Source organism: Streptomyces sp. NBC_01622 (genome assembly GCF_045209635.1).
Taxonomy (GTDB): domain Bacteria; phylum Actinomycetota; class Actinomycetes; order Streptomycetales; family Streptomycetaceae; genus Streptomyces.
The window spans coordinates 230,687-344,583 of sequence record NZ_CP109293.1; the positions used below are offsets into that span (position 1 = coordinate 230,687).

Sequence of the window (113,897 nt, forward strand, 5' to 3'; positions counted from 1 at the left end):
GGTCACAGGCCCACCCCGTGGACATCGACGGCCTGGCGCGCGCACTCGACGAGGCGGGCGTCTCACGGGCCGTGGTGGTGCAGGCGTCCACGGTCTACGGCCACGACAACCGGTACGTCGCCGAAGCGGTCCGCTCCCACCCTGACCGGTTCGTCGGGGTCTACTCGATCGACGCCCTGGCGGACGACGCCGTGGCGGAGATCAAAAAGTGGCAGGACCAGGGACTCTCCGGCTTCCGCCTGTTCACCACCGGGACCACGATGCCCGGCCAGGCGGACTGGCTGGGACATGAACGCTCGTATCCCACGTGGGCCTACGCGGAGGAGAACGACATCCCCGTGTGCCTGCAGATGACGATCCAGGGGCTGCCCGCCCTTCGGAACCTGCTGGAGCGCTTTCCCCGCGTGCGGGTACTGCTCGACCACTGCGCGCGCCCCGACCTGTCCGACGGTCACCCGTACCAACTGTCCAAAGGCCTCTTCGAGTTGGCGATCCATCCCGGTGTCCACCTGAAACTCACTCACCGCGCCCTACAGGCCGCCAGGGCGGGCAGATCCACGACCCGGGCCTTCCTGACGGATCTGGTGGCCTCGTACGGGGTCGGACGCATCGCCTGGGGCTCCAACTTCCCCGCGGCGGAGGGAACTCTCTCGGACATCCTCGACGAGGCCCGGGGCGCGCTGTCCGGCCTCTCCGACGACGACCTGCGGTCGGTGTTCGGCGGCACGGCCCGCGCGTTCTATCCCTCCCTCGCGACGACGGGCGAAGCCCATGCCTGAGCGCACCGTCCTGCGGACCGTCCTCGCCGACCACCCTCACACCGCGAAGCTGAAGAGCGGCGAAATCCGTGACGAGCGGGTCGCCCTGTCGTTCACCGACATCGCACCGGTCCACCGGGCCTTCGCACCCATGGTGCGCGAAGAGGCCTACGACCTCAGCGAGTTGGCCGTCGTGACCGCCTTGCAGGCCATCGCCTACGGCCGCCCCGTGGTCCTGCTGCCGGCCGTGGTGGCCGCGCGTTTCCAGCGAGGCTGTCTCATCGCCCACGCCGCACGACCGGTCGCGCCGGCGCAACTGGCAGGCACCCGCGTCGGCGTGCGTTCTTACACCCAGACCACGGGAATGTGGGTGCGCGCACACCTCGCCGAGGACTTCGGTCTGGCGGCGGACGACGTCCACTGGATCACCCACGAAGAACCCCACGTGGCCCAGTACACGGACCCCGACTTCGTCACGCGCGGGAGCGGCGGGAACTCCCTGCCCGATCTGCTGCGCGAGGGGCGGATCGACGCCGCGGTACTCGGCAACGACCTTCCCCGGGGAGAGGAGTTCGTTCGCGTCGTACCGGACGCGGACGCGCGCGACGAGCAGTGGTGGAGTCGGCACGGGTACATGCCCGTCAACCACATGGTCGTCGCCGGTGCGTCGGTCTGCCGCCGGGACGCGCAGGCGGTCCGAGCGGCGTATCACCTTCTCCTCAGGGCCGATGCGGCCGTCGAGCGCCCGGACGGCGTACCGGCCCCGACCCTCTTCGGCTTCGACCGTCTGCGTGAGCCGATCGAACTCGTCGTGGGGACCTGTCTGGAACAGGGACTGCTGCCCAGAAAGCTCACACCGGAGGAGATCTTCGAACCGGCAAGGAGCGTTCTCGGCAGCGGCAGCACCTGAGCCCCGCACACCACCCCGGCCACCCGCCCCGATTCCCCGACCGGCGCTTCCCGGCCGGCTCTCCCCACCAGTCTTTCAACGACGAAACTGGACACGCCGATGACTGAAGCAACATCCACCGCCGCGCCCGTGCAACCTGTCAAACCACCCCGCCGCCTCTACCACGACCTCGCCTTCCAGGTCCTCGCGGGAGTCGCACTGGGCGTTGTCGTGGGCAATTTCGCCCCGTCCATCGGACACCATCTTCAGTTCCTCGGCGACATCTTCATCCACCTCATCCAGATGGTCGTCGGTCTCATCATCTTCTGCACCGTCACCCACGGCATCGCCGGCGTCCGCGATCTCGGCAAGGTCGGCCGTATCGCGGTGCGCTCGCTCGTGTACTTCGAGGTGATCACGACGGTCGCCCTCGTCATCGGGCTCGTCGTGGTCAACGTGCTCCGACCGGGCGCGGGCATGCACATAGATCCGTCGTCACTGCACGCGGCGACAGGCACCGCACCCGCCAAGTCGGAAGGCTTCGACGACTTCCTCGTCAGCCTGGTGCCGACCTCCGCAGTGCAGGCGTTCGCCGAAGGGGACATCCTTCAAGTCCTGGTGTTCTCCGTTCTGTTCGCCTGCGGCCTGGCCTCTCTCGGCGACAGGGCGCAACCCGTGCTGGACATCGTCGGCAGCGTCCAGCAGACGCTGTTCTGGATCATCCGCAAGGTCATGCGCATCGCACCGCTCGCGGCCTTCGGCGCCATCGCCTTCACCGTCTCCAAGTACGGACTGGGCACACTGACCTCGCTCGGAAAACTGATCGGGGTCTTCTACCTGATCGTCGTGCTCTTCTTCGTCCTGGTCCTGTGGCCGGTGTCGCGGTATGCGGGCGTCAGCCTGTTCAAGCTGCTGCGGTACTTCCGCGCCGAGTTGTTCCTCGTGCTCGGCACCAGCTCGTCGGAGAGCGTCTTCCCGCAACTCACCTCCAAGCTCAAGAGACTTGGAGTGGACGAGCCCGTGGTCGGTCTGGTGCTTCCCACCGCGTACAGCTTCAATCACGACGGGACGTGTCTGTACTTCGCCACGGTCAGCGTCTTTCTGGCGCAGGCTACTGGCAGTGACCTGGGATGGAAGGCGCAGGTCGGTCTCCTGCTCGTCCTGCTGCTCACGTCCAAGGGCGGCGCGGGGGTGTCGGGGTCCGCGATCGCCGTCCTGGCACTGACCCTGAGCGCGACACACAAGATCCCGGTGGACAGCATCGCCCTGGTCCTGGGCATCCACAGCATCCTGTCGGCCGCATTCGTCTTCACCAACGTCGCCGGCAACTGCGTGGCGACACTCGTGGTCGGGAAATGGGAGAACGCCATCGACCGGGGCCGGCTGCACGCCGAACTCGACGCGGGCTTCCAGACAGCCGCGTGACGCGCGCCTGCGCACAAGGAGGAGCCAGCGGGATCAACCTCGGCGCTGGGCGGGATGCCGGGCGCCAGGGACGGCACACCCTCCTGCCCAAGAACCCCCGACGACATTGTTGACAATAACGGCATCGAATGCGCGCGCCTATGACGCTTGGGCGAGAGGGAAGAATCAATGATCATCGACTGCCACGGGCACTACACCACCGCCCCACCCGCGCTGGAGAAGTGGCGCAACCGGCAGATCGCCTCACTCAGCGACCCCGCCGCCACCCCCGCCCGATCAGACCTCCGCATATCCGACGACGAACTGCGCGAGACCATAGAGCCGAACCAGTTGCGGCTGATGGACGAGCGCGGCATCGACATGACGGTCTTCTCGCCCCGCGCGTCGTTCATGGCCCACCACGTCGGAGGCTTCGAGACCTCCGCCGCCTGGGCGGCCATCTGCAACGAACTCTGCCACCGCGTCAGCCAGTTGTACCCCGAGCGCTTCGTTCCGGCCGCGATGCTCCCCCAGTCCCCTGGCGTCGACCCCGCCACCTGCATACCCGAACTCAACCGCTGCGTCGAAGAGTTGGGCGCCGTCGCCGTCAACCTCAACCCTGACCCCTCAGGTGGCCACTGGACCGCCCCACCCCTCACCGACCGCTCGTGGTACCCGCTCTACGAGAAGATGGTGGAGTACGACATCCCGGCGATGATCCACGTCAGCACCAGCGTCAACCCCGCCTTCCACACCACCGGCGCCCACTACCTCAACGCCGACACCACCGCTTTCATGCAACTGGTCCAGGGCGACCTCTTCGCCGACTTCCCCACCCTGCGGCTGGTCATCCCGCACGGCGGCGGGGCGGTCCCTTACCACTGGGGCCGTTTCCGGGGCCTCGCGATGGCACTCGGGAAGCCCCCGCTGGAGGAACACGTCCTCGGCAACGTCTCCTTCGACACCTGCGTCTACCACCAACCCGGCTCCGACCTCCTCTACGACGTCATTCCGACCCGCAACATCCTGTTCGCCTCGGAGATGATCGGCGCGGTGCGCGACATCGACCCCTGCACCGGCCACCACTTCGACGACACTCGCCGCTACGCGGAAGCCGCCAAGCTGTCCACACACGACCTGGCGGCAGTCCAGGAGCACAACGCTCGTTCCGTGTACCCCCGCCTGGACACGCTGCTGAAGCGCCAGGGCCGTTGAGCGGTCTCGGCCACCGACCGTCATACGGTCGAGATGCCACGCCTCCACCGCGGTCCTGGTCGACGCCGGGGCCCGTACGGGCGGGCTCCTTCCCGCAGACCACGGAGCTTCTCCGCGCGGAGGCGCGTCGGCGTCGCAGTCGGCCCGGCTCGGGCCGAGCCCCGTGCCGACGACGGGCGATGCCGGGTGCATCCGTCACAAGGTCGCCCGCGCATCGCCCCCACGGCTTTCCCCAGGCTCCTCCTGACGACACCCCAAGGGACCCGGTGCGCGGATGCGGGACGGTGCGGTCGCGGTACTGCCTCATGACGAGGGAGTAGAGCAGCGTGTCGTAGACGCGGGCCAGAGTTCGCTGGTGGGCAGCGTTCTTGATCTGCTGGTGGAAGGTCCGGTTGCCCTGGGAGTACCCCGCCTGGTCGCCACCGGCCTGACAGTCCGCCATGAACTGAAGCGTGCGACGCACTCCCTCGATCTCCTCCTCCGTCTCGACGACGCACCCTTGAGTTCGCCGGCACCTCTCAGCCGACGATCGAGAACGTGTCGCGCAAGGTCGACCGCGGCAAGGCCGCCGCCGTGGTCGGGCCCAGCGGATGCGGCAGGAGCACCATCCTCGATCTGGCCGCGGGACTACTCACCCCCACCGACGGCGAGGTCCACTACGCCGGTGAGCGTGTCACCGGCGTCAACTCCGATGCCGCGTCCGTGACACAGCACTCTCATCTGCTGCCCTGGCTGAGCGTCAAGGCCGACATCGGTCTGGCACCGAAGTCCCGCAACGTCGTCAAGGACGAGCGCGAGAAATGCGTCGCGCAGTGGGTGGACCTCGGCGGCGGTGTCCCGCAGTCGTGTCGGACCGTCCGTGCCGTCAGCCAACCACCCGTGCCGAGGAGACCGCCGTGCGAGCCGCGCGTTCGACCGCCGCGATGCCGCCCGCCATCGACGCATTGCCGGCGGAGAGGACCGCGACGAGGTAGTGATGGGTTCCCGAGGTGACCTCTCCGACGCTGTTGATGTCCCACAGGCCGGTGGTGCTGCGTTGCAGCCAGCCGTTCTTGAGCGCCCACCCGGCGTCGGAGGCCGCCGAGACGCCCCATGACTGGCCGGCGGCGATGCGGGTCATCAGCGTACGGATGTAGGTCTGGGACGCCTCGGTCAGCGCGGAGCCGCTCGCGGACGAGGTCCCGCCGTCGGCGAAGACCGCCTGCAGCACGCGGATCTGGTCGGTCGCCGTGGTCTGGGTGAGTCCCCACTTGCCGGCGGCTCCGCCCACGGTCGAAGAGAGACCGAGGCGCTTGTTCGCCGCCTCCAGGCCGGGCGCCTGGCCGATCCGGCTCCAGAGTGCGTTCGCCGCGTCGTTGTCGCTGTGCTCGATCATCGCCGTGGCCCAGGTGCGTTCCTGCTGGGTGAGACCGCGTCCGGCGTCCTGGGCCTGGAGGAGCAGCGTGGCGAGGATGTCGACCTTGATGATGCTGGCCGTGTCGTAGGGGACATCCTTGCCTCGCACCTCCGGCTTCAGGGCGGGGTGGTCCAGGTCCAGCACCGCGGTCGTCACGCGTACCTCGCCCGTCGAGGCCGTCTTCGTGGTGCCGCCGTCGGAGCTCTCCGACGTGCCGGTGACGGCCGCCGCGGCGGGACCGGCCGCGGCGACCGCGAGAAGGGTGGACACGGCGCCGGTGAGGAGAACCGCGCGGAGGCCGGCACGCCTGCCGCCTCGGCCGGGCGTGCTCGCGATCGGCGTGGTCGGTCGGGGATTCGGTCGGTACGACATGGGGCCTCGGCGGTTCGGGGGCGGGGGCACAGAGCTGCGAACGTAGACGAGGCGGCCGTTCCGTGACGTGACCCGTGCCACGAAAAGGCCCTATAGGCACGATTTGTGAGGATAGCCACAGCTCGCGGACCGCCCAGGATCGGGCTACGGCCCGCACGAGCACTGCTTCGAACTACCGCCTCCCTCGGCCTCTCAGGACCTTCGGCTACTCGCCGGCGCGGACTGCGGCAGACGGGGAGCAAGGGCCGGCATGCCTGGAATCGTCACGAGTGCGAGCGCCGCGAGGACAAGCCATGGGGCCGCGCTCGACACCTCGAACAGAACAGAGAACAGCAGTGGGGCTACGACTGTCGCGATCGCGAAGGAGTACTGGAAGACGGCCATGTACCGCCCGCGGAGGTCAGCAGGCGCGGCATCGGCGGACAACGCGTTCGACACCGGAGAACGCACGAGCTGAGCCGCTGAGTAGCACAGTACGGCTACGGCGAGACACGGGACCTGCAAACCCCGCAGCAGCCAGAGCGGGCCGGCCGTCAGGCACGCCCACAAGGCCCCACAAGACACCGGCCAGGCACAGCGAGACGTGCCGTGGCAGCGGGGCGAATCAGGCGGACGACCGACGTCTGGAGCACGGCTTGGACCACCGTGTTCATGGCGAGCAGCGGACCGATCGCCCAGGTCGCGGACGGGATCCGACGGTCGACGAACGGTGGGAGGGCAATGCTCAGCATGACGTTGCACATGGCGAACGCCGTGTTCAGCCCGACCAGGGCCAAGTACGGACGATCAGCCCACAGCACCCAGCAGCCGCGTCTGCCTCGATCCGTCTCCACCTGCTCCTCGGGAGATGGCCGGAAAGGCAGCGTGGCCTTGCTCGGCACGGCCGACGCGAGCAGCAGTGCCGCTGCCGACAACAGACCGGCACAGGCGCTGATGGCCCCTCGGTACACCGCACCCGATTTCTCCGACAGGGCCACGCCCGCGACGACGGCGCCGACTCCGTAGCCCGCCGCGCGCAACGAGCCGATGATGCCGAACCATCGCTCGCGGGAGTGCCCACCCGGCTGACGGTCGGACAGATTGCTGACCAGTGTGAAGGCGGAGGACCAGAAGGCCCGCTGCCCCAGTGAGGCGATCGTCGCGGCGAGGAGAAGCACACCGGTGTTCCGGACCATGAGGTACCCCAGGAACCCCGCTGCCTGGAGCAGTTGCGCCACCAGCACGATCGGCTGGGGCCCGAGCCGGTTGACAAGATGGCCGGTCCACAGCGGCAGGGGCAGGGACAGCACGCCGGCCACGGTCAGGAGCGTCCCCACCCGCACCAGCGACGCACCGGAACTCGCCGACAGGTAGACCAGGGACAGCGGGATGAAAAACCCGCTCAAGAATCCCCCTGCCGGCCTCGCGTGTGGACTGCCACTTCTGCCGCAATCCGTAGGAGCCCACGGCGAAGTCGCTGTTCCGCTGCACGTGTTTCCGTGATCCGGGACCAGCAATCCACTGCGCACCGACTTTGGCAAACCCTTGGTCCGGATCACGTTCGCCTGGAGCCGCACACTGTCGGTGGAGCGGTCGGCGCCGATGGCCGTCGGCAGCGTCGTAGTCGAAAAAGTCTGACCGGCAAGGCAGTAGAACCCCCTTCCGTACACGTCTTTACGGGGGAACAAGGGAGGGCACTTTGAACGCCGACGATGAGCGCGAGTTCCGCGAGTTCGTGGCGGCACGGTCGAGATCGCTGCTGCACACGGCCTACCTGCTGACCGGGGACTGGGAGCAGGGCCGCGACCTGGTCCAGACCGCACTCGCGTCCACCGCCCGGCGCTGGTCGCGACTGCGCGACCGGCAGCAGCCGGAGACCTATGTGCGCCGGGCGATCTATCACGCCCAGATAGACCGCTTCCGACTGCTCAGCTGGGGCAAGGAGACCGTCACCGACTCGCTGCCCGAGCCGCCCGCGCAGGCCGCCGACTGGGCCGACACCGTGGTCCAGCGGCAGGACATCATGGCCGCTCTACGACGTCTGCCCAAGCGCCAGCGCGCGGTGATCGTGCTGCGCTACTTCGAGGACCTGCCGGATCCCGAGATCGCCGAGATCCTGGGCATCGCCCAAGGCACGGTCCGCAGCCAGACCCACAAGGCCCTGACCTCCCTCCGCGCCGCCTTCGCCGAGGCGGGACCGGTGGCTGCTCCCTCCCCCTCCCCTGCCTCCGGAAGGAGCACCGTCGCATGAACGAGTCGACCGAACACCCCCTGCACCATGCCCTGCACACCCATGTCCAAGAGAGCGGGGGCGACCCCGCCGGTCCTTACCTGGTCGCCCTGGCCGACGACGCGTTGCGGGTCGCCCGGCGGCGGCAGCGGCTGACCCGCGCCGGGGCCGGAGTCATCGCCGTCGCCGCGATCGCCACCGCCGGGATCGCCGTCGCGGATGGCGCGACCTGGCGCGCGCACCCGGTGCAGCCCGCCGTAGGAGGCATCGGGAACGCTGAGCAGGCGACCAGGATCTCCATCCTGCCCGTCACGTCCGTCACGGAGCACGCCTGTGCCGCCGGCAGCAACGGCTACACCTTGCGCGCGACCGCGAGCAGCCCTGCGTCCTGCGTCCAGGTCGACCGGGCAGGCGGCATGACCGACGTCCGAGCCGTTTCCGCGAAGGCCCGCAGCAGCGCCGGCGAGTGGGAGGTCGACCTGACCCTGAGCCCCGCAGACCGGACCCGCCTCGCCGACCTCACCGGCACCCTCGCCACGGCCCCGGCCCCGCGCAACGAACTGGCCGTCGTCATCGACGGCCGGCTCCGGGACACACCCTACGTAGCCGCCCCTCTCACCGAAGGCCGCTTCGCCGTCGTCGGTGGGCTCACCAGCGAATCCGCCCACAGCCTGGCCCTCCGCCTGGGAACCCACAGGTGAGCCGGCAAGCCCTGTGGCCTGCGGCAATACCCGACGCGATGGTCAAGGAACCGCGGATGGGCGGCTCGTGATGCATGCGGACCAGTACTCGATTGCTCCGGAGAGACGAACTGGCTTACGCGGCCGGGCCGTTGGGACGTAGGTTGAGCGGCGGACATCGCACACCTCGGCCGAAGGACGAACGCTACCCATGCCAGACCAAGCAATGACGCCCGGACCGGCCGCACAGCAGAAGATCGACACATCGGTGCCGCACTCGGCCCGGATCTGGAACTACTGGCTGGGCGGCAAGGACAACTACCCCGTCGACGAGGAGGCCGGCGACGCGTACACCGCCGTCTTCCCCGGCATCGTCACCATCGCCCGCAGCAGCCGCGCCTTCCTGCGCCGCAACATCACGTACCTGGTCTCCGAGGCGGGCATCCGGCAGTTCCTGGACGTCGGCACCGGTCTGCCGACCGCTGACAACACCCATCAGGTCGCCCAGCGGATCGCCCCCGAGGCCCGGATCGTCTACGTCGACAACGACCCGATGGTCCTCGCGCACGCCCACGCTCTGCTCTACTCCACGCCGGAGGGGGTGACCGCCTACGTGGACGCCAATGTGACGGACCCTGACCGCATCCTGGCGGAAGCCGCCAAGACGCTGGACCTCACCCGCCCCACCGCGCTCATCCTCAGCAACATCCTGGGCCATGTCGCCGGCCACGACCAGGCACGCTCCATCGTCACCCGCCTGATGGACGCGCTGCCGTCCGGCAGTTACCTCTCCATCAACGACGGCTCGCGGGGCATCGATCCGGTCTTCGAACAGGCCCAGGACGCCTACAACGAAAGCGGCGCCGTCCCCTACAACCTGCGCACCGTCGACGAGATCACGGCGTACTTCGACGGCCTGGAACTGGTGGACCCCGGGGTGGTCTCGGTCCCCCTCTGGCGCCCGGAGTCCACCTCCCCGGCTCCGGTACAGATCGGCGAGCACGGCGGCCTCGCCCGGAAGCCGTGACACCCCGAGCCTGACTCCGAAGCTCGTACAGATCGATGCCGTCGGGGGCGCCGGGACCCGGTTCGTGCCGGGCCGGTGCCTCCAGCGGGCGGTGAAGAGCGATCGGTCAGGTCAGTGCACCCGCTTCACGGCGGCCCCCGGCACCGCGGTCCTGTGCCGGCTCTTCCTCAACGGCTTCGCCATACCTCCCGCCGGCACTCTCACCTGGGCCGGACACCGCGACACGTTCTGGCTCGCCTGCCTGTTCAGCGTTGCCGTGGTGGGCACTGCTCTGGCCCCCCCTGCACGCCCGAGCGGCCTACCGCCGGGTCACCACGGGCCTCGTCGGCTCGACGGACACCGGATCATGACCGGCATGGCCGCTCATCGGGCAATACCATCGCCCGGCCACCCACGGCAGCCCCTGCGGGCAGGCCACTCGGTCGGGTGACGGCCGGAGGCATCACCGCTGCCTGCCGGACCGAAAAGCGCCGTTTCCGGGCTTCATGGCCAGATCCCTCTTATCGTGGAGCGACACAGTGACCATCGGCGTCGAAACGGGCAGGCCATGCAGGATCCGGAGATCGACTACGCGGCGGTCTTCCGCGACCTGCCCGGCATGGTGGCGCTGCTCAGCCCAGAGCTCGTCTACCTCGACGCCAACGAGGACTTCCAGCGCCTGTCGGGACGCAAGCGCGAGGAACTGGTCGGCCGCTACATCTTCGACGTCTTCCCCGAGAACCCCAAGGACCCGGCGGCGGCCGGCATGCGCGAGACCCGGGAGTCGATGCTCCGCGCGGTGACCACCGGAGAGCGCGACACCATGGCCCTGCTCCGCTACGACATCGAGGACCCCCCGCTGTCCGGCCGGTGGGTGGAGCACTTCTGGAGCCCGGTCAACGCGCCCGTCCGCGGTCGGGACGGCGAAGTGATGCTGATCGTGCACCGGGTCGAGGAGGTCACCGAGTTCGTCCGGGGCTTCAGCGGCCAGGCCGACGACAGCCGGGCCCGGGCGCTGGAGGCCGAGCTGTACACCCGGGCGCGTGAGCTGCAGCAGGTCAACGAGCGGTTGCGCACGGCCCACGCCCACGAGCGCGAGGTGGCCCTCACTCTGCAGGCGGCGATGCTTCCCCCGCCGCGACCCGTCGGCCATCACCGGGCGGCCGTCCGCTACCGGCCCGCCGTGGGCGCCCTGAACGTCTGCGGCGACTGGTACGACCTGGTCGACCTGCCCGACGGCGGAATGGCGGTCGCCGTCGGTGACGTCGTCGGACACGGTCTGGCGGCTGCCTGCGCCATGGGCCAGCTGCGCAGCGCCCTGAGCGCGGCCTGCCGCGTCGCCGACGGGCCGGGCTCCGCCCTTGAGGCCCTCGGTCTGTACTCCCGTTTCGTCGAGGGCGCCGAGTCGGCCACCGCGGTCACGACGTTCATCGACTGGGACGACCACACCATCACCTACAGCTGCGCGGGCCATCCGCCGCCGGCCCTGCTCGATCCCGACGGCACGGTGACCTTCCTCGACCAGGCCACCGACCCGCCCCTGGGCGCCAGACCCGAGCATGTCAGCCGGGTGCAGACGAGCGTCCCCTTCGCCGAGGGCGCCACCCTGGTGCTGTACACCGACGGACTGATCGAGCGTCGTACGGAGGACATCGACCGCGGTCTGGCCCGCCTCGCCGGCTCCCTCGCCCACCACCGGCACGCGGAACCCGAGTCCATGGCCGACGCGCTCCTCGCCGATCTGCTCCCCGCCGAGGGCAACACCGACGACACGGCCCTGATCGTGCTGCGTCTGTGACGGCACGTCCGTTCCGGGCAGGGGCCGTGCGTTTGGCCTGAACTCGTAGCCCGGCGAACAGTCTGCCGGCCCTGTGCGAGTGCGTGGAACGAGCATGCCCTCGCGCCTCGTTCGCCGGTTTCACCGATGGCTTCTCGTAGCCCGTCCACAGCTTCCCCGGCCGATTGTCAGTGATCGCCGCTAACGTTCCGGTTGTCGTCGCACAGATGTCGGGACGTCCCGGCTGAACTGTGCTTTCTTCGGGCTGTGTTGATGCGGAAGGCGGGGGCATCGTGGGTTGGCTGTCGGCGGGTGACGGGTATGAAGTCGCCCTGGTGGAGGGGCGGGTGGCGGCGCGTGCCACCGGGGGCCGGGCAGCGGGGCGGCAGTTGAAGTCCCTGCCGCGCGCGCTCAAGGACCACCCGGAGGTGGACCGGCTGCGGCGGTTCGCCGAATGGCTGGATCGGCACGCTGCGGGGTGCGTCGCTCAGGTCGACTCCTGGATGGTTTCGTCGCTGCCCGTCCCGACCGCCCTGCTGGTCCGTGTGTGGCCGGACGAGGCCTGGCAGTCGGCTCTGCGCGACCTGGCCGTGGTCGGCGACGACCCCGACGAGGTCGGCTTCCTGCGGGGCACCACCGAGGACGGCGAGCTGCGGGTGGTGAACCTCGACGGCGAGACGGTACGGCTGTCCCCGCGCACGGTGACCCTGCCGCACCCGATGCTGCTGCCGGACCTCGACGACATCCGGGAGTTCGCCGCCGAGTTGGGCATAGTCCAGCGCGTCGAGCAGATCCACCGGGCGACCTGGCAGCGACCCGACGAGCTCGCCCCCAAGGCCACGGAGGTGCGGGAGTTCGCCGGCGGCTCGTTCCGCTCGCGCTTCGCCCTCGCCGCGCGCGCCAGTTCACTCGGCTACCGCGTCTCCGGCGGCTACTCCACGGCCCGGGTGCGCGACGGCGGGCGCACCGTCGAGGCCTCCGTGTGGATCGGGGAGCCGTACTGGGAGGACACGGTGGATACCGGGGGGCTCAGCTGGCAGGACCAGGACGGCCGCGCCCTGCCGTTGCGTGAGGTCGGACCGGTGGCCTGGTCCGAGGGGATGCGGATGGCGGCGGCACTGTACGCCCGGCGTGACATCGAGGAAGGCAAGAGCGCATGAGCGGGGGGACGCAGGTGTCGTACGAGGAGATGCTCGCGGCAGGGGCGGTGCTGCCGCCGGACGCGGAGGGCGCCGGTGAGCGGGCGGTGCCGCTGACGGCCCGCACCTATCGGCACCCGGGTCTCGACGACCGGGTGGTGGTGCGGCTGGTCGCGGGTGAGCTGGGTGCGGCTGAGGACCTGGCCGCCGGTTTCCTCGGTTTGGAGCAGGCCGGCGAACCGGCAGTGGTGGGGCTCGGGCTGCGCCAGTCGCTGGGCTTCCCGGAGTGGGTGCTGGTGCACCATCCCGAGGACGGACACCACGCGCTCGGTGTCGTACCGGACCTGGAGCGGGCCGCCCGGCAGGCGAAGTCCCGGCCCAAGGCCGCCCTGGACGCCTACGTGGAACTCGGCGCGCGGCTGGCGGCCTCCGTCCCGCACTTCCTGCCGACCTTCTACGAACAGGCGGGCCGGGTGTTCCTCGCCGAGGAGAACGCCACCTACGCGGCGCAGTTGTTCACACGGGCCCGCAAGGCCGAGGCGGAACACGGGCTCGTCATCGAGGAGGACCGTCTCGACGCGGTGTTCCTGGAGTTCGCGCTGGCGGGCGCGCTGCCGGTGAAGGTGCTGTCCTCCTACGGCAAGGAGCTGGCCGCGCGGGTGCCGGCCGACGAGGCGCTGCGGCGCTTCACCCGGTTGTGTCTGCGCCGTACCGCGGGCGGTCTGCCGCCGTCCGCGCAGATGGCGGGCGACCTGCGCAAGCTGGCCCGCGCCGCGGGGCAGAACGCCGACCTCGCCGAGCAGGACTACCTGTCCGAACTGCTCGGTCTGCCGGCCACGCTGCGTGCCGCGGCCGGCTGGTGGAAGGGCCACCGTGCCGCGCTGGTGGCGCTGGCCGCGCGCGAGCGGCAGGTGCGCGGCACTCTGCTGGACATGATTCCGGCGGGCTACGACGACGAGATGCCCGCGCTGTGGCTCCAGGTGCTGGAGGACTCCGGTGCCACGGCGGGGTTGTGGGACGCCGCGCTGCCCGAGGAGGAGCGTCCCCGGGACGGTACGGCAGGGTGGCTGGAGCGTTTCCTGACGTTCCGTGAGCGGGCCCGGTCCTGGCGCGGCTCGACCCGGATGCCGCAGCTGTACCCGCTCGTGGAGCGGACGGCGGACCGGCTGCGTGCCGAACTCGCCGCGTCCGGCGGCGCGTTGAAGGTCACCCACGACATCGACCTGATCGACCTGCTGCTGTCCCTGGACGTGCCGGTGGCGGCCCCGGAGCGGGGCCACGCCCTGCCGCTGGAGCAGTGGGCGCAGGGCGACGGGCACCGGGATCTGCTGCTCCTGGGCGCCGACGCCCGGTTCCACGGCGCCTTCCTGAAGGGCGCGGACCGGTTCGGCGACGACGACCCCGGTCTGCGGGCCATCCGGCTGCTGGCGCAGTCACCCGGCTGCCGTCCGCTGCTGGCCCAGTGGGTGCGCACGGTCGTCGAGCGGTTCACCGCGGTCGGTCTGCCCCAGCTGCCCGACGCGCTGGCCCGTCTGAAGTGGCTGCCCGCCGAGGCGCTGGCGCTGGCCGAGGCGGACGTTCGCGAGGCGGTCGCCACCGACCTCGCGCCCGTGCTGGCGCGCACCCTGCGGGCCGGTCTCTTCGACGAACTCGGCTGGCCCGCCTGGGAGGAGGCGGCGGCCGAACTCGTGCCGAAGAAGCAGGTGGAGGACCTGATCGTCGCCGACGCCTGGCCCCACCTCGTGGTGGCCGGCGGGGCCCAGGCCCGGGTGATCGGCGCCGAGGGCACCCTGCTCACCCACGATCTGCGCATCCCGTCGGGCGACCGGTACGGCGACCCCGGCTTCCACCACGTCGACGGCGAACTCCTCGTCTACTGGAACAGCCGCAACGACGGCCTGCGCGGCTACTGGCACACCCGTGCCGACCGGGTCGAGAAGCTCCAGGGCCCGCGCGGTACCCGTGGTACCGAAATGGACTGGTACAAGGGCAACTTCCCCATCACCCTGCCGCTCCCGGGCGGCGGCCGGACCACCGGCCACGGTGTACTGCACGCCGGCGACACCACCGTGCCCGAGGAGCGACCGCTGCTCTTCGACGGCTCCAACTACTGGGTCTGGCACGCGGATTCCGAAGACCCGGAGGCGCGCGGCTGGTACGAGTACGACCCGGCCACCGACGAGCGCGGACGCATGAGCCGGCCCGCTTTCCTCGCCGACGCGCTGCGCGACGCCCCCGCGGGCAGCACCTTCGCCGGGGGTCGGCTGCGCCCCTCCCCCACGTCCGGCGCCGCTCCCGCCTCGGCGCCCGTCGACGGCCTTGTGGGCCTGCGCAGGCTGGAACTCCCCGACGGCTCCACGCGTGTCGAGGATCTCGCCGGGCACTCCCTCACGCTGCCCGCCGAGGCGGGCCGGCCGTACGCGCTGATGATGTTCCCCGGAGCCGAGCGGCCCACCGCGGTCGTGCACAACGGCTGGCAGCTCGATCTGGTCGACGCGGACGGTGTCGTCACCGCCTGGGCGAAGACCGACCGCACGGCGGGCGTCTTCGGCGAGGGCACTCTGCTGCTGCCGCCGATGCAGTACTGGGAGTGCCTGACCCCGCGCGACCCGGAGGGCTCCACGGGACTGCGCCGCATCGACCGGGACACCGCCGCCGCCCTGCTGTCGGCCGCCGGCGACAAGGAACCCGAGGCGCTGCCCGGCGCGATCCGCACCCTGCTGCACGTCACCCACCCCGCCCTGCTCGCGGGCATCGCCGGGGTCGTGCGGTACGCGGCGGCCCAGCAGGCGGTCCTGGACGCGGCCGCGACCCGGCTCACCCTGGCCCTGGAAGGCGGAGTGGAGGACGAGGGTCCGGCCGGTCCGACGGACAGCGCGCTGCGCGAGGCGATGAGCGGTCTCGGCGCGTCGAACGGCTACTGGTGGAACCGCGACGACCAGGCCGACACGGTCTTCCGTGCCCTGCGGGTGCTGACCCGCGCCGTCGGCGCCACCGAGGCCGTACCGGAACCGTCCGATGGCCGGCTCCACCTCGACGGGCCTGAACTGCCCGTCGGGCAGCCTGAGTTGCACACCCTGCTCGGTCGGGTGACGGCCCTCGCCTACCGGGCGGCGGCCGGTACCACCGCCGACGAACACCGCGAAGCCCTTCGCCAACTGCTCGCCGGATTCGAACAGTTGGGGCTGGGACAGTCCGGTGCGGCCGGTCGCTGGCGCACGGTGACGCTGCATCTGGACGCGCACCGGCTGCGACTGGCCTCGGGCACCTGGCGGGAGGGCTCCTGGAACGGGCTGCTGCCGCTGGCAGGCGGCGCCTTCGTCGCGGTGACCGGACACGGCTCCCTGGGCGACGACGGCTGCGACTTCACCGGTCTGTTCCACGATCCGGCAGGACGGTTCGCCGCTCCGGAGCCGTACAAGGTCCTGGCCTGTGACCCGATCGGCGAGGACGAACACCCGGGCCGGCTCGGTGCGTTCCTCGCGGCGCTCGCCGAGCACGGTCCGGCACCGTGGTTCCCGGACGCCGCCGAGGAGTTCGCCCGGCTGACCGGCGTCACCGAGACCATGGCCCGGCTCGTCGTCGCCGGGCTGCCGGGAGTCGACGCCTACGAGCGGGCCTTCCTCACCACCGAGGCCCGCAACGTGATCGGGGTGAAGGTCGCCCCGGCGGCGGTCGCCAAGGACGAACTGCGTGCCCTCGACAGTGCCGTCCGCACCGCGGTCGTGGCCGCGCTGCTGCCCGCCGACCCGGTCCGGCTGTGGATCGAGGGCCCGGACGTGGCGGCGGGTGCCGCGGTGTGGAACAGCAGGCTCGGCAAGCGGCCCGCCATCCCCGAGGACCTGCTCAGCGACGCCATCCGCGCCTTCAAGCACGCACCCTGGCCGGTACGGGAAGCGCTGCCCGCGCTGCTGGACCCGACCCGTGCCCCGCAGCTCAGCCGGGATCTGCGGTGGGAGGTCAACGGCGACCGGGTGCGGCCGGTCGGCAACGACACGGCCGGGTTCATCACGCAGACCCTGGTCGGCTCGGTCGGCCTCGCCGCGTGGCTCGCCCACCGGCTGCCCGCCGGCGACCCGATCCGCGCCGCGCTGCCGCCCGCGCTCACCGCGGTGCGCCAACGCCTGGCAGCCCCCGGGCTGATGCTCGACCTCGGCCCGTACATCAGCCTCCCCGCGTTCCGGAAGACGGCGGGCACGCCCACCGAGACCGGCCCGGGATTCGAGCGCTACGGCGCCGTCGTCCTGGCCACCCACGACGACCAGCCGGCCCCGGGCATCCGGGTCGACCTCCTCGACGAGGCCGGCCAGGACCCGTATCTGCCCGCGACCCGCGTCAACGACCAGCCGTTCCCGGCCGAGGTCGCCCTGCGGCTGGTCCGCGACCCCCGGTTCGCGGCTCTCCTCGCCGACCCCGGCGAGCCGGTCGCGGGCGAGTGGGACAAGGACGGCACCTGGTGGCCCCAGCACCCGGGCCACTCCGTGCCCGACCTGGTCATCGAGGTGGCCAAGGAGTACGGCCTCGGCGAGGACGCGGCCACGCTGTATCTGATGCTGCTCGCCATGCCCGACCCGACCGACCGCACGACGGCCCGGTGGACGGGCTGGAAACCGACCCGTCTCAAGGCGGCCCGCGCCGAACTGGCCGCCACCGACCTCGTGGTCGAGGCCACCCGGACCAGGGCGGGCCGCTCCCTCTTCCTGCCCGGCGGCTGGGCCGAGCAGCCCTCCCCGCGCGTTCCCCTGGAGCGCTGGAAGCTGCCGCTGTTCGACCTCGTCGACGGCGATCACACGCCCCTCGGCGTGATCGTGCCGGCCGAACCGGTCGCGGACCTGTACCGCAGAGCGTGGCAGCGGGTCCGGGAGGGCGACGCTCCCCGGTTCGAGGAGCTGAAGGTGCGCCGGGGCCGCCGCCGCTGACAGACGCCGTACCGGGGGTGCCGGACATCACCGGCGCCCCCTCATCAACGACCAACAGACCTACCCAGCAAGGACATTCATGACCCTCACCGACACGGCGACGGCCTTGCCCGACCGGCAGACGCTGCCCGCTGAAGAGCGCCACGCCACCGAACTCGCCTTCCTCGCCGCCCACGACGAGGGCCCGCGTCCGCCCGGCTGGCTGCTGACACCCCGATCCGTCATCACCTTCGTGTGCGGCAGCGCAGGCGAACAACTGAAGCTCTCCAAGCCACACGAGACGCTGCCCCGCGAACTCGTGATAGCCCCCAAGTTCGTCGGTGAACGCGCCCTGGTGGAACGGTGCGTGGTCACGCTCGCCGGAGAACGCGGACTGCTGCTGGTCGGTGAACCGGGCACGGCCAAGTCGATGCTCTCGGAGCTGCTGGCGGCGGCCGTCTGCGGCACCAGCGCGCTCACCGTGCAGGGCACCGCGGGCACCACCGAGGACGCCCTGCGCTACGGCTGGAACTACGCCCTCCTTCTCGCCCAGGGCCCCACTCCCCAGGCGCTGGTGGACTCGCCCGTGCTCGGCGCGATGCGCTCGGGACTGGTGGCGCGCGTCGAGGAGATCACCCGCTGCCTGCCGGAGGTGCAGGACGCGCTGGTGTCGATCCTCTCCGACCGGCGGATGAGCGTGCCCGAGCTGTCCGGCACGGACGAGGCGCAGGTCGCCGCCGCCCCCGGCTTCACCGTCATCGCCACCGCCAACCTCCGCGACCGCGGTGTGTCGGAGATGTCCGCCGCGCTCAAGCGGCGCTTCAACTTCGAGACGGTGCATCCGATCGCGGACGTCGACGCCGAGACCGCGCTCGTGAAACGACAGGCTGTCGCGGCCGTCGAACGGGCGGGCGCCGCCTTCGACGTCGACGACGCCGTTCTCGACGTCCTGGTGACCGTCTTCCGTGATCTGCGGGCCGGGCGTTCGGCCGAAGGCTGGGACGTGGAGCGTCCGGGCACGGTGATGTCCACCGCGGAGGCGGTGCAGGTCGCCGTGTCCCTCGGGGTGGCCACCGCCTACCTGCCCGCCGGGGACCCCCTCGACCTGGTGCCCGGCCATCTCCTGGGCGTGGTCCGCAAGGACGATCCCACCGACCACGCACGCCTGTTGGGCTACTGGGACGGCCCGGTGCGCCGCCGCGCCGAGGACGGTTCCGCGACCTGGCGCCGCCTCTGGGACCTGCGGGAGAACCTTCGGTGACGATCGCTCAGGACCCCCGGGCCGCGCTCGACGCCCTGGCCGACTCAGCGGTGCCGTACCTGCTGGGCGTACGACACCACAGCCCGGCGCTCGCCGCCGCCGTGCCCGCGCTCCTGGACGCGGCCGGTGCCGAGGTGGTGTGCGTGGAACTGCCGGTGGACTTCCAGCCGTGGCTGACCCATCTCGGCGCGCCCGGCACGCTCGCGCCGGTCGCACTCGCGGGTGCCGGTGCGGACGGACGGCTCGGCTTCTACCCGTTCGCCGACTTCTCGCCCGAACTCGCCGCGGTCCGCTGGGCCCGGGAACGAGGTGTGGAGGTCGTCTGCTGCGACCTGCCGATGGCCGACGCGCGGTGGCACGCGGAGGTGCCCGAGCGCGCCGAGGTGGAGGACCGGCCGGCGCCCACCTCCTTCGCGCAGGCGCTCACCGCAGCCGGGACCGGCCGTGACGGGGACGACCTGTGGGACCGCAGCGTGGAGGTCCTCGCCCCCGGCTGCGCACCCGAGTCGCTGCGCCGGGCCGCCCTGGGCGTCGGCTGGGCGCTGCGCCAGGACGCCGGGTCGTCCGGCGGTGTGCCCGTGGTGGACCTGGCTCGCGAAGCCCATATGCGGGAGACGATCGCCCTCGCGGCGACCGGCGGACGCCGCGTCGCGGCGGTCATCGGTGCCTTCCACGCACCGGCGCTTGCTGACGGGGCGGGCGCACAGGAGCGGGCATCGGCCGGCTCGGCGCTCCCGACGGAGCCCTCATCCGTTACCACCTCCCTGGTCCCGTACTCGTTCGATCTGCTGGACTCACGGTCCGGCTATCCGGCCGGGATCCGCGACCCGCGCTGGCAGCAGGCGGTGTTCGGTGCGGCGGGCGATCCCGAGCTGCTCTACGACGCCGCCGCGCGGGCGATCACGGGAGTGTGCCGGGAGTTGCGCGCGGCGGGGCACACGGCAGGGACCGGCGAGGCCCGCGAAACACTGCGGGTGGCCTGCGACCTCGCGCGGTTGCGCGGGCTCCCCGCACCGGGCCGGGGCGAGGTGCTGGAGGCGCTGACGTCCGTGATGGGGCAGGGCGAGCCGCTCGGCCGGGGCCGTGCTCTCGCACGGGCCCTGGAAGTGGTCCTGGTGGGCACCGATCGCGGCCGGGTCGCGCCGGGCACCCCGCGCTCCGGGCTCGGCCCTTCCGTCGAGGCCGAACTCGCCGCCCTGCGACTGCCCGGCCCGGACGACCCCGCTTCGCGTGAACTGCGCCTGGACCCGCTCCGTTCGGCCCTCGACAACCGGCGCGAGATCCTCCTCAGGAGGCTCGACGTGTGCGGGGTCGGATACGGCGAGCCGGTCGAGGTGGCCGGTACGGGCGACGCCGCCGCGCTCACCACGCGGTGGCGGCTGGCGTGGGTGCCGTCCGTGCCCGTACGGCTGGACCTGGCCGGGGTGCGGGGCGTGACCGCCGCGCTGGCGGCCGAGGGAACGCTGCGGGAGACCTTCCGAAGGGTGTCGGCGGAGGGCGGCCCCACGTGTGCCCTCGTCCTGACGGGACTTCGGGACGCCGCCCGCTGCGATCTGCCCGCCCTGGTCGCCCAGCGGCTGGCCGAGGCCGCCGAGGTGCTGCCCACCTCCGCGACGCTCCCCGAACTCCTCACCGGACTCGACCTGTTGGAGGCGCTGCGCCGGGACCATCTGCCCGGCACCACGCCCGAGACCCGACAGGCGGCGGGCGTACTCGCCGCCGGTCTGCTGGAGTCGGCGGTACGGTCCCTGCCGGGTCTGGCGGGCAGCGACGACGCGGAGGAGGCCGCAGCGCTCGTCGCCCTGGCCACACGCGCCGCCGACCATCGACTGGGACTGCGCATGGACGAAGCCCTCGGCGGTCTCGCGCAGACCGGCTCGCCCCTCGTCCAGGGAGCCGCTCTCGGCTGCCGGGTCCTGCTCGACCTGGACGACGCCGACGTTCTCGGCGCACGGGCCGCCGGTTGGATCGATGCCGCCACCGGCCCCGACGGACGGCACGCGCTGGCCCGCAGACTCGCCGGACTGCTGACCGGGGCCGCACCGCTGCTCCAGTCGGCGCCGACCGCGCTCGACCCACTGCTCGACCGGGTCGACTCGCTCGGCGACCAGGCGTTCCTGGACCGGCTGCCCGCCCTGCGCGGCGGCTTCGACACGCTGTCCCCGGCGGGCCGTGACCGTCTGCTGAACACGGTCACGGAGCGGCTGGGCGACCGCCTCGACCTGACGCTGTCCGCCTCCCCGCGACTGCTGGCCCTGTGGGCGGCTGCGGACGAGGCCGGTCGTACGGCGGTGGGCGCGCTGCGGGCGGGACCCCCGACGCCCCGGCCCACCGAGTCGCCGGAGCCCGAGACCGCCGCCCCACGTCCCGTGCCGGTGCCGGACCCGTCGATCAATGACGAGCTCCGTCTCACACCGACGGACCGGTGGCGTCTGCTCCTCGGCAGGGAGAGCGACAAGTTGTCGGCGGGCGCCCGCCGTTACGCGCACGCGCTCGACGAGCTGTACGGCAGGGGTCGCGGCGAGGGCTCCTCGGACCTGGGCCGGGACAGCGGTCCCGGCGGGCAGGACGTCTCCTTCCCGACCGCGCGTGAGTGGGCCGAGGAACTCCAGGCGCTGTTCGGCGCGGAGGTGCGCGAGGAGGTCCTCGCCCGCGCCGCCGATCAGGGTCGCAGCGACGTGCTGGCCGAACTCGACCCCAAGTCCGTACGTCCCTCGGTCGATCTGCTGACATCCGTGCTGTCGTTGGCCGGCGGGATGCCCGAGCAGCAACTGGCCCGGCTGCGACCGCTGGTGCGCCAGCTGGTCGACGAGCTGGCCAAGGAGTTGGCCACCCGGATGCGGCCCGCGCTGAGCGGACTGGCCACCCCCCGACCGACTCGCCGTCCGGGAGGGCGGATCGACCTGCCGCGCACCCTGCGCGCGAACCTGGTCCACGCCCGCAAGAGGGCCGACGGCAGCACCCTGGTCGTGCCGGAGCGGCCGGTGTTCAGCACCCGTTCGCGCAAGGAGGCGGACTGGCGGCTGATCCTGGTGGTCGACGTGTCCGGGTCGATGGAGGCCTCCGTGACCTGGTCGGCGCTGACCGCCGCCGTACTGGGTGGAGTGCCCACGCTCAGCACACACTTCCTGGCGTTCTCGACGGACGTGATCGACCTGACGGACAAGGTCGAGGACCCGCTGTCCCTGCTGCTGGAGGTGCGGGTGGGCGGCGGCACGCACATCGCGGCCGGTCTGGCCCACGCCCGATCCCTGGTGACCGTACCCAGCCGGACCCTCGTGGTGGTGGTGAGCGACTTCGAGGAGGGTTATCCACTGGGCGGGCTTCTGGGCGAGGTACGGGCGCTCGCGAGTTCCGGGGTGCATCTGATGGGCTGCGCCGCCCTGGACGACTCCGGCACCCCGCGCTACTCCGTGCCCGTCGCCCAGCAACTCGTCGCGGCCGGGATGCCCGTCGCCGCCCTCAGTCCTCTCGCCCTTGCCCGCTGGGTGGGCGAACGCCTTCGCGGAGAGTCCCGATGAACCCCGAACTGCCCCCGGTGACGCCCGAGGTGGCCGCTGCCGCCGTGGAGGCCCTGACCTCCCGACTGCGCAAGAAGCTGGACGCCGCGATCGAGACGTACGTGGCCGCACCCGTCACCGTCGAGGGCGCCGTGCGCCGGGTGCGGTGCGGTGAGGACGCGGAGGTCGTCCTCACGCCGGGTCCCTCCGGGGCGGTCACGGACGCCGGGGAGGCCGTGTGCAGTTGTCTCCTGGCCCCGAGATGCCTGCACCTCGCCGCTGTCCTCGGCGCGTGTCCGGTGGCAGACTCGGAGACGGCCGTAGCCCAGGAGGGCGACACCTCTGCGGAGGTCGAGTCACCGGCGCAGGACACTGTCCAGGCCGTCGTCGGTGTGCCCGGACCGGACATCGCCGCACACCCGCCGCAAACAAGGCCCACGGACGCTCAGTTGACCGCCGCCCGCTCGCTGTGGGCCGCCGCGGCTGCCGTTCTGGCCGCCGGGGTGCCCGCCGCGGGCGCGGTGGCGCAGGCGGAGGTGCTGCGCGCCTCGCACACCGCGCGCCTCGCCGGGCTGCACCGCGCCGAGGCGGCGGCGCTGCGGGTGGTCCGCGGCCTGCGCGGCGCGCGGTCCCGTCATGACGGTCACCGGCTGGCCGACCTGGTCGCCGATCTGCGTGAACTGCTGTTGACCACGAGCCTGTTGGCGGCAGCGGATCCGGCCCCGGCGCTGGTGGGAACCGCCCGCCGCAACTACCGGCCGGAGGGCGCGCTGCGCGTGCACGGGGTGTGCCGGGAGCCGGTGATCTCCGCCACCGGTTACGGCGGGGTGGTCACCCATGTCATCTCCGACGACGGGCGCTGGTTCACCGTGGCGGACGTGAAGCCGGGGGGTTCCGCCCGTGCGCGCGGAGCCGCCATAGCCACGGTCGCGCTCGGTTCGGGAAGCGTCGACCATGCCGGGCTCTCCCGGGGAGGGCTGCTGATCTCGGGGGCGACGCTGTCCTCGGACGGTCGTCTCGGTGCGGGCAAGGGAGTCCGGGCGACGCCGGTCGCGGGCCGGTCCTGGACCTCGGGCGCATTGGCCTCCCTGTTCGCCCGGCCGCTCGCCGAGGCCGTCGCCGCCCGGCTCGGGAACGCTCCGGTGAGCGATCCGGAGGGGGCCGAACGGACGGCCGGTGAGCTGATCGGCTGTGATCTGGTCATCGTCGGAGTCGTCGACCAGCAGTTGCTCGCACAGGAGTTGACCTCCGGCCGGGCGGACCCGGACGGCCTTCTGATCCGCCTCCTGCCGGCCAACGGTCACCCCGACCTCGGCCACACCGCGAACCTTCGCCGACTGGCGTCCCGCCCCGGGTTGCGACTGCGCGTCGTCGGCCGCCTCGATCCCGATCGCGCGGCCACGCTCCGGCCACTCGCCGTCGGCCCAGCGCCGGAACCGGATGAGACTACGGCGACGCTGCGGCTGCCCGCGGAGTGGCAGGGCCATGCCGATCTGGGCTACGACCGCATCGAAGGCAGCCATCTGCCGCCCGCCGACGCTCTCCCGGAGACGGCCGGGCTCCTCCGCATCCCGTCCGACCCGGTGACCGAGGCGCCGTTGTGGCGGCTGCGGAGGTTGGTCGAGGTCGCCGTGTCCGGTGGGCGCAGGGCCGCCGCCGAGCCCGCGCGTGACGGCGACCGGGCCGGGGCCGTCGTAGCGCTGCGGCGGGCCGGATTCCGGACGGCCGCTGATCTGTCGCACGCGCTCGCCGCGGAGGCGGACCGGCGTGGGCGCGATGTGTTCGGCCGCACCGAGGAAGCCGACCCGGACGGGTACGCGCGCGCCTGGCTCGCCGCGGCCGTCTACCTGGCCGGCACCGAACGGGCGCTGGTCCGGGCCACCTGGGAGCCGCTGGACGCGACCTGACCGCCGGAACCGATTCCCCGGGCGGGCGCCGACCGTCGTACGGCACCTGAACCGCTCTTCAGTCTCCCTCTCCAGGTGCCTGGGCCGCCCTCAACTCCCGCTTGTCCGAGGGCAGTTCCTGCTGGACTCCGCGGCGCAGGCCGAACAGCGCGACGACGAAGGCGACGGCCGTGATCACGCCCATGCCGAGGAGGACCGAGCGGGTGGGAGCGGGCGCGGTTCGTCACCTGACGTCGACGAAGTCCCCTGTCGCCGTGGACGCACCGGTGGTGGGGGTACCGGTGAAGACGAAGCGGAAGTAGCCGTCGGCCTTGGCCTTGGTGGTGGTCTTGAGCGTGCCGCCGACGCCGCTGGTGACGGTCTTCAGGGTGGTGTAGACGGAGCTGCCCTTCTTGCGGAACTGGAGTTGGACCGGCCGGTCCTGGTAGCCGGTGTAGGTGCCGCTGTCCCAGTTGGCGCGGGTCAGCTTGCCCGTGACCGTGATGGTCCTGCCCTTCTTCACCGGCTCGGGCGAGGCATTGACGGTCACCTTGGCGTATCGCTTGAAGTTCGCCGTGCCGGCCTCGTCGATCTCCGTCCATTCGTCCGTGGTGTCCTGCGCCCCGGCGAGCACCTTCCAGGCTCCGGCGAGGCCGTTGTGGTCGAAGTCCCGCGCAGCGTCCACGGCGAGGCTCACCTTGCACGTGGAGGTGGTCGGGTCCGCGGACGACACCACGCAGGTTCCCGTCGGCGGGTACAGCGGGAGGGCGCCGTCGGCGTCGTCCGTGTTGGGGCCGTGCCACAGGTAGGCCCAGGACGCGGCAACGCCCTGAGGGTCGTGGGCGGTCCACGTGATCGTGACGGTCTTTCTGGTGGTCAGACCGAGCACGATGTCCTTGCCTCCGTTGACCACCACGTTCGAGAACGTGGTGTCGTCGGCGACTGCCCTGTCCGCCGCCTGGGCGGCGGCCGGAAGCATCGATGCGGAAAGAGTGGCTGTCAGGAAAGTTGCGGCGACGGCCGGGCGCATGCGCATGAGGTCCCCCCTCGGGACGCTGGGTCCGCCGCTTCCCCAAACGGCCGGACCTGATGGTGTGTCATCGGGGGCTAGACCCATGAAGGCAGGCCACGGTTGCCCCATTCACCCCTGGCAAGCCGCCGCCACTCCTGATGTAATAGGTGAAACGCGCGACCGTTACTTACATCGGGAGAGGCTTTGTCTTTCAGGAACACGGCTGAAGCCGTAGAAGCGTGGGTCGACGGCTGGGCCGTTTCGCGTGGCGCGGCCGAACCGGCGCCCAGCCCCTGGGGTTTCACCATCGATGTCGGCCTGTCCAAGCACGTCATGCGCCACGTCCTGACCACCGCCGACGAGCCGACCGTCCGCAAGATCACCGAGGACGCCACCGCCCCGAACGTCTGGCTGAAGGTGTTCGTGGCACCGGAGTCGCTCACCCCCTGGCTGGCCCCCGGCTGGTCCCTGGCAGCCGGTCCCGGCTTCCTGATGTCGGCCCAGCTGCGCGCCTCGCACGCCGAGGTGCCCGTCGGCTACCGGCTGCGCACCTGGAACCGCGCCGGCGTGACCCGCGCCCTGGTGCGCACCCCGGACGGCGCCTTCGCCGCACGCGGTCAGATCGCCGTCACCGGATCCACCGCCGTCGTCGACCAGGTGGAGACCGACCCGGCCCACCGGCGTCGCGGCCTGGGACGCCTGGTGATGGCTGCGCTCGCCGATGTCGCGGCCGGACAGGGGGCCGCAGTCGGCGTGCTGGGCGCGACGCCGGACGGCCGGGCCCTGTACGAGCGGATCGGATGGCGCGTCCTGGCCCCGCTGACCAGCGCTGTGCGAGGCCCGGACCCGCTCGAGGCATGAGCAACGGGAAGAACCAGCAGTAGGGACGCCCACGCTGCCCTGACTCTCGATCAGTCGCACGTCAGCGTGGGCGTCCCCCAGTCGCCGTGGTCGTTGCCGTTGCCGTCGCCCGCGTCGCCGACCTTGAGGTCGAGCACCTGGGCGCCGCTGATGTCGACGTCGATGGGCACCGCGGCCTGTTTGCCGCGGATCGTCGGGGTGGTGACCAGGGTCTTGCCGTCGGCGATCACGGAGAACGTCACAGTGCCCGCGCCGTTCGTTTCGTCGTCGACGCCGACGTACGCCGTCCACCGCGAGCACTGTCCGGCGAGGTACAGCTCGACGTCGCTCACGGAGTTGGTGCCCAGGCCCTTGGCGTAGCCGACGCCCGCGATGGTGATCGGACGGCCGTCGCCGGCCGCCTGCTCGCCGACGCTGGTGTCCCGTTCCACCGGGCCCCACCCGTTGGTGGACGACAGGAACGGCAGACCGCTCACGTCGCTCTGCCCGGCGGGCGGAGCCGGCGGGATCCCTCGGACGATGCGCTCGTCGCCGCCGACGGCCTGCCGTCCGTTCTGCCGGTAGTGCACGGTGGCGGTGAGTGCCGAGGCCGATGGCAGCGTTCCGGCCGGGGGCTGGACCTGCCAGGTGAAGGTGGTCGAGGTGCCGGGCAGCAGGCGCTTGACCGACACGGGGCTGGTGGCACTCACGCTCCAGTCGTCCGGCGCCGCGAGCGACGCCGTCAGTCCGGAAGCGGGCCGTCCGTCCTTCGGCACCCGGACCGTCGTCCGGGCGGTGAAGGCCTGTCCCGGCTGGGCGGTGTCCGGCACGTCGAGGGTGACGTCCGCTCCCGGACGCTTCGGCATGGCGTAGCTACCGGCGTCGTAGCGCGGGCTGTCGTTCTGTGCGACGCGCAGGGAGGAGGCGTAGCTGCCGTAGTCGGTCAGTGAGACCTTGCCGAGGCCACCGGTGCTGCCGTCGAGGTTCCACACGGCGATGGCGATGCTGTTGTGGCCGTTCGGGTTCAGGATCCCGTTGGGGACCGGGAAGGTGTGCTGCGGGCCGAGGTAGTTGACGTAGTTGCCGACCTGCCAGCCGTTCACGAAGATCGTGGCGCGGTACTTGCGTGCCGGGTCGTCGGTGAACGTGAGCCCAAGTGACGTGTCCTGACCGTGCGGCAGGTCCAGCTTGGCGTCGGTGCGGTACCAGGAGACACCGGGTGTCGTGTCGGTTGTCGGCAGGGACACGCGGTTCCAGTCGGCGTCCGGGTAGCCCGGCAGGGACCAGCCGGCCCGCTCGCCGTAGAGGCCGCCCGTCGACAGCGGGCCGCGGACCGTGTCCTGGAGGTCCTCGCCGCCCCGGACGCCCTGGAGGCGCCAGGTGACGGACGTCAGCGGTGCGCCGACGAGGGAGGCGCTGGTCAGGCCGCGCGCGGCCTTGTTGCCGTTGGTCGAGTTGTAGTCCTCCTCGTGTCCCATGTTGACGGTGAGCACTGAAATGACGTTGTCCCCTTGGGACTTCACCGCGCCGGCCGGGAAGGTGAAGTCACCGCTGCCCGTGGTGGAGCTGCCCAGGAAGGTTCCGTTGAGCCAGACGGAGAACGCCTGCGCGCCTCCTCCCGAGTCCGAGACCAGATGGATGCCGGTCTCCTTGCCGGTGGCGCGGAAGCGGCCCCGGTACCACGTGTTGCCGGTATGGAAGCCGTAGTCGTCGGCGTAGAGCACCGGTAGCGAGTTGACGCCGGAGACGCTGTTGGTTGTCGCCTTGTCGGCCACCTGCCAGCTGGTGTCGTCGAAACCTGGGGCCGCTTCGGGGGATTCCTCCGCGTGCTTCCAGTTCGTCAGCGTCGGCAGTTGTACCGGGGCGGCCACCGGGATCTTCCCGGTGAGGCTCCCCGTATCGGTGGCGTGGGTGCCCAACGCCCTCCCGTTCCAGGTGACTTGGGCGGCGGAGGTGAACACCTCGATGTCCTTGCCGTCGGCGTTGTCGCCGGTGAGCGCCACAGTGTGGCCACCGTGCAGGCTGGTCGCCGTCCGCAGCAGGTGGGTGCCGCGCACGAGCACCGGGCCGCTCGCGGTGTCCTGGCGCCAGAAGGTCTCCGCGGTGGCCTTGTCGCCGACCAGGAGGAGGAGCGGGCGCTTTCCGTCGCCGCTGATGCTGACGCGGATCAGGCCCTTGTGCGTGTAGTTCAGGCGGAGGCCACCGGTGGACGGGTCCCAACTGGTCGTGACCGTCCCGCCGCTGGCGGTCACGGTGGGCTCGGTGGCGTAGCGGAGGACCGTCTCACCGTCGCTGCCCTCGTCGCCGTAGAGTACGGCGACGTCCCGGTCCCCGATGGTCGCGCTGGTCATGATCTCGGAGGTCGAATACTGCAACTGGGCTTCGCCGAGGCGGTAGTTGGCCACGATCACGTGGGAGTCGCGTCCGTCGAGGGTGATCGCGGTGCCGGGCTGCTGCGGCACGACCGGGTAGGTCGGCTCCGCGGCGGAGTCGCTCGTCGGTACGTCGATGGCGTCGACGGCCACGTAGTTGTCCGTGGATCCCGAGCTGTGGTTCCCGGCGACGACGATCTTCAGCGTGTGCGCGCCGGGCGGCAGGCCGGTCTTCTGGAAGAGCACCGCCTGGCTCTCGCTGCCGGAGTCGTCGACCGTGGCCACCTTGGTGCCGTCGAGGTAGACGTCGGCGTTGCCGTGGTTGTTGGTCTTCGAGCCGATCCAGCGGATCGCGGTGCCGTCGAAGGGGACGGTGAGCGAGTCGCCCGCCTTGTTCGAGAACGACTCCGTGTGTTTGTAATCGCCGCCGGTGTAGCTCGTGTTGGCCACGTGCGACCACGAACCGGCGTACTGCAGCGCGGAGTCGGGGTCGTCCCAGGTGTAGGTGGTGTCGGCGGTCGGCTGGGCGTTGAAGTCGAGTGAGATGTGGGTCTTGTCGACGGCCGTGGAGGTGGAGTTCCCGTGCCGCAGGACGTGGAACTGTGTCTTGGTGTCGGGGTTCATCCGGGCGGTGTCGACGACCGCGGAGTCGTCCGGCGGTGTGGCCCTGATCGCCTCGGTCTTCGTCAGCGGGGCGACCGACTGTGTGAAGTACCCGATGAGCTTGTCCTCGTAGTACTTCGGGTCGAGTTGGCGGGTCTCGCGGATCGCGGCCCCGTAGTCGTACGACGTGTAGTTCTGCGGCATGCCGAGCCAGCCCCAGTTGGTGCCGCCGTAGGTCATGTAGAAGCTCTGCGCGGTCGCGCCGACGGCGATGTTCTGCTTGTAGAAGACGTTGGCGAACTGGTCGTTGATGAGCTGGGCGCACTTGTCGTAGCCCGGCCCGCCCCAGGGGTCGAAGGCGCCGCCCTGGAACTCCGGTGAGTACAGCGGTTTTCCGGCGGGGTGGTCGTAGCTGATGTCCGGGACGCCGTTCCACTTGGAGGGGTTGGAACAGTCGAAGCCCTGGGGGTAGGAGTCCGGGCCGTCGACGTCCAGGGCGCCGGCACCGGAGTTGAAGGTGCCGTTGTTGTTGCCGGTCAGCGGGACCGTGATGCCGTCGGCGCGGGCCTTGTCCTCCAGGTGCTGCATGTAGGAGCGGCCGGCGGCCGAGCCGTTGTAGTACTCGTTTTCGGCCTGATAGGCGATCACCGACCCTGTGCCGTTGGTCAGTTGGTGGCGGGCGATGATCCGGTCGATCTGCGTCAGCCACTCGTCCGCGTACTTGAGGAACTGCGGGTCGTCGCTGCGGTTGTTCCCGGCCTTGGTGGTCAGCCAGCCCGGCAGTCCGCCGCCGTCGACCTCCGCGTTGATGTACGGCGCCGGTCGGGCGATGACGTAGAGGCCGGCCTCCTGGGCCATGTCGAGGAGCTTGTCCACATCCCGTACCCCGGTGAAGTCGTAGACACCCGGCTTGGGCGAGTGGTAGCCCCAATCGAAGTACAGGGACGTGGAGTTGAAGCCTGCGGCCTTCATCTTCTGGAAGATGTCGCGCCACAGGTCCTGGCTCGGGAGCCGGAAGTAGTGGAACTCGCCGGACCACAGGTAGGTGCGTTTGCCGTCGACGAGGAACGAGTAGCCGTCGAGAGTCACGGTGTGCGCCTGCGGAGCGACGGCGGAAGCGTCCGGACTGACGGCAGGCGTCCGCTCGCCGATGTCCTGCGCCACCGCCGCGGCCGGCGCGGTCATGCCCGCCGCCAGGGCGATGGTCGCGGCCGTCGCGAGGACCGCCCGCCACCACCGGCGTCGACCGGGTCTCGCACCCACTGAACCGTTCCGACTACCCCGCACGGCGGCCTCCAGACCCACTGGGCGAACAGCATCAAACAGACTCAGGCAAAGCCGAACAGTAAAGGTGCACAGGGCTCACCACAATGGGTCGGGAGAAGACAGTTGAGAGGCCGGTTCCCGGGCTCGCGTCCGGGAACCGGCCCGGCGTCGTCAGGACCGCCAGTGCCTCAACTGCCTTACTGGCCGAAGCCGTACGCGAACAGGTGGTCGGCGCCCGTCGAGCCCGTCACCGGCAGCGTGATCGACGCGACCTGCTTGGACGCGTCCAGCGGGACCTTCGTGGCGAAGACATAGGCCTTCACGGTGTCCCGGCCTCCGCTCCCGGTGTTCCGGTAGGCGGTCGTGACGGCCGTCGTGTCCCCCGCGAGCGGTGTGCTGCCGCCGCCGTTGAGCGTCCAGTCCGAGAAGCCGATCGTCGCCTGCGAGGAGGTGCCGTCCGTGTAGGTGACGGTCACTGTGCCCGAGACCCCGCTGCCGTCGGTCGGCGCGTTGGTCGCGGTGCCCAGCAGACCGAGCGACGCGCCGGACGCGCCGGACGGCATCGGGATGGTCTGGCCGGCCATCTCCAGGTTGTCCAGCTGCCCGGACGTCACCGTCGGCCAGGTGTAGGAGATGCCGTCGGCGGTGACGGTGGACCCGCTCGTGACGCCGGCCGCCGCCAGTGCGTTCTGCGAGAACGCCCAGCCACCGTTGTCGAATCCGCCCGAGAAGGAGGTGCCGTCGGGGTAGATGCCCTCGTTGGTGTTGTACGGCCACAGTGCGCCGGCCTTGGCCACGGCCACGCGGAGGGTCGCCCCGCTCAGTGCCGTACCGGTGCTGTGGTCGGTGAGTGCGAAGGCGACCGGGTAGGTTCCCTCGTCCGCGCCCGCCGTCACCTTGACCTTCGCCTCGGCGCTGCCCGCGGCGGGTACCGTCAGCGAGCCGGACGCCGTGTCCAGGGTGACGCCGGAGGGCGCCGTCGCCTTCCAGTCGACCGTGACGGCCGTACTGCCGAGGTTGGTCAGGTCGAGCGTGCCGTCACCGGACGCGCCCGGCTGGAGCACCAGGCCGTTGGAGGGGCCGGTCGCGGCCAGCACCCGGCCGCCGCCCGTGGTGTCCGAGGGCGGTGCCGCCGAAGGGCCGGACGCCCAGGCCTTGTTGGGCACGGTGCCGAGCGTGAAGTCGAGCGTGCCCGCGCCCTGCAACTGCTGGTAGCCCAGCCAGGAGGTGTTCCACGCCTTGCCCTTGACGTTGAGCGCCTGCACGTACGGCGCGTCGGGCGCGGCCTGCGGCGCGTTGATCCCCACGGTCTTGCCGTTGCCGAGGGTCACCTTGGCCTCGGGGAACGCGGGGCTGCCGAGTGCCAGGGTGTCCGTGCCCGGGGTCTCCGGGTACATGCCGAGCTCGGACCAGACGTACCAGGAGCTCATCGCGCCGAGGTCGTCGTTGCCGAACGAGCCGACCGGCGCGTCGAAGTACAGGTTCTGCTGGGCGTCGCGGACGGCCGCCTGGGTCTTCCACGGCTGGCCCGTGTAGTCGTACTCCCAGGGGATCTCCACACTGGGTTCGTTGCTGAGGTCGGCGTCGGTGTTGCCGGGGCGGGTGATGTTGTCGAGCAGGCTGTCCAGGTAGGTCGAGTACGCCGTGTCGCCGCCGCGTGCCTGGATGAGCTGGCGCAGGTTGAAGGGGACCATCGGCGTGTACTGGGCGGAGGTGCCCTCCACGAAGCCGTTGGAGGTGCCCGGGGTGAAGCCGCCCGCGAACTGGCCGTCCTTGTTCTTGGCCTGCATGTAGCCGGTCTGCGGGTTGAAGACGTTCATCCAGTCCTGGGCGCGGGTGGCGAACTTCTCGTAGACAGATGTGTTGCCGAGCGACTTCGCGAAGGCCGCCAGGGCGTAGTCGGCGGAGTCGTACTCGAGTTGGGTGGAGACGGGGCCGTAGAAGTTGCAGCAGTTGTAGTCGTTCTCGTCGAGCGGGAGGTAGCCCTTCGCGTCCCGTACGGACTCGCCGGGGCGGTCGTTGTTCGGGACGGTGGCCTCGTGCTGGAGGGCGGCGAGTGCCTTGGCCGTGTCGAAGTTCGTCGCGCCGAAGGCGTACGCGTCGGCGATGATGCCGGCGGCCGGGTCACCGACCATCACGTAGCTTTCGCCGTTGTTCGAGGCCCACTTGGGCAACAGGCCCGTCTGGTCGTACCCGTTGAGCATCGAGGTGACGACGTCACCGGCGACCTTCGGCTCGACCATCGCCATCAGCTGCGTCTGGGAGCGGTAGGTGTCCCAGCCGGAGTAGTTGGCGTACTGGGCCTTCTGTCCCTTGGCCAGCGTGTGGATCTGGTTGTCCATGCCCATGTACTGGCCGTTGTCGTCGGAGAAGACGTTCGGGTGCAGCAGCGCGTGGTAGAGCGCGGTGTAGAACTGCGTCTGCTGGTCCGAGCTGCCGCCGCCGACCTGAAGCTTGGTCAGCACCGTGTTCCAGGCGTCGTGGTTGGCCTGTTCGACGGCGGCGACATCCCACTTCTTGATCTCGGTGGAGAGGTTGTTCGCCGCTCCGGCGTCACTCGTGTACGAGATGCCGACCTTCGCGTTCACCGTGGGGTTCGCGGTGGTGTCGAAGGTCAGGTACATGCCGTTCGCGCCGGTGGTGGGCGGCTGGGCGGCCTTGGCCGTGGCGGTCGAGCGGGGTACGGCACCGGCGCTCGCTGCCGGGGACGGCGTACCGGAGTGCTGGTTCGCGCTCGTGTGGATCGTCGGGGCCGGTTTCGCCGGGACGGTGAAGTGCTTCTCCTTCAGTGGCGCCGACTTCGAGGTCCGCGTGGCCGGTTGGACCTTGCCGGCCTTCAGCGATTTCGCGTCGGGAGTGATGGTGCCGCCGACCCAGGTGCCGCTCGCGGCGAACGGCCGGTCGAACTTGATGTCGAAGTGCAGCGTGTATCTGTTGGCGGCGCCGCAGAAGTGACCGCTGTCGATCGCGCCGCTGATCTCCTGGCTGTTCACGACCTGGACGCGGGTCCCGTCGATCTGGGTGGCACCGCCGCTGAGCTTGAACAGCAGGTTGGCCTGCTGCCCCGCGGGGAAGGTGAAGCGGCCAAGCCCTGCGCGGGTGGTGTCGGTCAGCTCGGTCCTGACGCCGTTCGCGTCGGTGACCTTGTAGTAGCCGAGGCCCGCCTGCTCGTCGGTGTGGCTGAAGCCGGCGGACGTGGTGCCGAGGTCGCCCGACAGTGCGCCGGTCACCGGCAGGACGGGCAGGTCGCCCGCGACGGGGCAGCCCGGGCCCGAGATGTGGGTGAGGCTGAAGCCGGAGATCTTCTTGTCGTTGTACTCGTAGCCGCCGCCGTCGGGCCGGTCGGGCGTCGTGTCGGGGCCCCACTGGACCATCCCGGCCGGCATGTCGGGGCCGGGGAAGGTGTCCACCGCACCGGAGGTGCCGATGAGGGGGTTGACGAGGGACGCGGGGTCCGTCACCAGGGCCGGCGTCGCGCCGCTCGCGGCATAGGCGTTGCCCACTGCCGGCAGTGGCAGAACAGCCATGCCCAGGACGCAGAACAGGGCCGAATATCGGCGGGATCTCATGCGGTCACGTGGCGCAGCTGAATGTCGGGGTCTCACCATCGGTTGCCTCCGCAGCAATTCGTGCCTGGCACAACAGGTGCCGACGCACCGGGATCCCGGAACGCCGGCGACAGGCAACAGTTCCGGTCGCCCCCGACGGCCTGACAACGTTGCCATGCACGAGTGTCGAGTGAAACGTGTGTGCTGATGGCATGTCAACGAGGCCAACGGGACTTTCTGAACGCGAAGTTCACCCAGAGGCGCGTGCGGCGACGGCACCCCAGGGGGATGTATGGGCTCCGGAACGAACCGACCCGCCTTGCCCTTGTGCGCAAACCCCGTCGCAAACACGTCGAGCCGACGGCCTACCTCTCGAAGTGGTTGTACAACCGGTAGGCGCGGCAATGGTTCCGGCAAGAATCTCCCAGCACCGGGTCATCCTGACGCCATGAGACGCCCATTCCCTTGTCCGGGTACGGATCCTGGAACGTGCTGACGCCCGCGTTGGAATCCGACATGGTCAGAATCTGGGTGGAGATTCCCTCGGTACGGTCACGGGTGCTTGTCGTCGGCTCTCCCGAAGCGCGTCTCGGCGGTCGCGGCGGCGACGGCAACAAAGACGGCCAGGAGGCCGACGACGAGTGGCAGTCGGACGGACACGCCGGTCAGCGATCCGGCCAGTGCCGTGCCGGCGGAGCCGGACGTGATCTTCAGGGCCGCGACCCATGAGGCAATGCCGTTCATCACCGGGGACACCGTCTCCGAGGAGGCTCGCGAGGACCTGGCTCGCGACGCCGTGCAGCGGTTGGTGCGGGCGATCACGGAGATCGGCGAGGTGGCCCGGATCTCCAAGGGCCAGATCCGGGCGTGGACGAGCCGGCTGGAACTGGTCGACCGCAGCGCCAGTCCGCTGGAACCCGCACTGTTGCGCTCCAGCGTGGTCCCGCTGCTCCTGCTGGAACGGCTGACCGATCAGGCCCCGCCGCAGTTCGTCCTCCGCCGTGCCGAGGTGTACGTGGAGGAGGGGCGCGTCGTACGGAATCCGGACATGGCGTCGGCCGAGGACGTGAAGCACGTGGTCTTCGACGCACGGTGGGGCACGGATCTCAACCGCCTCTCCACGGTGGCCCGTTCAACTGGTCACGGTCCGGTGGGTGACCCGGCCGTCGACGAGGCGTACGAGGGGCTCTTGGCCGCGTCGGAGTTTCTGCGGGAGGTCTTCGGCCGCGAGTACGTCGCGAGGCCCGGCGAGGGACCGATCGCGGCGGTCGTCCACTACGACCGGCACTACAACAACGCGTTCTGGAACGGTGAGGTCCTGGTCCTCGGGGACGGCGACGACCAGATCTTCACCCGGTTCAGCAAGTGCGTCGACATCATCGGGGTCGAGATCTGGAAGGGACTCGGCGAACTGAGCCTGATCCCCTACTACGGACAGACCGGCGCCCTGCGCAACTCGATCTGCGATGTCTTCGGAGTACTGCTCAAGCAGTACACGCTGGATCAGACCGTGGATCAGGCGGACTGGCTCCTGGGCGCCGGGCTGCTGGCTCCCGGCATCCACGGCGACACGCTGCGTTCGCTGAAGGATCCCGGCAGCGCTTACGACGACGCCGTTCTGGGCACCGAACCGCAGCCCAGGACGATGGAGGGTTACCAGCACACGGAACGCGACAACGGAGGCGTGCACCTCAACTCGGGTATCCCCAACCACGCCTTCTACCTTGTCGCCGAGCGGCTGGGCGGCAAGGCGTGGGAACGGGCCGGACAGATCTGGTGGGCGGCCCTGACCAGCGCCGAACTCGACGAGAACGTACAGTTCGCCGACTTCGCCCGCCTGACGGCCACCGCGGCTCTCCGCCTCTACGGCGAGGGCGACGAGCATCGCACGGTTCTCGACGCCTGGTCCGCTGTCGGAGTCCTTCAGTAGGTGCGATGGGTGCGGGAGTTTTCTGCTGGTAGCGATCCGCGTGCTGCTGAGCTGTCCTGATCGGCCCGCCCTCGCCAGGGTGAGGGGCATGACTGTGGGTGTGGGTTTCAGTGGTGAGGTCGCCGAGTTCTACGCGAAGTACCGTCGTGGCTATCCGCCTCCGGTCATCGAGGCTCTGCGGACAGCCTTCGCGCTGGACGCCGACGACATCGTGCTCGACCTCGGATGCGGCACTGGCCAGCTCTCACTTCCCCTTGCTTCCCGGGTCCGTTCCGTCATCGGCATGGACCCGGAACCGGACATGTTGCGGCTCGCCGGGGAGACGGCCGCGGGGCAGGGCGTGCGCAATGTGACCTGGGTGCTGGGCGCCGACAGCGACGTCCCCGCGCTCGGAGCGCTGGTGGGGCGGGGATCCCTGGCGATGACGGTGATCGGGCAGGCCCTGCACTGGATGCGGCACGAGGAGCTCTTCCGTACGTTGGCGCCCCTGTTCCGTGCGGGCGGAGGTGTCGCCGTGGTGGCCAACGGCACACCGTTGTGGCTGCAGGACTGTGCCTGGTCACACGCGCTGCGGGCCTGCCTGGAGGAGCACTTCGGCAGGAGGCTGGAGGCAACGTGCGGGACCGCCGCGGACGACCGGCGCCGATACGCGGAGGCGCTCCGTGCCGCCGGGTTCACGGATGTGCGGGAAACGGTGATCGACTACGGCGACGAGCTGAGCATCGACGAAATCATCGGCGGTGTCTACTCCGCGATCCCCGCGGACAAGCTGCCCGGGCAGGAGGATCGGCCCGCGTTCGCCGAGCGGATTCACCGGTCGCTCCCGTCCGGCCCGTATCCCGAAAGCGTCCAGGTCTCCGTACTCGTGGGCCGGGTGACCTGATCGGCCCCGCACCTGGCAGGACAACAGGAACGCCTTCAGCAGACGTGCCTCACACGGCACTCCCGTGATGTTTCATCTCACCCCTCACATCCACAACATCCGAGGTCAGCGCGGTGCAGTGGTTCTCACCAGGGAGTTCGCCGGAAGTCCTGCGCGGGCTCCGGCGCCCGCATAGCGTGCGGTGACCAGGACCGCTCCCCCGCGTTCTCGCGGTCGGCACCTGTTGGGGCCCACGACCCACTAGGAGATCTTGGAATGTCCGCCGACAGCTCCGAGTTACACCCGCTGCGCCACCGGCCCGCACGACACGCCTCCCCCATCCCGCCCTCGCCGCCACCCGCCGCCCACAGCACCGGCAACACCAACTGGCGGTCGGTGCGGGCCCGTTCATGGACCGGCCCCCACCGCGATCTACGACTTCTGCGCCGGGCCTGCCGCCGGCAGCGACGCGTCGCCGCACTCGCCGCGCTCGGCTACTTCGCCGTCTTCCTCACCCTCACCGTCGCACTCCCCTCGGTGATGACCGCCCCCGCCCTCGGCGGCCTGCCCGCCGGCCTCTGTCTGGCCCTGGTCCAACTCCCCGTCACCTGGCTGGCCGTGCTCTTCTACGAGTACACCGCGCGACGCCACGTCGACCCCCTCGCCCAGCGGGTGCGCCATCAGACGCCGTACCCCCGCGACGAGCAGGTCCTGCCGTGACCGACTTCAAGGGCGCCGCGCAGTCCTGGTCACTCGTGGCGTTCTTCAGCGTCGTCACCCTCACCCTGCTGCTGTGCGTGGTCACCGGCCCGGACCGCGACGACCTCGACGAGTTCTACACCGGCTACCGGTTCCTCTCCCCGCTGCGCAACGGCCTGGCCATCGCCGGCGACTACATCTCCGCGGCCACCGTTCTGACCGTCGGCGGCATCATCGCGCTCTGCGGCTACGACGGTGTCGTCCTGGCCCTGAGCACCCTGCTCTCCCTGCTGCTCCTGATGTTCCTGCTGGCCGAACCGCTGCACCACACCGGCAGGTTCACCATGGGCGACGTGCTCGCCCGCCGTATGCCCGGCCGCGCGGTCCGCATCACCGCCTGCGCCGTCACCTTCGCCGCACTGGTGCCCATGATGGTCGTCCAACTCGCCGGCGTAGGACAGTTGTTGGCATACGTCCTCGGCTTCTCCGACAGCACCATGCGCACCGGCTGTGTCGTCGGGGCCGGGGCGCTCATGATCACGTACGCGGCTCTCGGAGGCATGCGCGGCACCGCACTGATCCAGATCCTGAAGACCGTGATCCTCCTCGGCTCGGGCCTGGTCGTCGCCGCGCTGATCCTGCACACCTTCGGCTGGAGCCCCCCGGCCCTGTTCCGGACGGCCGCGCAGAACAGCGGGGCCGGCCACAACTACCTGCGCTACGGGCTCCAGTTCGCCGGCGGACGGCACCCCGCCCTCGACATGGTCAGCACCCAGTGCGCCATCGTGCTCGGCGGTGCGTCCCTCCCCCACGTCACCATGCGCATGTACACCGCCGGCAGTACCCGGCAGGTACGTCGTGCGATGTCCTGGGCCGTGTCGGCGGTCGCGCTGTTCATCGCCGTCATGACCGTCGTCGCGGTCGGCGCCACCGCCCTCATCGGAGCGAAAACCATCACCACCGCGGACCCGCGTGGCTCCACCGCCTATCTCCTCGGGGCGCGCGCCGCGTTCGGCACCGACCTCTCCCGTCCGGAGAGCCTGCTGTTCACCACCGTCACCACGGCCATCTTCCTGACCCTGCTGGCCTCCGTGGCCAGCATGACGCTGGCCTGCGCCAACTCCCTCGCCCACGACATCGCCGCCCGCCCCGACACACCGCCGCTGCGCGAAATGGCGCTGGCCCGCCTGTCCGCCCTGGCCGTGGGCATCCCCGTGATCGCGCTGGCCGTACTCGCCCAGCACCGCAGTCTCCAGCCCCTCGCCATCCTCTCCTTCTGCCTGGGCGCCTCGGCCATCGCCCCGGCGCTCCTCTACAGCCTCTTCTGGCGCCGCTACACCCGCGCCGGCCTGCTGGCCACACTCATCGGCGGAACCGTCAGCGTCCTCGTCCTCCTCCCGGGCACCAGCCTCGTCTCCGGCACCCCTCAATCCGCCTTCCCCGACGCCGACTTCAACTGGTTCCCCTTCACCACGACCGCCCTGGTCTCCGTCCCGGCCGGGTTCCTCAGCGGCCTCGTCGCCACTGTCCTGTCCCGCAGAAGGTCCAACACGCGCGCACGCAGCCGGTACGAAGCCATCGAGCCCGTCCTGCTGGCCGGACCGGCGTACCCCAAGAACGGATGACAACCCGCCGCCGAGGTCGGGACCGGGGGCCGGAGCCCCCGGCACCCGCCTGTCAGCCGGCGGCGAACCGGCGCAACGCGTCCTGGGAGCCGTTGAACCGGTCGTGGTCACCGACCGTCTGCCCGGTCGACGTGTACTGCCACATCGTGTACGCCGACCAGCCCGCCGGAAGCGCCCCCACGGTCGAGGCGTACCGGGCCACCCACAGGGGGTTCGTGGCACCGAATCCCCGGTAGCCGCCGGTGCAGCTGCTCCACCAGCTGGTGGACGTGTAGATCACGGCATCACGGCCGGTACGGGCTTTGTAGCGGCTCAGGAAATCACCGATCCAGGTGACCATGCCGCTCGTGGACTTGCCGTAGCAGGAGTCCCCGTAGGGATTCCACTCGATGTCGAGTACCCCCGGGAGTGTCCGGCCGTCGCCCGACCAGGCCCCGCCGTGGTCCACGAAGTAGTCGGCCTGCGCGGCTCCGCTGCCCGAGTCCGGCGTGGCGAAGTGGTAGGCCCCGCGGACCATGCCGACGTCGTACGCGCCTTCGTACTGGTCGCCGAAGTTCGGGTTCCGGTAGGAGGTACCTTCCGTGGCCTTCGTGTAGGCCCACCTGGTACCGGCGCTCCACAGAGTGGGCCACGCCACGTCACTCTGATAGCTGGAGACGTCGACGCCCTCGGTCTGCCCGGCCCGCTCCTCCGGGGACACCGCGCCGGTCCTGCCGCCCGTCCCGTCGTGGGCCATGACGCCGATGCCCATGTAGGCGCTGCCCCGCACGGGTCCGGGTTCGGCCGTGGTCGGCGGGGGGGCCATACCGGTCACGGTGAGGAGAAGGCCGGACAGCACCACGGCCATGCACAGACGGGAAAGCCCGTCCCAGGTTGATATTCGTCGTCGCATACCGCCTATACGAACCGCAACCGTGCCATATCGCACGTCATGTACCGCCAACCACGCCCGCACCCCGTACCGCGAGGCGTCCGTGGTCCCGGCGTACGGCTCGCCGAAGGCAAGGCCGCCGACGCAGCCGTACACCGACGTGATCTCCTGGATCGAGGCCGACACGGGAAGGTTCGCCCGCACAGTACTGGAGTGGTGAAGAGCAGTGACGAACGAGCATGACCTGGATGCCGCGCTTCGGGTGGCCGTGGAGCTGGCCGAGTGGGCATCGGAGACGATCCGCGGCGGGAACGGAGGGTCCTCTGGCCCGGTCCGGCAGAAGGCGGGCCCGGCCGACATCGTCACGGACACGGACGAGGCTGTGGAGCGGCACGTACGGTCGGTGCTGCGGCGCGAGTTCCCCGGCTGGGGGATCGACGGCGAGGAGTACGGCGTCGAGGAGGGCGCGTCGGACGCCCCGCACTGGGTGATCGATCCCGTGGACGGAACCACCAACTACGCCCACGGGCTGGGCTGGTGCTCCTTCTCGCTGGGCCTCGCGCGGCCGGACGGCTCCCCTCTGCTGGGTCTGGTCGCGGACCCGTGGCGGGTCGAGGTGTTCACGGCCGTACGGGGCAGGGGCGCCTACCTGAACGGCGTCCCGATCCACGCGGCGGACCACGCGACGCTGACCGGCCATGTGTTCATGACGGAGTGGGCGGCGCACGCGCACTGGCCGGGCCTGGACGCATTGCTGGCCCGACTGGCCGACCGGCACTGCACGGTACGCGTGATGGGTTCGACGGCCCTGTCCCTGGTGCAGGTCGCGGCGGGCCGGGCGGCGGCCGCCGCGATCGGTGAGTTCCACCCGGTGGACGGTCTCCCGGCGCTGCTGATCGCGACGGAGGCAGGGGCGGTCGCGGTGCCCGAACTCCCGGCCTACGACGAGCCGTTGCTGCTGGCGGCGCCCGGAGTCGCGGCGGAGGCGCGGGAGTTGTGGCAGTCGACGGTCAATTCCTCGGTCCCGCGACAGTGACGACGACCTTGCCCTGCGGATGGCCGTTCTCCAAGTGGCGGACGGCGTCGGCGGCTTCGGCCAGTGGAAAGGTGCGGTCGACCACGGGAGTGAGTTCGCCCTTGTCGATGATCGCGTCGAGCGTCAGGAGGTCCGCACGGCGTACGACCGTGAGCATGCCCCGGAGCTTCCGGCGACCGGCGAGCGCAGCCCCATCTCCAGACGGATGCCCGCGTCGGCGAACAAGCGGCTCCCGCCTTCGCCGCCGACACGGACCAGGGTGCCGCGCGGAGTGAGGACACTGCGCAGGAGTGAGACGCTGCGGTTGCCAGCGGCGTCGAGGACGACGTCGTATCTGCGCGGGCGGTCGGTGATCTCCTCGCGGGTGTAGTCGATGACGTCGACGGCCCCCAGGGAACGGACGAAGTCCGCCGCGTCCGGACCGCAGACGGCGGTGGCCTCGGCGCCGTGCGCGGTGGCGAGCTGGACGGCGAAACTGCCCACTCCGCCCGAGGCGCCGACGACCAGGACCTGCCGGCCCGGCCGCAGACCGGCCTTGGTGTGCAGCGCCTGGAGGACGGTGACACCGGAGCAGGGGACGGCGGCGGCCTGTTCGAAGGTGAGGCAGTCGGGTTTGCGCGCGATCCTGCCGGCCCTGACAAGGGCGAACTCTGCGAAGGAGCCTCGGCATTCGCCGTGGACGGCGTCTCCGGGTTCGAGGTCGGTCACGCCGGGGCCCACCGCTTCGACCACCCCCGCGCCGTCCCAGCCAGGGACGGGGTTCTTCGGCCTGCGCAGCCCGAAGACGAGCCGCGCGGGATAGGGCAGGCCGGTCATCAGGTGCCACACGTCGGGCCCTGCGCCGGCGGCCCGCACGCGGATCAGTGCCTCGTCGGGGCCGGGCACCGGGCGGTCGACGTCCCGCAACTCCAGTACGTCAGCCGGGCCGTAGACGTCCTGCACGATGGCTTTCACGGTGGTTGCCTCCCGTTCGGGTCGGGGCACCCACCCACCCAGCATCCCGCGAGCCGGCGCACAGGCCCAGCAGTCGGCCGGTAGACCGGCAGGTCTCGGAATCTATCTCTCGTCAACGGGTTCAGCAGGGCAAGCGGTGACGGCCGATCCGGAGGCGTGTCCTCGCTCCGGTCCTGCCGTCCGTGTGCGGGCCGCCAGGCGGGCCGTAGCGGTGACCGGCAACACCAGCAGCGCGAACGCCCAGACGAACGGGGCGAGTTGACTGTTCGTCGCCGTCGACACCGCGCTGAACAGGGCCGAGGCCAGGGCCAGGACGATCGTCTGGCCCAGGTTCTGCGCGGTCTGCATCGCGCTGCTCGCATAGCCCTGCCCGCCGGCCGGGGCGTGGTTGAGGGACAGCAGGGTCAGCGAAGGCGTAGCGAGTCCCATGCCGACAGCGGCCAGCACCATCGAGGACACCGCCGTGGCCGCGGGCACCACGGGCAGGACGCACACCACGGCCGACACGACCGCAGCCGCCATCATCCCGGCCCCGACGGCGACGAGCCGGTGCCGAGGCACCCGGTCCTGCAGGCGTCCCTGGAGCCAGGACGCCCCGGCCCAGGCGAGCGCGGCCCCGGTGAAGGCGAGCCCCGTCACCACGCCCGGCACCCGTCGAGCCGTACTCAACATCAGCGGTACGAACGCCTCCAGCGTGAAGTACGCGCCGGACGTCAGCGCCCGCAGCAGCACCGTCGCGGGGAGCCCGCGCCCGGCTCGCCAGGTACGCGGCGGCAGCAGCCTCGGCGCGAACACCACGAGCAGCGCCAGTCCGGAGACCGTGCACACCACATGCCGTACGTCCCAGGCGGAGACGCCGTACTGAGCGAGCGCCGCCGCCACGCTCACCGCCAGCGCGGCGGACAGGGCCGGCCGACGCACCGGCCCCTCTGGCCCTCGGGCGTCCTGCGCAGCTACCGCTCCACCCTCCGGCCCCCGCCCGCGCAGCAGCAGCACCGCTGTCACCGCCGGCAGCAGGGTGAGGCCCGCGAGGCCGAAGAAGACCGCGCGCCAGGACCACCACGCGGCCACGAGCCCGGCGAGCGGCGGACCGGCCAGTGACGGCACGATCCAGCAGGCGCTCATCAGGGCCAGGGCGCGGGCACGCATGTGATCCGGGTAGGCCTGCCCGATGGCCACGTTGATCGCCACGGCCACCAGTCCGGCCGCGATGCCGTCCGCGAATCGTCCCAGGGCCAGCTGCCAGATGGTCGTACTCGTCGCGGAGACGAGCAGTGTGACGACGGTCAGGGCCACCCCGGCCATCAGCGGCCGACGAGGCCCGGCACGGTCCGCCCAGGTCCCGCCCAGCACCCCGCCGAGCAGGCTCGCGGCGACGAACGCCCCCGCCACCAGCGGATACAGCACCACCCCGTCGAGATCCCTGGCGGCCACCGGCAGCAACGGCATCACCGCCAGCGCGGCGAACCCGCTCAGGAACATCACCGCCGCGAAACTCGCGGTCGCGGCCAGATACGTACGGGAGAACAGCCCGGGCGGAGATGGAGGCCGGGGAACAGGCGCGACGGGTGCGGCACGGCGGCGTCGGGTCACGGACAGAAAGGTATGCACCAACTCGGGGGATGGCCAACGTATTTGATCCCGGCGGGCAGGATCGCGGACGCGGCGCAGCCTCAGACCGAAGCGCTCGGCTGCGCCGCCGCCGTCAGGACGTACTGGAGGCGGCGGGCCGCGTTGAGGTGGTCCGCCGTCCAGATGATGCGGACGGCGGTGGCCGTGGCGCGTCCGTCGTCGTCGCGCAGGTCGCGGCGCAGGGAGTCGACGAGGCGCGCTTCTTCCTCGGTGTTGAGTGCCAACGGGTCCGGTGCGGCGGTGTGTTGACCGAGTCCGGCGGCCAGGTCGCGGTACCAGTCGGAGAGCCGGACGACGGTGTCGAGGAGGATCAGCCGGGCCTCGGAGCGGTCGGGCTGGATCTGTTCGTCGCCGCCGTTGCGCTGCCACAGTTCCAGCACCGCGTCCGCGGCGAGGCGCAGTCCTACGATCCCGGTGACCAGGGTGGTCATGTCGGAGAGCCGTACCGGCTTGGCGCCCCGTTCGGCGAGGTAGCTGCGGAAGGCGTCGTCGAGTCGGCGGGCCGCGGCGGCCGCCTGTCGGCCCGCCTCCAGCGGTGCGTCGGTCGGCAGGCAGCCGATGCTGCAGCGACTGGCCGCGTACTCCACCGCGTCCGCGAGATAACGGGCACTGGTGTCGTACGCCGCGGACAGCGCCCGCTCCACGGCGGCCCCGGCGCCTCGCGGCCAGAAGAACAGGCCCACCAGCACACTCACCGCGCAGCCCAGGGCGATGTCCTGGATCCGCAGCAGCACGATGTGCCAGTCGGGGTCCTGGCCGATGTTGAACAGGATGACCAGGGCGACGGTGAAGGCCGCCTGTCCGGCCGCGAAGGAGATCGCGGCGGGGGCGATACCGGCGACGAGCACGGCGACGGGGAGCAGGAACCAGAGCAGGGTGCCGTGGTGGCCGATGAGCTGGAGCAGCCCGACCCCCACGAGCGAGCCGACCAGGGTGCCGCCCAAGGCCCGCAGCGCGTTCTGCCCGGTGTTGAGCGCGTTGGAGCGCAGCACCGACAGGGTGCCGAGCAGTACCCAGAAGGAGTGCTGGACCCCTGTCGCGTTCGCCAGCGCCACGGCGATTCCGAGACCGAGCGCACCCCGGAGGCTGTTGTGAAGCCAGACCGAGCGCAGCTCCAGGTGGGCGGCGGCGCGCTCGACGGCCGAGCCCAGCGGCTGGGCCAGTGCGCCCGGTTCCCCGCCGAGCAGCCGCTCCGGCCAGCTGCGCCGCTCGGCAGCCGCGGCGAGATCCACGTTGCCGGCGATCTGCACGGTGGCGAAGCCCAACTCCTGGGCGCGGAAGGAGAGATCGAGGGTCTCGATGAAGGCGCGGACCTCCGACTCCGTGCGCGGCTTCGGCTGTTCGACGGGCAGTCGGTGGGTGGCGCCGTCCTCCATGCCGTCCATCGCCGCACGCAGGTTCACCAGGGCGGCGCGCAGGGCGTCGGGCGCTTCGCGCGGGGCGTCGAGGAGTACGGCCGCCTCGTCCAGGGCCGTGGCCGCCGCCCGCCGTACGGTGCGTGCGTCGGCGTCGCAGACCCGGCGTTCGGCCGAGGCGGGACCGCTGTCCTCCACGATGGCGCTGAGCCAGGTGAGTTCGTCGACCAGGCGGACCAGTGCGCGGGAGCCGACGGACAGACCGGTGGGCCGGTAGGGCGTGGCGTCGAAGGCGGTGCGCAGATCCGCCGCCGCGGCGGTGGCCCGGTCGGCGGCGGCCTCGCACTGCCGGGCGGTCGGCGCCTGCGGCCCGCCGTCCAGCCAGGAGGCGTCGGTGCGCACCTGTGCCGCCGCCGCGCGGCAGACCCGGGCGGCGGGCGCGCTGAGCGGGTCCGCGGTGGACCGGGGCCACAGCAGGGAGATCGCGAGCATGGCGGCGACCGCGGCGAGACCCGCTCCCGCGAGCCGGTCGGGCAGCTGCGACAGCGGGGCCGGCGAGGTCACGGGAAGGATGAAGGCCAGCAGCAGCGCGGTCGTGGCGCCCGCGAGGACGGAGCTGACCACGCCCGAGAAGAGCACCAGAAAGCCCACTACGACCATGGTGGCCACTGCAAGCCAGGTCGTCCGCGCCACCAGCGTGCCGAGACAGATGAGCGCCGCCCAGCCCAGCGCGAGCCCCACGTGCGCCCGCAGGCGCTGCACCATCGGGCCGCTGAACTCGACCAACAGGAGCATCGAGAACGACCCGAACGCCGCGTAGGTCGCCATCGTCGAGGATTTCAGCAGTTGGCCGCACAAGGCGAACAACGCGGGCATCACCAGCGCGGTGCGTGCGGCCCTGCGCGTCGCCGCGAGCCCCGGATCATGGTCCCGCAACCACGCCGGAATCCGCCCGGGCAGGCCGCGCCAAGGTATCTCCATACGCCGGCGCACCTCCACCCCGCGCAGCACCCACGTGCCCCGCCATACCCGAGTATCCGCCATGGCCGTCGATCTCCCTGCCGGGCGGGACAGAGCTCCGGCTCGGTCACGGTTCGAGGAGAGCGACCGTCTCCGTGTGCCCCGCTCTCGGTGTCGGGGAAGGCACCGGCCGACAGAAGCAGGCGGACGATCGTGGCTTCCCCGGCCGAGATCAGGGGGCGGATAGGTGGCCAAGCCGCTCATTACCCCGAGAGGGTCATCGGGTGATGATGGGGGCCATGGCTTTGACGACGGCGTTCACGAAGCTCTTCGGAGTGCGACACCCCATCGCCCTGGCGCCGATGGGCGGATCGGCAGGTGGTGCGCTGACCGCGGCCGTCTCCCGTGGGGGCGGGCTCGGCCTGCTGGGCAGCGGCGACGGCGAACGCGACTGGCTGGCAAGGGAGTTGGCCATCGTCACCGAGAACACCACGGACCCGTGGGGCATCGGTTTCCTCACCTGGCAGATAGATGTCGCCGCGGTGGAGCACGCCCTGGAACACCAACCCCGGGCGGTGATGCTGTCCTTCGGGGATCCGAGCCCGTTCGCCGAGCGAATTCGCCGTACGGGTACGGCACTTGTCATTCAGGTCACCGATCTCGAGGAAGCCCGGCGGGCGGTGGACCTGGGCGCCGACGTGATCGTGGCGCAGGGTTCCGAGAGCGGCGGACACGGCGCCCGGCGCGGTCGCTCCACGCTGCCGTTCGTGCCGGTCGTCGTCGACCTGGCCGCTCCGACACCCGTCCTCGCCGCCGGTGGCATCGCCGACGGCCGCGGGCTGGCCGCCGCTCTCGCCCTGGGAGCCGCCGGGGCACTCGTCGGCACCCGCTTCCAGGCGACCACCGAAGCCCTGGTCGCCCCCTCGACCAGCACGGCCATCGTCCAGGGCCACGGCGCGGACACCGAGCGCAACAGGATCCTCGACATCGCCCGAGGCTCCCGCTGGCCGGCGAAGTACACCGCCCGCACGCTCGGCCATCCGTTCCTCGACCGGTGGCGCGACCGGGAGACGGAACTCGCCACCGACCCCCACGCCCGGCACGCCTACCAAGTCGCCCTGTCCCAGGGCGACATACCGGCCCTGCCCGTGTGGGCCGGCGAAGCCGTCGACCTCATCAACGACCTGCCCTCGGCCACCGGCCTCGTCAACTCCCTTGCCGCACAGGCCGAGGAGGCACTCGCCCGAGCCGGAAAGGAAACCTGATCCCACCTGGCTTCACGTCACGGCGGCCTTGCGGGCGAGGATCTGGATCCCCGTCGACTCATGGCCGTTCATCGTGGACACCGTCACGGTCCGGGTGCCGATGCCGTCGAAGTCGGCGAGCAGCGTGGTGAGCCACTCACGGGAGTGATGGCGGCACACCGCGCCGTCACCGGTCCGGAACACGCCGTAACTGACGTCGCCGTGGCCGCCGTTGAGGGTGGCGTAGTCGTCGTAGCGGCTGCGGTTGCGCTCGTCGTCCTGCAGCAGAAGGTCGCTGACGTAGAGGATTCCGCCGGGCTTGAGGATGCGGTGCAGTTCGGCGATCAGCCGGCGTTGGGCTTCGTCGCCCGGGACGCAGGTCAGTACGGCGAAGAGCAGGACCGCGTCGAAGTCGGCGTCCGGGGAGGGCATGGCCGGGGGTGTGTCCAGGGTGGTGAAGTGCATGGCGGGGTGCAGGTGTTGGGCCCGATCGATCATCGCCGGTGAGATGTCCGCGCCTGTCAGATTGCGGAAACCGTGCTGTTCGAGTTCGTCCAGCGTACGGCCGTAGCCGCATCCGTAGTCGAGAATCGCGGCCTGTCCGCTGATCCCCGCCAGCCAGGGCAGATGGAGCGGGTGGGTGAAAGTCTTCGTGGCAGCGGCGGCGTCCCAGTAGGGGATCTGGGTGTCGAGACGGTCGGACACGGTGGATGCCTCTCTGCGGAACGGCAGGGACCACCAGGGTGACCTAGAGTCGCCGAATGCGACAAAGGACAGGCGTGGCGGCGGCTGGAGTAGTGGTCCTTGCCTGGGGCGAGTGGCTGAACCGGCGCTGGTCTCGAACTCTCGTGGGAGACAACGGGGGTGATGTCGAGGCAGTGGTCGTGCTGGGATACCGGAACCCCCAGCCGACGGCGAACCTCATCAACCGCTGGCGAGTCCGCGCCGGAATTCGCTCCGTCACCGATGACGGCGCGCACGACACCCGCGTGATCTTCAGCGGCGGTGCGACGACCAGCGGTGGTGTCTCCGAGGCACAGTTGATGGCCGGCTACGCGCGGTCGGTGCTCAAGTTCGACGGCACAGTGCTCCTCGAAGAGGAGAGCGGGACGACGTGGGAGAACGTCACCAACGTGATCCCACTGCTCGAGAACGCCGACCGCATCAAGATCGCCTCCCAGCCGGCTCACGCCCTCAAGGCCCGCGCGTATCTGCGGCGGCAGCGCCCCGATCTCGCGAAGCGGCTCGTGCGCGCGGACGACTACCGACCCGGCGAGTGGCTGATCGTCAAACCGCTGCTGGCGCTGTACGGGCTTTGGACGCTCCGCGGTCTGAATGCCGATGAACGCAGGACCACACCTGGCTGACCCTCAGCTCCCGGCGCCCAGCACATACAGCCCCGGAAGATTGACCACGATCGCCTCCTGGGTGCTGCGGGCGATCACGACCACGGCCTCCTCCGCCGGGTCGGGGTTCTCCTCGCGGTGCGGGACGAACGGGGGGACGAAGATGTAGTCGCCGGGGGACGTGCGCAGACGGATCTCCTCCGGCCGCGGACCCGCGTCGTCGAGGAAGACGAACTCGGGGTGTCCGCCGACCACGTAGATCGCGGTCTCGGATTCGCCGTGGTGGTGGTCGGAGGAGGCCGTGGAGGGGGCGACATGCGTCTGGCCCATCCACAGTTTCTCGGAGCCGACCGTTCTCCCGCTCACCGCTGCGAACCTGCGCATGCCGCCGCTCTGTGCCGTGTCGCCGTCGAGGGCGTCGGCGCGGATGTGGTGCAGGCGGGTGCGCAGGGGGGTCGCGGACTGCCCTGCGGCGTCGTGGAGATGGGGGTGGAAACCCTCGCCGGGGGTGGTCAACGGCTCGCTCATGGTCGGTGACGCTAGAGCCGCCCCGAAAAGGATGTCAACAGGTGTCCATTGTCCTTCACCTGCGGCAATGTTCCCGCAATGTATGCGGGAATGGGCGGGCGATCCCGTGCGGGGAGCCTGCGGAAGTCGCCGTGCCGGGGTCCACGCCGGGCGTTGTGTGCGCATGCATATCTCCGCGAAGGCGGACTACGCCACGCGGGCCCTGCTGGAGCTCGCCTGCGAACCTGCCCGTCCGCTCACGTGCGAGGCGATCGCCTCCTCGCAGCAGATCCCGTTCCGGTCCCTGAAGTCCGTGGTGGGTGAGTTGCGCAGAGCCGGTCTGGTGCGCAGCCAGCGCGGCTGCGAGGGCGGGTACTGGCTCGGCCGGCCCGCCGACGAGATCACGCTCCTGGACGTCTCCCGCGCCGTGGACGGCGAGTTGATCACCCTGCGCGGCGAGCCGCTGGCCGGCCCCGAGCGAGTGCCGCATGCTCGGGACCGCGATGTTCAGAACTGCCTGGTCCAGCAGGGTGGTTGCCCCTGCGGCCAGGCACACCAGCAGTACGCGACGGGCGGCGCGGTCCTCTCCCGGGAGCATTCAGGCGTGCCGCTCCGTGACGCCCGCGTCCGGCTCCACACCGAGGACCTTGCGGTAGACGCGCTCTCCGTCGCCGTAGTCGTCGACGGCGTAGTGCCAGGTCGCCCGGTTGTCCCAGAGGACGAAGTCGCCGGGCTTCCAGCCGAAGCGGATCGTGTAGTCCGGCGAGGAGGCGTGGCGCAGCAGATGGTCGAGCAGCACCTTGCTCTCCGCCGGGGTGACGCCCGTGAGCTGCTTCGCCGAGCTGCTGATGAAGAGACCCTTGCGCCCGGTGGTGGGGTGGGTGAGGACGACCGGATGCTCGACGGGTTCGCCGGGAGCGTCCTTCTTGCTGCCCTGCGCGTAGTTCTCGGCGTTGCCGTTGTAGAGGGCTCCGACCGACTCCAGCAGCACCTTGAACGGCTCGGACAGGTCGTCGTACGCGGCCTGGAGGTCCGCCCACAGAGTGTGGCCGCCCAACTCCGGCACCACCTCGTAGGTCAGGGACTCGATGGCGAACACGGGCTCGCGCCACAGCCCGCCGATGTGCCAGGTGCTGGCCTTGCCGGTCTGCTTGACGTTGTACGGGTAGACCAGCGGGTTGGCCGGGTGCTTCACGGCGGTCGGGTGGTCGAAGGGCCGCGCGAACAGGCTGACGGCCGCGACCTGCTGATCGGGCGTCAGATGCTGGCCGCGGAACACGAGGACCTTGTGTTCCCGGAAGGCCCGGCGCAGTTCCTCGGCGGTGCTCTCGTCGACGGGCGCGGTCAGATCGACGCCGGCGACTTCGGCGCCGAAGCGGGGCCCCGCCCTGAGGATGTCGAGACGGGCGACGGTGGTCATGACGTTCTCCTTCTTCTACGACGGGTGCGGGTGCGTGGGACTCGTTCAACGTCCCCGGCAGCTGTGGGCCAGGACGTCGGACCACCAGCGTTCGGCGAACCTCGGGTGCGAGCGGAGCCAGCCGATCACGGCGTTCTCCCCGAAGGCGGCGAGGAGCGGGTTGTCGGGATCCTCGGTGACTCCGCGGCTCAACGCCGCCAGTTCCGGCGGCAGTTGGAGCGGCTGCACCACGGCGTCGAAGCGCGGGCCGAGGAAGAACGGGATGGAGTTCCGGTGAACGCCCGACCGCGGGCTGACGACCCGGTGCTGAGTGGCTTTCAGATAGCCCTGGGTGGCGATCTCCAGCATCTCGCCGATGTTGAACACGAAGGCGCCGGGCACCGGTACGGCGTCGATCCATTCGCCGTCCTCACTCCGCACCTGGAGTCCGCCGACCTCGTCCTGCTGCAACAGGGCGAGATATCCGTAGTCCTTGTGCGCGCCAACCCCTTGATCGGCGGTCTCGGCGGCACGCGGCGGATAGTGCACGATCTTCACGTGTACTGCCGCCTCGTCGTCGAACCACTGGTCGAAGTAGCGCTCGTCCTGCCCGAGCGCGGCAGCGAGGGCGCGCAGGACCTCGCGGCTCACCCTTAGCGCCTCCGCCTGCCAGCGCAGCACGATGTCCCGCAACTCCGGGAGCGCGGACGGCCATTGGTTGGGGCCGACGAGCCGGAGGTAGTCGGGATCGCCCGGTCCGGTGGGGATCGCCTCCCGTTCCGCGCGATGTCGATCTGTTCGCGCCAGTCGGCGCTGCCCGCCGTGTACTCGGTGCCGGTGCGTGTGTAGCCGCGGAACTGGGGCGAGTTGACGTTCTCGATCTCCAGCCGCTGTTCGTCCGGCAGTGCGAAGAAGGAGCGGGCCGCGTGCAGGATCTCGTCCCGCACGGATACGGGAACGCCGTGTCCGGTGACGTAGAAGAACCCCACTTCGTGGGCGGCGGACCGGAGTTCGCCCAGGAAGGCGGCACGGTCGGTACCGGGATCCCGGAAGCGGGAGATGTCGATGACGGGGAGGGCGGTGGGCTGTGCCATGGGTTCCTTCGCGGCGGCAGCAGACCCGGACACGGCGGTGCGCGCGTCAACTGTCGTACAGGGACGTTCGATTGACGACAGACCCGGGGGATGCGCCGAGAGCGGGCGGAGGGAGGAAGGGGCGAGGTCGAGGTCGTCGCGCGAAGGTCAACGACAGAACTGGTCGGCGCGGCGGCTCACCCAGAAAGGGTCGAGCAGCACCGTGTGTGCCTGGCCAGTGGTGTCCATGGCCGGATCAAAGCACACCCGGGAAGGTGCGTCCACCACGCGTCCCGAGCGGTGAGACGACCACGGACATCGCCCGCCGCGGTGGCCGGACCCTCCCGGAGCCGCCGATCGGGCCCCGCGGTCACGTGCCTCGGACGGTGAGTCGGGCGATGGTGTCCGCGATCAACGCCACTCGGTCGGCCACGTCACCGGCCGGCACCTCCACGAGGTCGTAGCCGAACCGCCGATAGCTCTCTTCGTGGATCCGCTCGAACACCAGCGACTCCTGGAAGCTGATCCGGCGGGCGTCGGTGGGTTCGCAGAATCCGATGTTGCGGACGAAGAAGACCTGCGGTTCGTAGATCCGGTCGCGGGTGATCCGTTCGATCTCGCCGAGGAGCGGCGTCGGAGCGGGGCGGCCCAAGTACCTGGTGAGGGCGTGCGTGCAGACCGGGGATCGATCGTAGATCTGGTGGGTCACGTTTCGCGTCGCGGACTTCATTTGTCGTCGGCGCTGCAAGTCGACCACCTTCTCGACGAAGGCCGGCCGGGTCCAGGGCTCGGCGTCCCCCTCGGCCTGCTCGCCCGCGATGACCGCGGTGGCCGCCTCCTCGACGACGTCGAACCCGTCCGCCCTCAGCCGACGGAGGATCGTGGTCTTTCCGGCGCCGGGCGCACCGGTGAGGATGTATCGCTGCATGGCGGGTCCTTGGTTCGTCGTGACGTGGGGGCCGACCGCGAACGGCTCGGCTGGAACTGGCAGACGGCAGGCGGCAGTTCGGTGTGAGGTGTGACAGGAACCCCGGTTCGAGCCGGGGTGGTGAAGGCCGCCGTGCGGGGCGATGAACGCCTCGCGGCCGAGTGAGGGAGGGCGGAGATCACGCCGGGAGAACAGCCACGGAATCCGGTCGGCCGGGCGCAGTGCGATCCGCAGCCGGACGGTTCCGGGCCGGTGCGGCAGCCTAGCCGACACACCGGGCACCTGCTCTGTGAGGGAAGGTGCCGGTGAGGCTGCGGTGACGACCTCGCCGACTCCGCACCTCTGCCCCGGCATTGACGCACGGCGACACGGCTCCATACGATCAACAGCGGCATTGAGTGTCAGCGTCAAATCCCGGTCGGCTGACCGGCAACCCCCCGACGCAGTGGGGCGCTCAGGGCGAACGCCCGGCGGGGACGCTGATGGCTCTGCGAACGCGCGACCCCGTGACCGGGGTCCCGGATATGGAGGACGGCGTGCTCAACAGCTACGGCCCGAGTGCCTCCTGTCACGACGCCGTCGTTTTCTCCCGGCTCTCGCGCCGGCGCCACATCGACCTGCAGCGCTTCACCAGCTGTCTGTGTCACAGCTGACCGAGTCCGGCCTTCAGGGCTGACATCTGTCCGGCCTTCGAAGCTGACAGCTGTGGTCGCCCGTCTCGCACGGGCCTCTTCCCCCCTTCTCCCACGGGTCGACATGTGCGCGGGTGTGCCCCGCGCAGGTCGACGCGTTTTCCACGCTTCATGAGTCCCGCCCCCGCCGGGGTCGGCACCGTCCGCGTCCAGCCACGGTCCGCGCAGGTCCGTGTGCACGCGGTGACACGAGTAGGAGCACCTCTCCGTGACAGCACATCCGGTCTCCCGAACCACTCGACGAGCGGCTACGGCCGCCCTTCTGACCACCAGTTTCCTACTGACCGCCTGCGGATCGGGTGGCGGAGGCTCCGACGCCGGCGGCGGACAGGCCAGGTCCGGTGGCACCCTGACCTTCGCGGTGGGCTCCGACGCCGGCTGCGTGGACCCGCAGCAGGTGGCCAGCAACGACACCATCTACTCGGTGCGCCAGATCGTGGACTCCCTCACGGACCAGGACCCCGAGACCGGCAGGATCGTGCCGTGGCTGGCGAAGAGCTGGGACATCAGCTCCGACGCGACGACGTTCACCTTCCATCTCAGATCGGGTGTCACCTTCAGCGACGGGTCCAAGCTGACCGCTCAGGTGGTCAAGGACAACTTCGACGCGGTGCCGAAGCTCGGCGCGCTGGGGACCCTCGCCGAGGGCTATCTGAGTGGCGTGAAGAGCACGACCGTGGTCGATCCGCTCACCGTCAAGGTGACCTTCCAGCAGCCCAACGCCCAGTTCCTGCAAGCCACTTCGACGCACTCGCTGGGCATCGAGTCGTCGGCGAGTGCGAAGAAGTCGCCGCAGGAGAAGTGCAGCCAGGGGGTGGTCGGCTCTGGGCCCTTCGTGCTGAAGCAGTACGTACAGAACCAGTCGATCACGCTCGTCAAGCGCACCGGCTATGCCTGGGGTTCCCCACGGTGGACCAAGAGCGGCGAGGCCTATCTCGACAAGGTGGTCTTCAAGGTCGTACCCGAGGCGGGAGTTCGGGCCGGCAGCCTCCAGTCGGGTCAGGTGGACGCGATCAGCAGCGTCGGCAAGGCCAACGAGGCGGCTCTCAAGGGCGGTCAGGTCACCCTTCAGCGGCGGGCCAATCCGGGCGTGGTGTTCGGCCTGGCCTTCAACAACTCGCGGCCGGTTCTGAAGGACGCGCGGGTGCGCCAGGCCATCGGGTTCGCCATCGACCGCAAGCAGATCACCGACACGGTGTTCCCGACCGGGACCCGGCCCGCGACCAGCGTCCTGGCACACACCACACCCGACTACGCCGACCTGTCCTCGGACCTGACAACCGATGCGACCAAGGCGAAGTCCCTGCTGGACGCGGCCGGTTGGAAGGTCGGCAGCGACGGCATCCGGACGAAGGACGGCAAGAAGCTGAGCCTCGCGGTCGACTGGATTCCCAACTCGGCCACGAACCAGCCCGCGTTGGAGCTGATCCAGCAGCAACTCAAGGCTGTCGGCGTCGGCCTGACGCTCAAGCAGCTCCAGGTCACCCAGCTCGCCCCGACACTTCAGTCCGGCGACTACGACGCGGCATGGAGCAACGTGACCCGCGCGGACCCGGACATCCTGCGCAGTTCCTTCTCCACCAAGCTGGCCAACTTCTACCGCCTTCCCGCGACCCCGCTGGACACCGCGCTGACCGGGCAGGCGGCGACCACGGACACCACCAGGCGCGGCCAACTGGTGGAGCAGGCCCAGCAGTTGATCGTGCGGAACGCCTACGACGTGCCGGTGGTGGAACTCCAGACCCAGATCGGCGTGGCGAAGAAGGTGCACAACCTCAACTTCGACGCCTCCAGCCGGATCCAGCTGCACGACACCTGGATCGGCTGACGCATGCGCCGCTACGCGATCAAACGGCTCGCCCAGGCGGTCGGGGTGCTGTGGGCCGCCTACACGGTGTCCTTCCTGGTCCTCGACTTCCTGCCGGGCGATCCGGTCACGGCGATGGCCAGTGCCGGAATGGACTCCGGGACGGTCGACCCGGCCCAACTGGCCGCGCTGCGCCACGAGTACGGCTTCGACAAGCCGATTCTGGTGCAGTACGCCGACTATCTCGGCCGGGCGGTGCGCGGGGACTTCGGCGACTCGGTCTCCACCGGTCGGCCGGTGTCCTCGACGCTGGCCGACGCGCTGCCGCAGACCCTCCAGCTGACCGGTGCCGCACTGCTCCTCGCCGTGCTCCTCGGCGGTGGACTGGCGGTCGTGGCGACCTACACCTCCCGCCGATGGCTGCGTCAACTGCTGCTGTCCCTGCCGCCGTTGGGGGTGTCGGTCCCGACGTTCTGGGTGGGGCTGCTGCTTGTCGAGTCGTTCTCCTTCCGCCTGCACTGGTTCCCCGCCTTCGGCAACGACGGGCTGCGGGGGCTGATCCTGCCGGCGCTGACGCTGGCGATCCCGACCGGCGCGCAGGTGGCGCAGGTGCTGGCCAAGAGCCTGCTCACCGCGCTGGACCAGGCCTATGTGGAGACCGCGCGTGCCAAGGGTGCCGGGCGGTGGCGGGTCCATCTGCGGCACGCCCTGCGCAACGCGTCCCTGCCCGCGCTGACCGTGGTCGGCCTGCTGGTGGGGCAGTTGATCGCCGGTTCGGTGGTCGTCGAGACGGTGTTCTCGCGTGACGGCCTCGGCCGGGTGACGGCCGCCGCGGTCACGGCCCAGGACATCCCACTGGTCCAGGGCGTGGTGGTGTTCGGGGCGCTGATCTTCGTGCTGACGAACCTGCTCGTCGACCTCGTCTATCCGCTGCTCGATCCGCGGATCGTGGTGGCCTCGGGCCGGAAGGCGGTGGCCGCATGAGTCAGGGTCTTGTCGACGACACCGCCGCCGATGCCGCGCTCGGCATCGCGCGGCCGGTCGAACCGGGGGCCGGCCCCGGGCCGGCGAGCCGAGTCGACGCGCGCCGGGTCCTGCGGTTCGTGGTGCGCCGCCCCGGGCTGCTGCTGTCGGTCCTGGTCCTCGTCCTGGTGGTGCTGGCGTCGTTCTGGCCCGGCCTGTTCACCTCGCGCGACCCGCTGACGGGCGTACCGTCGCAGAACTTCCGGGGCCCGAGCGGCGCGCACTGGTTCGGCACGGACGAACTGGGCCGCGATGTGCTCTCGCGAGTTGTCCACGGTGCCCAACTCTCCCTGAAGGCTACCCTCATCGCGGTCGCGGTCGCCTTCGTGGTGGGCAGTCTCATCGGACTGGTCGCCGGCTTCGTGGGCCGCTGGATCGACGACGTACTGATGCGCTTCGTCGACGTACTCCTCTCCATCCCGGCACTGTTCCTCTCCCTGGCCCTGGTCACCGCGCTCGGCTACGGCACGGTCAAGGTGGCGGTCGCGGTCGGCATCGCCAGCGTGGCGAGCTTCGCGCGGGTCACTCGGGCCGAGGTGCTGCGGGTGCGCCAGGCGGTCTTCGTCGAGGCCTCGCGCTCGTGCGGGGCCCGCTGGTACTCGGTGCTGGGCCGACATGTGCTGCCCAACGCGGCGGGTCCGGTGATCGTCCTGGCGACCCTCGACTTCGGCTCCTCGATCCTCGCCGTGTCGGCCCTGAGCTTCCTCGGCTACGGCGCCCCGCCACCGGCACCGGAGTGGGGCACGTTGATCTCCGACGGCCGCAACTACCTCGCCAACGCCTGGTGGTTGACGGCGCTGCCCGGGCTCGCGATCGCGGCGACCGTGCTGGCCACCAACCGCATCGCACGCGCGCTGGACGGCGAATGGTCCCGGCAGTCATGAGCGAGCGCCCGCCGAACACACCTGGAACGGATGAGGACTTGAGCACGACACCGAGCACTGACCCGGACCCCGGCCAGGACGCCACACTGGAGATACGCGGCCTGTCCGTGTCGTACCGCACCCGCGGCGGCACCGTAGCGGCCGTGCGGGACGTCGATCTCGACGTACGCCCGGGCGAAGTGACCGCGGTGGTCGGCGAGTCCGGGTCCGGCAAGAGCACCACCGCGCATTCGATCACCCGGCTCCTGGCCGCCAACGCCACGATCCACGCGGGCACGATCCGCTTCGGCCGACACGACCTCACGGCGCTGAGCGAGGCGGAGCTGCGCACAGTGCGCGGCGCGCAGATCGGCCTGGTGCCCCAGGACCCGTCGGTGTCCCTCAATCCGGTCAAACGCATCGGTGAACAGATCGCCGAGGTGCTGCGCATCCACGGTCTGGCGACCCGCCGCTCCGCGCTGTCGGAGGCGATCGACATCCTGCAACGGGCCGGGCTGCCGGACGCGGCCACCCGTGCCCGGCAGTACCCGCACGAACTCTCCGGCGGCATGCGGCAACGCGCCCTGATCGCGATCGCCATCGCCGCGCGGCCGAGGCTGATCGTCGCCGACGAGCCGACCAGCGCGCTCGACGTCACGGTGCAACGCGTCATCCTCGACCATCTCCAGGGCCTCACCGAGGAATTGGGCACCGCGATCTTGCTGGTGACCCACGATCTCGGCGTGGCCGCCGACCGGGCACAGCATCTCGTCGTCATGTCCCAGGGGCGCGTGGTCGAGGCCGGAGCGACCCGTGAGGTCCTCGCCGATCCCCAACACGAGTACACCAGGCGGCTGTTGGCCAGCGCGCCGAGCCTGACGACCGCGATCCCCCGCACCAAGGCCACCGCACCCCCGGCCACCGGCACGACACCGCTGGTCGAACTCCGCAACGCCGTCAAGGAGTTCAGACTGCCCCGCGCGGACGGCGAGTCCCGCACGCTGCGTGCCGTCGATGACGTCAGCCTCACCCTCCACCGCGGCCGAATCCTGGCCCTGGTGGGTGAATCCGGCTCGGGCAAGTCCACCACCGCCCGCCTGGTGCTCCGCCTCACCGACGCGAGCGCCGGACACATCCTGTTCGACGGCACCGACGTCACCGCCGCCCGGGGCGCACAGGCCAGGCACCTGCGCCGACGCGCCCAGCTCGTCTACCAGAACCCGTATGCCTCGCTGGACCCGAGGTTCTCCATCGGCGAGGTGATCACCGAACCGCTGCGCGCCTTCAAGGTGGGCGACCGCGCCTCCCGGCTGGACCGGGCTCGGGAACTCCTCGACCGGGTCGCCCTGCCCGCCGCCACCCTGAACCGCCGCCCGGCGGAACTCTCGGGCGGGCAGCGGCAGCGCGTCGCGATCGCGCGGGCTCTCGCCCTCTCCCCCGACCTGGTGGTGTGCGACGAGCCGGTGTCCGCGCTCGACGTCTCCGTGCAGGCCCAAGTCCTGGACCTGCTGGCTGAGTTGCAGGCCGACACCGGAGTGGCGTACCTGTTCATCTCGCACGACCTGGCCGTCGTACGGCAGATAGCGCACGAAGTCGCCGTCATGCGGGCGGGCCGCATCGTCGAGACAGGTGCCCCCGACGACCTGTTCACACACCCCCGCCACGAGTACACCCGCCAGCTGCTCGCGGCGATCCCCGGCCGCCGCGATGACCACGACCTGAGGACGCAGACCGCATGACCATCACCTCCCTCGCCTTCCTCACCCCGGGCAACTTCGCCGACGACGACCCTTACACCGGCCTGGAGGAGACCCTCCAACTCTTCGAGTACGGCGAGCGGTTGGGCTACGACGGCGCCTGGATCCGGCAGCGGCACCTCGAACACGGCGTCGGTTCGGCCGCGGTGTTCCGGGAACTGGTCGGCGCCCCGCCACGACGTCGACCTGCCCTGACCTCTATGTCAGGGCAACTCCCGAACGATGTCGTGACCGCGGTGGGCGAGCATGGCAACCCGGGCGCCTCGGCGTCCCGGGATCGGATGGCCTCGGTGATGGCGCGGTGTTCGGCGAAGGCGGCGGTGGAGGTGTCGGTCACTTCGGGAGTGCGCCGGGGCGCGCTCGTCTTCACCTGGGCGCCGAGGGTCCGCAGGAGGGCGACGACGGTGCCGTTGTGGGCGGCTTGCCGGACCGCGTCGTGCCAGTCGTTCGGGCTGCGGCGGATGTGCGCGGGTTCGTTCAGGGACTGGCCGTGGTCGAGGTGGGCGTCCAGCCGCACCATGTCGACCGTGCTGCGGCGCAGCGCCGCCGATTCGGCGGCCGTGGCGTCCAACGCCGCCCGGATCCCGAAGAGTTCGAGCATCTCCTCCTCCGAGCGCAGGCGCAGCGTGAACCCGCGCCGGGTGGACACCAGCAGCCCGTCCCGCTCCAGCAGCACCAGCGCCTCGCGCACCGGGGTGCGGGAGACCGCGAACTCCTCGCTCAGCGCGAGCGGTACGAGCGAGGCGTCCGCCGGGTAGTACCCGGAGGTCAGGCGCTGACTGAGGGTGTCGTACACCGTGTCGCGTGTGCTCTTCATCCGCTTCCTCTCCCTGAGCCCGTCGGGTGGTGACGGGCTCTCGGCCCCGGCTACGCCGCCTTCCGTTCCTCGCCGTGTCCGCGCTGCCCGAGCACATAGCCGGCCTGGAGACGCGTCCTGGCCCCGAGCGCGTCCATGAGGTCGGCGATGCGTCGCTGGCAGGTGCGCAGGGAGATGTCCAGGCGTCGGGCGATCACCTTGTCCTCCAGGCCGTTGAGCAGCATGCGAAGAATCGCGTCGTCGATCAGGGCCGAGGTGGAGCGGGCGCTGTCGTGGTCGTAGCTGCCGTCGAAGGGCCGTGCCTCGTCCCACGCGCCGGTGAGGGTGTGCCGTAGCGCCGCGACGACGGACTGCTCGCGGACGACGCTGAGCCCCGGGCCCTCCACGGCGGGGACCACGGCGACCTCGGCGTCGACGACCAGTAGCCACGCCGGAGGGGAGACGGCCGTGCGCACCTGGCCTCCGTCGGCGATCAGCGTCTCGACCCGCTCGCGTACCCGTACGTCGAACCTGGCCGACTCCGGCAGCAGCACCCTGAGGAGGTCGGAACGTGTCCCCGCGCTGCGCAGCCACGCGCCGCGGTCCAGGTCGGCGGGTTCTTCCCAGGGGTCCTGGGTGGGGAGGGAGAACAGGATCTCCCGTCTCGCCTCGACCGTGATCGTGGTGAGAATTCCCCGGGCGGCTCTCGGGTCCTCGACCCGTTGCACGTGGGGATGCTGTGGCTCGCCCGAGAAATTGGCCCGGTACAGCGGCAGCAGGCTGTGCATCTGCTGGCGCAGCCGCTCCAGTTCGTGCTGCCGCTGGCGCAGCGCCTCGTCCTGCATCGCGAGCAGTTGCAGGGAGGCGGACATCGGGTTGACGGCGACGTAGGCGTAGGTGCAGCCGTGCACCAGATGCAGGAGGCGCAGCCGCAGGAGGTCGTCGATGGCTGCGGCCGCCTCGGTCTCGGAGATGCCGAGATCGCGTACGCACCGTTGGAGGTCGACGTACTCGCTCCGTAGGGCGAGCGTGTACACGTCGCCTGCCGCGGTCCCCGCCTGCGGGACGTCCGGCAGGTCCGTTATGCCGCTGATGCTCACGGTTCGTCTCCCCCTCGTAATCGTGCCTGGCGCAAGTCTGTGGCTGCCCGGCAAGGGCCGCCCCCGGAGATTCTTCAACAGGAACAGAACTCGCGCCGAACCCTCTGGTGCTTTGTTCACCGTCCCGCAACACCCGGGCAGCCCATGCCGGTTGACCGTGTCCGTCATACCCCGGACGGCCGCGGCTGAGACAAGGAGATTCATGAGTAACCGTCAGCCCGAGGCACGCTTAGAGGGCCTCTGGTCCGACCTGGTTCCCGTTGGCGCGCCGGAGGGGCTCGTGGCTTCTCGCGGCACCGTCCTGGGGCGGATCCGCTTGACGGACGCCCCTGCCGAAGCCACCCTGGACGACGCCACTCCGCTCCTGACCACCCATATGACCAACGAGCACGTCCGTCCCGTCGAGGAGATCTGGCGGACCGCCCTCCCGGTGCGGACCGGCGTCGCCGGCGACGCCGTCTTCGCCGAGGACGGCGAGCACGTCTTCTACGCGGTACGCCTCGGCCCCCAACCGGTGTACCGCTCGCAGGTGCGCGAACTGTACGAGAACGCCCTGCGGTTCACCTGGGAGCGCGGCTACACCGACCTGGTCCGCATGTGGAACCTCATCGGCGGCATCACCAGTCCGAACACGGACGGCCTGGAGATCTACCGCGACTTCTGCATAGGCCGGGCGGAGGCGTTCGCCGCCTTCGCCGACCGCTTCCCCCAACTCCCGGCAGCCACCGGCATCGGGACTCTCTCTCCGGGCGTCGACGTCTGCTTCCTGGCCGCAAAGCCGGGGCGGGCCGTACACCTGGAGAACCCGCGTCAGACGCCCGCGTACAAGTACCCCTCCCAGTACGGGCCGAAGTCGCCCAGCTTCGCCCGGGCCACGTTCCTGAAGGACGTCGGCGCGCCGGGGTCCGGGACGGGGAGCCTCTTCGTCTCGGGCACGGCCAGCATTCTGGGCGACGACACGGTGCACGTCGACAACGTTGCCCTGCAGACCGAGGAGACGCTGCGCAACATCGAGGCGCTCGTCGGCGGCGACAACCTCCGGGCCCACGGCCTGGACGGTGCCGGGTACGACGTCAAGGACCTCGACCAGGTCAAGGTCTATGTACGCGACGCCGAGCACCTGCCCGTCGTACGGAACATCTGCGAGTCGACGCTCCCCGCGGACACGGACATCTCTTATTTCAACGTCGCGGTCTGCCGGCCCGACCTGCTGGTCGAGATCGAGGGAGTGTGCAGGTGACGGACATCCTGACCGACCTCCCCGCCGCTCCGGCAGAGACCGTCCCGGCCACCGGCAACCTGTCCGTACGGCTGGAGGACCTCGCGCGCCAGGGCGGCTGGCTCGGTCGGACCGCGTACCTCCAGGGCACGCATCGCTACTCCTACGGCGAGGTGTACGAGCAGGTGCGCCGAACTGCCGCTGCCCTGCGGGAACTTGGGGTCCAGCGCGGGGACCGGGTGCTGCTGGCGCTGCCCGACAGTGTCGCCTTCGTGGTGACGTTCCTGGCCGTCCTGCGCATCGGCGCCGTGGCCGTGCCGGTCAACACCTTCTTCCACGCCGACGAGTTGCGCTCCAGCGAGGAGATCGCCGAGGCCTCCCTGGTCGTCGCCGACGCGTCGCTCCGCGCGGAGTTCCGCGGCCGGGGCGTGACGCCGAGGGAACTGACGGAGGTCTACGACCCCGCCGGCGACGATGCTCCGGAGCCGCTGTCGTCCGATGCCCCCGCCTTCGCCGTGTTCACCTCCGGCACCACGGGCGCACCTCGCCTCTGCTTCCACGACCACGGTGACGCCCTGCACTTCGACCGGGCGATCGGCGGTGTCCTCGCGCTCCGCCAGGGCGAGGTCTGCTACTCCGTGTCGCGCATGTACTTCGCCTACGGGCTGGGCAACTCGGTCCTGCTCCCGCTGCAGCGCGGCGCCGCGGTCGTCCTGTCCCCGCAGCGCGCGGACGAGACGAACGTCCCGCAGCTCCTGGAACGCCACGGCGTGAGCGTCTTCTACGCCCAGCCCAGCTTCTACGCCCGGCTCCTCGCCCGCCCTCAAGTCGCCGGCCTGCTGGGCCGGTTGCGGCTGGCTCTGGTCGCCGGGGAGACGCTGCCCCGGCCGCTGGAGGACAGGCTGCGCCGCGTCCTCGGACCGCGGCTGCTGAACATCTGCGGGACCAGCGAGATCGGGCACGCCGTCCTGGCCAACGGCCCGGACGAGATCCACCCGTACAGCCTGGGCCGGATCCTCGCGCCGTACCGGGTGCGGGTCGTCGACGATGCGGGCGAGGCCGTGCCGGAGGGCGAGGTCGGGCAGTTGCAGATCTCCGGCCCCGGCATCGGCCCCGGTGTGAAGCGGGGCGGCCTGCCGCCGCACCGGATCGGCCCGGACGAGTGGTTCGCCACCGGGGACTCCGCACGTGTGGACGCCAAGGGGCTGGTGTGGCTGCTCGGGCGGGTCGACGACATCGAGATCGTCGCCGGGGCCAACGTCCACCCCATCGAGGTCGAGGACCTGATCACCGGAATCGCCGGGGTGCGCGAGGCCGCCGTCTGCTCGGTGCGCCGGGCCGACGGGACGACAAGCCTGCGCGCCTACGTCGTCGCCGAGCCCGGAGTGAACCGGCTCGCCACGCTGGCGGCCACGATCCGCTCGACCACCGCGGCGAAGCTCACTTGGTACAAGGTCCCCGAGGACGTCGAGTTCATCGACGCGTTGCCCCGCAACAGCACAGGAAAGATTCTCCGCCGCGTCCTGCGCGGAGCGAATAGGGAGTTGCCCGATGGCACAACATGAGACGTCCCCGGCCACCGCGAAGACACCGCCCAGCGCGTTGGCCGCCGCAGTACTCACCATGGTGTTGTGGGCCTCGGCGTTCGTGGCGATCCGCCACATCGGCGAGAGCGTGCGACCCGGCCCCCTCGCGCTCGGCCGTCTCCTCATCGGTTCCGTCGCGCTCCTCGCCGTCTTGGCGTTCCGCCGCGAGGGGCTGCCGCCGCGTGCCGCGTGGCCCGGGATCGCCGGCATGGGCGTGTTCTGGTTCGGGCTGTACATGGTGGCGCTGAACTGGGGCGAGCAGCACACGGACGCGGGGACGGCGGCCCTGCTCATCGGCGCCGGTCCGCTGCTGGTGGCACTGCTCGCCGGGTTCCTGCTGCACGAGGGGTTCCCGCGTCCCCTGCTCATCGGCCTCGCGGTGGCGTTCGTGGGCGCGGCGCTGGCGGGGGCTTCCAGCGGGGGCGGCGATTCGGCCGTGCTCGGTGTGCTGCTCTGCCTGGCAGCGGCGGCGGGTCACGCCGTCGGCGTCATCTTCCAGAAGCCCGCGCTCTCCCACGCGTCACCGTTGCAGGTCACCGCCTACGCGAGCACGATCGGTGCCGTCGCCTGCCTGCCCTTCGCGGGACAACTCGTCGCGGATCTGGGCGACGCCTCGCCCGGGGTCTGGGCAGGCGTGGTGTATCTGGGGCTGCTTCCTACGGCGTTGGCGTTCTGGACCTGGTCGTACGCGCTGGCGCACATGCCGGCGGGGCGGCTGGGAGCGGTGACGTACATCGTGCCCGCCCTCACCGTGCTGCTGGCCTGGCCCACGCTGGGAGAGTTCCCCTCCGGCCTGGCGCTCGCCGGGGGTGCGCTGTGCCTGCTCGGGGTGGGGCTCTCGCGCCGTCAGCCGCGCACCGCACCCGAAACGCCGTCGTCCCCGGCCCCCGAGCCGGCGTTCGCCGGCGACGGGCGCGGGGAGACAGCCGACGTCTCAGGACCGGCGCCGGCGCAGGACTGACCGCCGTCGGGAGCCGCCCGCCCCGAGTCTCCCCTTCCCCCGGCGCTGGCGGACCGCGGAATCCTGGTCAGACCTCAGACCTCAGAACCCTGCTCAGACCTTCAGATTCAGGGCGGACCACAGCGCTCTCGTTCCACGTCCGTCGGCGGGATGTGCGCGGCGAGGCACTCCGGGTGGCCGTACGGCAGTCCGTCGTACGGCTCCGGTGTTCGCTCCGTCGTCTCCTCGTCGGCGGAGACCTGGGGCAGCGGAAGTCCTCCCAGGCAGCAGCCGACCGCGAGCAGACCCGGCGTCCACCGGGCCGGCGCGTCGGCCCATCGGCGTGCGCGGCTCATCGTGGACTCACCGCAACGGAGCCGTCGACCACAGCGGTTCGGTCGCTCGGTGCTCGGCCTCGTGCAGGACGCGCAGCACGTTGCGGACGGTCAGGGCCTCCAGGTCGGACCGGGACCAGCCGCGGTCGGCGAGTTCGCGTAGCAGCACCGGGTAGCCGGAGACGTCGGCGAGGCCGGTGGGCTGGTGGTCGACGCCGTCGTAGTCGCCGCCGAGGCCGATGTGGTCGCGGCCGGCCACCTCGCGGGCGTGCTCGACGTGATCGGCGACCTGGGCCACCGTCACCTCGGGGCGCGGGTGTTGCTCGGTCCACCGGCGCAGCCGGTCGTCGTCGGCCGTCGCCGCGAAGCCGGCCTCGAACTCCTTGGCCACATGGGCCGGTTCCTCGCCCGGGCGTGGTGCGCGCGGCCAGGTCCAGGGCGGGGAGGGCAGCCCGAGACGTTCGCGTTCGGCCTGCGACTCCTGTGCCCACGCGGCGACTTCGGCCGAGATGAAGTACGGGACGAAGGTGAGCTGGATGACACCGCCGTTGTCCCGCAGCAACTCCAGGACCGGGTCGGCGACATTGCACGGATGGTCGTTGAGCGCGCGGACGGAGGAGTGGCTGAACAGCACCGGTGAGGTCGAGGCCGCGAGGGCCGCGCGCCGGGAAGTCACGGACCGTCAGATAGTGGGGTCCTGGTCGAAATGAATCCAGTTGGTGGAGAAGGGAGTTGAGCGACTCCTGTGGCACGGCTCCGGCGATGTCGAGGGTGATGTGTTCACGGTTCCAGGGTTCGTAGTCGCATCGGTGGACCTGCTCCCGGTCCGGAAGCGGCAGACCGGGAATGTCGACCGAGCGGGAGGTCACGCGGTGTCGGTGCTCGGCCGGATCCGAGCAGATGACTTCGACCTCTGCGGTCGGCACACCCGCCCTGGCCCCCACGTCGCGCCAGCTGTCCCGGGTGACGGCCAGCGGATTGACCGACTCCGCGATCACCGTGAGCCCTTGCCGGAGGTGCTCCTCGGCCAGGTCGTACCCGACGGGGAGTCCGCCGATGATGACGAGCGCGGCGTTCGACAGCACCCCCAATCACCCTAGCCGGGGCAGGAGTTGGTCTCCGATGCGGACGATCTCCTGCTTGTAGGGCGTGTCGGAGAGGACGAAGTGCGTGATGCCGAGCTGGCGGTAGTCGTCCAGCGCCGTGGCCACGTCGGCGGCGGAGCCGACCAGCCAGGTCGTCGCCGCTCCCCCGCCGCCGACCGTCCCCGGCGTGGTGTACAGGCAGGTGTCGAGGACCTCGCCCCGGGCGGCGAGGTCGTAGAGCCGCTGCTGTCCGACGGCCGTCTTCCGGTTCCCCGTCCAGGTCAACTCGTCACTCGGACCGGCCGCCATGCGCGCGACCCTCTCCTCGGCCGCCCGCCATGCCTCTTCCGTTGTCCCGCGCACCACGGTGGTGATCCGCAGGCCGAACTCCAGCGGCCGGTGCCGACGGCCGACCTGGTCGCTCAACTTCCTGAGCCGGTCGATGCGTTCGGCGAGCGCGGCGAGCGGCTCGCCCCAGAAGAGCTGCACGTCCGCCTCGGCGGCCGACACCCGCTCGGCGGCCTCGGACGCGCCTCCGAAGTACAGCGTCGGATGCGCTCTGTCGGCCGTCGTCCAGGGGCGGGGCGCCGCCGTGGACCCGCTCACCTGGAAGTGCTCACCGGCGAACGTCACGTCCTCCTCGGTCCACAGCCGTCGTACGAGATGCAGGAACTCCTCGGTGCGCGCGTACCGTTGGGCCGGATCGCTGCGGGTGTCGCCGTAGGCGGCCAGGTTGTCGAGGCCGCTGACGATGTTGACCAGGACCCGGCCGCGGCTGAGCTGGTCCAAGGTGGCTGCCGCGACGGCGAATTGGGCCGGCTGCCAGTATCCAGGACGGACCGCGATCAGGGGCTTGAAGGTGGTGGTCCTGGCGGCCAGCGCGGTGGCGACGGTGAAGGTGTCCGGGCGCCCCCACCCGGTGCCGAGGAGCGCACCGCCCCAGCCGTGCCGCTCCGCGGTGCGGGCGAGGTCGGTGGAGTACTCGATGGAGCCCCAGCCGGCTGTCGTGTCGTCGCCGCGGTGGCCCGGCTCAACGGTGTTGGGGATGTACCAGAGGAATTCCGGGCTCATCGTGGGTCCGATCGCAGCTTGACCGAGGGCTGACACCTAGACGACCTCCCGTACCCGCGGAAAGTGGCAGGCCGCCCCGTCCCCGTCGAACACCGGCGCCTCCTGCTCGCACCGTTTCCGCTCCCTCTCCCCCAGGTCCGGACGGAGCGGGCAGCGGGCCCGGAACCGGCAGCCGTCGTAGCGTCGCGTCGGGCTCGGCGGGTCCCCGGCGAGCAGGATGCGCGACCGCTGCCGTGCTCGCTCGCGGGCCGGGTCCGGCAGGGGTACGGCGGAGAGAAGAGCCTGGGTGTAAGGGTGTCGGGGGCGCTCGAAGACCTCGTCCACGGGGCCCGCCTCGACCGTGCGTCCGAGGTACACCACGCTCACGCGGTCGGCGATGTTCCGCACGACGGAGAGGTCGTGGGAGACGAAGAGATAGGCGAGGCCCAGTTCTTCCTTGAGGCGTTGCAGCAGGCTGAGCACTCCGGCCTGGACGGAGACGTCGAGGGCGGAGACCGGTTCGTCGAGGACGAGCAGTTCGGGTTCGACGGACAGCGCGCGGGCGATGCCGACGCGCTGCCGCTGACCGCCGGAGAACTCGTGCGGGTAGCGCTCCGCATGGGCCGGGTCCAGGCCGACCTGGGTGAGGAGTTGAGGCACGCGGCGGCCGATCGTCGCCCGGTCGGCGCCCTGGGTGCGCAGCGGCTCGGCGACGATGTCCCCGACGGGCATCCGAGGGTCGAGGGAGGCCATCGGGTCCTGGAAGACGATCTGGACACGGCGGCGCAGGGACTTCGCCTCCGCCTTCCCGAGCCCGGCGAGGTCGTTGCCGAACAGCTCGATCGATCCGCCTTCCGGCGGGGCCAGTTCGAGCAGTTCGAAGAGCGTCGTCGACTTCCCGGACCCCGATTCACCGACGAGCGCGAGCGTTTCGCCGCGCCGGATGTCGAGGTCGACGCCGTCGACGGCGTACACGGAGCCGGTGCGGCGCTTGAAGGCGGTTCCCTTCAGGAGGGGGAAGGTCCTGGTGAGTCCGCGTACCTTCAACACCGTTCCGCCGGTGGGTGGTTGGGGTGCGCGCGGGGTGTCCATCCGGGGCACGGCGGCCAACAGCCTTTTCGTATACGGCTCCTGGGGCCGCTCGAAGACGTCGACGGCCGTGCCCGACTCGACGACCCGTCCCTCGTGCATCACGGCGACCCGGTCGGCCGTCCCGGCGATGACTCCGAGGTCATGGCTGACCAGGAGCAGCGCTGCTCCGGTCTCGCGTTGCGCGGTGCACAGGACGTCGAGCACCTGGGCCTGGATGGTGACGTCGAGGGCGGTGGTCGGCTCGTCGGCGAGGATGATGTCGGGGTCGTTGGCCATCGCCACGGCGATCATCGCGCGCTGGCGCATGCCGCCGGAGAACTCGTGCGGGAACGCCCTTGCGCGCAGGGCGGGTTCGGGGATCCCGACGAGGTCGAGCAGTTCGACCGCTCGTTGCCGTGCCTGTTCGCGGGAGACGTCCTGGTGGGCGCGTACGGCCTCGGCGATCTGGTCGCCGATCCGGTACACGGGCGTGAACGCGGACAGCGGGTCCTGGAAGACCATGGAGACGCGGCTGCCGCGGATTCGGGTGAGCTGCCGCTCCGGGGCGCCGACGAGTTCCTGCCCGTCGAGGCGTACGGATCCGCGCACTTCCGCGTTGCCCGGGAGCAGTCCGAGAACCGCGAGCGCGGTCGCGGACTTGCCGGAGCCCGACTCGCCGACGAGGCCGAGGACTTCACCGCGTTCGAGGGTGAGACCGACCCCGCGTACGGCGGGCCGTCCGTCGAAGTCGACGTCCAGATCGGTCACTTGGAGGATCGGGCTCACCGGGAGGCCCCTTTCGAGGTGGGGTCCAGCGCGTCCCGCAGCCCGTCGCCCACCAGGTTCACCGCCAGCACGAAGACGACCAGGAGCCCGGCCGCGAAGAAGAACATCCAGGGGTAGGTGACCGCGGCGCTCGTCCCGTCGGCGATCAGCGTGCCGAGCGACACGTCGGGCGGCTGGACGCCGAAGCCGAAGTACGACAGCGCGGTCTCGCTCATCACGGCGCCGCCGACCTGGATGGTCGCGTCGATGATGAGGAAGGAGGCGACGTTGGGCAGCACGTGCCGCCAGATGATCCGGAAGGGTCCGACGCCCATGTACCGCGCTGCGCGCACGAATTCGCGCTCCTTGAGGGAGAGCGTCATGGACCGCACGACCCGGGCGGTGATCATCCAGGCGAAGAGTCCCAGCAGCGCCACCAGGGCGAACCAGCCGCTCGAGTTCAGCCGGGGCGAGACGATCGCGATGATCAGGAAGGAGGGGAAGACCAGCAGCAGGTCCACGAGGAACATGAGGAGCCGGTCGGTCCAGCCGCCGAAGTATCCGGCGCAGGCGCCGACGAGCGAGGCGAGCCCGGTGGACAGCACCGCGACGAGCAGTCCGATGACGAGGGACTTCTGCAGGCCGCGCACGGTCTGCGCGAACACGTCCTGGCCGATGCGGTTGGTGCCCCACCAGTGGTCGGCGCCGGGTGCGACCCGCAGCGCGGTGTAGTCGATGTGGCTGTAGGACCACTTGGTGGCGTAGGGCCCGACGAAGGCCAGCAGGAACAGCAGCACCAGGACGACGGCTCCGCCGAGGGCGGCGCGGTTGCGCAGGAAGCGGCGCAGGACGACGGTGGCGCGGCCGGCGGGCGGAGCGGCCACTGGTACCTCTTCGGCGATGACGGTCGTGGTCATGACGCCTGCCGGATGCGCGGGTCGAGCGCGGCGTGCAGGAGGTCGGCGAGGAAGCCGGAGAGCAGCACGGTGACGGCGGCGAAGAGGTTCACGGCGACCACGGAGTTCACGTCGTTCTTGCCGATGGACGCGATGAACCACTCCCCCATGCCGTGCCAGCCGAAGATCGTCTCCGTGAAGATGGCGCCGGTGAACAGTGCGAGGAAGCCGTAGGAGAAGTAGGTCGACATGGGGATGAGGGCCGTCCGCAGTCCGTGCTTGAGGAAGACCGTGCGGCGGGCGAGGCCCTTGGCCCGCGCGGTGCGCAGATAGTCCGAGCCGAGGACGTCGAGCATCGTGTTGCGCTGGTAGCGGCTGTAGCTCGCGACGGCGAAGAGGGCGACGGAGAGGGTGGGCAGGAGCAGGTGCACGCTCCGGTCCTTGAGGATCGTCCAGGGGCCGCCGGTCACGCCGGGGCTCTTCTCTCCCGTGAACTGGATCAGGTCCGTGCCCGTCGACTGGTTGAACCAGATCGCGCCGGTCTTGAGAAGAATCGCCAGCAGGAACACGGGAGTCGAGAGCAGCGCGAAGGAGGCGAGGGTGACGGCCCGGTCGCTGAACCTGTACTGCCGCACCGCCGTCCAGGCCCCGACGAGCACCCCTACGACGGTTCCGAACACGGTCCCGGCGAGCAACAGCCGCAGGCTGACGCCGAGTCGGCGGCCGAACTCGGCGTCCACGGAGGTGCCGTCGATGGTCTCGCCGAGGTCGCCGCGTACCGCGTGCCCGAGCCAGCGCAGGAAGCGGGTCGGCAGCGGGGTGCGGTCGTTGACGCCGATCTCGTCGAGATGGTGGTTCACCGAGGCCGCGGGGATGGGCGGCTGCCGGCCGGCGTAGTACTCGCGCGGGTGGAGCGCGAGCGAGGCCAGCAGGTAGGAGAGGCAGACGGCGGCCAGGAGCAACAGGGCGTAGTAGCCGAGTCGTTTGGCCAAGTAGGCAGGCACAGAAGAAATGGTCCAGGCCCCTTGTTGCCATATCATGAAGAGAACATGTCAATGTCCATGAGGCCCTCCCCCGCGGGTCGTAGGCCGTTCTACGTTCGGTGCGTCTCCCGAAGTTTCGGCGCGCCCACCGATGACCACCGGCCCCCACGAAGGACACCGACATGCGACAGACCTCCGCCGCAGCCTGGGTCGCCGCCACCGCGGCCACCGCGTTACTGGTGACCGGCTGCGGCTCCTCCGACGACGGCAAACCCGTCGCGCAGAAGAGCGCGGCCCCGGCAGGAAGCCAGGCCATCAACGCCCGTCCGCTGAACGACATCCAGCAGGGCGGCACCCTCAAGCTGGCGATCTCGCAGTGGATCGCGGACTTCAACCGCTACACCGCCAACGGCAACCAGGGCGACGCGCAGGACATCAACGAGCTGGTGGAGCCCCGGCTGTTCTGGGCGGACGCGCAGGGCGAGTCCCACCCCGACACGGACTTCCTGCTCTCTGTCTCGGTGACCTCCACCAGCCCGCAGACGGTCCTCTACAAACTCAACCCCAAGGCGAAGTGGTCCGACGGAAAGACCATCGACTGGCGGGACTTCGAGGCCCTGTGGAAGGCGAACAACGGCACGGACAAGGCGTACGAGGCCGCCGACACCTCCGGCTACGAACAGATCGGCAAGGTCGAACAGGGCGCCGACGCGCACCAGGTCAAGGTCACCTTCACCACGCCGTACGCCGACTGGAAGCATCTGTTCAACCCGCTGCTGCCGGCCGCCGGGATCGACACCCCGGACAAGTTCAACAAGGGCTGGACGGAGAAGATCCCGATCACCGGCAACGCCTTCAAGATCTCCTCGTACGACAAGACGGCGCAGACCATCACGGCGGTACCGGACCCCAACTGGTGGGGAACGAAGCCCAAGTTGGACTCCATCGTCTACCGCGCCCTGGACTACACCGCCTGGACGGACGCCTACCTCAACAAGGAGATCGACTACGCCGCCGCACTCCTGCCCGAGGACTACAAGCGGCTGTACAAGGCGGCCGGCACCGACATCCGCGTCGGCGCCCGCTGGGACGAGGTGCACATCGAGTTCAACGGCGCGCGCGGCCCGCTCAAGGACGTGCGCGTCCGCCAGGCACTCCAGCACGCCATCGACCGCAAGTCCATCGCCACCGCCTTCGGCAAGGACCTCCCCGTCCAGCTGAAGCCGTACGGCAGCCACTTCTTCATGCCCAACCAGGCCGGGTACCAGGACAACTCCGGTAGGTACGGCACGTACGACCTGAAGAAGGCCGGCGAGCTGCTGGACGCGGCGGGCTGGAAACTCCAGGGCGGCAAGCGGGTCAAGGACGGCAAGCAGCTCACCCTCGGCTACACGCTCAGCGCGGGTTCCACCTCCGCGCAGGTGGACCAATCAGAGCTGGTCCAGGCGCAGTTGGCGCAGGTCGGCATCAAGCTCAACATCGTGAAGGTGCCGTCGAACGACTACTTCTCCAAGTACGTCACGATCGGCAACTTCGATCTGACGAGCTTCCGTTGGGTCGACCAGATCTTCCGCTCCCAGGCGTACCCGATCTACCGCGAGCCGTCCGGCAAGAACCTCTACCAGAACTACGGTTCGGTCGGCTCCCCCGAGGTCGACGCCCTGCTGAAGAAGGCCACCGAGACCACGGACACCACCGAGGCGAACAAGCTCTACAACGAGGCCGACGCCAAGATCTGGGCTCTGGGCCACTCCATCCCGGTCTACCAGCGCCCCCAGGTCCTCGCGGTCCGCTCGAACCTCGCCAACTACGGCGCGAGCGGCCTCGCGGACGTCGACTACACGAAGGTCGGCTGGCTGAAGAAATAACCCAACGGGTACGGCGGAAGCCTCGGACAGGTCTCGGCCGTACCCGTTCTGGTGGCGCGTTCGGCTAGCGGCGGTCCCCGAGCCGCTGGACCGCCGAGATCAGTGTGTCCACCTCGGCGTGCGTGTTGTAGAAGGCGAACGACGGCCGGACGGTGGCCTCCAGGCCGTACCGGCGCAGGATCGGCTGCGCGCAGTGGTGGCCCGAACGCACCGCGATTCCTTCCTCGTTGAGGGCGGTGCCGACCTCGGCCGGTTCGTAGCCGTCCAGGACGAACGACACGATGCTCGCCTTGTTCGGGGCCGTGCCGACCAACCGCAGCCCGGGCACGCACCGCAGGCCTTCGGTGGCGTGCTCGACCAGGGTGTGTTCGTAGGCGGCGATGTTCGGCAGGCCGATGCGCTCGACGTAGTCGATGGCCGCGGCCAGTCCCACCGCATCGGCGATGTTGCCGGTACCGGCCTCGAAACGGCCCGGCGGCGGCTGGAAGCTCGACTTCTCGAAGGTGACGTCGGTGATCATGTTGCCGCCGCCCTCCCACGGAGGCATGTCCTCCAGGACCTCCCGTTTGCCGTAGAGGACGCCGATCCCGGTCGGTCCGAACAGCTTGTGCCCGGAGAAGACCAGGAAGTCCGCGTCCAACTCCCTTACGTCGATCGGGAGATGCGGGACCGACTGCGCCGCGTCGACCAGGACGCGTGCCCCGGCCCGGTGCCCGATCTCGATGATCTGCTCGACCGGTACGACGGTGCCGAGCGCGTTGGACATCTGGGTGACCGCGACCAGCTTGGTCCGCTCCGACAGAAGGGCGGTGTACTGGTCGAGCAGCAACTGGCCGCTGTCGTCGACCGGAATCACCTTGATCACCGCACCGGTCTGCTCCGCCAGCATCTGCCAGGGCACGATGTTGGCGTGGTGCTCAAGGTGGGAGAGCACGATCTCGTCGCCCGCGCGGATGTGCGCCGGGCCCCAGGCCTTGGCGACCAGGTTGATCGCCTCGGTGGTGCCCCGGACGAACACGATCTCCTCGGCGGAGCCGGCCCCGATGAACCGGGCGACGGTCTTCCTGGCGCCCTCGTAGGCGTCCGTGGCCCGGGCGGCCAGTTCGTGCGCCGCGCGGTGGATGTTGGAGTTCTCCCGCGAGTAGAACTCCACCAGCCGGTCGATCACCGCCTGCGGCTTCTGCGTGGTCGCGGCGTTGTCCAACCAGATCAGCGGACGGCCGTTGACCAGCTCGGACAGGATCGGGAAGTCCCGGCGCACCGCCTGCACGTCGAAGGCCGGGTGCTGGTCGAGCGGCAGTACCGACGGCGCGCCGGACACGTCGGGTTCCTGGACGAAGTAGTACGGCGCGGTCGTCGCCGTCGGTGCCATCGCCTCGGGCAGCGGCGGCAGCCCGAGGTGCCCGAAGCCGGGCAGCTCCGGCGCCTGGGCGGGGTACCCGGCGGCCTCGGTGAGGAAGTAGTACGGGCCGGGGTCCGGGAGGTGGGCCGGTGCGGCCGGTGATGGGACGGGCGGCGGCCCCGGGGCCACCGGCGGGGCCGATGCCTCCGGGGTGGCGCCGCCCGGCGCTCCCACCGCGTAGGGGCTCGCCATGAACGTGGCGGGGGCGCTGGTCGGTGGCGGCCCGGACGGCGGGCTCATTCCGGCGGTCGGTGCCGGGGGCGGCGGATCCATGGACGGGATGCCGGTGGGCATCGGAGGGGCTGGGTTCACGGCGGGCGTGCCGGTCAGCGCCGTCGCTGAAGGGGCTGCGGCGGGCCGCTCGGTGAACACCGCGGGAGCGGATTCCGCAGCAGGCACGCCAGTTGGCACCGCAGGTGCGAAATCCGCCGTCGGCGGACCGGCCGGCTGGGCAGGGAACGGGCCCGGGGCCGGCGGACCGGTGGGCACAGCGGGGGCGGCCTGCGCGGCCGACGGCCCCGCAGGCGCCGTAGGAGAGGAGTCCGCGCGCGGCGGGCCAGTGGGCGTCGGCCATTCCGGCCGGCCGTCGACGGCCGGAGTCGGCGTCTCCGTGTCCGCCGGCTGCCCGGGGAGTGCTCGGAAGAACTCCCCGGCCATCCGGCTCAGCGTCTCCTCGTCCGGCAGCCACGCCGGGGCGGCTCCGTTACCGGTGGGTGAGGGCGTGGTCATGGCTACCGGTAACTCGGAGCGTAGTCATGGAACTTGTCCACCTCGACGTCGTCGAGCACGGCGAGCGCGTCGTCGGTGAGAACCGCGAGCGAGCAGTACAGGGAGATGAGGTAGGAGGCGATGGCGCTGCGGTCGATCTGCATGAAGCGCACCGACAAGCCCATGCCCTGCTCGCCGGAAAGCCCGGGCTGGAAGAGTCCGACCACGCCCTGGCGCGACTCTCCGGTGCGCAGCAGGATGAACTTGGTCCTGCCGTTCTCCAGCGGGACCTTGTCCGACGGGATGATCGGCAGGCCGCGCCAGGTCAGGAACTGCGAGCCGAACATGCTGACCGTGGCCGGCGGTACTCCTCGCCGGGTGCATTCCCGGCCGAACGCGGCGATCCCCTCGGGATGGGTGAGGAAGAAGGCGGGCTGCTTCCACACCTTCGTGATGAGGGCGTCGAGGTCGTCCGGGGTCGGCGGGCCCGCCATCGTGGAGATCCGCTGGGTGTCCGCCACGCTGGCCAGCATCCCGTACTCCGGGCTGTTGATCAGCTCGCCCTCCTGGTGTTCCTTCACCGCCTCGATGGTCAGCCGCAGTTGCTGTGCGGTCTGGTTGTGCGGGCTGGAGTACAGGTCGGAGATCCGGGTGTGGAGGTCCAGGACGGTCTGGACGGCCTTGAGCCGGTACTCGCGGGGTTCGCGTTCGTAGTCGACGAAGGTGTCCGGCAGCGGCGACTCGTCGTAGTTGTCGCACTCGATGCGCACCGACTCGGGGTGAACGACCTTGTTCACCCGGTAGATGCCGGACTCGACCGGGACCCAGGACATCAGATGCACCAGCCAGCGGGGCGTGATGGAGGCCATCTGGGGAACGGTCTTGGTGGCGTTCGCGAGGGTCCGCGCCGCGCTGTCGCTCACCGACATCGATCGCGACGGTGGATTCACAGCCGTGGTCATGCGCCATCTCCTTTCGGCGCCCGGGGCCCGGGCAGGCGTGCGGGGTGAGATCCCCGACGAGGACATGTGCGGCCGAGATCTCTCGCACCCACTATCGATTCACCGTCGCAGTGAGCCCGGTAATGGTCCAATGCGTGTTTTCGAGGCTGTCATCGACGCGGTCTATGATTCACAAATGATCGACTTGAGTCGGTTGCGTGTCCTGGTCGCCGTCGCCCGTGAGGGTTCGATCACGGCGGCCGCCGAGGCGCTGCACTACGCCCAGCCGTCGGTGAGTCATCAACTCGCCAGGCTGGAGGCCGAGGTCGGTGTTCCACTGCTGCAGCGGATGGGCCGCGGTATCCGGCTCACGGAGGCCGGCCGGCTGCTGGTGGACCGGGCCGAGTCGATCCTCGCGCAGGTCGAGTCGGTGCACGCGGAGCTGGACGAACTGGCCGGACTCCGCACCGGCCGGGTCCGGCTGGCCGCGTTTCCCTCGGCGCTGGCCACCCTGGTGCCGCTCGCCGCCGCCCGCGTGTCCGCCGAGCACCCCGCCGTCGAACTGACCCTGCGGGAGGCCGAACCGCCCGACGCGCTCAGCGCCCTGCGCAACAACGACGTGGACGTGGCGCTGATCTTCGAGCACGGCGATCCGCCCCAGCGCGATCGCCGCGACACCACGATGACACCGCTGCTCGACGAGCCGTTGTACGTGGTCACCCCGGCGGACCGGTGCTGGGACGGGCCCCGGGCGGAGCTGGCCACCTATGCCGACGCGCGCTGGATCGCCGGGTGCGAACGCTGCCGCGAGCACCTCGTCGCCGCCTGCGGGCGGGCCGGGTTCGAGCCGGTGGTCGAGTTCGAGACCGACGACTACGTCGCCGTACAGGCGCTCGTCGCGGCCGGGCTCGGCGTGAGCCTGCTGCCTGGACTCACCCTCCTCGCCAACAGGCACCCCGGGGTCAGCCTCCACCGCATCCCCGGCATGCGCCGCCAGGTCGTGGCCGCCGCTTACGGCAAGCCGCCCGCGTCACAGCCCGCCCAGGTACTCCTCGACGCACTCGCCGCGACCGTCACCGAACCGGCATGGCCCTCCTGACCGGTGCAACTCTCCCCGGGACCAGCGGTGATCCAGTCGGTCACCTGCCGTACGTACTCCCGGTATCCGGTCCGCGCGGCAGCCACGATCGCGGGGACGTTCTCGGGTTCCGTGTCGAGACACAGCTGTACGAGGACGTGGTGCGGACCGTCCGCCGGTGCGAGGGCGGCGGCCAGTTCGGCGTCGATCATTCCGGCCTTCCCGGCCGCGCCGAACGAGGCTGTTGGTGTCCTCGGTTGTCGGCCCGGCAGCGCGGCCCGGTTGATGGCGGCGGCCAGGTCGTACAGGAGGGCGAGGATGCGCTCGATGACGAGCCCGGCTCCCGGATCGGCAGCCAGGCGTGCGCTGTCCAGCGCGCCGAGCGAGTCGAGTTGGCCGACCGACTTGCGCATGGTGATGAGCCGGTGCTCGATCGCGGCCCGGTCCACGGGCAGTTGAGCCGCCTCCGCGCTCGATGTGGTCATCGCCGCATCGTGCCACGCGGGGTTCGCGGCGTCGCCGCCGATTCCGTCTGGTGGGACATCCGGTGGACGACCTCGGGTGGCGGGTGGACAGTCGATGCCCGTGGTCAACCGGGCCAGCCAGAGCAGGGGGTGCCGAGTGCGGTCGTTGAGTGACCTCTTCCGTAATTTCATGCAGCTCGGATATGTGACGGACGACATCGACGCTGCGGCCACGTTCCTCGAATCGAGGCTGGGCACCGTGCGGTGCGTCAAGCACTTCAAGTCGTCGCTGGGCGGCGGCCTGCCACCGGTCGGTCCCGACGCCCCGCGGGCCCCCTTCGTGGTGGTGGACGGTGCGCCCGCCGACGAGTGGGTCATCGATGTGGCCCTGGTCAACGCCGGCCCGACCAACCTGGAGATCATCCGTCCGGTCGGCGGCGCGGTCGACCTCTACCGCGGCGCTGTCAGGCCCGGAGAACCGGCGACGCTGCATCATCTGGGCTTCCGTGTCGACGACTTCGACGAGGCGTCCGCGATCGTCGCCGCGAGCGGCAGGACCTGGAAGCAGTTCGGGGACAGCGGTGCCATCCGCTTCGGGTATCTCGACATGACGGCCGAACTGGGCCACTTCGTCGAGGTCATGGAGCTGGACGAGGAAGCCGCGCAGGGGTTCGCGCACCTTGAGGCCAAGTCGAACGCGGGCCGGTGACAGGGGCATTCGGGAGAGGAAACGTCATGAGCGACGAAGGCACAGCCGATTCCTACGACGTCATCGTCGTCGGATCGGGCGCGGGACTCGTCGGCGCGTACGCGGCGGCCTCCCGTGGGCTCCGTACGCTGGTCATCGAGAAGACGGAGTACGTCGGCGGGACCACGGCCTATTCGGGCGCCGGAATCTGGCTGCCCGGCAACGCGGCCGAGGAGCGCGCCGGGATCGAGGACGGTCCCGATGTCGCACGGCCCTATCTCGACGCGATCATCGGCGACGACTCGCCGGCCTCGTTGCGGGAGGCCTTCCTGCGGGCGGGGCCCGTCCTGATCGACGAGTTGGAGCGGAATCCGCGGTTCGGCCAGTTCGTCTGGCAGGGCGTGCCCGACTACTTCGCCGGACGGCCGGGAAGTCTGCCCCAGGGGCGCACCATCTTCCCCCCGGACCTCGACCGGTCCGCACTCGGCGAGTTGGAGCCGCTGGTGCGCAGGCCGCTGTGGACGGAACGCTGGGGTGTCGAGGTCGGCCCGAGGATGATCGGCGGCCAGGCCCTGATCGGCCGGGCGCTGCTCGCCTTCGTGGAGACCGGCAACGGCACCGTGCGCACGAACACCGGGCTGACGCGCCTCCTCGTCGAGGACGGCGCGGTGGTCGGCGTCGAGGCCCTGAGCGAGGGCGAGTTGATGACGTTGCGGGCCCGCCGGGGCGTACTCCTCGCCGCCGGCGGCTACGAGCGGAACGGTGCCCTGCGTGAACGGTTCCAGCCCGGAGTCACCGACGAGTGGACCCAGGGCTGCCCGGGCAACACCGGCGACGCCCTCGTCGCGGGAATGGACATCGGCGCGGCGACCGACCTGCTCGACGAGTCGTGGTTCGCGCCCGGTCTCGTCGTACCCGACACGCGCCCCGTGTTCTACACCTCGGTCTGGAGCGGTATTTGGGTCAACGCGGCGGGACAGCGCTACATGAACGAGCGGCTCCCCTACGACCGCGCCGGTCACGAGATGCTCAAGGCGCACAGGTCCTCAGGCGTGTCGCATCTGCCGACGCACTGGGTGTTCGACCAGCGCCAGCTCGACAACAGGAGGGCGTTCGCCGGGCTGCCGGTCGCGCCACAGGTTCCTGGCTGGTTCGACGTGGAGAAGTTCCTCGCCGCCGGTGTGCTGAAGCGGGCCGACTCGCTGGCGGAGTTGGCGGAGTTGATCGGTGTGCCTCCGGGTGCGCTCACCGAGAGTGTCGAGCGGTTCAACGGCTATGCCCGGGGCGGCAAGGACGAGGAGTTCGGTCGGGGTGAGGATCCCTGGGACCTGATGATCACGCAGATGGCGGGCTCTCACACCGACGGCCCCAACCCCTGTCTCGGGGTGATCGACAAGCCTCCGTTCTACGCCGTCTCGATCGTGCTGTCCGACCTGGGGACCAAGGGAGGTCTCAAGACGGACGACCACGCGCGCGTGCTGCGGCCGGACGGCTCGGTGATCGCCGGTCTGTACGCGTCGGGGAACACGATGGCGCCGATGTCCGGCCGGATCTACCCGGGCGCGGGCGGTCCCGTGGGTTCGTCGATGGCGTTCTCCTACATCGCCGCGGTCGACATGGCCGACGGAAGCCGGTAGGCCCGAGGAACACGCTCAACTCCCTCTCGAAGAAGGTCTCTTCGAAAGGGAGTTGAGCGTGTTCAGGCGGACTCGGTGGAGTGTCCGGGGAACAGGGACAGCGCGGGGTCCAGTGCTACGGCTGCGTTGTTGACCGCCGTCGCGACCTCCCCGAAGCCGACGGACATCAGGCGGACCTTGCCGGGGTACGCGGTGACGTCGCCGGCCGCGTAGATCCGCTCGACCGTGGTGCGCATCCTGGTGTCGACGACGATCGTGCGCCGCTCCAGTTGGACGCCCCAGTCGGCGAGTGGCCCGAGGTTGCTGATGAAGCCGAGCGCGGCCACGACCGCGTCCACCTTCAGTACCCGGGGTTCGGCCTCCCCGTCGATCTTCACGTGCGCCTGGCGCAGCCGGTCGTCGCCGGCCAGGGTCTCCACCTGGGCGTTGGTGACGATGCCGACCCCGCACTCGTGCAGTTCGCGGACGCTCGCCGCGTGGGCCCGGAACGTGCCGCGCCGGTGCACGAGGGTCACCGAGCGGGCGATGGGGTGTAGGGCGAGGGCCCAGTCGACGGCACTGTCCCCGCCGCCGACGACGAGGACGTCGCGGTCGGCGTGCTCCGCCGGGTCCGGCACGAAGTAGGTCAGTCCGCGGCCGAGGAACTCCTCGCCGGCCGGGAGGGTCCGCGGGGTGAACGCGCCGATCCCGGCCGTCAGTACGACCGCTCCGGCGTCGACCGTGGCGCCGTCGGAGAGGGTGACCTGCGGCCGTCCGTCGGGCGAGTGGGCGAGGCCGACCGCCTGGCGGCCCAGGAGATACGTCGGGTCGAAGGCGTCGGCCTGGTCCTTGAGGGCGGTGACGACGTCGCGGCCACGGGTGCCCGGGACGGCGGCGATGTCACGGATCTCCTTCTCCGGGTAGAGCGCGGTGATCTGGCCGCCGCACTGCGGCAGCGCGTCGACCAGGACGGTCCGCAGCCCGCGGAAGCCCGCGCAGTAGGCGCCGTAGAGCCCGATCGGGCCGGCGCCGACGATGAGGATGTCTGTGGTCACGGTCTCGGCCACGGGCCTGTCTCCTGGGGGTGGTGGGCGGGGTGCTCCGGGGACGGCCGGGGGCGCGGCCACTAGTGTCGCCCTGCGTCGGCCGGTCGAGTGTAGGAGGCGTCCGACCAGGGGCGTCGGTGCCGGTCCCGGTTGATGGGACGGTCGGTGGACGGTCCGGGGCGCCGCGTGGAGAGTCGTTCTCACCGCCACCGCGACGACGGGCGAAGGGGTCCGTACGCCCTGTGGTGCTCGGAGCTTTCCGTGGACGAGGAGGCGAGGCTCGTGAGCGATGAGGTGCGGGTGTGGATCGATCAGAAGCTGTGCACGGGTGACGGTCTGTGCACCCAGTACGCCCCCGATGTCTTCGAGTTCGGCGAAGACGGGCTGGCCTACGTCAAGGACGCCCCCGGCGGGGAGCTGCTGACGCCGGAGGGCGCGCAGGCCGATGTGTCGGAGCGGCTGCGCCTGGACGTGATCGACGCCGCCGACGAGTGCCCGGGCAACTGCATCCATGTGGTGCGGCGCGCCGACGGGACCGAGGTCGCCGGGCCCGATGCCGGCTGACCTCGTCTTGCGGCCCGCTGGAGCCGTACACGTATGCCGAGTGGAGGAGTGGTGATCGGTGTCTGCCGTGGTTGAGCCCCGAGTGGACCGTCGTGTTCCGTGGTTCGAGGGCGATGTGCCGGCCGAGAAGGTCCCGGAGAAGTACCGGCTGTCGCGTGCGTTCGTGCCCAAGAGCCGTTATCTGGACCCCGAGTTCCTCAAGCTGGAGCTGGAGAAGGTGTTCACCCGGACCTGGCTGATGGCCTGCCGGCTGGAGGAGCTGCCGGGTGTCGGTTGTTTCGTCGAGTACGAGATCGGCGGTCATTCGATCCTGATCGTGCGGGAGGGCAAGGACTCGATCCGGGCCTATTTCAACGCGTGCCGGCATCGCGGTACGCGGCTGGCGCGGGGCCGAGGTCGCGTCGGTTCCCTCATCTGCCCGTTCCACGGCTGGCGTTGGAACCTGGACGGTTCGATCAGGCTGGTACTGGACCGTGAGGAGTTCGTGCCGCGCTCGGACGACGACCTCGGTCTGGTGCAGGTGCGGGCGGAGCAGTGGGGCGGGTTCGTGTTCATCAACATGGACCCCGACGCGAGGCCGCTCCTCGCATACCTGGACCCGATCCCGAGGATCTTCGCGCCGTTCCAGTTCGAGCACATGCGGTACCGGTGGCACAAGTCCGTGCTGCTGCCGTGCAATTGGAAGACCGCGCTGGACGGATTCCTCGAGGCCTATCACGTGGCGGGGACGCATCCGCAGCTGTACCGCTTCGACAAGTCGAACACCAACATCGCCTCGATGAAGGAACTCGAGAACCGAATGTGGGCGCCGACGACCGTGTACGAGCGGCACGCGCACTATTCGAGTGTCGGCCCGAAGAAGAAGGACTCCGCCAAGGACCCGGCCAACCGGGGCACGGGGGGCGTGACCGACGAACGGCTCAGCGTCGCGCTGAGCGTGCAGTACATCGCCGACGACATGCGCGGCCTGGAGAACGAGCGGAGCTGGCGGGCCGCCGAGGCGCTGAAGACGGCTGAGGTGCCGGAGGGCATGACCGCCGGTCAGTACTACATGCAGCTGTACAAGGAGTTGTCGCTCGCCGAGGGCTACGACTGGCCCGACATCACGCCCCGGCAGTGGGCGGAGGCCGGTACGGCGTGGAACGTGTTCCCGAACACGATCCTGCTTCCCAACCAGGGTTCGGTCTTCGGCTACCGCGCGCGGCCCGACGGACTGGACCCGGACAGCTGCCTGTTCGAGATCTTCAGCCTGGACCAGGTCCCCGTCGCCGACTACGACAAGAAGCGGGACTTCCAGTCGCAGTTCTTCGAGGACTTCCGCGAGGCCGACCTCGGCGAGATCTTCACCCAGGACCTGCAGAACGCCAAGGAGGTCACGGTGGGCATGCACTCCCCCAGCTTCGACGGCCACCGGCTGAGCGAGGAGCAGGAGATGACCGTCTACAACCACCACCGGGTGGCCGACAGGTTCCTCTGGACGGACTGACCCGCCCGGTCCGTGGTCCCGGCCCTCAGGGGGCCGGGACCGGCCCGGCCGCTCAGCGCCGGACCCAGCCGACGTCGTGCCAGTACGTCTCCAGGCGCTTCAGCGGCTTCGGCCAGGTCTCGATGTACGTGACGCCCTCGGGTCCCGCCGTCATCGTGTACGGCGTGCCGGCCCGGCTGAGGAAGACCTCGCCCGGCCCCACCCGCACGGTCTGCGGCTCGCCCGCCTCGTAGTGCTCGATGTGGTACTCGCCCGCGAAGACGAAGAGCATCTCGTCCACGTTGTGGTGGTGCCGGGGCACCGTGAAGTGCGGGCGCACGCGCAGCGGGTTGCGGTTGAAGCGCGGTATGTCGATCGGCTTCGTGGACACCCACATCGCGCCGTCGAACGTCGCCCGGAAGTCCACGGGCGCGTCCCGCAGCGAACCGCCGTCGTTCCAGAAGTACTTCGGATGCCCTTGCTGGTCCAGGCCCATGGGAACCCAGTCCGCGTCCGCCACCAGATCACCGAAAGTAAGAGTCACTCGGCGACCGTACGCGCGGCCTGCCTGCGTGTCGTCGACGGGTTCCGCTCATCGGGACCCCTCGGCCGGGCGTTCACAACTCCGGTCCCGGCCAACGGGATTCACGTATGACACGCCCCACCCCGATGCTCAGTATCGGTTCATGGGAATCGAGTATTTCAACCTGCTGGCGGACGAGGGCTGGATCGAGTTGCCGGTCGACCAGTCCGCCCCCACGTATCTGTGGCACGGAGGCGGTCTCCTGGCCGACGCGCCGGTCGACATGGAGCAGACCTTCAAGGGCAACATGTGGTGGTCGACCAAGGTGGACCCGTCGTTCAACATCAACGGGCTGCGCTGCGCCCCGAACTTCGCGGTGCCCCGGCACCACCACAACCTCGACGAGTTGATCATTGTCTTCGGCGGGGAGTTCCACGTCGTCTGGGGCGAGGACGGGGAGGAGGGCAGCCGCACGGTCGGACCCGGCGAGTTCTGGATCAGCAAGGCCGGAACTCCCTATCTGATGACGGCCGGCGCCGAGGGAGTCACCTACGCCGAGACCTGGCCGGAGCCGATGGAGAACCTGGAGACGTACTGGCACGACGCGGGCTGGGTCCACCGCGATCACTGACCAGCCTTCGATATTACGTCTCCTCATTCCATGCCCGAAGCCGACCGAGAGGCGAACAGCCACAACAGCTCCCGTACGACCCATTCCGGCCGACTGTAATTACGTATACTCTTCTTGCTCACGGGCCGGTTCTGCGGGGAGCCGCGTAGGAGCAGGTCCGCCTCGTCGCCGGTCGTGACGTCCACGCCACGCCGGCCGACATGGTCTGCCGCGGCACCCGGCCCTCGTGCCGTTCGACTTCCGCTCGCGGCTCTCTCTTCACTTTCTCGGACGGCCAAGGCGCCGCGCGGTGCTGCCGTCCGCTGATCGCTGCGAGTGCCGGGCACTCGCCGACACGTTGGGAAGCGGACATGATCGAGTCGGTCGGACGAGCCCTCTCCACACCCCGGTCGCGCGTGTCACTCGCGCTGGTGTCGACCACGGTGCTGCTCGCCGGATGCGGTGGTGGCGCCAGCGGTGCCACCACGGCGGACAGCACGAAAATACCGGCCGCGCTGGCGAGCGCGTTCCCGGGCCACAAGGCCACCGGCACACCGGTCAGGATCGGGCTCATCACCAATGAGGGCGGCTCGACGATCAGTCAGCCCGAGACCCGGGAGGCCGCCGAGGCGGCCCTGAAGTACGCCAACGCGAACCTCGGCGGGATCGCGGGCAGGCCCATCGAGCTCACGGTCTGCAAGACGAAGGAGGAGCCGGCGACGGCGCGGGACTGCGCGAACCAGATGGTCGAGCAGAAGGTCGACGCGGTGGTCCTGACCAGCAGCGGTCTGGGCGACTCCATGGTGCCGATCGTGACGAAGGCCGGCATTCCCTGGGCGACCGCCATCGCCGCCAGCAACTCCGAGGGCACCACCGCCAACGCCTTCTCCTGGACGGGCGGTTTCCCGACCACCATGACGTCGATGGCCGCGTACGCGAAGGAGAAGGGGTACAAGAAGGTGGCCGCGTTCGTGATCGACGCACCGGCCGCGGTCAGCGGGATCGAGGCCATCGGCAAGCCCGTCTTCGCCAAGGCTGGCGTCGGCCTCCAGGTCGTGACAGTGGCCGCGGGCACTCCGGACGCGTCGCCGCAGGTGAGCGCCGCGCTGCGGAACAAGCCCGACGCCGTCGCCGTCGTGGCGGATCCCACCGTGTGCACCTCCGTGCTCCAGGCCGTGGGCACACTCGGCGCCGGCCTCGCCCGGATGACCGTCCAGTCGTGCGTGTCCCCCGAGGTCGTCCAGGCGGTGGGCGCGGGCATGGACGGCGTCCAGGTCTTCAGCAGTTTCGACGCCGCCGGCAACGACCCCGAGGCCCAGCTCTTCCGGCAGGTGATGAAGGAGTACAGCCCCGACACCCCGACCCAGGGATACGCGGCGATCGGCTATCAGGGCGTCCTCGGTCTGGTGCGCGCCCTGCACGGACTGACCGGCACGGTCTCGGCGAAGACGATCACGGCGGCCCTGCGCACGGCGAAGGACGTCGTACTGCCGGCCGGGCACGGCATCACGTTCAGCTGCGACTCCAAGGCGGTACCGGGACTGCCCGCGGCCTGCTCGGCGAAGGAGGTCACCGGCACGGTGTCCGACGGCAAGTTGGGGCAGCTGCGGGTCGTCGATCCCAGTGCGTTGTTCGCGCGGTAGTCGAAGCAGCGGTCGGAGCAACCGGGAGGGACGGTCTCGCCGATGAGCCAGTACGTCGTGTTTCTGTTGCTGGGGCTGGGCAGTGGGGCGGTGTTCGGCGCACTCGCGCTGGCACTGGTCCTCACCTACCGCGGTTCCGGGGTGGTCAACTTCGCCACCGGGGCGATCGCGTTGTACAGCGCGTACACCTACGCGTTCCTGCGCCAGGGTGAGTTGCTGGTGCCGCTGCCGGGTGTGCCGAAGAAAGTCGGGCTCGGCGGACCGCTCGGTCTCTTCCCGGCGGTGGTCATCTCCCTTGTGCTGGCCGCCCTGTTGGGGGCGGTGCTGTACGGACTGGTCTTCCGGCCCTTGCGCGCCGCGCCGCCGGTGGCGAAGGCCGTCGCCTCCATCGGGGTGATGCTGGTGATCCAGGCCGTGCTGGCCGCGGGCGTGGGTACGGGCGCGGTGTCGGTCAAGGCCATCCTGCCCAACGACCCGGTGTCCTGGGGCGGTTCACTCATCCCGGGCGACCGGCTGTGGTTCGCGGCCGTCATCGTCGTACTGACCGTCGTGCTCGCCCTGGTGTTCCGGCTGACCCGGTTCGGTCTGGCGGCCCGGGCGGCGGCGGAGTCGGAGAAAGGCGCGCTGGTCAGCGGACTGTCGCCGGAGCGGATCGCGGTGGCGAACTGGGCGCTCAGCTCGGCCGTCGCCGGTCTGTCCGGCATCCTGATCGCGCCGATCGTGCCGCTGGTCCCGGTCTCCTACACGCTGTTCATCGTGCCGGCCCTCGCGGCGGCACTGGTCGGCAACTTCACCGCGCTCATCCCGGCCGTGGGAGCCGGGCTGGTCATCGGGATGCTCCAGTCGGAGCTGCAGTTCCTCCAGGGGAAGTGGTCGTGGCTGCCCCAGACCGGTCTTGCCCAACTGGTGCCGCTGGCCGTCATCCTGGCCTACCTGGTGGTGCGCGGGCGTCCGCTGCCCACCCGGGGGTCGCTGATCCAGCAGGCACTCGGCCGGGCACCCCGCCCGGACCGGGTGCTGGTCCCGGCCGTCGTGAGTACGGCCCTGGGTGTCGTCGTGCTCCTGGCCACCCACGGCAGTATTCGCGCCGCCGTGATCACCTCGCTGACCCTTGCGGTGATCTCGCTGTCGCTGGTGGTCGTCACCGGGTTCGCCGGGCAGATCTCGCTGGCGCAGCTGACGCTGGCCGGAGTCGGCGCGTTCAGTCTGAGCAAGCTGAGTGCGGGATGGGGTATACCCTTTCCGCTCGCCCCGCTGTTGGCTGCCCTGGCGGCGATGGTGATCGGGGTCGTGATCGGGCTTCCCGCGCTGCGGATCCGCGGTCTGCCCGCGGCGGTGGTCACGGTCGCGCTGGCGGTGGCGCTGGAGGCCTTCTGGTTCCGCAACCCCGAACTCAACGGCGGCCTGGGCGGCTCCAAGGTCCCCTCGCCGCACCTGTTCGGCCTCGACCTGGGCATCGGCTCCGGCGAGGACTATCCGCGCCTCCCCTTCGCACTGCTGTGCCTGGTGGTGCTGTTGCTGGTCGGGCTGGGCGTGGCGGGGCTGCGGCGCAGCAGGCTCGGTGCCGCGATGCTCGCCGTGCGCGCCAACGAACGGTCGGCCGCGGCGGCGGGTATCGACGTCGCCCGCACGAAGATCGTCGCCTTCGCGATCGGCGCGTTCGTCGCCGGGCTCGGAGGCGCGCTCCTCGGGTACCAACAGACCGTCGCGGACGCCGAGATGTTCACCGCGATCGGCGGCCTGGGCCTGTTCGCCACCGCGTATCTGGCGGGTGTCACCGCCCTGTCCGGCGGTCTCGTGGCCGGGGTGATGGGGGCCGGCGGCCTGCTGCCCGTGCTGCTGGACCGGGCCCTGTCCCTCGGCGAGTGGTACGACGTGATCATGGGCGTCGGACTCGTCCTCACCGTGATCACCAACCCCGAGGGCGTCGTCGGCCCGGCACACGAACTGGCGGCGCGGCTCCGGCGCGCGCGTCACCCGGCCGCCGTCGACACCGTGGACGAGCAGGACGCCGACACACTGACGGATTCGACACCTGCCAGCCGTCCCCCGGTTCCTGAACGGGGCGAGGTGGTGCTCTCGGTGAGCGGGGTCGGGGTGCGCTACGGCGGTGTGGTGGCCGTCGACGCGGTCTCCTTCGAGGTGCGCTCGGGCGAGATCGTCGGCGTGATCGGGCCGAACGGTGCCGGGAAGACCACTCTGCTCGACGCGATCAGCGGATACCACCGCAGCACGGGAACGGTGGAGTTCGCCGGCCGGGGGATCTCGTCCCTGAAGCCGCATCAACGGGGCCGGGCGGGCCTCGGACGCACCTTCCAGGGCATCGAGCTCTACGAGGATCTCAGCGTCGAGGAGAACGTGCTGGTCGGGGAGGCCGCGGCACGGCACGGCGGCGACCATGTCGGTTCCGTGCAGGGTCCGGAGCTGCGGAACCGGTTGTTCGAGACGTTGCACCTGAGCCGGTTCCGGGATCAGCCTGCCCGTGAACTCTCCCAGGGCAGGCGGCAGTTGGTGTCCATCGCGCGCGCCCTGGCGGGCCGCCCCCGGATGCTGCTGCTGGACGAGCCCGCGGCCGGTCTGGACAGTTCCGAGAGCCGTTGGCTGGGCGACCGGCTGCGGGCCGTGCGGGCCGACGGCGTGACCGTGCTGCTGATCGACCACGACATGGGGCTGGTGCTCGACGTGTGCGACCGGATCGTCGTGATGGACATCGGAAAGGTGATCGCGGACGGAACTCCCGCCGAGATCAAGGCGGATCCACGCGTCGCCACCGCCTACCTCGGCGCGACGCAGAGCGATACGGACGAAGTGCGCGGGGAGGTCGTCCAGTGACCGGGCCGGAGCTGCTGACGTGCGAGGGCGTGGACGCGGGCTATACGAAGGGGCGGCCGGTGGTGCGCGGCTTCGACCTGAGGCTGCTGCCCGGTGAGGTCGTGGCCCTTCTGGGGCCCAACGGGGCAGGAAAGACAACCCTGTTGACGACGCTCGCCGGTCTGCTGCCGCGTCTCGGCGGGACGGTGTCCCTCGACGGACGGGAGATCCGTGGCGGCCGGGCGCGCGAGGCAGCCCGGCGGGGACTGGTCCTCGTGCCCGACGACCGCTCCCTGTTCACGCAGCTGACCGTGCGGGACAATCTGACGCTCGTACGACGGCGGCAGGGCAGCACCGTGGACCAGGTGCTCGACTTCTTTCCGGCACTGGGGAAACGGCTGAAGGTCGCGGCCGGCCTGCTCTCCGGCGGGGAACAGCAGATGCTGGCCCTGGGCCGGGCCATGATCCAGGTTCCGCGGGTCTTGCTCGTCGACGAGCTGAGCATGGGGCTGGCCCCGGTGATCGTCGAGGAACTGCTGCCGGTCGTGCGGCGGATCGCCGAGGACACCGGCGCGGCCGTCGTACTCGTCGAGCAGCACGTCCGGCTGGCCCTCGACGTGGCGGACCGGGCGGTGGTCCTGGTGCACGGCGAAACGGTACTCAGCGACTCCGCCGACCGGCTCGCCGCCGACCCCGGCCTGCTGGAACGCGCCTATCTCGGCGAGCGGGCACCGGATCCCGTCCCGTGACCGGATCGACCGGAGCAGGCCGTACTCGCCTACGCGTCGAGGGCGAGCCCGCGGACGCGGTAGTCGGTGAGTACGGCCGTCACTACTTCGGTGCGGGAGCGCAGACCGGTGCGGGCGAACAGCCGGGACAGCCGGTTGGCGACCGCGTCCTCCGAGAGCCGTAGCACCGTGGCGATCTGACGGTTCGTCAGGCCTTCGGCGATCAGGGTCGCCAGCAACTGCTCACTCTCTACGGTGGCCTGTCTGCGGCCGGGGACGGTGATCCCGGCCGCGCGCAGGGCGGCCCGGGTGTGGAAGCGCTCCAGCGCGGCACCGCACTGCCCGAACAGTTCGTATGCCTCGCGCAGCAGGGTGGGCGGGCCTGCGCCCGCCTCGGCGGCGGCGACCAGGGTCACCGCCGTCTCGAAGGGCCGACTGCGCGAACGGGCCAGCTCCACGGCCTCCCGCAGCTTGCCTTCGGCGGTGGCGGGACGACCCTGCCGTAGCAGCCGGGCCGAGGCCAGCAGATACGTCAGGCGTGTCCTGCCGGTGCCCATCCGGTCGGAGACGCGTTCCAGACGGTCGAGGCAGGTCGCGGCCTCCGCCGTGCGCCCCTCCCGCACGAGCAACTCCGTTAGAGAGGCCCAGAGTTCATCGGTGCCGGCGACCTGGGCGTGCGCGTCCGCCGCGGCGAGACCACGCCGTAGCGACCGCTCGGCGCCGGCCGGATCGCCAAGGGTTCGCAGCACCTCGGCCTCGGCGGCGTCCAGTGAGTGTTCCGGTGGGCCCTCGCCCGGGACGCGCACGCTGTCGATCACACGGCGGGCGCTGGTGACGCGGCCCCGGGCCAGCAGGCGGAGGCCTCGCGGATCGCGCGGTCGCTGGGGATCGGACGGGCCACCCGTACGACGCTCGGCCACATGACGCGGCGGCGGACCTTCGGGCTGCCGAGGACGCGTCCGGTCAGGGACACGTTCGGCGAGGAGGACGTCAAACTGACCACGATGGTCAGCAGCGGGGCGACCAACCGCCAGATCGCGGCGCGGCTCGGGTGGAGCGAGAAGACGGTGGAGCGGCGGCTGACCCGGCTGTTCCAGCGCACCGGGTGCCGTTCCCGGGTGGAGCTGGCCGCTGCGTGGCTGGACGGCAGCCTGGCCCGCCGGGTCCTGGTCCCGGACGGCACGCCCCACCGGGCCGGCCGTCACAGCCGGCCCGACGGGGTGACGCCGCCGGGCCGGCTGTGACGGCCGGTCAGCCGAGGCGGGCGATGTGGGTGTCGATGGGTACACCGAGCCGGCCTGTGTCCAGTGCGCCGTCGGCTCTCACCCGGAGGTTCCACTCCAGGGCGGGGATGTAGCCGAGCACCAGGAGCGTGTCCGTTCCGCGCAGCGGGGTCTCGCCCCATCTCTCGTTGCGGTACTGGGCCGCGGTCACGACGAAGAGCCTGCGGGCGTGTGTCGGGGCGTTGGCCCCGGCGCGGTCCCTGCCCATGTACAGCGTGTGCAGGGCCGATGGTCCGGACACCTGGTTCTCTCCTACGGCCAGTGCCTCGCCCCGGCCGGTCGCGGTGTGCAGCCGGGCCGAGCGCGCGCCCAGCCCGTCGGTCACCGAGGGAGTGGCCGCCGAGCCCACCAGGACGACCGTGGCGAGCGTCCCGACCGGCCCCGAGACCACCTCGGAGATGAGGGCCTGCGCCAGGCGCAGGACATCCTCGTCGTCCCCGGTCAGGGCGATCGGCCCGCTCAGCCGGGACAGGTCGACCAGTGTCCTTTCGCCCTTGTACAGACCGAGGGTGACGGTCAGGGAGTACGGATGGGTGAGCGCGTGACCCGCGTTGCCGGTCCGCCGCAGGTCCTTGGTGTTCACCGACCACTCCTTCCCGGAGACGTCCGAGGTCCACGGCGCCGGCGCGTGGGTGTCCGCCTCGGCGAGCCGTAACGTCAGCCGCTGCCCCGAGTGGACGACGGTCTGCAGGTCCGGCAGCGGGCGCCCGCCTTGTGCACGGCCCACGGCCACGACCCGTAGGCCGAGCGCCACTGTCTCCAGCGCCTTGCGGTGGGCGCCGGACAGCCCCGAACGGGCCTGCGCGGAGGGCGAGTTGCGGCTACGGCGGATCAGCGCGGCCCCGACGAGGAGCAGGCCGAGCAGCGCGCAGAGGGCAATGGACGCGAGCATGCGGCCACCTTTGTGCTAGAAGTTGTCGGATTCGGTCACCGGCTCCGTGGAGACGCGGCCCGTCAGGGCGGAACGCCGACGGTCCCCTGAACCGGGCCCCGGTGTTCACCACACGGCATCGTCGCGCGCCCGCCGTTTCCGGTGAACGGCGAAACCGCCAACCTTGCCGGTCCGTACAGGGAGTTGACGGGATCTTCCGCCCGGGGTCGCGGTGCCGCTCGGACCGAGGTCAGGACCCTTCGGCAACTCGCGCCAGATTTCCCTCGGTTGACAGGCGAGGGGGCGGTGTCACGGATCCGCAGTCGGTGCCGGTGGCAGCATCGTCCTCCCGCACGACCGCAGTTGGGAGTTGGGGGCACATGCCTCAGCACGTACTCGGCGAGCCCCTGCGCGTGGCGATTCACGCGCCCGCTCCCCTCGTCCGCGCCGGACTGGCCGGCTTCGTCGCCATGGAGCCGCGGCTGCGCGAAGTGCCGCAGGACAGGATCCGGGAGGCCGACGCGATCGTGGTCGCCGTGGACGTGGCAGACGCCGCCGTCCTGGACCTGCTCCACAGCCTGTGCGACAAGCCGGGCGCGCGGTTCGTGGTGGGGTGACCAAGGAGTGGCGGGCCGATGAGTCGGCGGCGCGGCGCCGGGGTGTCCGCGCGGTCGTGTGGTGGGACTTCTGCAGCCCGGACGTCTTCGTCCGTACGGTGCGCGCCGTGGCCGGGGAGCCCCCCGCCCAGCGAACTCCCGCACGTCAGCCGCACGATGCCGCGCCGAAGGAGCGAACCGTCGCGGTCGCCGGGGGCCGGGCCGCGCTGAGCCCGCGCGAGGTGGCCGTGCTGCGTCTGATCGCCGAAGGCAGGCAGTGCGACGAGATCGCGACGGAACTCTGCTACTCCGAGCGCACGGTGCGGTACATCCTCTACGGCGCGATGAAGCGGCTGCGCACCCGCACCCGGGCCCACGCCGTCTCGTACGCCATCCGGGCCGGACTGATCTGATCCGCCGCCGTGCCCGGCCCGTCACCTCTGGCTCATCCCGTCGAGCTCGTCGCGTCCGGCGGGCGCGGTGTGTCGAATGCGCCGGTTCCCGATCGACGTGAGAGTGGAAGCACCACCTCCACGACTCAGGAGCACCCCATCGTGACCGTGACCGCGGATTTCGCCATCTCCCTGGACGGCTGTATCGCCGGCACCGGCGTCACCGTCGACAACCCCGGAGGCGACGGCGCCGAGCCGCTCTTCGAGTGGATCCACAACCTGGCGAGCTGGCGCGAGCGTCAGGGCATGGCCGGTGGGGAGGAGAACCGCGACTCGGAGTTGATGCGCGAGTGGTTCGACGCCACCGGGGCGGTGGTCATGGGCCGGACGATGTACGACACCGGCGAGGAGTTCTGGGGCGACAACCCGCCGTTCCGGACACCGGTGTTCGTGCTCACGCACCGCCCCCGGCCGACCCTCGTCAAGGAGGGCGGCACCACCTTCACCTTCGTCACGGACGGCATCCACAGCGCCCTCGCCCGGGCGAAGGCCGCCGCCGGTGACCGGAACGTCGACATCGCCGGTGGCGCGAGCACGGTCCGGCAGTACCTCGCGGCCGGGCTCGTCGACGAACTCCAGCTCCATGTGGTGCCCGCGCTGCTCGGCGACGGACTGCGGCTCTTCGAGGGAACGGGCACGGGGCCGCGGCGCGTCGAGCAGGTCAGAGTGGTCGGCACTCCTCTCGCCACCCACCTGAAGTACCGCTTCGTGAAGTGACCGATCCGTCGGGACGATCGACGCTCACGCGGCGTCCTGCAACGAGATCGGGTCACCCACCCGCACCGTGCCCGCCTCCAGGACTTCGAGGTACACGCCGAGGCACGAGAGCCGGCCCAGGTCGAAGACCGGTACGCGGTGTTCTCGGGCGACCGCGCGCATGATGGCGGGGTCCGGCAGCAGTTCGTCGTGGCCGAGGGTGGGGACCACACAGCGGGGTGTCGGCACCAGGACCCGGAACAGGGCCTCCCCCACCCGCAGGCACGACCCCACCCAGACGTCCTCCGGGAAACCGGGTCCCCCGGCGGTGTCGACGACCAGGTTCGGCCGGAAGCGGCGGGCATCGAAGTCCCCCGCGGGGTGGACGGCACGCATCCGGTCCAGGGCCGCGGTGGTGACGAGATGGACCCGGCCGAAGTCGAAGAACGTCCCCGGGGCGACGCCGCCCGTCGTGATGGTCTCCCCGGTGGCGTCGACGGTCGCCGACTCCCGCACGGAGTCCGGGACCCCGCCCTCGTACGCGGGCACCGCGCGCTCCAGCCTGCTGTCCTCCGGCACGCTCGCCGACAGGAAGACGTTGCGGCCCAGCAATTTGGACAACTCCCCGTCCAGGTCCGGGTCTTCGACCGGGAGGGCGGTGCCGTCCGGCAGTACGACCCTCACCACGCCGGAGTCGTCGAGGCGGCTGCGGCAGCGCAGCAACCCGCCCCACTTGCGCGGGTGTTTGGCGCTGCCCACCGCGCCCGTCCCGTCGAGGACGGCGTAGACCCGGTCCCCGGAGAGCCCGCGCTCCGTGACGTTCACGGCGATCACGGCCTCGCCCACCATCGACTTCACCGGATAGCGGTACAGCGCCGCGACAGTCCCCATGGAGCGATACCTTTCAGAGGGTGAGCAGTTCCTCGTAGAAACCCCCGAACTCCCGCTCACGGTCGATGAGATGGATCTCCAGGATCCAGTGACAGGCGCGGCCGGCCTTGTCGGTGCGGCGCATGGGAGTGACGTTCTCCGGTGTGACGTACGACTCGACGTGCGCGCCCTCGATCGTCTCGTGCGGGAACTCGCCGACCAGATGTCCCGCGTGCCAGCCGCCCAGCTCCCAGCCCGCCTTCTCGGCGAGGCGGACGACCTCGGTGTACAGGCGTTCGCCGGTGATGTCCGGGGTGTTCTCGAAGAAGCTCCGGCCGGCCGCGAACACCTTGGGCAGGTCGTCGCACAGCCGGTGCTTGACCGGGTCGTCGCCGAGGACGAAGGTGCGGCCGAAGTCGGCCTCGTACTCCTCGAAGATCGGTCCGAAGTCGGCGAACACGATGTCGTCCGCGCCGATCACCCGGTCCGGCGGGTTCTCCTTGTACGGCTTGAGGGTGTTCGGTCCCGAGCGCACGATCCGCTTGTGCCAGTGCCGGGTGGTGCCGAACATCTCGTTCGCGAGGTCACGGATCCGGTCGCTGACCGCGCGCTCCCCCTCGCCGGGCGCCACGAGCCCGCGCTCCTCGATCTCCGCGAAGAGCACTGCGGCCTTGGCCTGGGCATCGAGCAGGCGTGCGGCCCGCGTGGGTTCGTCGTCAGCCATGGGCCGAACCTAGCCAGCCCGATCATCGTCGGCAACGGGATTCCGCATGCCGGGCTCTCCGCACCCCGTGGCGCGGGACGGCGCGTTCATCCGGCGACGCGGGCCGCGCGGGCCAGGAAGTGGTGCGGGGCGTCCTCGTAGCGGGACAGGTCCCAGCCCGCCGTGCGCAGGGCGGGGCGCAGATTGTGTTCCGCGAAGGGGTCGTCCGGGTCGAGGGGGCTGCCGTAGCGGGCGGCGCGGCCGGAGGGGTGGTAGAGCAGCAGGGTGCCGCCGGGCGCGGTGACGCGGGCCCACTCGCGCAGGGCCATCGCGGGGGCGGGTACGTGGTTGATCAGGTCCGCGCTGAAGACGGCGTCCAGCGCGGCGGTGGGCAGCGGCAGTCGGCAGGCGTCGGCCGGCAGCAGGTGACCGTCGTTGTCGCGGCCCTCGCGCAGGGCGGCGGTGAGCATCGCGGGCGTGAGGTCGATGCCGAGGACGAGGCCCGCGTCGCCGACGTGTGCGCGCAGTGCGGGCAGCGCCCGGCCAGTTCCGCAGCCGAGGTCCAGGACGCGTGCGCCGGGGCGGAGTGCCATCCGGTCGACGGCAGCCGCGTACCGGGGGCCGTCGTCCGCGAACCGTTCCTCCCAGGTGGCCGCCCGCCGGGTGAAGAAGGCGCGTGTCGCGGTCTGTTCGGCGCGCGCCGCGACGAAGGCGGCGAAGCACTTGAACACACCGTCGCGGTGCCGGGCCAGTACGGCCAGTTCGGCGGGCGCGGACTCCACCAGACCGGGTGCGGTGGCCGCTTCCTCCGGAAGGCGTCGGCGAAGGCGCCGACCGCCGTCTCGTCCGCCTCCAGGTGGAACTGCGTTCCCCAACGCCGAGCCGCCGATCCGGAACGCCTGCATCGGGTAGCGGTCGCAGGAGGCCAGCAGGGTCGCCCCGGCCGGCAGGTCCATCGTGTCGCCGTGCCAGTGCAGCACCCGCAGCCGCTCGGGAACGCCCGCGAAGAGCGCGTCGGTGTGCGCGGCCTCCGTCATCCGTACGTCGGCCCAGCCGATCTGCGCGCCGAGGCACACGCCCCGTACGGGAATCTCGGCGTCCAACGCGGCGCGCAGCAGCGCCAGTTCGGCGTCCCGGCCGGGGAAGTCCTCGTAGGCGGCCATCGCCCCGCCCGTCACCACCAGGCCGACCAGGTCGTCGGCCGTGTCCGGCACCGGGTCGCCCGCCCAGGTCCGGCAGACCCGGGTCGGCAGCCCGGCCGCCTTGAGCGCGACGCCGATGGCGTCGGGGCCTTCGTGCGGTGCGTGCTCCACGATCTGGATCACGGGCGACCACCTTCCGCACGACCGTACCCGGCCGATGGCCGAAACCAAACGCGGATACGAGACGAAGAGCCCGTCCCACCTCGCAATTGCCAGGACATTCCGCTCATTGCCCAGCCATGGGCGAATACCCTCGCGGCAGCGGCGGGATTCCGACGCCCACCCTCCCCGTTCGCGGGTTCCTACGATTTGCCAGGACGGAGGAAACTCCCAGGTGGCGGATGCTCCGGGGTCTGGGACGGGCGCGTCCGGAGCGGCTAGCTTATGGACGCACAGCCGGTGATAAATCCGGCAATCCAGAACTTTTCTCTGTGAGGCGTTCCGTCATGACCTTGAGCATCCGCAACCAGATTCCCGGCACCGTCACAGCCGTCACGCCCGGCGCGGTGATGGCGACCGTGAAGGTACGCCTCGACGGCGGCCAGGACCTCACGGCGGCGATCACGCTGGAGGCCGTGACGGACCTGGGGCTCGCCGAGGGTACGGCCGTACGCGCCATGATGAAGTCCACCGAGGTCGCGCTCGCCACCGGCCGGGTGGCGGGGCTGTCCATCCGCAACCAGTTGCCCGGCACGGTCAGCGACGTCGCCACCGGCGGGGCGATGGCCGTCGTCAAGATCACGGTCGACGGGGGTGAGCTGACCGCGGCGATCACCAAGGACGCGGTCGGCGACCTCGGTCTGGCGGCCGGTTCACCGGTCGTCGCGCTGATCAAGTCGACCGAGGTGTCCCTGGCGACCGTCTGACCTGCTCGAGGCGTGCCGGTCAGGCGTCGATCCCGGCTCGCACCTCGCAAAGCAGCAACGCGTACAGGCGCACCCGGACCCGGCCTCGGTCGCGCCGGCCGGGAGCACCTACGCTGCTCGGAAGAGGTAGCCGTAACCGGGTCACCGGTGAGGAAGGGACGTCCCGCGTGGCAGGCGACCGACAGGGCACGGCCGAGGCCGCCGATCCGGCCCGCCGCATCCCGCCCGGCCAGCGCCATGTGCACGGTTGGCCGGTCTCGCACTACGGGCCCGTCCCCCGCTTCCGCCCCGACCGCTGGAACCTGCGGGTCCACGGCGCCACCGCCGACGGCACGGAGCACAGCTGGACCTTCGACCAGCTGGCGCTCCTGCCGCATGTGACGGTCGTCGCCGATCTGCACTGCGCGTCCGGCCCGACCTCCACCGACCACGAGTGGTACGGCATCCCCGCCACCGCCCTCCTGGACCTGGTCCCGCCCGCGCCGGAGGTCACGCACGTCATGGCCTGGGCGGAGTACGGCTATTCCGCCAACCTCCGCCTGGCCGACTTCACGGCCTCGCGGACCCTGCTGGCCACCCATCACAACGGCGAGCCCCTCACCGCCGAACACGGCTTCCCGCTGCGCCTGGTCGTGCCGCACCTGTACGGCTACAAGAGCCCCAAGTGGCTGCGCGCCGTCGAGTACCTCACCGAGGACCGCCGCGGTTTCTGGGAGGAACGCGGCTACCACAACATCGCCGACCCCTGGAAGGAGCAGCGGTACTCCTACCAGGAGCAGGACGAGGACGGTGCGGAGAGCGACGCCTGAATGACCGAGATCTTCCCCCGGTCCAGGAGCCGTACTGCCCGGCGATGTTGACGGCACGTAGGCTCGCCCTCATGGTTGCGCAGCGCATGGTCGACGTGAACGGCATACGACTGGAGATCGCCGAGCAGGGCGAAGGCCCGCTGGTGGTGCTCCTGCACGGCTTCCCCGAGTCATGGCAATCCTGGCACCGCCAGATCGGCGCGCTCGCCGACACGGGCTTCCGGGTGGTCGCCCCCAACCAGCGGGGATACGGCCGCAGCGACCATCCCGAGGCCGTCGACGCGTACACCGTCTTCCATCTGGTCGGCGATGTCGTCGGTCTGATCCAGGAGTTGGGCGAACGACAGGCGTATGTGGTCGGGCACGACTGGGGTGCGGTGGTCGCGTGGCACACCGCGCTGCTGCGGCCGGACATGGTGCTCGGGGTGGCCGGCCTGAGTGTGCCGCCGCCCTTCCGCGGACCGTACCCGCCGTTGGCCGTGACGCGGGAGAGGTTCGGTGGCCGGTTCTACTGGAACTACTTCGACCGTCCCGGGGTCGCCGACGCCGAGTTCGGCGCGGACACCCGGACCACGCTCCGCAAGTTCCTCTACTCCGCCTCCGCCGCCGCCTCTCCCTCCGGCGGGATCATGCAGCCCCTGGTCCCCTCCGGGCAGGGCTGGCTGGCGTCCATGGAGGATCCCGAGGTGCTGCCGGACTGGCTCACCGAGGAGGCGCTCGACGCGCTCGCCGAGAGCTTCGCCGGGGGCTTCACCGGCCCGCTGAACTGGTACCGCAACCTCGACCGCAACTGGGAACTGACCGCCCCCTGGCACAACGCCGTCGTCACCCCGCCCGCCCTGTACATGTACGGCGACCGCGACCTCGTCCCCGCGTTCCCCGGCGCCCCCGAACTCATCGCGCAGCTGCCCGACTTCATGCCCAACCTGGTGCGCAAACCCGTCGAACTGGCCGACTGCGGCCACTGGACCCAGCAGGAACGCCCCGACGAGGTGAACGCGGCGCTCATCGACTTCCTGAAGACCTGCGATCAGACCGCCGCCGGGGAATGGGAAATCCTCTGATCATGGAGTTCCTCTGCCACCATCGCGACCGGCCCGGCTCCCTCGCGCTGCGCGCGGAACTGACGGAGCGCCACTGGTCCTACATGGACGGGTACGCGAAGGAGATGATCGCCCGGGGTCCGACCCTCTCCGACGACGGCGCCCCCACGGGCAGCGTGCACATCCTCGACCTGTCCTCTCCGGCCGCCGCCCGCGCGTTCGCCTTCGACGAGCCGAACTACCAGGCCGGTGTCTACCGGGACGTGCTGCTGCGCCGCTGGCGGAACGCGCTGGGGCGCACCATGTGGGACTTCCCCGGCGGCCGGACCGGAGGCGACCGCTATCTGGTGATCGGCCTCGGCACCGGTCCGGCGGCGGACCTCACGGTGCCGTCCGACCGGGACGAACTGATCGCGTACGGGCCGCTGTTGTCCGACGACGGCATCCGCTGGCTGGGCACGGCGGCACTGCTCAGGGCACCGGACGCAAAAGCGGCGCGCGCCGTGCTGACGGAGGACCGGTACGCGGACATCGAGGTACACCACTGGCAGTTCGGCGGACGGCCGTCCTGAGCTGCCGCCCTCGTCGTCGGTGACGTCACTCCCCCGCGCCCGCCTGGTCGGGCCGTGGTGGCGCCGGGGAGTTGAAGGTGGTACCCGGGAAGTCGCGGCCCTGGAGGACCGGGGCGTAGTAACTGCCGCCGCTGATCGCGTTGTTGACCGTGCCGTCGCCGGTGCGGACGAGTCTGGCCTGTTCGTGCCAGGCGGCGAGGGCGGTGGCGAAGTCGGGGTCGAGGGCCGCGCGTACGGCCAGGGCCGTGCTCAGCGCGTGGGCCCGGGTCCCGTCACCGGGAGCCTGCCGCAGGCGCATGAGTTCGTCCTCGCCCGGACCCGGCCCACCCGAACTGTCCTCGCCGCGGTGGAACGGGCGCCGTACAAGAGCCGTGAGGCCCGTCCACACCTGTCGTCCCACCTCACCGCCCGCACCGCCGGCCAGCGAGGCGAGCAGTCCTACCGACACCGGGTCCATCCGGCACCCTCCTTGACGGGACGTCACCACTCCCGTGTCAGTGGAAAACGCACGGCGAGGTGTCCCGGTTCCCGCCGGTCACGAAGTCGTGCCCGGTGCGGGTGTACCGCGTGAACCGACGCGTCCCGGGTAGGAAACGGGGTCGGACGTGGCCGGACGGACGGTCGCTCCTTGTACGTACGAAGGGAACGGTGCGGAGATGGCGTTGGAGCAGGCCGCCGAGGAGCTGGTGGACGCGGTCGTCGTGAACGACGGGCGGCTGCTGCTGGTGAATGTGCAGGGCGGTTGGGGTCTGCCGTCCGGTGTCCCCGAGGAGGCCGAGACGCCACAGGCCACCGCGGCGCGCGTGGTCTATGAACTCACGGGCTATCTCGTGGACGGGTCGAGCCTCCTGGAATCCCAGCCACCAGCCGCCGCGGACGGACCGTCGGCCGTCGTATGTCACCTGTTGAGCGAGGATCCGTCCGGGGAGGCCCAGCTCACCGCCGGGCAGCTCCGCTGGGCTCCCTTCGCCGAAGCCATCGACGGTGGGCTGCCCGCACCCGTGCGCGCCTATCTGGAGGGCCATACGCCCGTGTAGGAAATACCGGCCCGCCCGCGTGGTACCACTGGTACCGTGAACGTCATGCCGAACACGCCGAAAGCCATGAACCTCCGCTTCCGAGACCCCCGGCAGCGCGCGGCCATCGAGGCGGCGGCCAAGCAGGCCGGCGTCAGCCTGCAGGAGTACATCCTCTCGGCCGCCTACGCGCGGGCGACGGCCGTGGAGGATCGGTTCCTCGCGGGATTCAAGGAGTCCATGGCACGCAGTGGCGCGGCATTCGCGGCCGAGGCGGGTACGGCGGATCCCAGTGCGGAGCAGCGGGCGGCCGAGGCGGACGCGCTGCGTGAACTCGAGCGCCGGGAGCAGGGGCACGCCGCGTGACCCAGCCCGAACCACCGCACACGCTGGACGTCACGTTCCTGCTGCACGCCGCCGAACTGCTCGACCGTGATCCCCAGGTCGACGACTACGGCCCGCTCTACGCCGCCGCCGCGCGCGTCGACGCCCGCGCGATGGAGCGCGACATCTACGGCTCCCTGCACCTCAAGGCGGCGGCGCTGCTGCAGACCCTGGCGAAGCTGCCCTGTCTGGAACACTCCAACGAGGCCTTCGCCTGGCACGCCACCGAGGCCTATCTGATCCTCCACGAACGCCGACTCGACTACCCGCCCAAGGCCGCCGTGGCGCTCGTGCGCGACGCGGCCTCCGGGGAACTGGGCCTGCCCAGGATCGCCCGCCAGCTGCGCGAGTGGACCACCGGCTGACCCTCCCGGACCGGCTTCAGGACGTCGTCTTCCGGATGCGCGCGAGCAGGGCCCGCAGCTGTGCGCGGTCGTCCGCGTCCAGTTCGGCCGTCGCCTCCGCGAGCGCGAGGCCGTCGACCTCCTCGGCCTCGCGATGGCACTCCCGGCCCTTGTCGGTGAGGCGGAGAAGGAACGCGCGCCGGTCGTGCGGATGACGTACGCGCTCCACCAGCCCGTCGCGCTCCAGGCTGTCGACGATGCTGGTCGTGGTGCGGGCCGCGACGCCGGTCAGCTCGCTCAAGTCCCGCATGCGCAGCGGCTGTTCGGCATGGGCGAGCATCCGCAGGGCGCGCAGCCGGGCGACCGAGGCGCCGTTGGCGCGCAGCCTGGTCTCCACGAACTGCCGTAGCCGGTGGGTCGTCTCGTAGAGCTCGTCGACCAGGATGTCGCTGCTGCCGTGCACTGCCATGACGTTCCCCGTTCCCCGTTTTCGCGGTGAGGACCGATTCTACGATCCTCGACCGCGACCTATGAGCACCCACATAGTGAGTATGCTCAGCATGTGCTGCTGTTCCGACGCCGTCCCGTCTCCCCCGCTTCCCCCGTCCCCTTCGTCTCCCGAATACGCCTCCGTCCGCGCCCGGGCCAGCGCCTCGTCGTGCCCGTCATGTGTGTCTGCGTGACGTTCATCGCCATCGTCGACGGAGCGATCACGACCGTGGCGCTTCCCTCCATCGCCCGCACGTTCCAACTGACCACGGCCGCCCTGGACGGTGTGGTCGTGGTCTACCCGGTCTGTCTGGCCATGGCCATCCCCGCCTCTGCCTGGCTGGTGGAGCGGTTCGGCGCCAAGCGTGTGCTGCTCACCGCTCTCGGCGCCTTCCTCGGCTCGTCACTGCTGTGCGGCGCGGCGGCCGACCTCGGTCAGCTCGTCGCCTTCCGCGCGGTGCAGGGCCTCTCCGCAGGGCTGCTCTTCCCCGCCGCGTCCTCGCTGCTCTACAGCACCTTCAACTCGTGGGAGCAGGTGCGGATTTCGCGGTACATGATCGTCCCGCAGCAGATGGCCCCGGCCGTCGCGCCCGTCCTCGGCGGCCTGCTCGTGGACCATCTGTCCTGGCGCTGGGTGTTCTACGTCAACCTGCCGCTGGGTGTGCCCGCCGTGGTGTTCGGAGCTGTCTTCCTGGCCGAGCACCGCGGTCACCGGCCCGGCCGTTTCGACCTCACCGGGCTCCTGCTGAGCGCGGCGGCTCTGGGTTCCGTTCTGTTCGGGGTCTGCGAGGGCCCCAACCGCGGCTGGTCCTCCCCCGCCGTCGTCACCGCCCTCGTACTCGGCGCGATCCTGCTCACTGCCGCCGTCCTCTTCGAACTGCGCACCGCCGAACCGCTGTTGAGGCTCCGGCTCTTCGCGGACCGGCTCTTCCGCGACACCAACCTGATCAATCTGGTGGGCCTGGTGCCGATCCTGGGTGCCATGTACCTCGGCCCGCTCTTCCTCCAGCAGGGGCAGGGCCGTTCGGCACTGGAGTCCGGCACCAGCACCTTCCCCGAGGCCTTCGGTGTCCTGCTGACCGTCCAGATCGCCGGAGTCCTGTACTCCAGGGTCGGCCCCCGGATCATCATCGGCTGCGGCCTGGCCATGGTGAGCGGGGTCCTCCTGCTCTTCGCCACCTGCGACCAGGACACCGGCCTGTGGACCTTCCGTACCTACATGTTCCTGCTCGGCGTCGGCATGGGCGGCGTCTTCATGCCGACCACGGTGGCCTCGCTGGCGACCGTCTCCCGGAAGGACCTGGCGCAGGCGTCGACGCTCAACACGGTCGTACGGCAGACCGGGGGCGCCTTCGCCCCGGCGGCGGTGACCACGGCCCTGGTGCTGAGCACGCCCACGGCAGCCGCGGCGGATCCGCCCATCACCGCCTACCAGCACGCCTATCTCGCCCTGGCCGCCCTCGCCGCGGCGACCTCCCTCTTCGCCTTCACCCTCCCCGACGGCCCGGCCCGCGCCGCCGCCCGTGGGACCACCGCGTCGGGCGGGACGGCTTCGCCTCGGCGCCGGCACGAGGAGGCGCACCAGCCACCCCGCGCTCTCAGGGGCTCACCGGTGAAACCGACCAGGAATCCCGGGAGTTGAGTACGGCGGTCGTACATCCGGCCAGTTGTCTGTAGCCCTGGGAGACGGCCGTCGCGTGCTCCTCGGGCACCGGGCCGCCGGCCTCCTCGGTCAGGGCGATGATCTTCTCCGGGCCCAACTCGCGGTTGGCCGGCACCAGTTGGTTCAGGGGTTCACGGCGGAGGTCGTCGTACCGGGCCAACGCCCGGACCGGATCGTCGTGGTGGGCGAGGGACCAGGCCAGGACCCGGGCGTCGACGATGGACTGGGAGCCGCCGTTCATGCCCATGGGATACATGGGGTGGGCAGCGTCTCCGACCAACGTCACCTGGCCGAAACTCCAGCGCGGCAGCGGGTCGCGGTCCCCCATCGGAAACTCGTGGATGCCGGTGGAGTCGCGGATCAGTTCGGGCAGGTCGATCCACGGCAGACTCCACTCCGCCACCCCGGCCAGTGCCTCCTCCACGGCAACCGGGCGGTGGAAACCGTCTGTTGCCTCGCCGGGCCGCGGGCCGCGGATCTCCAGCACCCAGTTCATCAGCGCGGGCCCGTCCTCGGCGGCCGGGTCCTCGACGGGGTAGGCGACGAACTTGTCCCCGGGGCGTCCTCCGGCCACCACGATCGTCCGCCCGCCGAGTATGTGCGGATACCGGCTCATCCCCCGTCACATGCGCACCCCGTTCCCGTTCGGGGCGCCCTCACCGGGGTGCAGTTGGGCCCGCAGCCGGGAGCCGATGCCGTCGGCGCCTACGAGGACATCGGCCTCGACCACGACCGATCCCCCGGTGTTCCGGTCCGTGAAGTGGGCTGCCACGCCCCGCTCCTGGGGCTCGAAGCGTTCGAAGGCCTTGCCGGCACGGATCGCGTCCGGCCCGGCAATGCTGCGGACCGCGTCCAGCAGCATCATCTGCAACTTGCCCCGGTGGACGGAGTATTGGGGCCACTTGTAGCCGGCCGCCAGACCCAATGGCTCCCCCCGGATCGGGCGCCCTCGGCGATCGCAGTAGACGAGTCGCTCCGGCGGCAGCGCGATGGCGTCCAGCGCGTCGCCGAGGCCGAGTTCGGTGAGTTCGCGCACCGCGTGGGGAAGCAGGTTGATGCCGACGCCGAGTGCCCGCAGTTCGCGCGCGGACTCGCACACCACCGGTGTCATTCCCGCGGCACGCAGACTCAGAGCGGCGACAAGGCCGGCGACGCCGCCACCCACCACGACGATCTTCACATGTTCTCCCTTGCGTTCCGCCCTGCCAACTCGCCCTGGAGTCTGGTCAGTTCGGGGATCGGGGCCGGGCCGGGGGTCGGCTCGTCCCCCACCATCACCATATCCGGAGGGATCATCTCCAGGTAAGCTGACGTCGTTGCGCGACGGCGTGATCCCGCCAGGAACAGCACCGCCCGTGGTGGATCGGACCCCAGAGAGGAACCCCCGATGACAGACCCGAACAGCCGGGACCTCTTACCGCAGGGCAGCACCACCGAGGCACAACTCGTCCATGTGGCAAGGGACTTGACGCCGGTCGTCGCGGCCCACGCCGAACGGACCGAGCGAGAGCGCACATTGGCCGAGCCGAGCGCGGAGGCGCTCCGCGAAGCCGGGCTCTTCACCATGGGGACACCGCGCCGCTACGGCGGCCATGGCGCCGGTGTGCGTACGGCCGTCGACGTGTGCGCCGAGCTCGCCGCCGGATGCGCGTCGAGCTCATGGCTCGTCGGCATCGTGTACGGCGCCGCGCTGTTCGCCTCGCAGCTGCCCGACGAGGTCCGTACCGCGGTCTGGAAGTCCGATCCCGACGCCGTGCTCTGCGGGGCGGCCAATCCCTCCGGTTCGGTCACGGCGGTGCCCGGCGGGCTCGAACTCGACGGGCGGTGGCCGTGGATCTCCGGCATCGACCATGCGGCCTGGGTGCTGCTGGGCATCGTCCGTGAGAACCGCGGCGGGCCGGAACGCGGGCTCGCCCTCGTCCCCGCGTCCGCGCTCACCGTGGCGGACACCTGGCACATGGCCGGCATGCGGGGCACCGGAAGCCGGACGGCCGTGGCGAGCCGGCTCTTCGTCCCGGACGAGCGGTTCGTGTCCTTCGCCGAGATCGCCGAGGGCATCGGTATCCGGAGGCATCCTGGCGAGGCCCGGGTCATCTTCCCCATGTCCGTCAACCTGCCGCTGGTCGGCACCGGCGTCGGCATCGCCCGCGGCGCGCTCGAACGCGTCGTCCGGGACCTCGCGGGAGGCAAGCGGTCGGTGTCACCCCTGCACGCCCTGACCGCCGAAGCCGCCCCGCACCAGCTGAACGTCGCCCAGGCAGCCACCTTGATCGACACGGCCACGCTGCATCTGCGGCGCGCGGCCGACGAGATCGACGAGGCCGCGCGCGACGGACGGCGCCCCGATCTGGAGACCCGGGCACGGCTGCGGATGGACGGCAGCCACGCGATGCGCTGCGCCCGCGAGGCCGTCAGCCTCCTGCTCGACACGGCCGGGGCGAGCAGCTTCTCCGACGACTCGCTGATGCAGCGCGCCTGGCGCGACATCGGGACGGCCTCCCGGCACGCGGCACTGAGCGTCGAGACCAGCCGGGAGCTCTACGGCCGCGTCCTGCTCGGCCGCTCCCTCCCCCACACCGACGTCGTCTGAATCCCGCACCGACGTCGACCGACCCCAGCAACCCAGGAGACCGGACCGGTGGCCGCACCCCGACCCTCGACAGACCCGATCCGAGCGACAGCGGAACGCAGGGTGGCCCTGGTCACCGGTGCCGCACGCGGCATCGGCGCCGCGATCGCCACCGAACTGCACCGACTCGGCCTGCGGGTGGCGCTGCTGGACCGGGACGACAGCGGCGCGCGGGCCCTGGCCAAGACGCTGGACCCCGACGGGGAGTCCGCCATGGCGGTGCGCGCCGATGTCGGCGACCCCGAGGAGGCTCGGGACGCGGTGCGCGCGGTGTCCTCGGCGTGGCACAGCCCCGATGTGCTGGTCAACAACGCGGCGCGGACGGCGCCCGGTTCGGTGTGGGACGTCGATCTCGACGAGTGGGACGCCCTCATGGCCACGAACCTGCGCAGCGTCCTCGTCCTCACCCGGCTGTGCGCGCCGTCGATGCGCGAGCGCGGCTGGGGCCGGGTGATCAACCTCGCGTCGCTGGCCGGCCAGCAGGGCGGACTGGTCGCCGGACCGCACTACGCCGCGGCGAAGGCGGGAGTGCTGGTGCTGACCAAGGTCTTCGCCCAGGAGCTCGCGCCCCACGGCGTCACCGTCAACGCCGTCGCTCCCGCCGCCGTACGGACACCCGTCATGGACGAACTCCCCGCCGAGGCGCTTCAGCGTGCAGCCGACCGTATCCCGGTGGGCCGGTTCGGGCGGCCCGATGAGGTGGCGGCGCTGGTGGGTCATCTGGCGGGGGACGACTCCGGCTACATCACGGGTGCCACACTCGACGTCAACGGTGGCTCGTTCATGCGCTGACGGTGGCGGCCGGACGTAAAGTTCCGAGGTCGGAAGGGAGAAGAGATGGACGGGGACGGGTCTTCGCCGGGGGGTCGGGCCGAGCCGCTGGTCGGACGGGATCACGATCTCGGGCTGGTCCGGGGGTTCGTCGAGGAGGCCGTGGTCTCCGGCGGGGCGCTGTTGCTGTCCGGGGACGCCGGGGTCGGCAAGACGGTGCTGCTGGACGCGGCGGCCGGACAAGCACGCGGCGCGGGTGCGCGGGTCGTGCGGGCCGCCGGTGTGGAGTTCGAGAGCACGATGAGTTTCGCGGGTCTCCACCAGGTCCTTCAGCCGCTGCTCACCGGACTCGACCGGCTGCCCGACCCGTACCGCACCGCCCTGAACGTGGCGCTGGGTCTGGACCAGGGTGCACCGTCCGATCAGCTGCTGGTGTCGAACGCGGCGCTGACGCTGCTCGTCCAGGCGGCGGAGGAGCGGCCGTTGCTGGTGATCGTCGACGATCTTCCGTGGCTGGACCGGGCCAGCGCCGTGGTGCTGGGCTTCGTCGCCCGCCGACTGGGTGGCAGCCGGGTCGGCTTCCTCGGTGCCTACCGGTCGGGGGAAGGCACGTTCTTCGAACGCGGCGGGGTGCCACACCACCACGTACAGCCGCTGGACACGACGGCCGCGGCGGCGCTGATCCAGGCCCGCTCCCCCTCCCTGGCGCCGCGTGTGCGGGACCGTCTGCTGGCTGAGGCGCAGGGCAACCCGCTGGCCCTGCTCGAACTGCCCGTCGCGCTCAGCGGCGCCCAGCGCTCCGGAGCCGACGTACCCGAACTGCTGCCGCTGAGCCGTCGGCTCCAGGCCGTGTTCGCGTCCCGGGTCGAGACACTGCCGCCCGAGACCCGACTGCTTCTCCTGTACGCGGTCCTGGACGGCACCGGTGATCTGCGCGCCCTCACCTCGGCCGCCGCCGGGCGGGCCGGTATCGAGGATCTGGCGGACGCGGAGCGGGCGGGGCTCGTGTACGTGGACGCGGTCACCGGACGGCTGGCGTTCCGCCATCCCCTGACCCGGTCCGCCGTCGTGGAACTCTCCACCAGCGAGCAGCGCCGCGACGTGCACCGCGCCCTGGCGGAGTTCAGCGCCGACCGCCCCGAGCGACGCGCCTGGCATCTCGCCCATGCCACCGTCGAACCCAGCGAGGACGTCGCGAGTCTGCTGGAGGCGGTGGCGCGCGACACCGTACGGCGGGGCGACGCGGGCGGCGCCATCGCCGCGCTGCTGCGCGCGGCCGAGCTGAGCCCGCGCGGCTACGAGCGCAGTCGCCGGATCGCCGAGGCGGCCTATCTCGGCGCGGACCTGACCGGTGATCTGCGTGATGTGCCCCGGCTGCTGGAGGAGGCCCGGCTGGCCGACGGCGGACGGGCGGGTCCGCTGGTCGCCGCGGTCGCGGCAGCGCACCACATCCTCCTCAGCGGTGAAGGCGACCTGGACACCGCGCACCGGCTGCTCGTCGGCGCGATCGACATGCAGCACCAGCCGTACGACGCCGCTGACCCGACCATGATCGACGCGCTGTACACCCTGGCCTGGCTGTGCCAGAGCAGTCAGCGCGCGGAGCTGTGGAAGCCGCTGCACCGGGCGCTCGGCCTGCTGAAACCGGAGGTCCCGGACCAACTGGCCCTGACCGTAGGCACCATGGCCGACCCGGCTCGTACCGCGCCGGCCGCGCTCGGGAAGCTCGACGAGGCGATCGCCTCGCTCGACCGGGAGGCCGACCCGGTCCGGGTCATCCGCATCGCCATGACGTCCCTGTACGTGGACCGGCTCCCGGCGTGCCGCACGGCGCTGCGGCGCGTGCTCCGCGACGGGCGGGACAACAGCTCGCTCACCGTGGAGATCCAGGGGCTGGTCTACCTGGGCAGGGATCATTTCGCGGCCGGGGAGTGGGACGAACTGGAGGCACAGGCCGCGCAGGGCCGGGACCTGGGGGAAGCCCACAGCTATCAGCTCCTGTCGACGGAGTTCCTCTACCAGCGCGCGCTGGTGGCCGCCGCCCGAGGCGACGAGGCCGCCACCCGGACCCTCACGGACGAGATGACCCTGTGGGCGACACCGCGCGGGGTGGGTTCCTACCTGTCGTGCGCCTCGCACGCGCGGGCGCTCGCCGCGCTCGGCAAGGGCCGGTTCGAGGACGCCTACCGGCACGTGTGCGCCATCAGCCGTGCGGGGGAGCTGGCCTCGCACGTTCCGCCCGCCCTGCTCGTCGTCATGGATCTCGTCGAGGCGGCGGTCCGAACGGGACGGACGTCGGAGGCGACGGCGCACGCGACGGCGGCGCGCGAGGCCGGCATCGCCGCGATCTCGCCACGGCTCGCCCTGCTGGTGAAGGCGTCGGCGGCCATCGCCGCCGTCGACCACGACGCGATCGGCCTGTTCGAGGAGGCCCTCGCGGTACCCGGCACGGACCGCTGGCCCTTCGAACTGGCCAGGGTCCGCCTCGCCTACGGCGAACGCCTCCGCCGGGTGAAGTCCACGACGGAGGCACGCACCCAACTCGCCGACGCGATCGACACCTTCGAACGGCTCGGCGCCCGCCCCTGGACGGCCCGGGCGGGCAACGAGCTGCGGGCGACCGGCCTGTCCGTCGGCTCCTCCGGCGTCACCGGACCGTCGTCACTGACACCGCAACAACGGGAGATCGCCCTCCTGGCAGCAGCCGGCCTCACCAACAAACAGATCGCCGAACGCCTCTTCCTCTCCCCCCGCACCGTCGCCGCCCACCTGCGCCAGCTCTTCCCGAAGCTGGGCGTGGCCTCCCGCGCCGCACTGCGCGACGCGCTCGCGGACCTGCCGCCCGAGTAGAGCGGCAGCGGCGATCAGAAGATGCCCTGCCCCGGTACCAGGATCCCCTTCGGGTCGTAGGTCCTCCTGGCCTCGGCGAACCGGCTCCACACCGGGCCGAACTGCCGTTTCCAGTCGGCGTGTTGGAAGGGGATCGAGCCGACCGGGTACTGCGTGCCGCCGGCCGCGCCGACCGTGTCGTAGGCGGACCGGTTGGCGCTCAGCAGCCGCTGCACCGTGGCCGTGTCCTCGGGCGGTGTGGTGCGCAGGACCGCGAAGAGGTACGGCACAGGGTCGTCGGGCATCCGCAGCAGGGGGGTGTGGAGGCGCTCGCGCAGCAGCGGGTAGAGGAGTACGACGCCCGGTCCCAGGTCGGCCGGGGTGAGCGCGTCGAGGAGGGTGGTGGCGAGGTCGGCTGTGCTGCGGCCGGGCAGCAGGAGGTTGAGCCAGGGGTGGGCGTAGGCCCACAGGCCCGCTTCCTTCAGGGCGGCGACGGAGGGGGCGAGCCGGTCGAGGAAGTCGTAGTAGCCGAGGTCGGTGATCTGGACGCCGGACGCGGTGTGGCGCAGCCCTCGCAGGAGCGCGGTGTCGTCGGGGATGTCCCCCACGGGCGGTCCGTAGGCGACGGCCTCGATGGTGAACTGGTCGAAGGCTCCGGCGGTGTCCGCGCCGACCTGGCCCTCGACGTAGGCGAACCGTCCCTCGGTGGCGAGGAGGCGCTGGTCGTCGAGGAAGGTCCGCAGGTCGGCGTAGGGCAGGAGGTAGTGCCGTACGGTCTCCGGGGCGCGCACCAGGCGCAGGGTGGCGCCGACGATCACGGCGCACTGCCCGAGTCCGGCGAGCACGGCGTGGAACAGGTCGGGGCGCCGGGTGGCGGAACAGCGGAGCAACTCCCCCGCGCCGGTGACGACTTCGAGCTCCAGGACGTTGTCGACCTGTGCGCCGTGCCGGTGGGTCTGGCCGCCCAGGCCGCCGACGGACAGGGTGCCGCCGACGGAGAGTTCGAGGTAGTCGGTGAAGACGGGCGGGGTCAGACCGTGGGCGAGGGTGGCCTGGGCGACGTCGCTCCACTTCGCGCCCGCCCCGACCGTGACCCGTGAACTGTCCACCTGTACGGGCCCGATGGAGGCGAGCGGCTGGGTCTCGATGATGAGCCCGCCCTCGACCTGCGCCTGCCCGTTCGTGCCGTGCCCCTGTCCGCGCGGCGCCACGCGAAGGCCGTGCAGATTGCAGAATCGCACCATCGCGACGACGTCCCGCACGGAACCGGGCCGCAGCACCGCGGCCGGTCTGCGGTGCACGATGTGCCCGAAGTCGTCGGCGTCGGCGGCGAGCGAGGCGTCGTCGGTGAGCAGCGTCCCGTCGAGCTGCGGCACACCGCTCAACGTTCGCCCGGAGTCGGTCACCGCCCAACTACGGGTGAAGGGATCAAACCCGACGACCACAGCCGAGGCACCAACCAGGCCGCGCAAAGCAGTACGTCGAGACGGCGTGCGGGTCATACGGTCCTCCCGAGACCGACCGGATGTGACGATCAACGGCGGCTCAGTCTAGGCATGTTGGAGTGCGGAAGGAGGTTCCGACGCGGCGAGCGCGGGACTAGTGATCCAGTCTGAGTCGCATCCGTACGCAGTCCCCACCGCCCGGACCGGGACTCCGGTGCCCGTCCGGCCGAGGCATCGCGGAGAAACTGCACGAAGGCCTCGTGGAGCCGGCTGCCGAGGCCTTCACCCCAGCGGCCGGGGCGGACGTGCATCTGGTAGAGCCGGCCCGTGGCCGTGGCGTCGACGTCCGCTTCGTAGGGCGGGCCCATCGCGAGAATGCCCACGGTGTGAGTCGAGAAGTCGTCACGCTCACCTGACGCGGTCACCTCGGGCCCTGGTTCCCCATCCACGCCCGGGTGCCGAACGACGCGCAGGCCCGTGAGGCGACCGCGGCTGCCGCGGTCAGCGCGGTGACGAAGTCCTCCGTCGTCGGGTGGCCGGCCCTTAGTGCGAGGTGATGGGCGAGGGCACCGTGCAGGACGTCGCCCGCGCCCAGGGTGTCCGCCACCCGGACCGGGGGCACGTCCACCGTGCCTTCGGCGTCCGGGGCCGCCCAGGCGATGGGGTCCGCTCCCGCACTGACCGCCGACCGGGCGACCCCCTGCTCCCGCAGGAACCGCAGGGTGTCCGTCGGTGTGTGCGTGCCCGGTGGGTGGAAGTCGGACGAGCAGACGGCCACGTCGATGAACGGGAGCAGGTCCTCGGTGCCGGGCTTCCAGCTGCCGCCGTCGAAGACGGTCGTACGGCCGGCGGTGCGCGCGGAGCGGGCCGCGGCCACGGCCAGTTCCATGTGGTGGCCGTCGAACTCGACGATGTCACAGGCCGCCACCAGCGCGTCGAGTTCATCGGGCGGGGTGAGCCGGTGGCGTGTCGCGTTGGTGGAGGCGACGGCGCGTTCGCCGGTGGACGCGGTCACCAGGACGGAGGACACGGCGGGCGGTTGCGTCGAGTCGGCGGCCAGGTCGGTCACTGTCACACCCAGGGCGCGCAGGTCTGCCGTCGCCGCAACTCCCAGCGGGTGACGGCCGATTGCCGTCAGCAGCGTGGCCGTACCGCCGAGATGGGCGAACGTCACGGCCGCGTTCGCCGCCGGGCCGCCCGCCGCGACCACCTGGTCCCGGACGGTGAGTTTCTCGTTGGCACCCGGCACGTGGTCCACGAGCTGGATGACGTCCAGGGTGCACAGTCCGACGAACAGTCCTGTGGAACGGCCTCTCACCATCGGCAACCTCCTCGCGCAATTTACTAACAATTGATTGAGCAGTTCAGGCTGATAAATCTAGTGTTAGTAACCATGAAGGTGGACAGTCCGAAGGACACTGCCCGGCTCGCGTCCGATCTACGGCTCGCGGTCGGGCGGGTGACCCGGCGCCTGCGTCAGGCGCACGCCGTGGGGGACGTGTCGCTCTCCGGAGTTTCGGTACTGGCCCGGCTCGCCCGTGACGGGTCCGAGTCGCCCACGTCCCTCGCCGAGCTGGAGCGGGTGCGCCCGCAGGCGATGGCGAGCACCCTCGCGCAGCTCGAACAGCGCGGGCTCGTCCGCCGCAGCCCCGATGCCGCGGACCGGCGGCGGAGCATCCTGGCGATCACGGACGAGGGCCGCGCCATGCTGGCCGAGCGGCGCTCGGAGTCCGTGCAGCGTCTCGCCGTCGTCCTCGACGAGTTCACCGGAGAGGAGCGCGCAGCTTTGGCGTCCGCCCTCCCCCTCCTCGACCGGCTTGCGGAGCGACTGTGACCGAGAGCGCGCACATACCCGGCGACGGACAGGGTGACGGTCCTCGGCCCGGGCGGTCCTCCCTACTCGGTGCCGGGCGCTCGGGGCGTCGTAAGGACGCTCCCCCGGGGCCCAACTACAAGTGGGTAGCGCTGTCGAACACCACGCTCGGGGTGCTGATCGCCACGATGGACGCCTCCATCGTGATCATCTCGCTGCCCGCGATCTTCCGGGGCATCGGCCTCGATCCGCTCGCGCCGGGCAACATCGGCTATCTGCTCTGGATGATCCTGGGCTATCTGCTGGTGTCGGCCGTGCTGGTCGTCGTGCTCGGCCGGCTCGGTGACATGTTCGGCCGGGTGAAGATCTACAACATCGGCTTCCTGATCTTCGCGTGCGCGTCCGTCGCACTGTCCCTGGACCCGTTCCGCGCGGGGGCGGGCGCGATGTGGCTGATCCTCTGGCGGATCGTGCAGGCCTTCGGCGGCTCCATGCTCACCGCCAACTCGGCCGCCATCCTCACCGACGCGTTCCCGGCACGGCAGCGCGGAATGGCGCTCGGCGTCAACCAGATCACCGCCCTCGCCGGCCAGTTCCTCGGCCTTCTCGCCGGCGGTCTGCTGGCCGTCGTCGACTGGCGCGCGGTGTTCTGGGTGAGCGTGCCGATCAGCATCACCGGCACGATCTGGTCGTATCTGAGCCTGCGCGAGACCTCGGCGGGCCGCCCCGGCCGCATCGACTGGCTCGGCAACCTCACCTTCGCTGCGGGCGCCGGAATCCTCCTCGCGGGCATCACCTACGGCATCCAGCCCTACGGCGGCAGCGCCACCGGCTGGGGGAACCCGTGGGTGCTCAGCGGTCTGATCGGCGGCGTCGTACTGCTGCTCATCTTCTGCTACATCGAGACGCACATCGCCGAACCGATGTTCGACCTGGCCCTGTTCAAGGTGCGTGCCTTCGCGGCGGGCAACCTGGCCGCGCTGCTGACCGCGATCGCGCGCGGCGGGCTGCAGTTCATGCTGATCATCTGGCTGCAGGGCATCTGGCTGCCGTTGCACGGCTACGACTACGAGGACACCCCGCTGTGGGCGGGGATCTTCATGCTCCCGCTCACGATCGGCTTCCTCATCGCCGGGCCCGTCTCCGGATATCTGTCGGACCGGTTCGGCGCCCGGATGTTCTCGACGGTCGGGCTGATCGTCGTGGCGCTCTCCTTCCTCGGTCTGCTGGCGCTGCCCATCGACTTCGACTACGGGATGTTCGCGGCGCTGCTGCTGCTCAACGGGCTGGGACAGGGCATGTTCTCCGCACCGAACACGTCCTCGATCATGGGCAGCGTGCCGAGCGAGTACCGGGGTGTCGCCTCGGGCATGCGCTCCACCTTCCAGAACTCGGGCACCGCGCTGTCCATCGGCGTGTTCTTCTCCCTGATGGTCTCCGGGCTCGCCTCCTCGCTGCCCGGGACGCTGAGCCAGGGGCTCCAGGCGCACGGCGTACCGGCCGGTGCCGCGGACCAGGCCGCGTCGCTGCCACCGGTGAGCACGCTGTTCGCCACGTTCCTCGGCAACAACCCCATTCAGCACCTGCTCGCGTCGAACGGTGTCCTCGGCCAGCTCTCGGCGGCCCAGCGTGCCGTCCTGACCGGCCACTCCTTCTTCCCCCGTCTGGTCTCCGGCCCGTTCCACCACGGCCTGACCATCGTCTTCGGCGTGGCGGCGGGCATGGCCCTGGTCTCCGCGATCGCCTCGGCCCTGCGCGGCGGCCACCAGTCCGAACCGGCACCGGCCGACCTGCCGCCCGCCCCCGCCGAGACACCCGAGACCACACAGGCGGGGCCTAACGGGCCGTCGTAGAAGGGAAGTTGTGGGGGGGGGAGACCACTCACACGGCGCGCTCCATGCACACCAGTTGATCGCGGTCGTCCCATGACTCGGTGACGGTGAAGCCGAACCGTTCGTACAGGGCGACGGCCCCGG

98 protein-coding genes, 5 pseudogenes and 1 riboswitch (2 of these 104 running past the window's edge) are annotated in these 113,897 nt (G+C 70.8%); of the genes and pseudogenes, 60 read left to right on the forward strand and 43 right to left on the reverse strand.

The features are described 5' to 3' along the window. From OH768_RS01080 to OH768_RS01095, 4 genes are all read left to right on the forward strand, one after another. Positions 1 to 779: the 3' portion of an amidohydrolase family protein gene (locus OH768_RS01080; RefSeq protein WP_406449022.1), read on the forward strand. The gene continues 88 nt to the left of window position 1, outside the view; only the last 779 of its 867 coding nucleotides appear in the window; its start codon lies beyond the left edge, outside the window; the stop codon is at positions 777 to 779. Continuing rightward, a complete protein-coding gene (locus OH768_RS01085; protein WP_406449024.1) occupies positions 772 to 1,668 on the forward strand; it encodes a hypothetical protein in 897 nt (298 codons plus the stop codon). The genes OH768_RS01080 and OH768_RS01085 overlap by 8 nt, the downstream gene beginning before the upstream one ends. 99 nt (positions 1,669 to 1,767) lie before the next feature. Then, on the forward strand, positions 1,768 to 3,072 hold the full coding sequence (gene dctA / locus OH768_RS01090; RefSeq protein WP_406449026.1) for a C4-dicarboxylate transporter DctA: 1,305 nt from the start codon (positions 1,768 to 1,770) through the stop codon (positions 3,070 to 3,072). A gap of 168 nt (positions 3,073 to 3,240) precedes the next feature. Continuing rightward, positions 3,241 to 4,266 carry an amidohydrolase family protein gene (locus tag OH768_RS01095; protein WP_406449028.1) on the forward strand — a complete coding sequence of 342 codons (1,026 nt, stop codon included), beginning with the start codon at positions 3,241 to 3,243 and terminating at the stop codon, positions 4,264 to 4,266. Positions 4,267 to 4,600: 334 nt separating this feature from the next. On the opposite strand, the pseudogene OH768_RS01100 reads toward OH768_RS01095, so the two are convergent. Further along, positions 4,601 to 4,708: pseudogene (locus OH768_RS01100) on the reverse strand (GntR family transcriptional regulator); the annotation flags it as partial. A 95-nt stretch (positions 4,709 to 4,803) separates the two neighbouring features. Here OH768_RS01100 and OH768_RS01105 point away from each other — a divergent pair. Next, positions 4,804 to 5,070: pseudogene (locus tag OH768_RS01105) on the forward strand (ATP-binding cassette domain-containing protein); the annotation flags it as partial. 61 nt (positions 5,071 to 5,131) lie between these two features. Here OH768_RS01105 and OH768_RS01110 read toward each other — a convergent pair. Further along, entirely contained in the window at positions 5,132 to 6,034 is a 903-nt protein-coding gene (locus OH768_RS01110) for a serine hydrolase (protein WP_406449030.1), read from the reverse strand. A gap of 533 nt (positions 6,035 to 6,567) precedes the next feature. Beyond that, positions 6,568 to 7,419, reverse strand: coding sequence for an MFS transporter (locus tag OH768_RS01115; protein WP_406449032.1), 852 nt, complete (start codon positions 7,417 to 7,419; stop codon positions 6,568 to 6,570). A gap of 293 nt (positions 7,420 to 7,712) precedes the next feature. On the opposite strand from OH768_RS01115, the gene OH768_RS01120 reads away from it, so the two are divergent. The 10 genes and pseudogenes from OH768_RS01120 to OH768_RS01165 all read left to right on the forward strand — a co-directional run bounded on the left by OH768_RS01120 (position 7,713) and on the right by OH768_RS01165 (position 24,411). Beyond that, positions 7,713 to 8,264 carry a SigE family RNA polymerase sigma factor gene (locus tag OH768_RS01120; RefSeq protein ID WP_406449034.1) on the forward strand — a complete coding sequence of 184 codons (552 nt, stop codon included), beginning with the start codon at positions 7,713 to 7,715 and terminating at the stop codon, positions 8,262 to 8,264. Further along, positions 8,261 to 8,944, forward strand: coding sequence for a SecDF P1 head subdomain-containing protein (locus OH768_RS01125; protein ID WP_406449036.1), 684 nt, complete (start codon positions 8,261 to 8,263; stop codon positions 8,942 to 8,944). Before OH768_RS01120 ends, OH768_RS01125 begins: the two co-directional genes overlap by 4 nt. Positions 8,945 to 9,134: 190 nt before the next feature. Continuing rightward, a complete protein-coding gene (locus OH768_RS01130) occupies positions 9,135 to 9,950 on the forward strand; it encodes an SAM-dependent methyltransferase (RefSeq protein ID WP_406449038.1) in 816 nt (271 codons plus the stop codon). Positions 9,951 to 9,981: 31 nt separating this feature from the next. Further along, positions 9,982 to 10,300 (forward strand): annotated as a pseudogene (locus tag OH768_RS01135) (hypothetical protein). A 197-nt stretch (positions 10,301 to 10,497) separates the two neighbouring features. Then, positions 10,498 to 11,727 carry a PP2C family protein-serine/threonine phosphatase gene (locus OH768_RS01140; RefSeq protein ID WP_406449040.1) on the forward strand — a complete coding sequence of 410 codons (1,230 nt, stop codon included), beginning with the start codon at positions 10,498 to 10,500 and terminating at the stop codon, positions 11,725 to 11,727. Between the two features lie 272 nt (positions 11,728 to 11,999). Continuing rightward, positions 12,000 to 12,866 (forward strand): DUF4132 domain-containing protein, encoded by an 867-nt coding sequence (locus OH768_RS01145; RefSeq protein ID WP_406449042.1) that lies wholly within the window; start codon positions 12,000 to 12,002, stop codon positions 12,864 to 12,866. Next, positions 12,863 to 17,764, forward strand: a complete 4,902-nt coding sequence (locus OH768_RS01150; RefSeq protein ID WP_406449044.1) for a DNA-binding protein — start codon at positions 12,863 to 12,865, stop codon at positions 17,762 to 17,764. Before OH768_RS01145 ends, OH768_RS01150 begins: the two co-directional genes overlap by 4 nt. Before the next feature lie 79 nt (positions 17,765 to 17,843). Further along, entirely contained in the window at positions 17,844 to 19,004 is a 1,161-nt protein-coding gene (locus OH768_RS01155) for an AAA family ATPase (RefSeq protein ID WP_406449046.1), read from the forward strand. Beyond that, positions 19,001 to 22,525, forward strand: coding sequence for a vWA domain-containing protein (locus OH768_RS01160; protein ID WP_406449048.1), 3,525 nt, complete (start codon positions 19,001 to 19,003; stop codon positions 22,523 to 22,525). Before OH768_RS01155 ends, OH768_RS01160 begins: the two co-directional genes overlap by 4 nt. Further along, positions 22,522 to 24,411, forward strand: a complete 1,890-nt coding sequence (locus tag OH768_RS01165; RefSeq protein ID WP_406449050.1) for a hypothetical protein — start codon at positions 22,522 to 22,524, stop codon at positions 24,409 to 24,411. Before OH768_RS01160 ends, OH768_RS01165 begins: the two co-directional genes overlap by 4 nt. Positions 24,412 to 24,469: 58 nt before the next feature. Here the strand turns inward: OH768_RS01165 and OH768_RS01170 are convergent, their stop codons facing one another. Together OH768_RS01170 and OH768_RS01175 are read right to left on the reverse strand one after the other, a co-directional pair. Beyond that, positions 24,470 to 24,595, reverse strand: a complete 126-nt coding sequence (locus OH768_RS01170) for a hypothetical protein (RefSeq protein WP_406449052.1) — start codon at positions 24,593 to 24,595, stop codon at positions 24,470 to 24,472. Positions 24,596 to 24,634: 39 nt separating this feature from the next. After that, entirely contained in the window at positions 24,635 to 25,426 is a 792-nt protein-coding gene (locus tag OH768_RS01175) for a hypothetical protein (RefSeq protein WP_406449054.1), read from the reverse strand. 180 nt (positions 25,427 to 25,606) lie between these two features. Here OH768_RS01175 and OH768_RS01180 point away from each other — a divergent pair, with 180 nt between their 5' ends. Next, the gene (locus OH768_RS01180) at positions 25,607 to 26,263 is read left to right on the forward strand and encodes a GNAT family N-acetyltransferase (RefSeq protein WP_406449056.1); all 657 of its coding nucleotides are present in this window, start codon (positions 25,607 to 25,609) and stop codon (positions 26,261 to 26,263) included. Positions 26,264 to 26,313: 50 nt separating this feature from the next. On the opposite strand, the gene OH768_RS01185 is transcribed toward OH768_RS01180, so the two are convergent. From OH768_RS01185 to OH768_RS01195, 3 genes are all read right to left on the reverse strand, one after another. Then, positions 26,314 to 30,402 carry a beta-galactosidase gene (locus OH768_RS01185; protein WP_406465091.1) on the reverse strand — a complete coding sequence of 1,363 codons (4,089 nt, stop codon included), beginning with the start codon at positions 30,400 to 30,402 and terminating at the stop codon, positions 26,314 to 26,316. A gap of 278 nt (positions 30,403 to 30,680) precedes the next feature. Continuing rightward, positions 30,681 to 34,010, reverse strand: a complete 3,330-nt coding sequence (locus OH768_RS01190) for a lectin (RefSeq protein WP_406449058.1) — start codon at positions 34,008 to 34,010, stop codon at positions 30,681 to 30,683. A gap of 573 nt (positions 34,011 to 34,583) precedes the next feature. Beyond that, positions 34,584 to 34,775, reverse strand: a complete 192-nt coding sequence (locus OH768_RS01195; RefSeq protein ID WP_406449060.1) for a hypothetical protein — start codon at positions 34,773 to 34,775, stop codon at positions 34,584 to 34,586. Between OH768_RS01195 and OH768_RS01200 the strand changes: the two genes are divergently transcribed. The 4 genes from OH768_RS01200 to OH768_RS01215 all read left to right on the forward strand — a co-directional run bounded on the left by OH768_RS01200 (position 34,765) and on the right by OH768_RS01215 (position 39,147). Beyond that, positions 34,765 to 35,961 (forward strand): M4 family metallopeptidase, encoded by a 1,197-nt coding sequence (locus OH768_RS01200; RefSeq protein ID WP_406449062.1) that lies wholly within the window; start codon positions 34,765 to 34,767, stop codon positions 35,959 to 35,961. The two genes, OH768_RS01195 and OH768_RS01200, sit on opposite strands and share 11 nt — an antisense overlap. A gap of 88 nt (positions 35,962 to 36,049) precedes the next feature. Then, complete coding sequence (locus OH768_RS01205; protein ID WP_406449064.1) at positions 36,050 to 36,844, forward strand: class I SAM-dependent methyltransferase; 795 nt, start codon at positions 36,050 to 36,052, stop codon at positions 36,842 to 36,844. A gap of 255 nt (positions 36,845 to 37,099) precedes the next feature. Further along, positions 37,100 to 37,543 (forward strand): DUF485 domain-containing protein, encoded by a 444-nt coding sequence (locus OH768_RS01210; RefSeq protein WP_406449066.1) that lies wholly within the window; start codon positions 37,100 to 37,102, stop codon positions 37,541 to 37,543. Continuing rightward, entirely contained in the window at positions 37,540 to 39,147 is a 1,608-nt protein-coding gene (locus OH768_RS01215; protein ID WP_406449068.1) for a cation acetate symporter, read from the forward strand. Before OH768_RS01210 ends, OH768_RS01215 begins: the two co-directional genes overlap by 4 nt. A 52-nt stretch (positions 39,148 to 39,199) precedes the next feature. Here the strand turns inward: OH768_RS01215 and OH768_RS01220 are convergent, their stop codons facing one another. Then, the gene (locus OH768_RS01220) at positions 39,200 to 39,994 is read right to left on the reverse strand and encodes a lysozyme (RefSeq protein ID WP_406449070.1); all 795 of its coding nucleotides are present in this window, start codon (positions 39,992 to 39,994) and stop codon (positions 39,200 to 39,202) included. 67 nt (positions 39,995 to 40,061) lie between these two features. Between OH768_RS01220 and OH768_RS01225 the strand changes: the two genes are divergently transcribed. Together OH768_RS01225 and OH768_RS01230 are read left to right on the forward strand one after the other, a co-directional pair. After that, positions 40,062 to 40,238 (forward strand): hypothetical protein, encoded by a 177-nt coding sequence (locus tag OH768_RS01225; RefSeq protein WP_406449072.1) that lies wholly within the window; start codon positions 40,062 to 40,064, stop codon positions 40,236 to 40,238. A 6-nt stretch (positions 40,239 to 40,244) separates the two neighbouring features. Next, on the forward strand, positions 40,245 to 41,054 hold the full coding sequence (locus OH768_RS01230) for an inositol monophosphatase family protein (RefSeq protein ID WP_406449074.1): 810 nt from the start codon (positions 40,245 to 40,247) through the stop codon (positions 41,052 to 41,054). Here OH768_RS01230 and OH768_RS01235 read toward each other — a convergent pair. The 4 genes from OH768_RS01235 to OH768_RS01250 all read right to left on the reverse strand — a co-directional run bounded on the left by OH768_RS01235 (position 41,029) and on the right by OH768_RS01250 (position 46,039). Continuing rightward, positions 41,029 to 41,211: a zinc-binding dehydrogenase gene (locus OH768_RS01235; RefSeq protein ID WP_406449076.1), complete on the reverse strand. Its 183-nt coding sequence runs from the start codon at positions 41,209 to 41,211 to the stop codon at positions 41,029 to 41,031. The genes OH768_RS01230 and OH768_RS01235 overlap by 26 nt on opposite strands. Further along, positions 41,178 to 42,008 (reverse strand): NAD(P)-dependent alcohol dehydrogenase, encoded by an 831-nt coding sequence (locus OH768_RS01240; RefSeq protein ID WP_406449078.1) that lies wholly within the window; start codon positions 42,006 to 42,008, stop codon positions 41,178 to 41,180. Before OH768_RS01240 ends, OH768_RS01235 begins: the two co-directional genes overlap by 34 nt. Positions 42,009 to 42,110: 102 nt before the next feature. Then, on the reverse strand, positions 42,111 to 43,490 hold the full coding sequence (locus tag OH768_RS01245; RefSeq protein ID WP_406465093.1) for an MFS transporter: 1,380 nt from the start codon (positions 43,488 to 43,490) through the stop codon (positions 42,111 to 42,113). A gap of 191 nt (positions 43,491 to 43,681) precedes the next feature. Beyond that, complete coding sequence (locus OH768_RS01250) at positions 43,682 to 46,039, reverse strand: FUSC family protein (RefSeq protein WP_406449080.1); 2,358 nt, start codon at positions 46,037 to 46,039, stop codon at positions 43,682 to 43,684. A 215-nt stretch (positions 46,040 to 46,254) separates the two neighbouring features. On the opposite strand from OH768_RS01250, the gene OH768_RS01255 reads away from it, so the two are divergent. Beyond that, complete coding sequence (locus OH768_RS01255) at positions 46,255 to 47,220, forward strand: NAD(P)H-dependent flavin oxidoreductase (protein ID WP_406449082.1); 966 nt, start codon at positions 46,255 to 46,257, stop codon at positions 47,218 to 47,220. Between the two features lie 12 nt (positions 47,221 to 47,232). Here the strand turns inward: OH768_RS01255 and OH768_RS01260 are convergent, their stop codons facing one another. After that, a complete protein-coding gene (locus tag OH768_RS01260; protein WP_406449084.1) occupies positions 47,233 to 47,904 on the reverse strand; it encodes a class I SAM-dependent methyltransferase in 672 nt (223 codons plus the stop codon). 56 nt (positions 47,905 to 47,960) lie between these two features. Here OH768_RS01260 and OH768_RS01265 point away from each other — a divergent pair, with 56 nt between their 5' ends. Beyond that, positions 47,961 to 48,566 (forward strand): YdcF family protein, encoded by a 606-nt coding sequence (locus tag OH768_RS01265; RefSeq protein WP_406449086.1) that lies wholly within the window; start codon positions 47,961 to 47,963, stop codon positions 48,564 to 48,566. Between the two features lie 3 nt (positions 48,567 to 48,569). Here the strand turns inward: OH768_RS01265 and OH768_RS01270 are convergent, their stop codons facing one another. Next, positions 48,570 to 49,073 carry a cupin domain-containing protein gene (locus tag OH768_RS01270; RefSeq protein WP_406449088.1) on the reverse strand — a complete coding sequence of 168 codons (504 nt, stop codon included), beginning with the start codon at positions 49,071 to 49,073 and terminating at the stop codon, positions 48,570 to 48,572. A 163-nt stretch (positions 49,074 to 49,236) separates the two neighbouring features. Between OH768_RS01270 and OH768_RS01275 the strand changes: the two are divergent. Further along, a pseudogene (locus OH768_RS01275) lies at positions 49,237 to 49,524 on the forward strand (RrF2 family transcriptional regulator); the annotation flags it as partial. 126 nt (positions 49,525 to 49,650) lie between these two features. Here the strand turns inward: OH768_RS01275 and OH768_RS01280 are convergent. The 3 genes and pseudogenes from OH768_RS01280 to OH768_RS01290 form a co-directional block, all read right to left on the reverse strand. Next, a complete protein-coding gene (locus tag OH768_RS01280) occupies positions 49,651 to 50,472 on the reverse strand; it encodes a TauD/TfdA dioxygenase family protein (protein ID WP_406449090.1) in 822 nt (273 codons plus the stop codon). Positions 50,473 to 50,517: 45 nt separating this feature from the next. Beyond that, positions 50,518 to 51,545, reverse strand: a pseudogene (locus tag OH768_RS01285) (isopenicillin N synthase family dioxygenase). A gap of 349 nt (positions 51,546 to 51,894) precedes the next feature. Next, positions 51,895 to 52,452: an AAA family ATPase gene (locus OH768_RS01290; RefSeq protein WP_406449092.1), complete on the reverse strand. Its 558-nt coding sequence runs from the start codon at positions 52,450 to 52,452 to the stop codon at positions 51,895 to 51,897. 390 nt (positions 52,453 to 52,842) lie between these two features. Continuing rightward, a riboswitch (SAM riboswitch) is annotated at positions 52,843 to 52,955 on the forward strand. A 21-nt stretch (positions 52,956 to 52,976) separates the two neighbouring features. Here OH768_RS01290 and OH768_RS01295 point away from each other — a divergent pair. From OH768_RS01295 to OH768_RS01315, 5 genes are all read left to right on the forward strand, one after another. After that, positions 52,977 to 53,105, forward strand: a complete 129-nt coding sequence (locus tag OH768_RS01295; protein WP_406465095.1) for a putative leader peptide — start codon at positions 52,977 to 52,979, stop codon at positions 53,103 to 53,105. Positions 53,106 to 53,352: 247 nt separating this feature from the next. Then, positions 53,353 to 54,972 (forward strand): ABC transporter substrate-binding protein, encoded by a 1,620-nt coding sequence (locus OH768_RS01300; RefSeq protein ID WP_406449094.1) that lies wholly within the window; start codon positions 53,353 to 53,355, stop codon positions 54,970 to 54,972. 3 nt (positions 54,973 to 54,975) lie between these two features. Then, positions 54,976 to 55,935 (forward strand): ABC transporter permease, encoded by a 960-nt coding sequence (locus OH768_RS01305; protein WP_406449096.1) that lies wholly within the window; start codon positions 54,976 to 54,978, stop codon positions 55,933 to 55,935. Continuing rightward, positions 55,932 to 56,858, forward strand: a complete 927-nt coding sequence (locus tag OH768_RS01310) for an ABC transporter permease (protein WP_406449098.1) — start codon at positions 55,932 to 55,934, stop codon at positions 56,856 to 56,858. The genes OH768_RS01305 and OH768_RS01310 overlap by 4 nt, the downstream gene beginning before the upstream one ends. Next, positions 56,840 to 58,576: a dipeptide ABC transporter ATP-binding protein gene (locus OH768_RS01315; RefSeq protein WP_406449100.1), complete on the forward strand. Its 1,737-nt coding sequence runs from the start codon at positions 56,840 to 56,842 to the stop codon at positions 58,574 to 58,576. The genes OH768_RS01310 and OH768_RS01315 overlap by 19 nt, the downstream gene beginning before the upstream one ends. A gap of 106 nt (positions 58,577 to 58,682) precedes the next feature. Here OH768_RS01315 and OH768_RS01320 read toward each other — a convergent pair whose 3' ends face one another. Together OH768_RS01320 and OH768_RS01325 are read right to left on the reverse strand one after the other, a co-directional pair. After that, positions 58,683 to 59,411, reverse strand: a complete 729-nt coding sequence (locus OH768_RS01320) for a GntR family transcriptional regulator (protein WP_406449102.1) — start codon at positions 59,409 to 59,411, stop codon at positions 58,683 to 58,685. 50 nt (positions 59,412 to 59,461) lie between these two features. Beyond that, positions 59,462 to 60,490: a LuxR family transcriptional regulator gene (locus OH768_RS01325; RefSeq protein WP_406449104.1), complete on the reverse strand. Its 1,029-nt coding sequence runs from the start codon at positions 60,488 to 60,490 to the stop codon at positions 59,462 to 59,464. 202 nt (positions 60,491 to 60,692) lie between these two features. On the opposite strand from OH768_RS01325, the gene OH768_RS01330 reads away from it, so the two are divergent. The 3 genes from OH768_RS01330 to OH768_RS01340 are packed head-to-tail and all read left to right on the forward strand — an operon-like array spanning position 60,693 to position 64,256. Next, the gene (locus tag OH768_RS01330; protein ID WP_406449106.1) at positions 60,693 to 61,730 is read left to right on the forward strand and encodes an FkbO/Hyg5 family chorismatase; all 1,038 of its coding nucleotides are present in this window, start codon (positions 60,693 to 60,695) and stop codon (positions 61,728 to 61,730) included. Beyond that, positions 61,727 to 63,274, forward strand: a complete 1,548-nt coding sequence (locus OH768_RS01335; protein ID WP_406449108.1) for a class I adenylate-forming enzyme family protein — start codon at positions 61,727 to 61,729, stop codon at positions 63,272 to 63,274. The genes OH768_RS01330 and OH768_RS01335 overlap by 4 nt, the downstream gene beginning before the upstream one ends. Then, entirely contained in the window at positions 63,261 to 64,256 is a 996-nt protein-coding gene (locus OH768_RS01340) for a DMT family transporter (RefSeq protein ID WP_406449110.1), read from the forward strand. The genes OH768_RS01335 and OH768_RS01340 overlap by 14 nt, the downstream gene beginning before the upstream one ends. Positions 64,257 to 64,363: 107 nt before the next feature. Here the strand turns inward: OH768_RS01340 and OH768_RS01345 are convergent, their stop codons facing one another. The 6 genes from OH768_RS01345 to OH768_RS01370 all read right to left on the reverse strand — a co-directional run bounded on the left by OH768_RS01345 (position 64,364) and on the right by OH768_RS01370 (position 70,441). Beyond that, entirely contained in the window at positions 64,364 to 64,591 is a 228-nt protein-coding gene (locus OH768_RS01345) for a hypothetical protein (protein ID WP_406449112.1), read from the reverse strand. Positions 64,592 to 64,598: 7 nt separating this feature from the next. Beyond that, a complete protein-coding gene (locus tag OH768_RS01350) occupies positions 64,599 to 65,246 on the reverse strand; it encodes a dipeptidase (RefSeq protein ID WP_406449114.1) in 648 nt (215 codons plus the stop codon). A 415-nt stretch (positions 65,247 to 65,661) separates the two neighbouring features. Continuing rightward, on the reverse strand, positions 65,662 to 66,726 hold the full coding sequence (locus OH768_RS01355) for an LLM class flavin-dependent oxidoreductase (protein WP_406449116.1): 1,065 nt from the start codon (positions 66,724 to 66,726) through the stop codon (positions 65,662 to 65,664). A 36-nt stretch (positions 66,727 to 66,762) separates the two neighbouring features. Next, positions 66,763 to 68,562 carry a dipeptide ABC transporter ATP-binding protein gene (locus OH768_RS01360; RefSeq protein WP_406449118.1) on the reverse strand — a complete coding sequence of 600 codons (1,800 nt, stop codon included), beginning with the start codon at positions 68,560 to 68,562 and terminating at the stop codon, positions 66,763 to 66,765. After that, the gene (locus OH768_RS01365; RefSeq protein WP_406449120.1) at positions 68,559 to 69,458 is read right to left on the reverse strand and encodes an ABC transporter permease; all 900 of its coding nucleotides are present in this window, start codon (positions 69,456 to 69,458) and stop codon (positions 68,559 to 68,561) included. Before OH768_RS01365 ends, OH768_RS01360 begins: the two co-directional genes overlap by 4 nt. Next, complete coding sequence (locus OH768_RS01370) at positions 69,455 to 70,441, reverse strand: ABC transporter permease (protein WP_406449122.1); 987 nt, start codon at positions 70,439 to 70,441, stop codon at positions 69,455 to 69,457. The genes OH768_RS01365 and OH768_RS01370 overlap by 4 nt, the downstream gene beginning before the upstream one ends. Positions 70,442 to 70,602: 161 nt before the next feature. Between OH768_RS01370 and OH768_RS01375 the strand changes: the two genes are divergently transcribed. Continuing rightward, positions 70,603 to 72,288 (forward strand): ABC transporter family substrate-binding protein, encoded by a 1,686-nt coding sequence (locus tag OH768_RS01375; protein ID WP_406449124.1) that lies wholly within the window; start codon positions 70,603 to 70,605, stop codon positions 72,286 to 72,288. Between the two features lie 64 nt (positions 72,289 to 72,352). On the opposite strand, the gene OH768_RS01380 is transcribed toward OH768_RS01375, so the two are convergent. Together OH768_RS01380 and OH768_RS01385 are read right to left on the reverse strand one after the other, a co-directional pair. Continuing rightward, positions 72,353 to 74,419 (reverse strand): family 2A encapsulin nanocompartment cargo protein cysteine desulfurase, encoded by a 2,067-nt coding sequence (locus tag OH768_RS01380; RefSeq protein WP_406449125.1) that lies wholly within the window; start codon positions 74,417 to 74,419, stop codon positions 72,353 to 72,355. A gap of 2 nt (positions 74,420 to 74,421) precedes the next feature. Continuing rightward, the gene (locus OH768_RS01385) at positions 74,422 to 75,360 is read right to left on the reverse strand and encodes a family 2A encapsulin nanocompartment shell protein (protein ID WP_406449127.1); all 939 of its coding nucleotides are present in this window, start codon (positions 75,358 to 75,360) and stop codon (positions 74,422 to 74,424) included. A 175-nt stretch (positions 75,361 to 75,535) separates the two neighbouring features. Between OH768_RS01385 and OH768_RS01390 the strand changes: the two genes are divergently transcribed. Then, positions 75,536 to 76,438, forward strand: a complete 903-nt coding sequence (locus OH768_RS01390) for a LysR family transcriptional regulator (protein ID WP_406449129.1) — start codon at positions 75,536 to 75,538, stop codon at positions 76,436 to 76,438. On the opposite strand, the gene OH768_RS01395 is transcribed toward OH768_RS01390, so the two are convergent. Next, positions 76,351 to 76,902 carry a hypothetical protein gene (locus tag OH768_RS01395; RefSeq protein ID WP_406449131.1) on the reverse strand — a complete coding sequence of 184 codons (552 nt, stop codon included), beginning with the start codon at positions 76,900 to 76,902 and terminating at the stop codon, positions 76,351 to 76,353. The two genes, OH768_RS01390 and OH768_RS01395, sit on opposite strands and share 88 nt — an antisense overlap. A gap of 169 nt (positions 76,903 to 77,071) precedes the next feature. Here OH768_RS01395 and OH768_RS01400 point away from each other — a divergent pair, with 169 nt between their 5' ends. Continuing rightward, positions 77,072 to 77,590: a VOC family protein gene (locus OH768_RS01400; protein WP_406449133.1), complete on the forward strand. Its 519-nt coding sequence runs from the start codon at positions 77,072 to 77,074 to the stop codon at positions 77,588 to 77,590. 26 nt (positions 77,591 to 77,616) lie between these two features. Continuing rightward, positions 77,617 to 79,206 (forward strand): FAD-dependent oxidoreductase, encoded by a 1,590-nt coding sequence (locus OH768_RS01405; protein WP_406449135.1) that lies wholly within the window; start codon positions 77,617 to 77,619, stop codon positions 79,204 to 79,206. A gap of 62 nt (positions 79,207 to 79,268) precedes the next feature. Here the strand turns inward: OH768_RS01405 and OH768_RS01410 are convergent, their stop codons facing one another. Then, a complete protein-coding gene (locus OH768_RS01410; protein ID WP_406449137.1) occupies positions 79,269 to 80,252 on the reverse strand; it encodes an NAD(P)/FAD-dependent oxidoreductase in 984 nt (327 codons plus the stop codon). 240 nt (positions 80,253 to 80,492) lie between these two features. On the opposite strand from OH768_RS01410, the gene OH768_RS01415 reads away from it, so the two are divergent. Both OH768_RS01415 and OH768_RS01420 read left to right on the forward strand, forming a co-directional pair. Further along, positions 80,493 to 80,795: a ferredoxin gene (locus OH768_RS01415; protein WP_406449139.1), complete on the forward strand. Its 303-nt coding sequence runs from the start codon at positions 80,493 to 80,495 to the stop codon at positions 80,793 to 80,795. Between the two features lie 58 nt (positions 80,796 to 80,853). After that, complete coding sequence (locus OH768_RS01420) at positions 80,854 to 82,281, forward strand: SRPBCC family protein (RefSeq protein ID WP_406449141.1); 1,428 nt, start codon at positions 80,854 to 80,856, stop codon at positions 82,279 to 82,281. Positions 82,282 to 82,333: 52 nt separating this feature from the next. Here OH768_RS01420 and OH768_RS01425 read toward each other — a convergent pair whose 3' ends face one another. After that, complete coding sequence (locus OH768_RS01425; protein WP_406449143.1) at positions 82,334 to 82,804, reverse strand: hypothetical protein; 471 nt, start codon at positions 82,802 to 82,804, stop codon at positions 82,334 to 82,336. A gap of 142 nt (positions 82,805 to 82,946) precedes the next feature. Between OH768_RS01425 and OH768_RS01430 the strand changes: the two genes are divergently transcribed. From OH768_RS01430 to OH768_RS01445, 4 genes are all read left to right on the forward strand, one after another. Beyond that, complete coding sequence (locus OH768_RS01430; protein ID WP_406449145.1) at positions 82,947 to 83,414, forward strand: hypothetical protein; 468 nt, start codon at positions 82,947 to 82,949, stop codon at positions 83,412 to 83,414. A gap of 350 nt (positions 83,415 to 83,764) precedes the next feature. Continuing rightward, positions 83,765 to 85,036: an ABC transporter substrate-binding protein gene (locus tag OH768_RS01435; RefSeq protein WP_406449147.1), complete on the forward strand. Its 1,272-nt coding sequence runs from the start codon at positions 83,765 to 83,767 to the stop codon at positions 85,034 to 85,036. 42 nt (positions 85,037 to 85,078) lie between these two features. After that, positions 85,079 to 87,868: an ABC transporter permease subunit gene (locus tag OH768_RS01440; RefSeq protein WP_406449149.1), complete on the forward strand. Its 2,790-nt coding sequence runs from the start codon at positions 85,079 to 85,081 to the stop codon at positions 87,866 to 87,868. After that, complete coding sequence (locus tag OH768_RS01445; protein ID WP_406449151.1) at positions 87,865 to 88,596, forward strand: ABC transporter ATP-binding protein; 732 nt, start codon at positions 87,865 to 87,867, stop codon at positions 88,594 to 88,596. The genes OH768_RS01440 and OH768_RS01445 overlap by 4 nt, the downstream gene beginning before the upstream one ends. Positions 88,597 to 88,625: 29 nt before the next feature. On the opposite strand, the gene OH768_RS01450 is transcribed toward OH768_RS01445, so the two are convergent. Further along, positions 88,626 to 89,393: a LuxR C-terminal-related transcriptional regulator gene (locus OH768_RS01450; protein ID WP_406449153.1), complete on the reverse strand. Its 768-nt coding sequence runs from the start codon at positions 89,391 to 89,393 to the stop codon at positions 88,626 to 88,628. 102 nt (positions 89,394 to 89,495) lie between these two features. Here OH768_RS01450 and OH768_RS01455 point away from each other — a divergent pair, with 102 nt between their 5' ends. Next, positions 89,496 to 89,819, forward strand: a complete 324-nt coding sequence (locus tag OH768_RS01455) for a helix-turn-helix transcriptional regulator (RefSeq protein WP_406449155.1) — start codon at positions 89,496 to 89,498, stop codon at positions 89,817 to 89,819. Positions 89,820 to 89,826: 7 nt separating this feature from the next. Here OH768_RS01455 and OH768_RS01460 read toward each other — a convergent pair whose 3' ends face one another. Beyond that, a complete protein-coding gene (locus OH768_RS01460; RefSeq protein WP_406449157.1) occupies positions 89,827 to 90,750 on the reverse strand; it encodes a hypothetical protein in 924 nt (307 codons plus the stop codon). Between the two features lie 359 nt (positions 90,751 to 91,109). On the opposite strand from OH768_RS01460, the gene OH768_RS01465 reads away from it, so the two are divergent. The 3 genes from OH768_RS01465 (at position 91,110) to OH768_RS01475 (ending at position 92,494) form a co-directional block, all read left to right on the forward strand. Then, positions 91,110 to 91,346 (forward strand): hypothetical protein, encoded by a 237-nt coding sequence (locus OH768_RS01465; RefSeq protein ID WP_406449159.1) that lies wholly within the window; start codon positions 91,110 to 91,112, stop codon positions 91,344 to 91,346. Then, positions 91,343 to 91,738, forward strand: a complete 396-nt coding sequence (locus tag OH768_RS01470; protein WP_406449161.1) for a response regulator transcription factor — start codon at positions 91,343 to 91,345, stop codon at positions 91,736 to 91,738. The genes OH768_RS01465 and OH768_RS01470 overlap by 4 nt, the downstream gene beginning before the upstream one ends. Positions 91,739 to 91,879: 141 nt before the next feature. Further along, positions 91,880 to 92,494, forward strand: coding sequence for a dihydrofolate reductase family protein (locus OH768_RS01475; RefSeq protein WP_406449163.1), 615 nt, complete (start codon positions 91,880 to 91,882; stop codon positions 92,492 to 92,494). Positions 92,495 to 92,518: 24 nt separating this feature from the next. Here OH768_RS01475 and OH768_RS01480 read toward each other — a convergent pair whose 3' ends face one another. The 3 genes from OH768_RS01480 to OH768_RS01490 all read right to left on the reverse strand — a co-directional run bounded on the left by OH768_RS01480 (position 92,519) and on the right by OH768_RS01490 (position 95,371). Beyond that, positions 92,519 to 93,364: an MOSC domain-containing protein gene (locus tag OH768_RS01480; protein ID WP_406449165.1), complete on the reverse strand. Its 846-nt coding sequence runs from the start codon at positions 93,362 to 93,364 to the stop codon at positions 92,519 to 92,521. A gap of 13 nt (positions 93,365 to 93,377) precedes the next feature. Continuing rightward, positions 93,378 to 94,067 carry a M24 family metallopeptidase gene (locus tag OH768_RS01485; RefSeq protein WP_406449167.1) on the reverse strand — a complete coding sequence of 230 codons (690 nt, stop codon included), beginning with the start codon at positions 94,065 to 94,067 and terminating at the stop codon, positions 93,378 to 93,380. Positions 94,068 to 94,153: 86 nt separating this feature from the next. Further along, positions 94,154 to 95,371: a methyltransferase domain-containing protein gene (locus tag OH768_RS01490; RefSeq protein ID WP_406449169.1), complete on the reverse strand. Its 1,218-nt coding sequence runs from the start codon at positions 95,369 to 95,371 to the stop codon at positions 94,154 to 94,156. A gap of 323 nt (positions 95,372 to 95,694) precedes the next feature. Here OH768_RS01490 and OH768_RS01495 point away from each other — a divergent pair, with 323 nt between their 5' ends. From OH768_RS01495 to OH768_RS01510, 4 genes are all read left to right on the forward strand, one after another. Next, positions 95,695 to 96,114, forward strand: a complete 420-nt coding sequence (locus OH768_RS01495) for a molybdopterin-binding protein (protein WP_406449171.1) — start codon at positions 95,695 to 95,697, stop codon at positions 96,112 to 96,114. Between the two features lie 167 nt (positions 96,115 to 96,281). Next, complete coding sequence (locus OH768_RS01500) at positions 96,282 to 96,923, forward strand: molybdopterin-dependent oxidoreductase (protein ID WP_406449172.1); 642 nt, start codon at positions 96,282 to 96,284, stop codon at positions 96,921 to 96,923. A 71-nt stretch (positions 96,924 to 96,994) separates the two neighbouring features. Continuing rightward, on the forward strand, positions 96,995 to 97,987 hold the full coding sequence (locus OH768_RS01505) for an alpha/beta fold hydrolase (protein WP_406449174.1): 993 nt from the start codon (positions 96,995 to 96,997) through the stop codon (positions 97,985 to 97,987). A 2-nt stretch (positions 97,988 to 97,989) separates the two neighbouring features. Next, positions 97,990 to 98,538: a YciI family protein gene (locus OH768_RS01510; protein ID WP_406449176.1), complete on the forward strand. Its 549-nt coding sequence runs from the start codon at positions 97,990 to 97,992 to the stop codon at positions 98,536 to 98,538. Positions 98,539 to 98,563: 25 nt separating this feature from the next. On the opposite strand, the gene OH768_RS01515 is transcribed toward OH768_RS01510, so the two are convergent. Next, entirely contained in the window at positions 98,564 to 98,995 is a 432-nt protein-coding gene (locus tag OH768_RS01515; RefSeq protein WP_406449178.1) for a hypothetical protein, read from the reverse strand. Positions 98,996 to 99,194: 199 nt separating this feature from the next. On the opposite strand from OH768_RS01515, the gene OH768_RS01520 reads away from it, so the two are divergent. The 3 genes from OH768_RS01520 (at position 99,195) to OH768_RS01530 (ending at position 100,303) form a co-directional block, all read left to right on the forward strand. Then, a complete protein-coding gene (locus OH768_RS01520; RefSeq protein ID WP_406449180.1) occupies positions 99,195 to 99,575 on the forward strand; it encodes an NUDIX hydrolase in 381 nt (126 codons plus the stop codon). Positions 99,576 to 99,641: 66 nt separating this feature from the next. Continuing rightward, positions 99,642 to 99,920, forward strand: coding sequence for a DUF1778 domain-containing protein (locus OH768_RS01525; protein WP_406465096.1), 279 nt, complete (start codon positions 99,642 to 99,644; stop codon positions 99,918 to 99,920). Further along, the gene (locus OH768_RS01530; RefSeq protein ID WP_406449181.1) at positions 99,917 to 100,303 is read left to right on the forward strand and encodes a fic family toxin-antitoxin system, toxin component; all 387 of its coding nucleotides are present in this window, start codon (positions 99,917 to 99,919) and stop codon (positions 100,301 to 100,303) included. The genes OH768_RS01525 and OH768_RS01530 overlap by 4 nt, the downstream gene beginning before the upstream one ends. 16 nt (positions 100,304 to 100,319) lie before the next feature. On the opposite strand, the gene OH768_RS01535 is transcribed toward OH768_RS01530, so the two are convergent. After that, positions 100,320 to 100,751, reverse strand: coding sequence for a MarR family winged helix-turn-helix transcriptional regulator (locus tag OH768_RS01535; RefSeq protein WP_406449183.1), 432 nt, complete (start codon positions 100,749 to 100,751; stop codon positions 100,320 to 100,322). Between the two features lie 198 nt (positions 100,752 to 100,949). Between OH768_RS01535 and OH768_RS01540 the strand changes: the two genes are divergently transcribed. Continuing rightward, positions 100,950 to 102,413: a DHA2 family efflux MFS transporter permease subunit gene (locus OH768_RS01540; RefSeq protein ID WP_406465098.1), complete on the forward strand. Its 1,464-nt coding sequence runs from the start codon at positions 100,950 to 100,952 to the stop codon at positions 102,411 to 102,413. Here OH768_RS01540 and OH768_RS01545 read toward each other — a convergent pair. Both OH768_RS01545 and OH768_RS01550 read right to left on the reverse strand, forming a co-directional pair. Beyond that, on the reverse strand, positions 102,370 to 103,050 hold the full coding sequence (locus OH768_RS01545; protein ID WP_406449185.1) for an FAD-dependent monooxygenase: 681 nt from the start codon (positions 103,048 to 103,050) through the stop codon (positions 102,370 to 102,372). The two genes, OH768_RS01540 and OH768_RS01545, sit on opposite strands and share 44 nt — an antisense overlap. A gap of 6 nt (positions 103,051 to 103,056) precedes the next feature. Next, positions 103,057 to 103,614, reverse strand: a complete 558-nt coding sequence (locus tag OH768_RS01550) for an FAD-dependent monooxygenase (protein WP_406449187.1) — start codon at positions 103,612 to 103,614, stop codon at positions 103,057 to 103,059. 207 nt (positions 103,615 to 103,821) lie between these two features. Between OH768_RS01550 and OH768_RS01555 the strand changes: the two genes are divergently transcribed. Genes OH768_RS01555 through OH768_RS01565 form a run of 3 tightly spaced genes read left to right on the forward strand, consistent with a single transcriptional unit; the run spans position 103,822 to position 108,684 of the window. After that, positions 103,822 to 105,024, forward strand: a complete 1,203-nt coding sequence (locus OH768_RS01555) for an acyl-CoA dehydrogenase family protein (protein ID WP_406449189.1) — start codon at positions 103,822 to 103,824, stop codon at positions 105,022 to 105,024. A gap of 48 nt (positions 105,025 to 105,072) precedes the next feature. Then, entirely contained in the window at positions 105,073 to 105,855 is a 783-nt protein-coding gene (locus OH768_RS01560; RefSeq protein WP_406449191.1) for an SDR family oxidoreductase, read from the forward strand. Between the two features lie 45 nt (positions 105,856 to 105,900). Continuing rightward, positions 105,901 to 108,684 carry an ATP-binding protein gene (locus OH768_RS01565; RefSeq protein WP_406449193.1) on the forward strand — a complete coding sequence of 928 codons (2,784 nt, stop codon included), beginning with the start codon at positions 105,901 to 105,903 and terminating at the stop codon, positions 108,682 to 108,684. Positions 108,685 to 108,698: 14 nt separating this feature from the next. Here the strand turns inward: OH768_RS01565 and OH768_RS01570 are convergent, their stop codons facing one another. Continuing rightward, on the reverse strand, positions 108,699 to 110,039 hold the full coding sequence (locus tag OH768_RS01570) for an FAD-binding protein (protein ID WP_406449195.1): 1,341 nt from the start codon (positions 110,037 to 110,039) through the stop codon (positions 108,699 to 108,701). Between the two features lie 490 nt (positions 110,040 to 110,529). Continuing rightward, positions 110,530 to 111,429 (reverse strand): PfkB family carbohydrate kinase, encoded by a 900-nt coding sequence (locus OH768_RS01575; RefSeq protein ID WP_406449197.1) that lies wholly within the window; start codon positions 111,427 to 111,429, stop codon positions 110,530 to 110,532. Between the two features lie 72 nt (positions 111,430 to 111,501). On the opposite strand from OH768_RS01575, the gene OH768_RS01580 reads away from it, so the two are divergent. Next, entirely contained in the window at positions 111,502 to 111,942 is a 441-nt protein-coding gene (locus OH768_RS01580; protein ID WP_406449199.1) for a MarR family winged helix-turn-helix transcriptional regulator, read from the forward strand. A 167-nt stretch (positions 111,943 to 112,109) separates the two neighbouring features. Continuing rightward, positions 112,110 to 113,774 carry an MFS transporter gene (locus tag OH768_RS01585; RefSeq protein WP_406465099.1) on the forward strand — a complete coding sequence of 555 codons (1,665 nt, stop codon included), beginning with the start codon at positions 112,110 to 112,112 and terminating at the stop codon, positions 113,772 to 113,774. A gap of 28 nt (positions 113,775 to 113,802) precedes the next feature. On the opposite strand, the gene OH768_RS01590 is transcribed toward OH768_RS01585, so the two are convergent. Beyond that, on the reverse strand, positions 113,803 to 113,897 hold the 3' end of the coding sequence (locus tag OH768_RS01590; RefSeq protein ID WP_406449201.1) for a GNAT family N-acetyltransferase. Its footprint extends 406 nt past the window's final position; only the last 95 of its 501 coding nucleotides appear in the window; its start codon lies beyond the right edge, outside the window; the stop codon is at positions 113,803 to 113,805.

Bases quoted from the DNA above. Each gene is read 5' to 3' on its own strand.
- OH768_RS01310 (WP_406449098.1), top strand. From the start codon at position 55,932: ATGAGTCAGGGTCTTGTCGACGACACCGCCGCCGATGCCGCGCTCGGC.
- OH768_RS01465 (WP_406449159.1), top strand. From the start codon at position 91,110: ATGCCTCAGCACGTACTCGGCGAGCCCCTGCGCGTGGCGATTCACGCG.
- OH768_RS01525 (WP_406465096.1), top strand. From the start codon at position 99,642: ATGAACCTCCGCTTCCGAGACCCCCGGCAGCGCGCGGCCATCGAGGCG.
- OH768_RS01545 (WP_406449185.1), bottom strand. From the start codon at position 103,050: ATGAGCCGGTATCCGCACATACTCGGCGGGCGGACGATCGTGGTGGCC.
- OH768_RS01220 (WP_406449070.1), bottom strand. From the start codon at position 39,994: ATGGCCGTGGTGCTGTCCGGCCTTCTCCTCACCGTGACCGGTATGGCC.
- OH768_RS01265 (WP_406449086.1), top strand. From the start codon at position 47,961: ATGCGACAAAGGACAGGCGTGGCGGCGGCTGGAGTAGTGGTCCTTGCC.
- OH768_RS01405 (WP_406449135.1), top strand. From the start codon at position 77,617: ATGAGCGACGAAGGCACAGCCGATTCCTACGACGTCATCGTCGTCGGA.
- OH768_RS01455 (WP_406449155.1), top strand. From the start codon at position 89,496: ATGACGCGGCGGCGGACCTTCGGGCTGCCGAGGACGCGTCCGGTCAGG.
- OH768_RS01085 (WP_406449024.1), top strand. From the start codon at position 772: ATGCCTGAGCGCACCGTCCTGCGGACCGTCCTCGCCGACCACCCTCAC.
- OH768_RS01505 (WP_406449174.1), top strand. From the start codon at position 96,995: ATGGTTGCGCAGCGCATGGTCGACGTGAACGGCATACGACTGGAGATC.
- OH768_RS01200 (WP_406449062.1), top strand. From the start codon at position 34,765: ATGCCGTTCATCACCGGGGACACCGTCTCCGAGGAGGCTCGCGAGGAC.
- dctA (WP_406449026.1), top strand. From the start codon at position 1,768: ATGACTGAAGCAACATCCACCGCCGCGCCCGTGCAACCTGTCAAACCA.
- OH768_RS01520 (WP_406449180.1), top strand. From the start codon at position 99,195: ATGGCGTTGGAGCAGGCCGCCGAGGAGCTGGTGGACGCGGTCGTCGTG.
- OH768_RS01435 (WP_406449147.1), top strand. From the start codon at position 83,765: ATGATCGAGTCGGTCGGACGAGCCCTCTCCACACCCCGGTCGCGCGTG.
- OH768_RS01330 (WP_406449106.1), top strand. From the start codon at position 60,693: ATGAGTAACCGTCAGCCCGAGGCACGCTTAGAGGGCCTCTGGTCCGAC.
- OH768_RS01305 (WP_406449096.1), top strand. From the start codon at position 54,976: ATGCGCCGCTACGCGATCAAACGGCTCGCCCAGGCGGTCGGGGTGCTG.
- OH768_RS01165 (WP_406449050.1), top strand. From the start codon at position 22,522: ATGAACCCCGAACTGCCCCCGGTGACGCCCGAGGTGGCCGCTGCCGCC.
- OH768_RS01540 (WP_406465098.1), top strand. From the start codon at position 100,950: ATGTGTGTCTGCGTGACGTTCATCGCCATCGTCGACGGAGCGATCACG.
- OH768_RS01140 (WP_406449040.1), top strand. From the start codon at position 10,498: ATGCAGGATCCGGAGATCGACTACGCGGCGGTCTTCCGCGACCTGCCC.
- OH768_RS01555 (WP_406449189.1), top strand. From the start codon at position 103,822: ATGACAGACCCGAACAGCCGGGACCTCTTACCGCAGGGCAGCACCACC.
- OH768_RS01320 (WP_406449102.1), bottom strand. From the start codon at position 59,411: ATGAAGAGCACACGCGACACGGTGTACGACACCCTCAGTCAGCGCCTG.
- OH768_RS01130 (WP_406449038.1), top strand. From the start codon at position 9,135: ATGCCAGACCAAGCAATGACGCCCGGACCGGCCGCACAGCAGAAGATC.
- OH768_RS01125 (WP_406449036.1), top strand. From the start codon at position 8,261: ATGAACGAGTCGACCGAACACCCCCTGCACCATGCCCTGCACACCCAT.
- OH768_RS01485 (WP_406449167.1), bottom strand. From the start codon at position 94,067: ATGGCTGACGACGAACCCACGCGGGCCGCACGCCTGCTCGATGCCCAG.
- OH768_RS01460 (WP_406449157.1), bottom strand. From the start codon at position 90,750: ATGCTCGCGTCCATTGCCCTCTGCGCGCTGCTCGGCCTGCTCCTCGTC.
- OH768_RS01355 (WP_406449116.1), bottom strand. From the start codon at position 66,726: ATGAGCCCGGAATTCCTCTGGTACATCCCCAACACCGTTGAGCCGGGC.
- OH768_RS01155 (WP_406449046.1), top strand. From the start codon at position 17,844: ATGACCCTCACCGACACGGCGACGGCCTTGCCCGACCGGCAGACGCTG.
- OH768_RS01480 (WP_406449165.1), bottom strand. From the start codon at position 93,364: ATGGGGACTGTCGCGGCGCTGTACCGCTATCCGGTGAAGTCGATGGTG.
- OH768_RS01385 (WP_406449127.1), bottom strand. From the start codon at position 75,360: ATGACCACGGCTGTGAATCCACCGTCGCGATCGATGTCGGTGAGCGAC.
- OH768_RS01495 (WP_406449171.1), top strand. From the start codon at position 95,695: ATGACCTTGAGCATCCGCAACCAGATTCCCGGCACCGTCACAGCCGTC.
- OH768_RS01235 (WP_406449076.1), bottom strand. From the start codon at position 41,211: ATGCTCACGGTCGTACGCCGTGCGGACCTCCTGACGCTCGACGCGATC.
- OH768_RS01430 (WP_406449145.1), top strand. From the start codon at position 82,947: ATGGGAATCGAGTATTTCAACCTGCTGGCGGACGAGGGCTGGATCGAG.
- OH768_RS01535 (WP_406449183.1), bottom strand. From the start codon at position 100,751: ATGGCAGTGCACGGCAGCAGCGACATCCTGGTCGACGAGCTCTACGAG.
- OH768_RS01375 (WP_406449124.1), top strand. From the start codon at position 70,603: ATGCGACAGACCTCCGCCGCAGCCTGGGTCGCCGCCACCGCGGCCACC.
- OH768_RS01315 (WP_406449100.1), top strand. From the start codon at position 56,840: ATGGTCCCGGCAGTCATGAGCGAGCGCCCGCCGAACACACCTGGAACG.
- OH768_RS01245 (WP_406465093.1), bottom strand. From the start codon at position 43,490: ATGTTCCTGAGCGGGTTCGCCGCGCTGGCGGTGATGCCGTTGCTGCCG.
- OH768_RS01190 (WP_406449058.1), bottom strand. From the start codon at position 34,010: ATGGCTGTTCTGCCACTGCCGGCAGTGGGCAACGCCTATGCCGCGAGC.
- OH768_RS01440 (WP_406449149.1), top strand. From the start codon at position 85,079: ATGAGCCAGTACGTCGTGTTTCTGTTGCTGGGGCTGGGCAGTGGGGCG.
- OH768_RS01575 (WP_406449197.1), bottom strand. From the start codon at position 111,429: ATGGTGAGAGGCCGTTCCACAGGACTGTTCGTCGGACTGTGCACCCTG.
- OH768_RS01390 (WP_406449129.1), top strand. From the start codon at position 75,536: ATGATCGACTTGAGTCGGTTGCGTGTCCTGGTCGCCGTCGCCCGTGAG.
- OH768_RS01110 (WP_406449030.1), bottom strand. From the start codon at position 6,034: ATGTCGTACCGACCGAATCCCCGACCGACCACGCCGATCGCGAGCACG.
- OH768_RS01345 (WP_406449112.1), bottom strand. From the start codon at position 64,591: ATGAGCCGCGCACGCCGATGGGCCGACGCGCCGGCCCGGTGGACGCCG.
- OH768_RS01255 (WP_406449082.1), top strand. From the start codon at position 46,255: ATGGCTTTGACGACGGCGTTCACGAAGCTCTTCGGAGTGCGACACCCC.
- OH768_RS01280 (WP_406449090.1), bottom strand. From the start codon at position 50,472: ATGACCACCGTCGCCCGTCTCGACATCCTCAGGGCGGGGCCCCGCTTC.
- OH768_RS01185 (WP_406465091.1), bottom strand. From the start codon at position 30,402: ATGACCGCGCCGGCCGCGGCGGTGGCGCAGGACATCGGCGAGCGGACG.
- OH768_RS01515 (WP_406449178.1), bottom strand. From the start codon at position 98,995: ATGGACCCGGTGTCGGTAGGACTGCTCGCCTCGCTGGCCGGCGGTGCG.
- OH768_RS01195 (WP_406449060.1), bottom strand. From the start codon at position 34,775: ATGAACGGCATTGCCTCATGGGTCGCGGCCCTGAAGATCACGTCCGGC.
- OH768_RS01250 (WP_406449080.1), bottom strand. From the start codon at position 46,039: ATGGCGGATACTCGGGTATGGCGGGGCACGTGGGTGCTGCGCGGGGTG.
- OH768_RS01205 (WP_406449064.1), top strand. From the start codon at position 36,050: ATGACTGTGGGTGTGGGTTTCAGTGGTGAGGTCGCCGAGTTCTACGCG.
- OH768_RS01150 (WP_406449044.1), top strand. From the start codon at position 12,863: ATGAGCGGGGGGACGCAGGTGTCGTACGAGGAGATGCTCGCGGCAGGG.
- OH768_RS01290 (WP_406449092.1), bottom strand. From the start codon at position 52,452: ATGCAGCGATACATCCTCACCGGTGCGCCCGGCGCCGGAAAGACCACG.
- OH768_RS01400 (WP_406449133.1), top strand. From the start codon at position 77,072: ATGCAGCTCGGATATGTGACGGACGACATCGACGCTGCGGCCACGTTC.
- OH768_RS01565 (WP_406449193.1), top strand. From the start codon at position 105,901: ATGGACGGGGACGGGTCTTCGCCGGGGGGTCGGGCCGAGCCGCTGGTC.
- OH768_RS01095 (WP_406449028.1), top strand. From the start codon at position 3,241: ATGATCATCGACTGCCACGGGCACTACACCACCGCCCCACCCGCGCTG.
- OH768_RS01295 (WP_406465095.1), top strand. From the start codon at position 52,977: ATGGAGGACGGCGTGCTCAACAGCTACGGCCCGAGTGCCTCCTGTCAC.
- OH768_RS01340 (WP_406449110.1), top strand. From the start codon at position 63,261: ATGGCACAACATGAGACGTCCCCGGCCACCGCGAAGACACCGCCCAGC.
- OH768_RS01580 (WP_406449199.1), top strand. From the start codon at position 111,502: ATGAAGGTGGACAGTCCGAAGGACACTGCCCGGCTCGCGTCCGATCTA.
- OH768_RS01585 (WP_406465099.1), top strand. From the start codon at position 112,110: ATGGACGCCTCCATCGTGATCATCTCGCTGCCCGCGATCTTCCGGGGC.
- OH768_RS01210 (WP_406449066.1), top strand. From the start codon at position 37,100: ATGTCCGCCGACAGCTCCGAGTTACACCCGCTGCGCCACCGGCCCGCA.
- OH768_RS01175 (WP_406449054.1), bottom strand. From the start codon at position 25,426: ATGCGCATGCGCCCGGCCGTCGCCGCAACTTTCCTGACAGCCACTCTT.
- OH768_RS01395 (WP_406449131.1), bottom strand. From the start codon at position 76,902: ATGACCACATCGAGCGCGGAGGCGGCTCAACTGCCCGTGGACCGGGCC.
- OH768_RS01170 (WP_406449052.1), bottom strand. From the start codon at position 24,595: ATGGGCGTGATCACGGCCGTCGCCTTCGTCGTCGCGCTGTTCGGCCTG.
- OH768_RS01270 (WP_406449088.1), bottom strand. From the start codon at position 49,073: ATGAGCGAGCCGTTGACCACCCCCGGCGAGGGTTTCCACCCCCATCTC.
- OH768_RS01365 (WP_406449120.1), bottom strand. From the start codon at position 69,458: ATGACCACGACCGTCATCGCCGAAGAGGTACCAGTGGCCGCTCCGCCC.
- OH768_RS01510 (WP_406449176.1), top strand. From the start codon at position 97,990: ATGGAGTTCCTCTGCCACCATCGCGACCGGCCCGGCTCCCTCGCGCTG.
- OH768_RS01380 (WP_406449125.1), bottom strand. From the start codon at position 74,419: ATGACCACGCCCTCACCCACCGGTAACGGAGCCGCCCCGGCGTGGCTG.